The sequence below is a fragment of the Roseococcus thiosulfatophilus genome (genome assembly GCF_017311575.1).
Lineage (GTDB): Bacteria > Pseudomonadota > Alphaproteobacteria > Acetobacterales > Acetobacteraceae > Roseococcus > Roseococcus thiosulfatophilus.
This window is the reverse complement of sequence record NZ_JAFFQY010000022.1, coordinates 110250-223137: the sequence shown is the minus strand read 5'-3', so window position 1 is coordinate 223137 and position 112888 is coordinate 110250. Positions and strand designations below refer to the sequence as shown.

Sequence of the window (112888 nt, the reverse complement as noted above, 5' to 3'; positions counted from 1 at the left end):
ACCCAGCCATAGTTCTGCACCAGGGCCGCGCCCACCGCGATCATCAGCCCGCGCAGTACGATGACGGCGATGATGCCCCAGACCAGCGCGCGATACTGGTATTTCCGGGGAATGGCGAAATAGCCGAAGATCAGGCTGATGACGAAGACGTTGTCGATGGACAGCGCCTTCTCGATGAAGAAGCCGGTGAAATAGGCCATGCCGGCGTGGCTGCCGTCGCTGGTGGTGATGACGCCGGCCTCATAGGCCCACCAGATGCCGCCGCCATAGAGGATGGCGAAGCCGATGTAGAAGACGGAGAGCAGCAGGCTCTGCTGGATCCCCATCTCCTTGTTCTCGCGGTTGAGGACGCCGAGGTCGAAGGCCAGCAGGGCGAGGACGATGGCGATGAAGCCCGTCCACATCCACACAGGCTTACCCAGCCATTCGAGGGCGATGATTTCCATAATTTGGACCCCGGGCGTGACCCCGCCATGCGGGGCCGCGACGATGTTGGTGGAATGATCCGACATCGCGGAGGGCGGCTGGCCGGGCAGGGCCCTTGGACAGCCACCGGCCGCCAGAGGGGCCCGGATCGCGGTGATACATGCCGCAGCCGCGATCGTTTTGCAAGCACGATGTTGCGCCCGCTCCATGTGGATGGGTCCCTGGATCGGTTCTGGGCATTGCCTCCGGGGCGCTGCCTCCCCACATCGTGATGGACCGGCGAACCGGTGTTTGCGCTCAAGCCGCGCGCGGACTAGGTTCCGCCCCACAGAGTTCCGATAGGGATCGAGGCGCGACGATGGGTACCTTCAGCATCTGGCATTGGGTGGTTGTTCTTCTGGTGGTCCTGCTGCTGTTCGGCAGCGGCAAGATCAGCGGCCTGATGGGCGACCTCGCCACCGGCATCAAGTCGTTCAAGAAGAATATCAAGGACGACGACAAGCCCGCGGACGCCGCCATGACGGCCGACAGCGCGCCCCCGGCCGCGCCTACGGGCAACATCCCGGGCCCGCAGCCGGCCGCGGCGACGCACACCGAGGCGCAGCAGCCCGCCGGCGGCCGCCCCGCCGCCTGATGCGACGCGCGCCGGCCAACCCGGCGCGCCCTTCGCCCCGATGAGCCCCCTTCCTGCCGAGGCGGTGGAAGCGATCCGCGCCGCCGGACGCCGCCTGGATCAGCGCGGCTGGGTGCCGGCCACGGCCGGCAATATCTCGCTGCGCCTGGCGGATGGCCGCATCGCCATCACCCGTTCGGGTTTTCACAAAGGCTTCATCCCCGAGGACGGGGTGATGGCGGTGGATCTGCATGGACGGCCTGAGGCCTCCAACCTCCGCCCCTCGGCCGAGACGGGGCTGCATTGCGGCATCTATCGCCGTTTCCCCAAGGTCGGCGCCGCGCTGCATGGCCATTCGGTGCCGGCCACGGTGCTGTCGCGCCGCGGCGGCCACCATCTGGAACTGGCGGGCTACGAGCTCCTAAAGGCCTTTCCGGGCCTGCCGACGCATGAGGCCAGCATCCGCCTGCCCATCCTCGACAACGACCAGGACATCGCGCGCCTCCAGGCCCGCGTGGAGCGGGTCTGGGATGCAACGCCCGATGTGCCGCCGGGCTACATCCTGCGCGGCCATGGCGTATATGTCTGGGCCGAGGACATGCCGGGCGCCCTGATGCGCCTGGAAGCCCTGGAATTCATGCTGGAATGCGAGCTGGAAGCCGCGCGCCTGCCCTGACCACCACCCTGCAAGGGAGTGACCCGCCATGAGCCGCCTCACCATCTGGGACGCCGCCACCAAGGCCGAGCTCCAGCGCACCGAGAACCCGGACGAGATCGCCGCCGCTCTGCGCGAGGTCGGCGTGCGCTTCGAGCGCTGGCCGGTGGCCGACCTGCCGCCCAAGGCCCCGGCGGAGGCCGTGCTGGCCGCCTACAAGCCGCATCTCGACGCCTTCCTGGCCGAGACGAAGGCCGGCACCGCCGATGTCATCCAGCTCACCCCCGACCACCCGATGAAGGACGCGCTCCGGGACAAGTTCCTGAAGGAGCACATCCACACCGAGGACGAGGTCCGCTTCTTTCACGAGGGCGCCGGCAATTTCGTGCTGCACATCAATGGCCGCGTCTATGACGCCCACTGCACCCGGGGCGACCTGATCAGCGTGCCGGCCAACACCCAGCACTGGTTCGACAGCGGCGACGCGCCGGACTTCACCGTGCTGCGCGTCTTCACCGAAACCAGCGGCTGGACCCCTCACTACACCGGCACGGACATGGCGGAGCGCTTTCCCGTCCAGGTGGGCTGAATGCCGCCCACCCACATCCTGACGGATATCGAGGGCACCACCACCGCCATCGCCTTCGTCCACCAGCGCCTCTTTCCCTATGCGGCCGAGGCGCTGGAAGGCTTCCTCGCCCGCCACGTGGCGCGCGCGGAGGTGGCGGCCATCCTTCGCGACGTGCCGGGCGAGGACAAGCTCGGCACCCTGCGCGCCTGGATGGCGGAGGATGCCAAGGTCACGCCGCTCAAGGCGCTGCAGGGGCTGATCTGGCGCGAGGGCTATGCCGAGGGCGCGCTGCGCGGGCATCTCTGGCCCGACGTGGCGCCCGCGCTGCAGGAATGGCAGGCGGCGGGCCTCAGGCTGGCCGTGTATTCCTCCGGCAGCGAGGAGGCACAGCGCCTGCTCTTCCGCCATTCCGAGGCGGGCGACCTGGAAGGCCTCTTCGAGGGCTTCTTCGACACCCGCATGGGCGGCAAGCGCGAGGCCGCGAGCTATGCGCGCATCGCCGGCGCGTGGCGGGCCCTGCCGGGCGCCATCCTCTTCCTGTCCGATGTGGCGGAGGAGCTGGACGCGGCGCGGGAGGCGGGGCTGTCCACCTGCCAGCTGGTCCGCCTGGAGGATGGCACGCGCCCTTCCGGCCGCCACCCCGAGGCCGCGGATTTCATCGGCGTGACACCTTGTCTCCAGCGCTCGAAGGGCGTTGCCGCTCGCTGATTTCTTCTCTACCGGCGGCTTCGGCCCCGTACCCTGCCGCAAGGAACCTGGTGGATGCTGACAACCTTTGCCGTTCGCCAGGGGGCGCTCTACCGCGGGCATGAGGCGGCCCCCCTCCAGGATGCCGTCTGGATCGACCTTCTGGACCCCACGCCCGAGGAGGAGCGGCTGGTCGAGGCGGCGGTGGGCTTCGAACTCCCCTCGCGCGAGGAGATGCAGGAGATCGAAAGCTCCTCCCGCATGTACCGCGAGGGGGATGTGCTGTTCCTCACCGCCAACTTCCTGCATGGGGTCGAGGGCAGCGACTACGAATCCACGCCCATCTCCTTCGTGCTGGCCCCCTCCGTGCTGGTCACGGTGCGCCATGCCACGCCCAAGGCCTTCTCGGTCTTCACCGCCCGCTGCCAGAAGGCGCCGGAGGCGCTGCTAGGCAGCCCGGACGCCGTGCTGCTGCATCTGTTCGGCCAGATCGTGGACCGGCTGGCGGATATCCTGGAGCGCATCGGCCTCGACATCGACCGCGCCAACCAGGACGCCTTCCGCGCCGCCCGCAGCGCCAAGAAGGTGACGCAGAAGGACCAGGACCTGCGCTCGGTGCTGCTGACGCTGGGCCTGGTGGGCGACCTGACGGCGCGGACCACGGACACGCTGCTCGGCCTCACGCGCATCCTCACCTTCCTGACCGCCGAGAAATCGGCGGTGCGGAAGGAGAACCAGCATCTGATCAAGACGCTCGTGCGCGACGTGCGAAGCCTGGTCGAGCACGGCAATTCCATGAACCACAAGGCGACCTTCCTGCTCGACGCCGTGCTGGGCATCATCAACGTCGAGCAGATGAACATCATCAAGACCTTCACCGTGGTGAGCGTGGCGCTGATGCCGCCCACCCTCATCGCCAGCATCTACGGCATGAACTTCCAGCATATGCCCGAGTTGGAATGGCCCATCGGCTACCCCCTGGCGGTGCTGGCCATGATCCTGAGCGCGCTGGGGCCCGTGCTCTACTTCAAGCGCAAGGGCTGGCTGTAGTCGGCGCGGCGTCCGGCTTTCCGGACGCCCCGTTCGGGTTTGCGAACGGGCGCTGACGGCCCACGCGCGGCCGTGCCGCGCCTTTCCGCGCTTTCCGCCGGGGCATGCGGCTGGCACGGCTGTTGCAGCGGTGGCCGCCGTGAACTGGATCCTCGCCCTCATCCCCTGCCTGGCGTTGCTGGCCGTTCCGGCGGTAGCGCTCGGCCTGCGCGCGCGACCCGCGCTCGCCCCGGCGCTGGCGCTGCTGCCGGCGACGCTCTTCGGCCTCATCCTGCTGCTGCCGCTGGGCGCCACCTTCCGGGTGGACTGGCTGTCGTCCTTCGGCATCGGCTTCGCCTTCCGCCTGGACGGGCTGTCGCAGCTCATGGCGCTGCTCATCACCGGCATCGGCACCGGCATCTTCCTGTTCTCCGGCAGCTACATGACCAGCTATCCGAAGCAGCATCGCTTCATGGCGGTGCTGACGCTGTTCATGGCGGCGATGCTGGGCGCGGTGCTGGCCGATGACCTGATCGTCCTGTTCATCTTCTGGGAGCTGACCAGCCTCGCCTCCTTCATGCTGATCGGGTTCGAGGCGCACAAGCCCGCCGCCCGGCGCGCCGCCCAGCAGGGCCTGCTGGTGACGGTTTCGGGCGGGCTCGCGATGCTGGCCGGCATCCTGCTGCTGGGCACGGCGGCCGGCACCTTCACCATTTCCGAGATCCTGGCCAATCGCGCCGTGCTCGCCACGCACGCCTTCACGCCCTGGATCATCGTGCTGGTGGCGATGGGCTGCTTCGCCAAATCCGCGCAGTGGCCGCTGCACATGTGGCTGCCGAACGCCATGGCCGCGCCCACCCCCGTCTCGGCCTATCTGCATTCGGCCACGATGGTGAAGCTCGGCGTCTATCTGCTGGCGCGGCTGAACCCGGCCTTCCAGGAATGGGCGCTGTGGCAGGGGCTGCTGACCGGCGCGGGCACGCTGACCATGCTGACCGGCGCCATCCTCGCCCTGCGTGAGCGGGACCTGAAGCGCAAGCTCGCCTGGTCCACCGTGGTGGCGCTGGGCACGCTGGTGACGCTGATCGGGCTGGAGGAGCCACTGGCGGCCACCGCGGCCGTGGTGTTCCTGCTGGTGCACGCCCTCTACAAGGCGAGCCTGTTCCTCGTGGCCGGCATCCTCGACAAGAAGGCCGGCACGCGCGATGCGCTGATGCTGCGCGGCCTGGGCCGCCACATGCCGCTGACCGCCATCGCGGCACTCCTGGCCGCGCTCTCCATGGCGGGCGCGCCGGGCTTCATCGGCTACATGGCCAAGGACCTGCTGTTCACCGTGCAGCTCGGCGTGCCGGGGCTGCTGCCCGTGGTGGCGCTGCTGGTCAACGCGGCCATGGTGGTGGTGGCCGGCGTGGTCGCGGTGCGGCCCTTCTTCGGCAAGCCCATGGAGATGGAGCGCGAGGCCAAGGACCCCGGCTTCACCATGCTCGCCGCGCCGCTGACGCTGGCCATCCTGGGCCTTGTCTTCGGTCTGGCGCCCGCGCTGATCTCGGTGAACCTGGTGGAACCTGCGGCGGCCGCCATCCTGGGCGAACCCACGGGCATCGCGCTCGGCGACAAGCAGGCGACCGAGATCGTCTACTACCTCTCCCTGGTGGTGCTGGTGCTGGGCGTCATCGCCTTCCTGGCCTGGACGCGGTTGCAGCCGCGCCTGGCGGCGCAGACCTGGCTCGACGACTACGGGCCGGATGCTGCCTATGGCAGCCTCCTGCGGAGCGTCTCGCTGATCTCGGGCGCGGTGACGCGGCGCGTGCAGACCGGCAGCCTGCGCTTCTACATCGGCGCCACCGTGGTGTTGATGTTCGGCGGCACGTTGGTGCTGCTGGTGGCGGGCGGCGGCCTTGGCCTGCCGTCGGCGGACCCGCTGCCCCTGCCGCACCAGGCGGTGCTGGTGGGTCTCGTGATCGCGGGCGCAGTGGCGGCCTGCCGCCTGCAGATGCTCTTCGCGCAGGTTATGGCGGCCGCGGTGGTGGGCTTCGGCGTCGGCATCCTGTTCCTCACGCTGGGCGCGGCGGACCTCGCCTTCACGCAGTTCACCGTCGAGACCATCGCCATCGTGCTGCTGGTGGCCATCCTCGCGCGCCTGCCCTTCCGCGAGCTGGACGCGCGCCGGCGCGAGGAACACCGCCGCGACGGCGCCATCGCCATCGGCGCGGGCGTGGTGGGCTTCCTCACGCTGCTGGCCGTGCTGTCCGTGCCCTTCGACACGCAGATGCCCGACTGGATGGGCGCCGCCGCCTGGCCGGAGGCCAAGGGCCGCAACGTCGTCAACGTCATCCTGGTGGATTTCCGCGCGCTGGACACGCTGGGCGAGATCGCGGTGCTGCTGATCGCGGCGCTGGCGGCCACGGTGCTGCTGCGCCGCGCGCGGGGGAAGTGAGCCATGAAGACCAGCTTCATCATGAACGCCTCGGCGCGCTACGTGCTGTGGGCCTGTGTTCTCCTCTCCCTCTTCGTGCTGCTGCGCGGCCACAATGAGCCGGGCGGCGGCTTCATCGGCGGGCTGATCGGCGCGCTGGGCTTCGTCTTCCACGCGCTGGCGCGCGGGGCGGGGGCCACGCGCGCGGTGCTGCGGCTGCAGCCGCTGACCTGGGCGGGAATCGGCCTGCTGTGCGGCATCCTGGCCGGGCTGCCGGCCATGCTGCTGTTCGGGGAGCCCTTCCTCACGCAGCAATGGCTGGGCACCACCCCCATCGGCACCACCGTGCTGTTCGACCTGGGCGTCTATCTCGTCGTGCTGGGCTTCGCGCTCGCCTTCGTGCTGCCCTTCATGGAGGCCTGAGCCCATGGAATTCCTCCTGGCGCTCCTCTTCGGCGTGCTGCTCTCGGCCGCCATCTACCTGCTGATGGCGCGTTCGCTCGCGCGCTCCATCCTGGGCCTGCTGCTGCTGGGCAACGCGGCGAACATCGCCATCATCGCCAGTGGGCGCGTGCTGGGCTGGGCACCGCCGCTGGTGGCGCCCGGCGCCAACGCCCTGGTGGCCGATGCCTCCAACCCGCTGCCCCAGGCGCTGGTGCTGACGGCCATCGTCATCTCCTTCGGCCTCACGGCCTATGTGATGGTGCTGAGCTGGGCGGTCTGGCGCGGCAAGGGCACGGTGGACACCGAGGCGCTGCGCGTCGCCGAACCGCGCGGCCTGCCCGCCGCCGATCCGCGTGACGCCGCCGAGGCCGAGACGCTGGCCGCCGACCTCCTGCCCACCCGCACGGGAGCGCGCTGATGGCCACCCGCGCCGACTGGCTGCTCGCGCTGCCCCTTCTCCTGCCGTTGCTGGCCTGCGCGGCCACTGCGGCGCTGCAATCCCACCGCGACCTTCAGCGCGGCATCACCGCGATCACCGCGGTGGGCCTGCTGCTGGCCTCCGCGGCGCTGGTGGCCGAGGTGATTTCGCAGGGTGTCATCGCCTCCCAGATGGGCGATTGGCCCGCGCCCTTCGGCATCACGCTGGTGGCCGATCTCTTCGCCGCCTCCATGGTCGCGATCACGGCGCTGATGTACGCGGCGACGGCGCTCTACGCGCGCGGCGACGCCGATGTGCTGGACAACGAGGCGCTGTGGCACCCGCTGCTGGCCGCGCTGGCGCTGGGCGTCGGCGGCGCCTTCCTGGCCGGTGACCTGTTCAACCTCTACGTCTGGTTCGAGGTGATGCTCATCGCCTCCTTCGGCCTGATCGTGCTGGGCGGTGGGCGTGAGCAGCTGGATGGCGCCGTGAAGTACGCCATGCTGAACCTGCTGGCGACGACGGTGTTCCTCATCTCGGTCGGCATGATGTTCGGGCTGACCGGCACGCTGAACCTGGCCGACATGGCCCGGCGCATCCCCGAGATCGAGAACCAGGGCGCCGTCGCGGCGGTGGCCTTCCTGATGCTCGCGGCCTTCGGCGCCAAGGCGGCGGTGTTCCCGCTGTTCTTCTGGCTGCCCGCCTCCTACCACACGGCCATCGCGCCCGTGGCGGCCATCTTCGCCGCGCTGCTGACGAAGGTGGGCGTCTACGCGCTGATCCGCATCGTCACGCTGCTGCTGCCGGAGGGCCATGCCTGGGTGGCCCCGCTCATGTGGTTCCTGGCCGCCGGCACCATGGTGGTGGGCGTGCTGGGCGCCGCCGCGCATTGGGAAATCCGGCGCATCCTGTCGTTCCACATCATCAGCCAGATCGGCTACATGATCGTGGGCATCGCCATCGCGACGCCCTTGGCGCTGGCGGGTGCCGTTCTCTACATGCTGCATCACATCGTGGTGAAGGCGAACCTGTTCCTGGTGGCGGGCGTGATCCGCCGCGCGGGCGGCACCTTCTCGCTGGCCACGCTGGGCGGGCTGTGGCGCCGCGACCCCTGGCTTGGGCTGTTGTTCGCCATTCCCGCGCTGTCGCTGGCGGGCATCCCGCCGCTGTCGGGCTTCTGGGCCAAGCTGTTCGTGCTGAAGTCCGGCTTCGACGCCGGCTGGTATGTGCTGGCGGGCATCGCGCTCGCCACGGGCATCCTGACCCTCTACTCCATGCTCAAGATCTGGATGGAGGCCTTCTGGAAGGAAGTCCCCGAGGGCACGCCGGAGCTGCCGCCGATCACCGGCGCCACGCGCTGGCTGCTGCTGGCCCCGGTGGCCGGGCTCGGCCTCGTCACCATCACCATCGGGCTCTGGACCGAGCCCTTCGCCGCCTTCGCGCTGGCCGCGGGCGAACAGCTCGCCAGCCGCGAGGCCTACATCACCGCCGTGATGGGAGTGATCCGGCCATGAGCGACAAGGCCCCGACCGCGCGCCCCTGGAACATCCTGGCCTGGATCTGGCTGCTGGTGCTCTTCCTGCGGGAGCTGGTGCTCTCCGCCTGGGACGTGATTCGCGCGACACTCGCGCCAAATGTGCGCGCGCGCTCGGGCGTGGTGGCGGTGCCGCTGCGCCTGCGTTCCGCGGCCGGCATCACGCTGCTGGCCGACATGGTGACGCTGACGCCCGGCACCACCGCGCTGCATGTCTCGGAGGACCGCAGCATTCTCTACGTGCACGTCATGGACATCGAGAGCCCCGAGGCCGTCCGCGCCAGCATCGCGGAACGGCTGGAGCGCCCGGCGATGCGGGTGTTGCGATGAGCTTCCTGACCGTCGCCCTCATCTTCTCCGCGCTCATGGTCGCGGTGGCCGTGGGCCTGACCGGCTGGCGCATGCTGCACGGCCCGGGCATCGCCGACCGCGCGGTCGCCATGGACCTGCTGGGCCTGCTCGCCGTCGCGGCCACCGCGCTGGTGGCGCTGGGTGGTGGCTACCTCGCGCTGCTCGACATCGCGCTGGGCCTCGGCCTGGTGGGCTTCATCGGCGCCGTGGGTGTCGCCACCTTCATCAAGCGCGCATCCGAACCGCCGGAGGACCAGGATGTCTGAGATCGTCGCGGCGCTGCTGCTGCTGTCGGGCGCCACCATCTCGCTGATCGCGGCCATCGGCGTGGCGCGCCTGCCCGATGCCTTCCTGCGGATGCACGCGGCCACCAAGGCGGGCGTGGTCGGCGCGGGGCTGACGCTGCTTGGCGTCGCCTTCGCCTTCGACACGGGCGAGGCCTGGTTCCGCGTCACGCTGATCGTCCTCTTCCTGCTGGTGACGGTGCCCATCTCCTCCCACGCGCTGGGCCGCGCGGCCTATGTGGGCGGGGCGCCCATGTGGTCGGGCACGGTGATGGACGAGCTGAAGGGCGTGCTGCCGCGCCACGCGATCGATGCGGACCCGGAAGCGCAGCGTGCCATCGCCATGCCGGTGGGCGCGGCCGGCCCCGAGACGGGTGCCCGCCCTGAACCGCAGGCCGCCGCCGCCCCGCGCCGCATGCTGCTGGCCCTGGCCGACGGGCCGGGGGCGGCCGCGGCGTTGCGCGCCTCGCTGGAGGTCGCCGCCGGCCCGCGCACCGAGGTGACGCTGCTGAGCCTGCTCTGCACGCCCAGCCTCAACCAGACCGGCCCCATGCCGGTGGGCGGTGCCCATTTCGGCCGCCGCCTGGTGGAGGCGCGCTTCGCCAAGGCGCGCGAGGCCGCGGCCTCCCTGGCCACGCAGATGGAGACCTTCTGCCAGACCCAGGGCTACCATTTCCGCATGCGCCACGAGGAGGGCGATGCGGGCACCCTGCTCGGCCATGCCGCCGCGCATCACGACCTGACGGTGCTGCCGCGCGGCACTTGGTTCGACCATGCCCAGGCGCTGGAGGAAGGCTATGCCGCCCAGCGTTCGGCGCGCGTGTCGCTGCCCGGGCTGCTGCTGGCCGCGCCCGACTTCACCATGCCCGGCGCGCTGCACTTCCTGCATGAGGGGGATCTCGCCTCCAGCGAGGCGCTGAAGCGCTTCCTCGGCCTCTCCTTCCTCACGCATCTGCCGCTGACCATCACGGGGCTCGACCTCGACGGCGCGGACGCGGCGCTGGAGGAGGCGGTGGCCCTCGCGGCGGCGCGCGAACGCCCGGTGCATCGCGGCCCCGCGCTGCTCCATCCGGACCGCCCGGCACCGCTGCCGGCCTTCACGGGCGGCGCGCTGGCCATCATCCCCGCCCGCTCCTCCTCCGGGCGCACGGCCTGGCGCAGCCTGCGCGAGATGGAAGCCTCGGTCCTTCTCGCCTGATTTCGCGGTCGGCCGGGGTGGCAGGCCGCCCCGGCCTGCCCCCATATGGGCCGCATGCCGCTTCGCCACTCCCGTGCCTGGAACGCGCTGCCCATCGCGCTCAGCCTGCCGTTGCTGGCGGGGCTGGCGGCCTTCGCCGCGGCGCTCATCGTCGCGCAGGTGGCCACCCGCTCGCTGGAGCGGGAATTCGCGCGGGAGGCGGCGCGGCTCGGGGCCGTCTATCTCGACGGCATCTCGGCGGCGCTGATCGAACCCCTGCGCGCGGGCGACCCGCGCGCCATCGAGGCCGTGCTGCTGCGCGCCCTGGGTTTCCAGGAGGGCGTGCGGGAGCAGCGGCTGGTGGTGGTGCCCGCCCCGGGGGCCGCGCCCATCGTGGTCGGCGCGCGAGAGGACCCGGCCCTACCGCCCCCCTTCACCCAGGGCCGCGACACCGCCTGGGAGGTCTCGCCCGATGCCCGCACCGCCTGGGCGCAGCGGACCCTGCTGGTGGAAGGCGCGCCCCCCGCCCAGGTGGCCGCGCAGCTCGACTTCGCGCGTTCGCTGGAGCGGCGCGCGCAGCTGGGGCCGTTGCTGCTGGGGCTGGAGGGGATGCTTGCCGCCCTCGCCGGCATGCTGGTCGCGCTGTTGACGCGCCGCGCCTTGGCCCCGCTGCTGGCCGTGACCGAGGCGCTGGACCGCGCCGGGGCCGGCGATTTCCGCCCCAGCCCCGCCGCCCAGCGCCCGCCCGCCGGCACCGAGGCCGCGCGGCTGATCGAAGCGGTGGACCTGATGGCGGCGCGCCTGGCGGAGCGCGAACGCCTGGCCGCGCGCCTCGCCGAACGCGCCCAGGCGGCCGAGCTGGGTGATCTCGCGGCCACCGTGGCGCATGAGGTCCGCAACCCGCTGGCGGGCATGTTGACGGCGCTGGGCTCGGCCCGCCGCTTCGGCGAGAGCCGCGCGGCGCGTGAGGAGGCGCTGGACCTCGTGGAACGCGGCCTGCGCCAGATCCAGCAGGTGGTGCAGGCGACGCTGGACGCGCATCGCGGCACGCTGGCCCCGCGCCCCCTGACGCGCGAGGACCTGGAGGATGTGGTGCGCCTGGTCCGCCCCGAGGCCGAGCGGCGCGGGCTGCGCCTGGAACTGGCCGGGGAACTGCCCGAACCCTTTCCCGCCGACGCGCTGCCGGTGCGCCAAGCCCTACTGAACCTGCTGCTGAACGCCGTGGCGGCGACGGGGACGGGGGGCGTGGTGTCGCTGGGGGTGCGGCGCGAGGCGGATGGCACGCTGCGCCTGGAAGTGGCCGATGAAGGGGGCGGCCTGCCCGAACCCGCCCTGCGCCAGATCGAGGGGGGCGCGCGCAGCGGGCCGGGCCTCGGGCTTTCGGTGGTGATGGCGCAGCTGGCGCGTCTGGATGGCCGCATCGAGGTGGATTCCCGGCCCGGCGAGGCCACGCACATCGCCGTCTTCCTCCCGCCCGCCGCGGAGGGCGTGGCGGCATGATCCCCCCGGTGGTCATCATCGAGGATGACGAGGTGCTGGGCGGCGCCCTGGTGCAACGGCTGCGGCTGGAGGGCTTCGAGCCCCGCTGGGGACGGACGCTGGCCGAGGGCGAGGCGCTGCTGGCGCAGAAGCCGCGCCCCCTTTGCGTGCTGTGCGACATGCGCCTGCCCGATGGCTCGGGCGAGGCGCTGTTGCTGCGGCTGATGCCAAGCCTGGGCGCCACCCCCGTCATCGCCATGACGGCCTATGGCGGCGTGGAGCAGGCGGTGCGGCTGGTGCGCGCCGGCGCGGACGACTACCTGACCAAGCCCTTCGAGATCGAGGCCGTGCTGGCCCGTCTTTCGGCACTGGGCCCCCTGGCCGAGCCGCCTGCCCCCACGGGCACGGTGGGTTGGCAGTCGCCCCCCATGCGGGCGCTGGAGAACGACATCACGCGGCTCGCGCCCGCGCTGGCGCCGGTGCTGCTGCTGGGCGAAAGCGGCGCGGGCAAGGAGGTGGCCGCGCGCCGCCTGCACGCCATGGGCCCGCGCGCCGAGGCGCCCTTCGTCGCGCTCAACTGCGCCGCCATCCCGCGCGACCTGCTGGAGAGCGAGGTCTTCGGCCATGAGCGCGGCGCCTTCACCGGCGCCGCCGAACGCCGCCTGGGTGCCGCCGAACGCGCCGGCGCCGGCACCCTGCTGCTGGACGAGGTGGCGGAGCTGGAACCTGCGCTGCAGGCCAAGCTGCTGCGCCTGCTGGAGGACCGGCGCTTCCTGCGCGTGGGCGGTGCCAAGGAGATCCCGCTGGAGGCGCGCGTCGTCGCCGCCACCAACGCGGACCTGGCGGCCCGCGTGGCGGAGGGGCGCTTCCGTGGTGACCTCTACTACCGCCTGGCCGTGGTGGAGCTGCATGTCCCGCCGCTGCGCGAACGCGCGGAGGACATCCTGCCGCTCGCCCGCGCCCTGCTGGCGGAAAGCGCCCGGCAGGCGGGGCGGACGGACCTCTCCCTCACGCCCGAGGCCGAGGCCGCGCTGGAAGCCCACCCCTGGCCCGGCAATGTGCGCGAACTGCGCAACCGCATCGAGCGCGCGGCCCTGCTGGCCCCCGACGCCGCGCTGACGCCGGCCGATCTGTTCCCCGGGGCTGTCGCGCCTCCCGCGCCGCAGACCCTCGCCGAGGCGCGCGACGCGGCCGAGCGCGCCCATATCCAACGCATCCTGGCGCGCTGCGGGGGCCGCATGGCCGATGCCGCGCGCCTTCTGGGCATTTCGCGCACCACGCTGTGGGAACGCGCGAAGCGCCTGGGCCTTTCCCCTCAAGAGGACTGAAGCTTTCCATGGAACTCGCGCTCTGGCTGCTCGGCGGCCTGGTCATGCTGGTGCTCGGCGGCGAATTGCTGGTGCGCGGCGCGGTGCAGATCGCCGGCCGCCTGGGCATCTCGCCGCTGCTGGTGGGGCTGACGGTGGTGGCCTTCGGCACTTCGACGCCCGAACTCGTCACCAGCGTGCAGGCCTCGCTGGCTGGCTCGCCGGGCATCGCGCTGGGCAACATCGTGGGCTCGAACATCGCCAATGTGCTGCTGATCCTGGGCGTGGCGGCGCTGCTCTGCCCCGTCGCGGTCAATTCACGCGCGCTGGCGCGGGATGGCGGCCTGGGCTTCCTGGCCGCGCTGGCGCTCCTGGCCGTGGGGCTGTTCTGGACGATGGACCGCGCGGTGGGGCTGCTGCTGCTGCTGGCCCTCATCGGCTACATCGTCTTCGCCTACCGGCAGGAGCGGTTGGCGGATGGCGCCGACCACGGCGCCGCCTATGACAAGGCCGAGGCCTTCGCCGCGGCGCAACCCCCCGCCCTGCCCCTGTCGCGCGCGCTGGGCGGGCTGCCGGGCGCCATCCTGCAACTGGTGGCGGGGCTCGGGCTGATCGTGGCCGGGGGTGCCTTGCTGGTGGACGCCGCCGTGACGCTCGCCCGCGCGCTGGAAGTTTCGGAGGAGGTGATCGGGCTGACCATCATCGCCGTCGGCACCTCGTTGCCCGAGCTGGTCACGTCGGTCGTGGCCGCGCTGCGGCGGCAGGCGGATGTGGCGCTGGGCAATGTGCTGGGGTCGAACATCTACAACATACTGGGCATCGCCGGCGCCACGGCGCTGATCGCGCCGACCGAGGTGCCGGCCACCATCGCGAATTTCGACGCCTGGGTGATGGTGGCGGCCGCGCTGCTGCTGCTGGTGGTGGCCCGCACCGGCTGGCGGGTGGGGCGGCGCGAGGGCGGGGTTCTGCTGGCCTGCTATGCGGCCTATGTCTGGAGCGCCTGGCCCGCCTGAGCCAGTCTGGAGGAACGCCGTTGGGGCGCACGCTGGCCCATCCCGCCCGCATCATCCCGCTGGGCTTCCTGGCGGCGATCATGCTGGGCACCGCCCTGCTGATGCTGCCCATCTCGCGCGCCGGGCCGGGCGGGGCTCCCTTCATCACGGCGCTGTTCACGGCCACCTCGGCCGTGTGCATCACGGGCCTCGCGGTGGTGGACACCGCCACCTATTGGTCCGGCTTCGGCCGCAGCGTGATCATGCTGCTGTTCCAGCTGGGCGGCTTCGGCATCATGAGCGGCGCCACGTTGCTGGGGCTGCTGGTGGCGCGGCGGCTGCGCCTCGGCACGCGGCTGATCGCGCAGCACGAGACGCGCAGCCTGGGCCTCGGTGATGTGAAGCAGGTGCTGTGGCTGGTGCTGGGCATCACCGTGGTGGTGCAGTCGGTGACGACGCTCGCGCTGGCGCTGCGGCTGCGGCTGGGCCACGGGATGGGGTGGGAGGACGCCCTTTGGCACGGGCTGTTCCACGCCGTCTCGGCCTTCAACAATGCGGGCTTCTCCACCTTCAGCGACAGCATGGTGGGCTTCGCGCGCGACCCGCTGGTGCTGGCGCCGGTGGGGCTCGCGGTGTTCATCGGCGCCATCGGCTTCCCGGTGGTGGCGGATTTGCTGCGCGACCCCTGGCGGCCCGCCCGCTGGTCGCTGCACGCGAAGCTGACGTTGGTCGCCACGGGTATCCTGTTCGGCGGCGGCCTGCTGGCCCTGCTGGCCTTCGAGTGGGACAACGCCGCCACCCTGGGCGCGCTGGAATGGCCGCACCGCGTGGTGAACGCCGCCTTCCATTCCGCCATGCTGCGCTCCGGCGGGCTGAACAGCCTGGATGTGGGCCTGATGCGCGACGAGACGCTGACCGTCAGCTACGCGCTGATGTTCGTGGGCGGCGGCAGCGCGGGCACGGGCGGGGGCGTGCGCGTGACCACGCTGGTCGTGCTGGCGCTGGTGGTCTGGGCGGTGGCGCGGGGCGAGCCGGATGCCAATATCTACGGCCGCCGCATCCCGGTCGAGATCCAGCGCCAGGCCCTGGCGGTGGTGATGCTGGCGCTCGCGCTCTGCGCCGGCGGTTCGCTCGCGCTCCAGATGCTGACGGATTTCCCCCTGCGCGACGTGATGTTCGAGGTGATCTCGGCCACCGCCACCGTCGGCCTGTCCACCGGCATCACGCCGGACCTTCCGCCCGGCGCGCAATTCGTGCTGTCGGTGTTGATGTTCACGGGCCGGGTGGGCACCGTGACCGTCGTGACGGCGCTCGCCTTGCAGAGCAGCCTGAAACCCTATCGCTATCCCGAGGAGCGCCCGATCGTTGGCTAGGATCATCCCGCATGGCGATATCGTCGTCATCGGCCTCGGCCGCTTCGGCGGCGCGGTCGCGGCCGAACTCGCGAAGCTCGGCCATGACGTGCTGGGCGTGGACGAGAGTGCCGAACTCGTCCAGTCCTGGTCCGACCGGCTGACCCATGTGGTCCAGGCCGACTGCACCAGCAGCGAGACGCTGCGCCGCCTGGGCATCGCCGAGTTCAGCCACGCCGTGGTCGCCATCGGCACGGACCTGGAGGCCAGCGTGCTGACCGTGCTGGCGCTGAGCGAGCTGGGCGTGCCCGACATCTGGGCCAAGGCGCTCGGCCCCAAGCATGGGCGCATCCTGGAGCGCACGGGCGCGCACCACGTGGTCTACCCCGAGGCCGAGATGGGCGAGCGGGTGGCGCACCTGGTGGTCGGCGGCAAGATGATGGACTTCATGGAGTTCGACGACGGCTTCGCCATCGGCAAGACCCGCGCGCCGCCCGAGGCCATCGGGAAGACGCTGACCGAATGCGGGCTGCGCCGGAAGCATGGCGTGACCGTGGTGGGGGTGAAGCGCCCGCGCGAGGAATTCACCAACGCCACCCCCGACACGCTGATCCAGGCGGGCGATCTGCTGATCGTCTCCGGGCCGACCGACAAGGTGGAGGCCTTCGCCCGCATCACGTGATTCCTGGCCCTCAATCGCCGGGCGCCGCGCATCCGCGCGGCTTGGCTTCGCGGCACAGGCCGCGGGCCGCATTCGCGGCCTCGGCCCTACGGGCCGCAAGACCAAGCTTCACCCGACGTCGCACATCCATGTGACCTGCCCGGCTTGCAGCCGCGCGCGGCGCGCCACATCCTGGGAGGCTTCCAGGAGACGCCCCATGCTCACTCGCCGCAATGCCCTTGGGATGGGCCTGGCCACGCTCGCCGCGCCGGCCGCGGCCCAGGGCGGCTTTCCCGAACGGCCGCTCCGCTGGATCGTGGGCTACCCGCCCGGCGGGCCCTCGGACGCCTTCGCCCGGCTGATCGGCGCGCAGATGGCGCCGCGCCTCGGCCAGAACGTGCTCATCGAGAACCGGGTGGGCGGTGGCGCCGTGCTGGCCAGCGAGACGGCGGCCCGCGCCGCGCCCAATGGCTACACCTGGCTGCACGTGGACAATGGCATCCTGACCTACAACCCGGCGCTCTATGCGCGGCTGCCCTACAACCCGGACACGGACCTGACCGGGGTGGGCTTCATCGGGCGCTTCCCCCTCTACATCGTGGTGCGGCGGGAGGGAGGGCCGGCCAGCTTCGCGGAATTCCTGGCCGCCGCGCGCACCCGGGCGCCCACCTATGGCTCGCCCGCCGTCGCCTCGCCGCACCACTTGGCCATGGAGATGGTCCGCCGCCGCACCGGGCTGGACGCCACCCATGTGCCCTATCGCGGTGGGCCGGCCGCCATGCAGGACCTGATGGGCGGCAGCGTGGACAGCGTGATGATCGACACCGCCACCGGCCTGCCCTTCATCCGCGACGGGCGGGTGCGGGCGCTCGCCGTGCTGAGCGAGGCGCGCAGCCCTCAGGCGCCGGACGTGCCCACCATGCGCGAACTGGGCCATGACGCCGTGGCCTTCGGCTGGCAGGGCATGAGCGTGCCCGCGGGCACCCCCGCCCCCATCATCGACCGCCTGGCGCGGGACATGATCGCGGCCATCCAGTCCGAGCCCATCGTCCAGCGCATGCAGGATTTGGGCATCCAGTACCAGCCCTGGACGCCCGCCGAATTCAACGCCTTCGTCGCCGCCGAGAACGCGCTGTGGCGGCCGTTGATCCGGGAACTGGGCATTCGCCTCGACAGCTGAGAACCCCATGAACATCACCCGCCGCGCCACTCTGGGCGCCTTCCTCGCCACGCCCTTCCTCATTCGTGCCGCCCGCGCGCAGGAGGGGCACACCCCCATCCTGATGGTCCATGGCAATGGCGACCACGCGGCGCTGTGGCTGACCACGCTGTGGCGCTTCGAGGCCAATGGCTGGCCGCGCGACCGGCTGCGGGCCGTGAACATGCCCGACCCCGTGGCCCGCGCGAACGATTCCGTGGCACAGGAACACCGCAGCTCCAGCGCCGAACAGACCGAGCGCCTGGCCGCCATGGTGGCGGAGTTCCGCGCCCGCACGGGTGCGGAGAAGATCGCGCTGATCGGCAATTCGCGCGGCGGCTATCCCATCCGCGACTTCGTGGTGCACCAGGGCGGGCACCGGCAGGTCAGCCACGCCATCCTCTGCGGCACGCCCAACCGCGGCGTCTTCGACTGGGAGTTCAACCCGGGCAGCGAGTTCAACGCCCGCAGCCCCTTCCTGCAGCGGCTGAACGGTGGGGCGACGGATGTGGTGGAGGGCACGGCCTTCATGACCCTCCGCTCCGACAATGACCTCTTCGCTCAGCCCGATGGCCGCTTCGTGGGCCGGGCCGGCACGCCCACGGGTGTTACGCAGGACGGGCCGGCGCTGCGGGGCGCCACCAACATCCTGTTGCCCGGCCTGGATCACCGCGAGGTGGCCTACCATTGGCGCGCCTTCCGCGAGCAGTTCCGCTTCATCGCGGGGCGCGAGCCCGCGCGGCTGGACGTGCCGGCCGAGGCCCGGCCGGTGTTGAACGGGCTGGTGACGAACCTCGTCGCCGGTGCCGCCACCAACCGCCCCGTGGCCGGCGCGGTGGTGGAGGTGTTCCGCACCGACCCCGCCACCGGCGCCCGCATGGGCGAGGCGCTGCACCGCCGCGAGACCGGCGCCGATGGTGTCTGGGGCCCGGTCACCGTGGACAGCGCCTGGACGCTGGAGATCGTGCTGGCGGCACCCGGCCACCTCATCGCCCATTACTTCCGCTCACCCTTCCCGCGCAGCACCGATGTGCTGCACCTCCGCCCGCCCGCGCCGCTGAACGAGGCCGACCGCGCCGCCGCCTGCGTGGTGCGGATGACGCGGCCGCGCGGCTACTACGGCTGGCCGCGCGACGTGGTGCTGCTGGACGGGCGCGAGGCGGCCGAACGCCGCGAGGGCGTGGCCAGCCTCGCCGTCACCACCGCCCGCCTGCCGGCCGAGCGTGCCGGCACGCCCATCCAAGGCCTGTTCAACCAGGAGCGTGTCTACGGCCGCGTGCTGCCGCTGGGTGAGAACCGCGTGGCCCTGCTGGAAATGACCTGGTGACGCGCTGGGTCGTCTTCGACGTGGGCGGCGTGCTGGTGGACGAGGCGCGGGTCTGGCGCGGCTGGACCGAACTTGTGGGCCTGTCCGAACAGGAGTTCCGCGCGGCGCTGGGCGCCGGCATCCGCGCCGGCAAGGGCATCGGCGGCACGGTGCGGGAGCTGGCGCCGGGCCTCGACATCCGCGCCCACCGCCAGCGGCTGGCCGAGCTGGAGATCCCGCGCGAGGAGGACCTCTACCCCGATGTGCGCCAGGCCCTGGCGGAACTGCGGGCGGCGGGCTTCGCCATCGGCATCGCGGGCAACCAGCCGCATGGGGTGGCGGAGGCGCTGGCGGCGCTCGACCTCGGCGCGGATTTCGTGGCGACCTCGGCCCAGTGGGGCGTCTCCAAGCCTGATTCCGGCTTCTTCGCCCGCGTGCTGGAGGCCGCAGGCGCGGCCCCCGACCGCATCGCCTATGTGGGCGACCGGTTGGACAATGATGTGGCCCCGGCCCGGGCCGCCGGCATGCGCCCCCTCTTCCTGCCGCGCGGCCCCTGGGGCGAGGCGCATGACGAAACCCCCCATGTCGCCGAGCGGGTGGAAAGCCTGCTGGACATCCGGGCAGCGCTGGGCTGAGCCGCCCGCGCCTTGGGCAGCTTCGGGCTTGCAACCCGCGGCCCGGCACGGCATCCCTGCTGTTGCAACCCGCGCCGGCGCCAACATGTCCGGTGCCCAGAATGGTCGGAGGCGGTAGATGCGGACTCGCTACAGGATCGAACGGCGCGCGCTTCTTGGCGGCGGCACGGCACTCGCGCTGGCGGCGGTGCCCGGCGCGCGGGTGGGCGTGGCGCAAAGCCTGGACCGCGTGATCTTCCACACGGATTGGCGCGCCCAGGCCGAGCATGGCGGCTTCTACAAGGCGGTGGCCGACGGCATCTACCGCCGCCACGGCATCGAGTGCGAAATCCGCATGGGCGGGCCGCAGCAGAACCCCGCGCAGTTGCTCCTGGCCGGGCGCGTGGACGCCATCATGGGCAACGGGTTCCAGGCGCTGAACTTCGTGCGGGAGAACATCCCCTTCCTCTGCGTCGGCGCCATCTTCCAGAAGGACCCGCAGATCCTCATGACGCATGAGGGCAACGGGATCGAGCGCTTCGAGGACATGCGCGGCCGCCCGGTGCTGATCGGCGCCGCGGGCCGCGTCACCTTCTGGCCCTTCCTCAAGGCGCGCTTCGGCTTCGCCGATGACCAGATCCGTCCCTACACCTTCAACATCCAGCCCTTCCTGGCCGACCGCATGGCCATCCAGCAGGGCTTCCTGAGCTCCGAGCCCTTCAGCGCCATCCAGGCGGGCGTGCGGCCGCGCGTCTTCCTCATCGCCGATGCGGGGTATGAGAACTACAACAACACCGTGCTGGTCAGCCGCCGCATGGTGGACCAGCGGGGCGAGGTGCTGCAGCGCTTCATGACCGCCAGCATCGAGGGCTGGGCCGGCTACATGGCGGGCCGCGACAATGCGGCGGCCGACGCCGCCATCATCCGCGACAACCCCGAGATGAATGCCGAGCGCATCGCCTACGCCATCCGCGTGATGAACGAGATGGGCATCGTGATGAGCGGCGACGCCGAGCGCCTGGGCATCGGCGCCATGACCGACGCCCGCTGGGAAAGCTTCTACAATTCCTGCCGCGATGCGGGCCTGTATCCGGCCGGGATGGACTTCAAGCGCGCCTATGATCTGCGCTTTGTGAACCAGCGCGTGGGGTTGACCTGAGCGCCTCGCCCCTCGTCTCGCTGCGGGGCGTGGCCAAGCGCTACGGCACCGGGACGCTCGCCGTTCAGGACGTGGACATGGACTTGGCGCGCGGGGATTTCCTCGCGCTGCTGGGGCCGTCGGGCTGCGGCAAATCCACGCTGCTGCGGATGATTGCGGGGCTGATCCCGCCCTCTTCCGGCGAGATCAGCTTTCCCGCCGACCCCGCGGCCCGCAAGGGCATCGGCTTCGTCTTCCAGGAGCCGACGCTGATGCCGTGGGCCACGGCCGCGCGCAACGTCGCGCTGCCGCTGGAACTGGCGGGGATGAACCGGCGCGAGGCCCATGCCCGCGCCGTCGAGATGCTGGCGCGGGTGGAACTCGCCGGCTTCGAGGATGCCTATCCGCGTGCATTATCGGGCGGCATGAAGATGCGCGTCTCCATCGCCCGCGCGCTGGTGACCAGGCCGCGCCTGCTGCTGATGGACGAACCCTTCGCGGCGCTGGACGAGATCACGCGCTTTCGCCTGAACAATGATTTGCTGAACCTCTGGCGGGATGAACGCTTCACCGTGGTCTTCGTCACGCATTCCGTCTTCGAGAGCGTGTTTCTCGCCGAGCGCATTATGGTCATGGCCCCGCGCCCAGGCCGCGTGGTGCGGGAGCTGCGCGTGCCGGCCGAGGACCGCGACCTGCCGGAATTCCGCACCTCCGCCAACTACGCCGCGCATTGCCGCGAGGTGAGCCACGCGCTCGCCGCCGCGATGGAGGCGGCGTGATGGGCGGCGCGCAGGCGCTGCGCTGGTTCGCGCCGGCGGTGCTGGGCTTCCTGGCGCTCGCCGCCTGGGAATGGGTGGTCTGGGCGCGGGAGATTCCGCCCTTCATCCTGCCCGGCCCGGTGCAGATCGCGCAGACGCTGGCGCGCGACTGGGATTCACTCTCGGTCTCCCTGCTGGTGACGGTGCAGATCACCTTCGCGGCCCTGGCCGTAGCGGCCTCGCTGGGGCTGCTGCTCGCCATTCTCTTCGCGCAATCGCGCGTGATCGAGATGAGCCTGTTTCCCTATGCGGTGGTGCTGCAGGTGACGCCCATCGTGGCCATCGCGCCGCTCATCATCATCTGGGTGGATGATGTGCGGGCGGCGCTGCTGATCTGCGCCTGGATCGTCGCCTTCTTCCCCATCCTCTCCAACACCACGGTCGGGCTGCAAAGCACGGACCGGAATCTGCTGGACCTGTTTCGGCTGTATGGCGCCTCGCGCTGGCAGGTGCTGTGGCGGCTGAAGCTGCCGAGTGCCATGCCTTATTTCCTGGCGGGGCTACGGATTTCGGGCGGGCTGGCACTGATCGGCGCCATCGTCGCGGAATTCGTGGCGGGCACGGGAGGCACGGCCTCCGGGCTGGCCTACCGCATCCTGGAATCCGGCTACCAGTTGCAGATCCCGCGCATGTTCGCGGCCCTCGTGCTCGTCTCCGGCACGGGCATCGCCATCTTCATGGCGCTGTCGCTGTTGTCCCACCTCCTTCTGCGGCGCTGGCATGAAAGCGCCGATACGGGTGAACACCGATGATGCAGGCATTGCGGGCGGCGCTGGCCGGGGCGGGGGCGCGCTATTGGCTGCGGGATGCGCGGGTGCCGGCCTCCCTGGTCGAGGGCGCGCCCGGTGTGCCGGACGTGCAGGACCTGCTGCGGCTGGATGTGCGGGTGGAGGACGGGCGCATTGCGGCGCTGGCTCCCCTCGGCACCGCACCGGAGGGGCCATCGCTCGATGGCGGGCAGCTCTGGCCAGGCCTGGTGGACGGGCACACCCATCTCGACAAGGGCCATATCTGGCCGCGCCGCCCCAACCCGACCGGGGATTTCGCGGGTGCCCTCGAAAGCGTCATGGCCGACCGCGACGCGAATTGGTCCGCGCGCGACATCACCGCCCGTGCCGAGTTCGCCCTGCGCTGCGCCCACGCGCATGGGACTGTGGCCATCCGCACCCATCTCGACAGCTACATGCCCCATGCCCCCATCGCCTGGGAGGCGTTTCGCCGCCTGCGCGAGGCCTGGGCCGGGCGCATCACATTGCAGATGTCCTCCATCTGCCCGCTGGACCGCTTCGCCACCTCGGAGGGCGAAGAACTGGCCGACATCGTCGCGCAATCGGGCGGCGTGCTGGGCATGGTGACGCGGCTGACCGGTGGCGTGCATGACGACCTGCCGCCCGACTTCCAGCCCATGCTGGATCACTTCTTCGCACTGGCCGAGGCACGCGGCCTGGACCTTGACCTGCATGTGGACGAGAGCGGCGAGACCGGTGCCCGCGCGCTCCGCGAAATCGCGATCACGGCGTTGCGGCGCGGCTTCAAGGGGCGCATCCAGTGCGGGCATTGCTGCTCGCTCTCCCTCCAGCCAGACGACTATGCGCGCGAGACCATCGCCCGCGTGGCCGAGGCCGGCATCTCCATCATCGTGCTGCCCATGTGCAACATGTATCTCCAGGACCGCGTGGCCGGCCGCACGCCGCGCTGGCGGGGTGTGACGCTGGTGCATGAGATGCGCGCGGCCGGCGTGAACGTCTCCGTGGCGTCGGACAACACGCGCGACCCCTTCTATGCCTATGGCGACCTCGACATGGTGGAGGTGATGCGCGAGGCCACGCGCATCCTGCACCTCGACCACCCGCCGGCCGGTTGGGCGGCGGCGGCGGGCGCCAACCCGGCGCGCGCCATGGGCATCGCAGCGGGGGTGATCCGCGTGGGCGCGGTGGCGGACCTCATCGCCTTCCGGGCGCGCGGCCTGACGGAATGGCTCAGCCGCCCGCAGAGCGACCGCATCGTGTTGCGCGCCGGCCGCGTGCTGGACGCGACACCGCCTGATTACCGGGAGTTGGACGAAGCGCTGGGCCTACCAGGCTGACAGCCGCGCCTTGACCTTCGCCAGGAAGCGCGTGCGGTCCGCCGCACCCCGCGTGTCCATGCGCGTGAGGTAGAGCCAGTCCACCGGGCAGCCCTTCGCGCAAAGCCGCCTGACGCCGCCCGCCAGCACGCGCCGGTCAGGCCACAGCAGGAACAGCAGCAGCCAGAGCGGCGAGCCATAGGTCGTTACCACGCCCATGCGCTTGATGTTCCTCAGCGCGGGCTGGATGGCGCCATCGCTGAAGGTGAAGGTGACGCCTGGCACCCAGACGCGGTCGAACCAGCCCTTCAGCATCGCGGGCATGCCATACCACCAGGTGGGATAGACCAGCAGCAGGGCGTCGGCGCGGCGCAACTGCGCGATCTCGTGCTCGATGCCCGCCTGGTTCGCGGATTCATCATTGTAGACGCCGCGTTCCTCGGCGCTCAGCACCGGGTTGAAGCCCTCGGCGTAAAGGTCGCGCAGTTCGACCTCATGGCCGCGGGCCCGCAGCGCCTCCAGGGCCGTGTCGCGCAGAGCCGCGGAAAAACTGTCGGCGCGCGGGTGGCAGAAGACCATCAGGACGCGCATCACTCGGCCTCGTCGTCGGATGCCGGGAACAGGTAGACCTTGCCCGGCCGATCCGGCGTCCAGTCCGGGTCGTCCCAGGCCAGCATCTTGCCGGGGTTGAGCAATCCCAGCGGGTCGGCCTGGCGCTTGAAGGCGAGCTGCGCGGCGTCCACCTGTTTCATGCCGCCCTCTTCCAGCGTGAAGGCGTGCGGGTTGAAGATGGGCGCACCGGCATCCTCATGGATGCGGATGATCTCATTCAGGCGCTCCTCCGTCGTGAAGCGCACCAGTTGCAGCCCGAAGCAGCACACCTTCCCGCCGAGCCGCACATATTCGAGGTGGATGGGCACCTCATCGCCGAATTCCCGCTCCATTCGCGCGATGAGTTCCAGGTGGTCCGGCGCGGGAAACAGCGTCTGGAGGTAGGTGATGGAACGATCCACCTTCAGCGCCTGGAGCGTGGTGTGGTTCCAGGTGAACTCATAGGCCGGGACGGGCGCGTCCTCTGTGCGGAGGCGCGCCACCTCGCGCCCGCGATGCCGCGCCAGCAGCGGCGCCACAGCGTCGAGATAGGGCGGCGCCACCATGGCCAGCACCACTGCCTCGGTGTCGCCCACCGCCGGGAAGCCCTTGAAATACTGCTGCGCGATGGGCGCGGCCAGCACACAGACCAGCTTCTTCACCACGCCGTCCATGGCGGTCAGCGCATCGCCGAAGCGCGCCGCGTCCATCAGCGAGGGGAAGGCCAGGGTCAGGTCCAGCCAATCCTCGGCGGGGGCCAGCGGTATCTCCACCTCGGTGATGATGCCGGTGGTGCCATAGGCGTGGTTGGCGAGGTCGAGATCGGCCCCGCGCAGTTCCAGCACGCGGGGCGTTTCCTCCATGGTCACCACGCGCAGCCCCAGCACATTGCCCGGCTCGCGCAGGATGCCCCAGGTGCAGGAGCCGATGCCGGAAGACCCGCCGCCGATGAAGCCGCCAATGGTGGCGGTGCGCTTCGTCGAGGGGTGGAAGCGCAGCTCGCCCCCCACCGCCGCGCGGGTGTGGCGGTCCATGTCCATAATCTTCGCCCCCGCCTGGGCGCGCACCAGACCCGGCTTCGCCCAGAGCACCGCATCCATGGCCGACATGTCCAGCACCACGCCGCCGAGCAGCGGCATGGCCTGGCCGTAATTGCCCGTGCCCGCGCCGCGCGTGGTGACGGGGATGCGCCGCGCGTGGCATTCGGCCAGCAGGCGCACCACCTCTTCCTCATTGCGCGGCACGGCCACCGCATCGGCGCGCGCGCCGTTCAACTGGCGCTTCAGCACGGGGCTGTACCAGAAGAAGTCGCGGCTCTTCTGCCGCACCAGGGCCGGGTCGGTGATCCAGTCGAGGCCGGGCAGGGCGGCCATCAGGCCCGTGATGTCATGGGTCATGGCAATCCCTTGGGGGTCTGTTCGAGCCAGGCGGCGATGTCGCAGCGGCGCACCGCCTCCAGCAGGGCGACGAGGCGCGTGGCGCAATGGTCCAGGATCGCGGCGCCGGCCTCGGGTGTCGCGGCCGCCGCATCGCCCACCGCGCCGGCGGGGTTCAGGTCCTGCGCCTGCCAGGCCGGCGCCGCCCCGCTGCCGGGCGCGAGTGGCGCCTCAAGCCCCGCCCAGGCCGAGCGGAAATCCCGCGCCTGTTCCATCCGCACCCGCGCGGGTTCCAGCGCCAGCATCAGGCTGGTTTCCACGAAGCCCGCATGGATGCCGAAGCGGTCCTCCTCCGCGCCCACCAGCCCGGGCGGGTTCCCCATTCGCCCCGGGTTGGCGGCGACGGCGAAGAGCCCCGCCTCGATCCGCAGCCGCCGCGCCAGGATCTCCATGATCTGCTGGTTGCCGCCATGGGTGTTCAGCAGCACCAGCCGCTTCACCCCCGCGCGCGCCACCCCGCGCCCGATCTCGGTCCAGAGCGCCAGCAGCGTCTCGGGCGAACCCGTCAGCGAACCCGGAAACCGCCCATGTTCGACCGAGCAGCCGATGGCCTGCACGGGCAGCACCAGCACCGGGAAATCCGCGGGCAGGCGGGCCAGTGCCGCGTCCAGCACGCCCTGGTTGATGCGCGTGTCCACCGACAGCGGCAAATGCGGCCCATGCTGTTCGGTGGCGGCCAGCGGCAGCACGGCCACCGTGTCGGGTGGCAGGCCAGCGAAGTCGGTCCAGGCCAGGTCGGCCCAGCGGCGGGAGGGCAAGGGAGGCATGCGCCCGCTTACCGCGGATCAACCAGGGCGTGCCAGTTCCCGCGCGCCCTCCGGTGCCACGAGGCCGAGCCAGCCCAGCACCCACAGGATCAGCAGCCCGTCGCCGCGCAGCAGCGCGGCCTCGGTGTTGGCATGGATGGCGCCCACCAGCAGCAGCATCAGCACCCAGTAGCCCAGCGCGCGCCGCCTTCCCGCCAGCCGCCACAGCGCCACGGCCAGGGTCAGCCCCGCCGCCGCCGCCAGCGCCGCGAAGCCCACCCAGCCCAACTGCAGCACCACCTCCCGCCAGCCGCTGTGCGAATCGGGCGCCGGCCATTGCAGGTCGAGCCAGATGAGTTCAGCCGGTGTCAGTCCCTGGAGCCAGAAGGCGGCGAAGCCGTGGCCCAGCCAGGGGCGCTGCGCGATGGCGCGGTCCACGCTGGCCCAGATCTCGGTGCGGCCGGTCAGCGTCTCCTCCTTGCCCAGGAGGTCGAAGAAGCCCTCCGTGCCGAAGGCGCCGGCGAAGCCCAGCGCGGCGGCGGTGAACCCGCCCACCCCCAGCAGCAGCAGCGCCAGCCAGGCGCCGCCCGCCCGTGCCGCCAGCCAGGCCAGGGTCAGCCCCAGCACCAGCAGCGCGAGCACCAGCGCGGTGGAGGAACGCGCCAGCACCAGCATCACCAGCAGCAGCAGCGCGATGGCCATGTGCCGCCCCGTGACCCGGCCGGCGGTCAGCATCAGAAAGCCCAGCGCCAGCATCCCGTGCAGCAGCGCCGTGCCGAAGCCGTTCTTCTGAAGGAACACCCCGCGGATGGCGTTGCTGTAGAAGCCCTCGTCGAAGCCGATGGCGGGCCGCAGCAGGGCCTCCAGCAAGCCCAGCGCCACCGTCAGCAGCACCACGCCCAGGAAGAGGCGCATGGCCCGGTGCAGGCCGAGCTCGCTGAACAGCAGGAAGAGGAACAGCATCTGCGCCGCCACGGCGACACTGCGGCGCAGGCTCTGCCCCGGCGCCTGTGACCACAGGATGGAGGCGCCCGCCAGCGCGAAGAGCACCAGGAAGGGCCAGGCCGCCAAGGCGAGCCGCGCCACCCGCGCCGGATGCCGCAGGGCGAAGCCCAGGCCCAGCACCAGCACCGCCGCCTGGATGGCCGTGTTCACCGGGTTGGAGCCAGAGAGGATGGCACTCGGGTCGGGCGGCGCCAGGGAAATCCGCGCGCCCAGGTAGTTGAAGAGCGCCACGACCATGACAGCCAGCACCAGCCGTCCCGGCGCGGCGGCCAGGGGCGGGGCGGCGGCCAGGGCCATGCTCATCTGGCCATCTCTCCGCGCCAGCGGCGCCGACATTTCCGCATCTGCCTTCCCGTGGTGCCGCCTGCATCCCGCATAGCGGGTGGGGCCGGGCGAAATCAAATGCCACGCGGCTGGCGGCGCGGTGCCGCTGCGCTACAACAGGTTGCATGGGCGTCCAAACCCTTCTCGTGGCCGGGGCCAGCGGCTTCATCGGCGGCGCCATCGCCCGGCGCCTGGGCGCGCGCGGGGATATGGCGGTGCGGGCGGCCTCGCGACGGGCCGTGCCGGGCGGCGTGCGGCTGGACCTGACGGACCCCGCCACCCTGCCCCCCGCGCTGGCGGGCGTGGACGCCGTGATCCATTGCGCGGTCGGCGACGCGGCCCCCACCATCACCGGCACGCGGCACCTGCTGGCGGCCGCCCGCGCGGCGGGGGTGCGGCGCTTCGTGCATCTCAGCTCCGTCAGCGTCTATGCCGCGACCGAGGGCGCCCTGGCCGAGGACAGCCCGCGCGTGACCTCCGAAGGCGCCGGCTATGCCCATTGGAAGGCCGCCGCCGAGCGGGAATGCGAGGCGGCCGGGATCGAACTGGTGCTGCTGCGCCCCGCCATCGTCCATGGCGCGGGCTCCGTGCTGTGGGTGGGCAAAATGGGCGCGCGGCTGCGCCACGGTTTGGTGGGCGAGATGGGCGCGGCGGGCGAGGGCTGGTGCAACCCGGTCCATGTGGAGGACGTGGCGGCGGCGGTTGAGGCGGCGCTGACCGGAAGGCCCGGCGCCTACAACATCAGCGGCGCGGCGCCCCTTACCTGGAACGCCTATTTCGCCGGGCTGGCGGCGGCGATGGGCCTCGAAGTGCCGCGCCTTTCACCCGCGCAGGTGGCGCGGAATGCCCGGCTGTCCCTGCCCCTGAAGGCCTTGGCGCGTCTGGCCCCGGCGCTGCGCCCGCACCTGCCCGCCTTGGTGGGGGCCCCGGCGCGCGGCGAGTTGGCGCTGTTCCGCCAGCGCGTCACCTATCCGATCGAGGCCGCGGCGGAGGGGTTGGGCTGGCACCCCGCCATCAGCGTCGAACAGGGATGGGCCGAGGGCGCGGCCTGGCTTCGCGCCGCATGACGGCGCCCGTGGCCAGCATCGTCATCACCACGCATAGCCGGCCGCTGCTGCTGGAGGCCGCGCTGCGTTCCTGCCTCGCCCACGCCACCCGGCGCGGCCTGGATTTCGAGGTGGTGGTGGCCGACAACAGCCCGGACGGCCATGCGGCGGCGGTGCTGGCGCGCCTCGACCCCCAGGTGCCGCTGCGCGCGGTGCCCTGTTCGCCGCCCAACATCTCGGTGGCGCGCAATGCCGGGCTGCGCGCCGCCCGCGCCCCCCTGGTGGCCTTCCTGGACGATGACCAGGAGGTGGAGCCCGGCTGGCTCGATGCGCTGGTGGACACGCTGGAGCGCACAGGGGCGGATGCCGTGCTGGGGGCGGTGCGGCCGCTGCTCCCGTCCGGTGTGGACCCCGCCCCCTGGGACCCGGAGAGCCGCCAGTTCAGCCGCCTCAGCCCCATGCCCGAGGGCGCGCCCGTCATCGCCGGCGGGCCTTCCCGCACGCGGGATTTCGTGGTGGGCGCCGGGAATTCCCTCTGGCGCGCCGCCACCTGCTTCACCGAGCCGGAGCCCTTCGACCTCGGCTACGGCGCCTGCGGCGGCGAGGATCTGGAGCTGTTCTTGCGGCTGGAGCGGGCAGGGCGGCGCTTCGCCTGGTGCCCCTACGCCGTGGCGCTGGAGAAGGTGCCGGCCAGCCGCTTCGCCCTGCGCTATGCGCTGCTGCGGGCCTATTCCGGCGGACAGGTCTTCGCCGCCCTGTCGCGGCGGCATGGCGGTGGCGGCACCACCCTGCGCGGGGCGGCGCAATTCCTGGCCATGGGGCTGCTGGCCCTGCTGCTCTGGCCCTTCCCCGACGCGCGGGGCCGCTTCGGCCGGGCCGCGCTGGCCGCCGCGGCGGGGCTGGGCAAGCTGACCTGGTGGCGGCGCGTGGCGCTCTACCATGCCGAGGCGGTGCAACGGGCGAGGGCCGCATGAACTTCGTCGTCATCGGCTGCGGCTTCGTGGCCGACTACTACATGGCCTCGCGCCCCGACCATGCCGGGCTGCGGCTGCTGGGCGCCTTCGACCGCAATTCCGCGCGGCTGGACGCCTTCGCGCGCTTCCACGGCACGCGCGCCTATCCCAACCTGGAGGCCGTGCTGGCGGACCCCGAGGTGGAACTGGTGGTGAACCTCACCAACCCGCGCAGCCATGTGGAGGTTAGCCGGGCCGCCCTGCTGGCCGGCAAGCATGTCTATTCCGAGAAGCCCCTGGCCCTGACCATGGCCGAGGCCGAGGAGCTGGTGGCGCTGGCCGCCGCGCGGGGCCTGGCGCTTGCCGCCGCCCCCTGCAACCACCTGGCGCCCCCGGTGCAGGAGATGGCCGCGCTGGTCGAGGCCGGGCGTCTCGGCCGCCCCCTCATGGCCCAGGCCGAGATGGATGACGGGCTGATCCCCTTCCAGGGCCACGAGGCCTGGCGCAGCGCCTCCGGCGCGCCCTGGCCGGCGGCCGACGAGTTCGAGATGGGCTGTGTGCTGGAACATGCCGGCTACCAGATCGGCCCGCTGGTCACGCTCTTCGGCCCGGTGCGCGAGGTGGTGGCCATGCCCGCGCATCTGCTGCCCGAGAAGGGCGAGGGGCTCGGCCCCATGAACCCCGACTTCTCGGTGGGCGTGCTGCGCTTCGACCATGGGGTGGTCGCGCGCCTCAGCCTGTCCATCATCGCGCCCCATAACCGCTTGCTGCGCGTGGTGGGCACCGAGGGCTTCGCCACCATCCCCGATGTCTGGGACAACCGGGCCAGGCTGCGCCTCAGCCCCACCGGCAAGGGGTTCTGGCACCGGGCCGCGCGCAAGCTGGAACTCAAGCTGGGGGCCTTCCTGCCCGGCGTCACCCTGGGCCGGGCGCTGCGCGTGGCCTACCGCCCGCGCCCCAAGGGCCGCCCGCCCATGGACTACCTGCGCGGCGTGGCCCAGCTGGCCGCCCAGGTCGAGCAGGGGGCGCCGCCGCTGATGGGGCCGGAACTCGCGCTGCACGTGACCGAGGTGACGCTGGCGCTGCAATCGCCGGAGGCCGCCGGCCGCGTCCAGACCATGCGCACCGGCCTGACCACCCGACCCAGGGAACCCCGACTTGCCCGCTGACACGCCGCGCATCGGCATCCTGACCTGTTCCTTCGCCGGCGACTTCCATCTGTGCCGCACGCTGGCACACAGCGTGGAACGCTTCGCCCGGCCGGAGGTGCTGCACCGCATCGTGGTGCCGCGCCGTGACTTGGCGCTGTTCGGCGCGCTGGCGGGCCCACGCACCGAGATCATTGCGCAGGAAACGCTGCTGCCGCGCGGCTTCCTGAACCTGCCCCGCCCGCCGGGCGCCATCCGCCGCGCCATCCCGGCGCTGCGGCGCGAAATCTATCTGACGCCGGTCGGCCTCGTGCGCGGCTGGATCATGCAGCAGATCGTGAAGTTCGCCGCCGCGGCCGCGATGCCCTGCGACGTCGTGATCCACGCCGACAGCGACACCTGCCTGATCCGCCCGCTCGACCCCGCTTCCCTGGCGCCCGGGGGGCGGGTGCGCCTCTATGCCCTGCCCGGCGAGGGTCGGCTCGACACCCACCTGCCCTGGCACGCCGCCGCCGCCGAATTGCTGGGCCTGCCGCCCTGCGACTATTTCGGGGCGGACTACATCGGCTCGCTCATCACCTGGAACCCGGAGAGCGTGCGCGCCCTCCTGGCCCGCCTGGAGTCGGTGGCCGGGATGCCCTGGACGCGGGCGCTGGCGCGGCGCTGGCAGTTCTCGGAGTACATCCTCTACGGCGCCTATGCCGGGCGATCGGGGCTGTGCCCGATGCCGCACGCGCCGTCATCGCGCTCGCTCTGCCACAGCTCCTGGGGGCATGACGTGCGCAGCCCGGAGGGTGTGGCGCGCTTCGTCGCCGCGCTGGAGCCGCACCATCTGGGCGCCGACGTGCAATCCACCGAGGGGTTGGACGCGCCGGCGCGCGAGGCGATCTTCGCGGCGCTGGAGGCGCGCGCGGCGGAGCTTTAGGTCGCCAGCGCGGCGAGCGGCCCAGGCAGCACCTGCCGCCGCCCGGTGAAGGCCAGGCCCGGCAGCGCGCCGCCGGCCGCCAGGATCTCATCCCGCCGGGCGCGCGCGGCGCGCAGCGTCGTCACCTCGCCCCGCACCACCAGCAGGTTCGCGTCCATCAGCCCCGCGAGGCGCCGTGCGGCGTAGCCCGAGCCATCGGCGCCCACCACCAGGATCACGTCGAACTCGCGCTTCAGCAGGGCCAGCATGCGCGCGGCCTCGGCCTCGCCGGCGCGCGGGTCGGTCAACTGGCTGTGCTGGGATTCATACGCCACCCAGAGGCGCTCATGGGCTGTGGGGAAGGCCAGGACATGGCCCTCCACCCGCTCCACCGCCTCCGGTGCGCCGCCCAGGGCGCGCAGATGCGCGGCACCATCGGTCTGCAGGTCCAGCAGCAGCACCATCCGGCCGCGCCGCAGGGCCAGTTCCTCCGCCAGCGCCCGGGCGAGCAGGCCACGCTGGTCATCCCCCTCGCCCGTCAGGTGCAGCACCGGCCGCGCGCCGATCTGGTCCAGCAGCAGGCCGGCCAGTTCGGCCAGCGGGGCCTCCTCATCCGGCCGCGCCAAGCTGGCCAGCACGGGCAGGCGGAGATTCGCCACCGCCTCGCCGGGCGTGGCGGGGGTGGCGCGCAGCAGCGTCAGCAGCACGAGGCCGGCGCCAGCCAGGGTGAAGCCCGCCACCAGCCCGGCGGCGGCGAAGAGCAAGGCGCCGCTGCGGCCCTCGAAGGGCGCGGTGGGCGGCTGCACCAGCTGCACGGCGGCGGCGCCCCCGCGGCGCGCGCTTTCCTCCAGCCGCACGCCGGCCTCCCGCGCGGCGAGGCTGCGGGTGATGCCGTCCAGCGCATCCCGCCGGCGGAACAGGTCGCGCAGCACGGCATCGGCGCCGCGCAGCGTGGTGGCGCGCGCCTCGGCCTCGCCGCGCTGCACGCGCACCTCCTCCAGCTGGCGTGTCAGGCTGTCGAGTTCGATGCGCGAGGCGATAAGGCGGGCTTCCAGCGCGTCGCGGTTGGGGTTGCGGATGTCGCGGCGGGTGGCGAAGGCCGTGCGCTCATTGCGTTCCAGCGTCTGCCGGACATTGGCGATGCGCTGGTCCAGCTCCCGCAATTCGGGCGCGCCGGGGGCGTAGTGGGTGGCGATGTGCTGCCGTTCCTGCAACAGCCGCGCGAGGGTGTTCCGCGCCTCGTCATTGGGGGCGAGGTTGGTGGCCTCGCTGCCGGCGAAGACGCGCTCGGGCTCCGCCGCCAGCCGTTCCTGCGCGGAGGCCAACTGCGCCGCCGCCGCCGCCCGCTGCTCGCGCAGGGTGTTCTCGCGCACCAGCAGCGCATCGAGACGCGCATTGGCCAACGCGATGTCCTGCCCCAGCTCCATCACGCCGAAGCGCGCCTGGGCCTCCTGGATCTCGCGCTCGATGCCGCGCAGCTCCTCGCGCTGGCGGGCGAGGTCCGAGGTGAGAAGCCGCGCGCCACCCTCATGCCCGGTTTCGGACCGTTGGCCCAGATAGGCCTCCAGTACCGCCTCCAACACCAAAGTGGCCCGCGCGCGGTCGGTCGCGCGGTAGCGCAGGCGCAGGATGTTGGTGGAGGGTTCGGTGTCCGCGCGCAGCGCGCGGCCGAGGAGGGTGGTCGCGGCCTCGACCTGTTCCTCCGGCGTCAGCGCCCGCTGCCAGGGGCGGGGGTTGGCGAGGCCGGGGGCGATGGTGGCGGGCCCCAGCCGTTCCACCGCGCGGCGGGCCACGGGGCGGCTGGTGGCGATCTCCATCTCGGAGCGCACGACGCGCAATTGCTCCACCGTCTGCACGGTGGGGCCGAGGCCGGAGAGGTCGGCGGCGCCCACGCTCTCGCGCGTCACCTGGATGAGCATGCTGGTCTCGGCCTCGAAGACCGGCTGCCGCGTGAGAGCCAGCGCCAACCCTGCCGCGACAGGAAGGCCGAAGGCCAGCAGCAGCAGCCAGCGCCGCAGCCAGAGCGTCACCAGCAACTGCGCGGGTGTGAGGCGGCGCAGCGCCAGCACATCCGCGCGCTCCGCCTCGACGGGGGCGGCGGCGCGGGGGCGGGCGACGGGGGCGGAGACCGCGAGCGACATCAGGCCCCCGTGGTAGCGCAGCTTGGCCGCGCGGGGGAGGTTTCGCGCGCCACCTCGCGCCACAGCAGCGCGGCCAGCGCCGCCTGGCCCGCCGCCAGCACGACCAGGCTGCCCGGCCCACCCAGCCACAGGATCATGGGCACCAGCGCCACCACCACCGGCCCCGCGACGACGCCGATCCGCAGCGCCAGCGCGCGAAACCGCGAAGCCGCCTGCAATTGCCCGGCCGCGATCTCCGTCATCGCCTGAAGCCCGATCACCAACGTCCAGAGCGCGACCAGCGGGCCGATCCCGTCATAGCGCCCCTGGAGCAGGTGCCGCGTCAGCACGTCCCACGCGGCCCAGAGCAGCAGCGCATAGGCCAGCACCGCGACGACCAGCGCGAAGGTGGCGATGACGGCCTGGCGGCGGATGCGGTGCGCCTCGCCCGCCGCGCGAAGCTGCGCGAAGCCCGGGATGAGCGTGCGGTTCACCCCCACCAGCAGCAGCGCGGCGGGGGTGAGCAACATGCGGGCGGCGTTGACCTCGGCCACCGCGGCGAGGCCCGCCAGCAGGCCCAGGATGTAGAAATGCGCCTGGTTTTGCGCCAGCGTCACCGCGACCCCGCCCACCGACCAGCGCCCCTGGTCCCAGACCGTCCGCAGCCCGTCGCCCATGCCGCGCAGCCCCTCCCGCAGCGGCAGCCGGGCGGTGGCGGCCGCGACCACCGCCGTGACCGCGCAGGCCGCGCCATGGCCCGCCAGCGCCGCCACCGGCACCGCCAGCCCGAGCGCCAGCCCGGCCAGGGCGAAGCCGGCCCAGAGCAGCGCGTTCAGCCCATCCAGCGCCAGCGCCGCCTGGGGCCGCAGCAGCGCCAGGCGATGCACGCGCAGGAAATCCTGCGCGACCGCGGCCGGGATGACGAGCAGCGTCACCGCCACGAAGGGCGTCGCCCAGCCCGCCGCCGCCAGCGCGGCCAGCGCCAGCAGGCAGGCCAGCGCGACGCCGCCCAGCTGCGCCAGCAGCAGGGCGGCGGCGAAGGCCGGGCGCGCGGCCTCCGGCCGCCCATGCTGGGCCACGATGAACTGGCTGCCGAACATGCCGCCGGCGAAGCTGTTGGCCACCACCACCGCCATGTAGCCCAGCGCGTAGAGGCCGAACTCCTCCTTCGTGCCCAGCCGCAGCACCGCCAGCGCCACCGCGAAATTGGCAAGGCTGATGACCGCCTGGTCCGCGATGCCGGCCAGGGTGCGCCCGCGCGGCCCCGTCAGCAGGCGCGGCAGGGCGGGCATGGGGGGTGGCGGACCTGGGGTTGCACCCATCCCCTCTACAGGCCGGAGCGGCGCACGGCCACCGCCGCTTGCCGCGCGGGGTGCGCGCCCACATCCTGAGTGCCATGTCCCTGCCACGCCTGAGCGTCGTCGTCCCCTGCCATGACCGCATGGACCTGCTGGCGCGCACCCTGCACGCCCTGGCCGCGCAGCGCCTTCCAGATGGCTTGGGATGGGAGGTGGTGGTGGCCGACAACCACCCGGACGCCCTGGCCCGCCCGCTGGTGGAGGGCTTCGCCGCGCCGGTGCCCTTCCGGCATGTCGTCGCCACGCCCCATCGCAACATCGCCGCCGCGCGCAACCGGGGGGTGGCGGCGGCACGCGGTGAGTTCGTCGCCTTCGTGGATGATGACGAGGCGCCGGAGCAAGGCTGCCTCGCCGCGCATCTCGCCGCCCTGGAGCGCACCGGCGCGGATGCCAGCTTCGGCCCCAAATTCCCGATCTTCGAGGGCGGCGCGGCGCCGGATTGGGACCCGGAGGGCGAGTATTTCCGCACCGACCTCGGCCTGCCCGCCGACACGCGGCTGAACCCGCTGGACTGGTGGCACGCCGGCGGGCGCGGCGTGGGGACGGGCAACTCCCTGCTGCGCCGCGCCACCTGTCTGGTGGGCGACACCCCATTCAACGAAACCCTGGGCCGCGCGGGCGGCGAGGACACGCTGCTCTTCTTCACCCTGGCCAAGCAGGGGCGCCACTTCATCTGGACGCCCGATGCGCCGGTCGAGGAGATGAACCAGCGCGGCCGCCTGACGCCCGACTACATGCGCGCGCGGCTGGCCCGCAGCGCGCGGCACTCCGCCCTGTTCCGCGCGGCCGTGAGCGAGCGGAAATGGGCCGCCTGGGCCGTGGCCTGGGGCATCGGCGCCGCGCAGGTGGCGGTGCATGCGCCGCTCTATCTGCTGAAGCGGCGCGGCCCGCCCTCCGCCTGGATGCGCCACCGCTTCGGCATCGCGAAGGGGCTGGGCAAGCTGGGGCTGGGGGCGGACCTGGACTTCGTGCGGGAATAGGCCCCGCTCAGGGCATCTGCACCTCGATGCCCTGGTAGAAGTAGTTTTGCGCGCGGATCTGGTCATCGGTCAGGCGCTGCCCGGCGGGGATGACCGGCGTGCCGTCCTGCCGCGTGATCGGCCCCTCGAAGGGGTGCAGCGTGCCGGCGGCGAGCGCGTCGCGGATGCGCTCGGCCTCGCTCGCTTCCTCGGGCGTCATGTTGGTGAAGGGCGCCAGGCGGAACATGCCGGAATCGAGGCCGCCCCAGGTGTCGGTCGGCTGCCAGCTGCCGTCCAGCACCGCGCGGGCGCGCGCCACATAGTAGTCGCCCCAATTGTTCACGCTGCTGGTGAGGTGCGCGCGGGGGGCGAAGCGCGTCATGTCGGACGCCTGGCCGAAGCCGAAGACGTTGCCGCGCTGCTCGGCCAGCTGGAGCGGCGCGGGGCTGTCCGTGTGCTGGCAGATCACGTCGCAGCCCTGGTCGATCAGCGCGCGGGCGGCATCGGCCTCGCGGCCCGGGTTGAACCAGGCGCCGGCCCAGACCACGCGGATGCGCATCTGCGGGTCCACGGACCAGGCGCCGCGCATGACGGTGTTGATGGCGTGGATCACCTCCGGCACCGGGAAGGAGGCGACATAGCCGATGGTCTTGCTGCGCGACTTGCGCGCGGCGATCACGCCCTGGACGTAGCGGCCCTCATAGAAGCGGGCGTTGTAGATGGCGAGGTTGCGGGCGGTGGCGGTGCCGGTCGCACTCTCCCAGAACACGTTGGGGTTCTGGCCCGCCACGCGCTGCGTCGCCTGGAAATAGGAAAAGCTGGTGGTGAAGATGAGGCGCGAGCCCGTGCGGACCAACTGCGTCGCCACGCGGTCGAAATCGGGCGGGGCCACGGCCTCCACCTGGGTGGCGCGCACCCGGTCGCCCAGCACCTCCAGCATCCGGCGGCGGCCCTGGTCATGCATGGTGGACCAGCCGAAATCGCCCACGGGGCCGATCAGGATGAAGCCGACATTGAGCGGCGCCTGGGCCTGGGCGGGGGAGGCAGCGGCGGCGCCGAGCGCGCCACCGCCGAGCAGGATGTTGCGGCGGGACAGGGTCATGGGGCGGGGGTCTCCTTCGCGGGCGCCACTACACATTCGTGAAGCGTCTGTCATCCAGGATCAGCGATCGGGCACGAAGGGCTGGCCGAGGGATTGCGGCCCGGCCACGCCGCCGCGCCGCAGCCGCATGATCAGCACCAGCACCAGGATGGTGATGAGGTAGGGCATGGCCGCCAGCAGTTGCGTGGGCAGCGGCACCCCGGCCGATTGCGCATGGAGTTGCAGGATGGTGGCGCCCCCGAACAGATAGGCCCCCACCGCCGCCCGCCACGGCAGCCAGGAGGCGAAGACGACGATGGCCAGCGCGATCCACCCCCGGCCCGCCGTCATGCCCGAGGTCCAGAAGGGGGTGTAGACCAGGGATAGATAGGCCCCCGCCAGCCCCGCGCAGGCCCCGCCGAACAGCACGGCCAGGAAGCGCACCCGCAGCACATGATGGCCCAGCGCATGGGCCGAGGCATGGTTCTCGCCGCAGGCGCGCAGCACCAGCCCCGCGCGGGTGCGGAACAGGAACCAGGAGACGCCGGCCACCAGCGCGAAGGCGGCATAGACGAAGGGGTCCTGCGCGAAGAGCACGGGGCCGAGGAAGGGAATGTCCGACAGATAGGGGATCGCCACCTGCCCGATCCCCTCGCGCTGCACGCCCACGAAGGGCGCGCCCACCACGCCCGAAAGCCCCAGCCCGAAGATGGCCAGCGCCAGCCCCGCCGCCACCTGGTTGGTGGCGAGCCCGAGCGTCAGCAGTGCGAACAGCGCCGCCATGGCCATGCCCGCCAACACGGCCGCCAGCACGCCGAAGGCGCTGGACCCCGTGGTGATGGCGGCCGCGATGCCGACCGCGGCGCCCATGATCATCATGCCCTCGACGCCCAGGTTCAGCACGCCCGAGCGTTCCACGACCAGTTCGCCGATAGCGGCGATCAGCAGCGGCGTGGAGGCGGTGATGACCGTCAGGAGGATGGCTTCGAAAAGGGTCATTCTTGCGCCCTCAAACGCCGGCCGCTTCGCGGCCGGATACTCGTGGCGCGATTCCACTCCTGCCCGGTCATGCCTCCGCCCTTCGCACCCAGCGCACGCGATACAGAAGCAACGTGTCGCAGCCCAGCACGTAGAACAGCAGCAGCCCCTGGAAGACGCGCGTCACGTCCAGCGGCATCTGCATCATGATCTGTGCGTTCTCGCCGCCGATGAAGGTGATGGCGAGGAACACGCCCGCGACAAGGCAGCCCACGGGATTCAGCCTTCCGAGGAAGGCCACGATGATGGCGGTGAAGCCATAGCCGGGCGAAAGCCCCGGTTGCAGCATCCGCACCGTCCCCGCGGCCTCCAGCACGCCGGCCAGCCCGGCCAAGCCCCCCGCGATGGCGAAGACCGTCCAGGTCAGGCGCTTCGCGTCGAAGCCTGCGAAGCGCGCGGCGCGCGGCGCCTCGCCCACCAGCGTGATCTCGAAGCCCTTCAGCGTGCGCGCCACCATCAGCGCCACCAGCACCACCACCAGCAGCATGATGGGCGTACCGAGGTTCAGCCTTCCGCCCTCCATCAGCAGGGGGATGGTGGCTTCGGGCGCGAAGACCACGGTCTGGGGCATGTTGAAGCCCTGCGGGTCGCGCCAGGGGCCGCGCACCAGCCAATCGAGCAGAAGTTCGGCGACATAGACCAGCATGAGGCTGGTCAGGATCTCGTTGGCGCCGAAGCGCGTCTTGAGCAGGGCCGGGATCAGCGCGAACAGCGCGCCGCCCAGCGCGCCCATCGCCAGCATGGCGGGCAGCACCCAGGCGCCGGCACCCATGCCGTGCGTGGCCACCGCCAGCCACCCGCCGGCCATGGCGCCCATGAGGAACTGCCCCTCGGCGCCGATGTTCCAGTTGTTCGAGCGGTAGCAGAGCGCCAGCCCCACCGCGATCAGCACCAGTGGGGTGGCTTTTACCGCCACCTCCTGCAACCCCCAGAGGTCGGAGACGGGCATCACGAAATAGACGAACAGCGCCTCCAGCGGATCGCGCCCCATGGCCAGGAAGACCAGCACGGCCGAGACCAGCGTCAGCCCCACCGCCAGCAGCGGCGAGGCCAGGGTCAGCGCCCAGGGTGTTTCCATGCGCCGTTCCAGCACTAGGCGCCTCATGCCGCGCCCCCCATCCGCAGGCCGATGGCCTCGCGCGTCAGCCCCGCCACGGGTTCGGCGGGCGAGAGGCGGCCATGGAACAGCACGGCGATGCGGTCCGCCATCTCCAGCAATTCGTCCAGGTCCTGGCTGATGACCAGCACGGCCGAACCTTCCCGCGCCAGGTCCAGCAGCGCCAGGCGGATTAGCCCCGCCGCCCCCGCATCCACGCCCCAGGTCGGTTGCGACACCACCAGCAGGCCGGGCTTGCGCAGCACCTCCCGCCCCACCACGAACTTTTGCAAGTTGCCGCCCGAGAGCGCCCGCGCCTCCGGGTCACGCGGGCCTTTCCGCACGTCGAAGGCCTGCGTCACCGCATCCACCCAGCCCAGCATCCGCCCGCGATCCAGCATTCCGTGTCGCACCATGCCGCTGGCCGCATGGCCGGAGACCAGCGCGTTGTCCGACAGCGCCAGGCGCGGCGCGGCGGCATGGCCCAGCCGTTCCTCCGGCACGAAGGCCGCGCCCTTGCGGCGGCGGGCATTGATGTCGGCGCGGCCCACCGCGTCGCCATCCAGGAGGATCTGTTCGGCGCGCGGCGCCAGCACCTCGCCGGACAGCGCGGCGAACAGCGCCTCCTGCCCATTGCCCGCCACGCCCGCGATGCCCAGCACCTCGCCCCGGCGCAGGTCGAGCGAGATGTCCTTCAGCCCCACCCCATGCGGGTCCTCCGCCGCCACGGACAGTCCGCGCACCGACAGCCGCACGGGCCCCTCGGGTGGTGCGGCGGCGTGGCGCAGCGCCGCCACCTCGCTGCCCACCATCATCCGCGCGAGGCTGCCCGCGGTTTCCGCACGCGGGTCGGTGCGCGCCACCACGCGGCCATGGCGCAGGATGGTGGCGGTCTCGCAGAGGCGCCGCACCTCCTCCAGCTTGTGCGAGATGTAGAGCACGGCGCGGCCCTCCGCGCGGATGCGGTCCAGCGTGACGAAGAGCCCTTCGCTTTCCTGTGGCGTCAGTACGGAGGTGGGTTCGTCGAGAATCAGCAGGCGCGGGTCCTGCATGAGGCAGCGCACGATCTCGATGCGCTGCCGCTCCCCCACCGAAAGCCGCCACACCTCGCGCCCTGGTTCCAGCGGAAGGCCATAGGCGCGCGACACCTCGGCGAGGCGGGCCGCGATGCGCGGCACGGGCTCGGCGGCGTCCAGCGCGAGCGCCACATTCTCGGCCACGGTCAGGTTGTCGAAGAGGGAGAAGTGCTGGAACACCATGCCGATGCCCAAGCGCCGCGCGGCGCGCGGCTCGGGCAGATGGACCGGGCGGCCTTCCCAGGCGATGTGCCCTGCATCGGGCTGCAACAGGCCGTAGAGCATCTTCACCAGCGTGGACTTGCCGGCGCCATTCTCGCCCAGCAGCGCATGGGCCTCGCCGGGCATGACGCGCAAATCCACATGGTCATTGGCCACAAGCGCGCCGAAGCGCTTCACCAAGCCGGTGGCGTCGAGCAGCGGCGTGCTCATCGCCCGTGCAGCGCGGCCCAGAGCTTCTCCGGCGTGGCCGGCATGGTGATCTCGGCGCCCACCGCGTCACGGATGGCGGCCATCACGGCCTGGGGCGCGGCGATGCAGCCCGCCTGGCCCGTGCCCTTCACGCCCAGCCCATTGGCTTCCGTCGGCGCATCCTCGCGCAGCGCGATGTCCAGCGAGGGAAGGTCGGAGGCGCGGGGCAGGCAGTAATCCATCAGCCCCGCCGTCAGCAGCTGGCCGCTTTCGGGGTCATAGCGGATCGCCTCCAGCAGCGCCTGGCCGATGCCCTGCACCACGCCGCCCTGCACCTGGCCCAGCGCGAGCATGGGGTTCAGCAGGCGGCCGTAATCATCCACGGCGGTGTAGGCGCAGAGGGTGCATTCGCCCGTCTCCGGGTCCACCTCCACCTCGGCGGCATGGGCGCCGTTGGGGAAGGTGCAGAGGTCCAGCGCGTGGCGCGCCTCGCCCTCCAGCGGCGGTTCCTCGGCGGCGAGTTCGGCGAGTGTCACACTCTGCCCATCGGCCAGCGCGAAGCGGCCGCCGGCATAGTGCAGCGTGTCGGGCGCGGTCTGCAGCAGCCGGGCGGCGCGGCCGCGGGCCTCGGCCAGCAGGTTGTGCGCCGCCTGGCGCATCGCCTCGCCGCCCATGTGCAGGCTGCGCGCGCCGCCATGCCCGTTGCCGAAGGCGACGAGGTCCGTGTCGGCCTGGACGTAGCGGATGCGCTCCATGGGCAGGTCGAGCTGATGGGCCACATATTGCGGGAAGCTGGTCTCGTGCCCCTGCCCGTTGGACTGCGTGCCGATGGCGAGCGTCACATCCCCCTCGGGCGAGACGCTGAGCTTCGCCCATTCCCCGAAGGCGCCGCGCGCGGTCTCCAGGAAGGCCGTGAGCCCGAAGCCGCGCCGCTTGCCCTTTGCTTCACTGGCCGCGCGCCGGGCCGGGAAGCCCGCGCGGTCCGCCAGCTCGGCGCATTCCTTGAGGCGCGGGGCGAAGTTGCCGTCGCGCAGTTCCATGCCCAGCGCGGAGCGATAGGGAAACTCGCCGATCATGTTGCGTGCGCGCAGGGCCGCCGCGTCCTGGCCCGTGGCGCGGGCGGCGTGTTCGATCAACGTCTCGATGATGTAGTTGGCCTCGGGCTTGCCCGCGCCGCGATAGGCCTCCATGGGCGCGGTGTTGGTGAAGGCGCCGCGCACCGTCATGTGGATCGCCGGAATGGCATAGACGCCGCCCATGGCGGTGGCGGCCGCGTTGGTCGGGCAATGCGGGCCATTCGCCGAGAGATAGGCCCCCATCTCCGCCACGCCGTCGAAATCCAGCGCCAGGAACCGCCCCTCCGCATCCAGCGCCAGCCGCCCGCGCCCGTGCAGCCCGCGCCCATGGGCCGAGGCCGCGTAGTCCTCGCCGATGCGCGCCGTCCAGCGCACCGGCGCACCCAGTTCGCGGGCGGCGTGCAGCAGGCAGACATGCTCGGGGAAGGCCACGTTCTTCACGCCGAATCCGCCGCCCACATCGGGCACGACCAGGTGCAGCGCCTCGGGCGGCAGCTTCATCGCGGCGCAGAGCTGGTTCCGCATGGAATGCACGTTCTGCCCGTTGACGATCAGGCTGAGGCGCGACGCTTCCGGCACCGCCACCGCGGCGCGCGGCTCGATGGGCGCGCAGGTGACGCGGGGGTTGGGGATGTCCGCCTCGACCACATGGGCGGCGGCGGCGAAGGCGGCCTTTACCGCCGCGCGGTCGCCCTTGTGCCAGAGGAAGGCGAGGTTGCGCGGCGCCTCCTCGTGCAGTTGCGGCGCGGCCGGCGCCAGCGCCGCGTCATGCTCCGTGACGGCGGGCAGCATGTCGTATTCCGCGAGGATGAGTTCCGCCGCGTCCTCGGCCTGATGCGCCGTCTCGGCCACCACACAGGCCACCGCCTCGCCCACATGGCGCACGCGGTCCAAGGCCAAGGGCGGATGGTCCGGCTTCACCAAAGGTGTCTCGGCCGCCAGCACCGAGGAACAGGGCAGGCCGCCGATTCCGGCCTCCGCCAGCATGGCGCCCGTCAGCACCAGGTGCACGCCGGGGGCTGCGCGTGCCGCCGCCACGTCCAGCGCCAAGAGCCGCGCATGGGCGTGCGGGCTGCGCAGGAAGACGGCATGCAGCGCGCCCGGCTGCGCCAGGTCGTCCACATAGCGCCCCTCGCCCCGGAGGAAGCGCGCATCCTCGACGCGACGGATGGACTGGCCGAAGAGGCTGATGGCGTTCATTGGGCGAAACTAGCGCCCGATCGGCTTCGGTGGAATCACCGAAGGCGTGAATCGGTCGCTTGGCGGGCTGCCCGATTGCCTTCGGTGGAATCACCGAAGGCGTGAATCGGTCGCCTGGCGGCTCGCCCGATCGGAGAAGATGGGATGGCCGAAGGGGCGCGTGGCCCCTTTGGCCCTTGCGCGCCTCAGGCGGCGCGCATCTGGGTCAGCAGGGTGCTCAACTCACTCCGCAGCCCCTCGCCCTGCTGGGCGATGTCGTCGGTGGTCGCGGCCAGGCTGGTCAGCGCGCCCTCGGCGGCCTGGGCGCCCTGGCCCACCTCGTCCATGCGGGCGGCCACGCGGTCGGTGCCCGTGGCGGCCTCGGCCACGTTGCGGGCGATCTCGCGCGTGGCGGCCCCCTGTTCCTCCACCGCGGCGGCGATGGCGTTGGCCACCTCATTGATTTCGGCCACCACCGCGCCGATGCCCTGGATGGAGCGCACCGCCCCCTCCGCCGCGCCCTGGATGGCGCTGATCTGCGCCGCGATGTCCCCCGTGGCGCGGCCGGTCTGGGCGGCCAGGCTCTTCACCTCGCTGGCGACGACCGCGAAGCCCTTGCCGGCCTCGCCGGCCCGGGCGGCCTCGATCGTGGCGTTCAGCGCCAGCAGGTTGGTCTGGCCCGCGATGTCGCTGATGAGGCGCACCACCTCGCCGATCTTGGTGGCGGCCTCGGTCAGGGCCGCCATGGTGGCATCGGTGGCGCGCGTCTCCTCCATGGCGCGGCCGGCCACGCGGGCGGCCTCGGCCACCTGGCGGGTGATTTCGCTGACCGAGGCCGAAAGCTCCTCGGCCGCGGCGGCCACGGTCTGCACGTTGCGGCTGGCCTGGTCGGCGTCCTCGTTCACCGCATCGGCGAGGCGCGCGGTCTGGCCAGCCCCGGCGCGCAGTTCGGAGGTGGCGCCGCGCAGCACCTCCACACGGTCCGCCATGGTGTCGAGTGCGGTGCCCAGCGCCGTCTCGATCTGCTGGGCCACCGAGGCGCGGGCCCGGCGGGCCTCCTCCGCGGTGGCGGTGCGCTGGGCGGCCGCGGCTTCCTCCAGGGTGCGGGCGCGCAAGGCTTCCTGCCGCAGCCCATCCAGGCCGCGGGCGAGGGCGCCAAACTCATCCGTGCGGTCGGTGGCAGGCACCGGGTTGTCATACTCGCCGGCGGCCAGGCGGCTGGTGGCGGATTGCAGGCTGGCGAGCGGCGCCAGCACGCGGCGCAGCACGACCCACACCGCGACGGCGAGGAACAGCAGCGTCCCCACCAGTACGGCGATGGCGGCGATGGACTGGGCCCGGGCCTGCGCGATCAGCGTCTCGGCGCGATCCTGCGTCACTTCGCTGGCGGCGTCGCGCACCAGCAGAAGCGTGCCGATCTGCGGCGTGGTCCGCTCGATGAAGGCGTCTGCCGCCATGCGAGCGGCCGAGGGTTCGGCCTGGGCCGTGCTCAGCGCCCGGAATTCCGTGAAGTAACCGGCCCGTGCCGCCGCCACAGCGGCCGCGAGGCGGGGATTGGTGCGGGTTTCCGGCTCCGCCTCCAGCAGGCGCCAGGCGGAATCCACCGCCCCGCGCGACTGTGCGACGGCCGCCTGGTTCTGCGGCGTCAGCCCCCGGTTCGCGGCGATGGCGCCGGCCACCGTGCTGCGCTCCTGCCCGGAGGCATCGCGCGCCAGCCAGCTGGCCTGCTTCAGCATGTTCAGCCGCGCGATCAGCGGGTCATGCTCGCCGGCGGCGGCCAGCAGCGCCGACCAGATGCCCTGCTGCGCGGCCACGAAGCGCGAGATTTCCCGGTGCAGCCCGCCGCGCGCGAAATCGGCGTCGCGCGCGTCGGCCGGCAGCGCCATTTGCGCGTCGGTGCGGCGGCGCAGGGCTTCCAGCGGGGCGGCCATGCCCTCCAGCTCCTGGAGCATGCGGGCCGTCTCGGGGAGGCGGGCCTCGCGCAGATGGACCAGTGCCTCCGTCAGCCGGGCCTGGAATACGCCGCGGTGCCGCGCGATCACGCCGCGTGCCGCATCATTTGCGGGTGTGGCGGCGGCCAGCGCCGCGTTGCTCTGGGCGCGTTCCAGCAGCAGCTCGAACAGCCCTTCGTTCAGGCGCGCCGCAGCCTTGTTCATCTCGGCGGCTGCCCGATGCTCCTCCCAGGAGGTCCATGAGGAGCGCAGCGAGGAGGTTGCTGGAATCAGCGCCAGGACGGCCAGCACGAGGCTGACCCCCAGGATGGGGACACGGACGGACCCAAGTAACTTGCTCATGGAGAAATCCTCGCAGCGATTTCTCCCTACCTGCCCCGGCGCGCCTGAATCGGCCCTTAACGTCGCGTTGGCGCCTCCGGCTCGCCGCCCAGGTCGAAAAGGCCGCGCAGGAAGCCCGGCGTCAGCGCGGCCAGCGGGTTTACCGTGATGGTGGGGTCCTCCGGCGGGCCCTGCGCGCGGAAAGTGGCGGCGAAGACCCCGCCGCCCCGTTCCGGGCTGAACAGCCGCCCCACCAACGGCAGGTTGCCCAGCAGCGTGTTGAAGACATAGGCGGGGACGATGGTGCCCTCCATGTCCAGCACCGCGCGTTCCCGCAGCAGCCGCCCCTGCGCCGTGAGGCCGAGCGAGGCCGAGAAGGCCCGCGCCTCGTTCACCCGCAGCACGTCCGGCTCCAGCACGAAGGGCACCACGGCGCGCGTGAAGACGAGGCCATTGCCCCCTTGCATGGCCTCCAGCACGCCGAACAGCGTCATGGCCTGCAGCAGCTTGCCCAGCGCCGGGGCGTCGCGCACCACGAAATTGTCCAGCTCGGCCGTGCCGGAGAGCGGCGCGCCGGGCCGTGTCTCGGTGTACTGCCCGGTCAGCGCCAGCCGCCCGCCCTGGATGGAGGTGGTGATGCCCAGCGCCCGCAGCACCGCGCCGCCATCCTCCGCCACCGCCCGCACCTGGCGGACATTGCCGCGCCCGGGCGTCAGCGCCGCCTCGAAGGCGCCGCCGCCGCGCGCGGTACGGCCGCGCAGCGTCGCCTGGCGCAGCACGCCGGCCGCATCCATCCGGCCGGTCGCCTGCACGGCGAAGACCTCGCGCTGGGGGCCGACCAGCACCTGGTCGAAGCGCAGGTCCAGGTTCAGCGGCGGTTGCTGCCCCTCGGCCGGGGCCGGGCGCTCGCTGGCCGGGGTGCCGGGCCCCAGCACCGGCCGCAGGTCGAGCAGGGGGCCGCGCAGCGCGATGCTCCAGGGTTCGCCGGGCCGCGCGCCGGCCCGCGCATCGCCCACCAGGCGTGAGGCGCCGAACACCGTCTCCTGCAGCTCCACCCGCTCGATGCGGTTGGCGCGGGCCACGGCGCGGGCGCGCAGCGCGAGTTCCAGCGCCTCGATCCGGATCCCCTCGATGCTGGTGAGCTGGTCATTGTTGAGGCGCAGGGTGGCCTCGGCCTGGCCTGGGCTGCCCTCGGGCTTCTCCCAGCCCAGCGGCGGGAAGGCCAGCACCGCGTCGCGCAGGTTTCCCGTCAGCGCGTAGCTCGCCTGGCCGTTGCGCCGCCGCTCGCCCCGCGCCTCGATGGCCACCGGGCCGCGCAGCAGCGCCCCGGCATCGAGGCCCAGCGCCGCCAGCTGCGCCGCGGTCGGCCGCGCCGTCAGCGTCTCGCGTGAGACCACCTGCGTGGCCGGCCCGGCGCGGTAGTCCAGCTCCACCCCGAAACGCACCGCCACGCCGGCCAGGGTGCCGTTGCCGTTGCCGCGCAGCCCCTGCATGTCGGTGGTGAGTTCCGCCGTCGCGCCCTCCAGGTCCCGCCCCAGCAGCAGCGAGGCGACGCGCCCCTGGGTCAGACGCGCCTCGGCGCGGAGCTGAATCTGCTCGGTGCGAAGGTCGGCCAGCAGCGGGAACTCCAGCTGCAGCCGCCCATTGAACTGTCCTGCCCGCACGTCCAATGGGAAGGGCCGGCGGTCGAACAGGGCAAGGCGCGGGTGGCGCAGCACCGTGACCAGCCCTGTGAGAGGGCCCGAGAGGTTGAAGGACATCTCGGCCGTGTCCGGCTGGCCGGCGGGCGCAAAGGCGAAGCGCAGCGTGGCCTCGCTGGCCTGGACGCCGCCCGCATCGGCGGCCAGCGCGCCACCGCGTGTCTCCACCACCACGCCATCCCGCGCGAAGCGGGCGCGGCCGGCCACGCCGGCGACGGGGGGCATGGGGCGCAGGTAGTGGACAGTGGCGCCCTCCACGCCCGCCTCGCCCTCCAGCGCCTCAAGCCGCACCTCGCCCAGGGATTCATTCGTCGAGACGCCGATGCGCCAGCGCCCTTCGGTGAGGGTGCCGGCGGTGATGTTGGTCGTGATCCAGTCCCGCGCGCCGCGGACCACGCCCGCGGGCCAGAGCCGCGGCAATTCCGCGAAGCGGGCGTCGTTCAGGGTGAGCGAGACCTCGCTGGCCCAGCGCCCCTCGGCGAGGCGTGCGGCGCCGGTGGCAGCCAGGCGCGTCGCCGCGCCACCTTCCTCGGGCGCCACGAGGTCGAGGTGCAGCGCCTCCAGCGTAACCGCGCCGGGGCCGAGCGAGGCGCTGACCGCCGCCTCCGCCACCCGTAGTGGCCCAAGGCCGGGTGGCGTGACCTCGGCCTCCGCCAACACGATGTCCGCGCGGCCGCCCACCACGGCCCATCGCGTCAGGTCGGGCGCGGTGGTCACGTCCAGCAGCAGCCCCGCCTCCCGCAGCACGCCGCCGTTCAACGCCAGCCGCGCGGCCTCCCGCGCCTCGGGCGCGAGTTCGGCCGGCCAGAGGCGCGGGATCGCGGTGATGTCCAGCTCGCCCAGGTTCAGCCGCGCCCTCCCGGCCCAGCCGGGCGGGCGGCGCTGGAGTTCCGCGCTGGCCTCGATCGGCTGGCCGGCGGTGCCGGGCAGGCGGAGAATGGCACGCTCGAGGATGATGGAGTCGGGCCTCGCGAAGGCCTCCGCTTCCAGCTCCTCGAAAGGAAGCGCGAGCCCTGGTGCGGGGCGCAGCAACCCACCCTCGGCGGCTTGCAGCGCGAGGCCCAGCCCCTGCACCTGCCATTCGCCATCCATGGAAAGGCTCGCCTGCACCGCCACCGGTGCGTCCAGCATGGTCAGGGGCGCGAGGAAGGGCAGGGCGGCGGCCAGTTCGGGCGGGCGCAGCACCGGCAGGTCGAGGCGCAGATGCACCTGGGTGGGCTCACCCTCGGCCTGGGCGGAAACATGGACGGGCAGGCGCTTCGTGACGCCATCCGCGCCGACCGTCTCCAGCATGGCCTCGCCATCGGCCTCCAGCCCCCCCTCGCCGCCGCGCAGCAGGGAGAGGTGGATCTCGCGCAGGTGGAAGGTGGCGCCGAGTGTCACGTCGCGGAGGCTGACGCGCCCCCCCAGAACGCGGACGCGGCGCAGCAGGGTGTGGGCGGCGCGTTCCTCCGGCGGGCGCATCAGGTCGGCCAGGAGCTGGGGCAGGGCGGAGGGCGTGGTGTCCGCGGGCGCCGGCTCCGCCCCTTGCTGGGGCGTCAGGTCGAGGCCGAGCGTGCCATCCGCCTCCCGACGGAGGCTGAGGACGGGGGCGAAGAGGTCCACCGTGGCGGGGGCGAGGGTGCCGCGCAGCAGGGGGGCCAGGGCGAAGGTGACCGCGGCATCGGGCAGGGCGCCGGCCACCACGCCCTCGGCATCGGTCAGCCGGCCGCCGGAGACGCGCACCTCCACGGGGGCGGAGCCGCCATGGAAGCCTTCCCAGGCGATGGCGGCGCGGCCGATGGACAGGCGCAGCTCACCCCCCTCGGCATTGGCCGCGCGCTCGATCTGGCGGGCGAGGAAGGCCGATTCCAGCGGGCCGGAGGAGAGCCGCCAGGCCAGCACGCCCAGCGCCAGCCCCGCCAGCAGCGGCAGGAAGAGCAGGAAGGAGAGGCTCCAACGAAGGGCTTGACCGGGCTTCACCCTGCGCGTTCCCCTGCCCACCCATGACACGTCCCCTGCACGACCCCGAAGGAATCGCGCGGCTGCGCGCACGTCTGGCCGAGGGGGATGCCGCGCACCAGGCGCTGGCGGGCCGCGCCGAGGCAGGCCCCGTGCTGGACGTGCTGGGCGCGCACAGCCCCTTCCTCTCGGACCTGGCCTTCCGCGAGGCGCCCACTTTGCACCGCCTGCTGGACCGGGGGGCGGACGCCGCCATGCAGGCGGTGCTGGAACCCCTCTCCACGGCCGATGTCGCCTCCCCGCGCGAGGCGGTGGCGAGCCTGCTGCGCCGGGCCAAGCGCCAGGGCGCCCTGGTGGCGGGCGTGGCCGACCTGATGGGAATGTGGCCGCTGGACCGAGTGACCGGCGCGCTGTCGGACCTGGCGGACGAGACGATCGAATTCGCCATCGCGCACCTGCTGCTGGACGGCGCGCGGCGCGGCCAGATCCGGCTGCCGCGCACCAAGGGCGACAAGCGGCAGGTCACGAAGGGCTCGGGCCTGATCGTGCTGGGCATGGGCAAGCTCGGCGCGCGCGAGCTGAACTACTCCTCGGATGTCGATCTCCTGCTGCTGCACGACCCGGATTCGCCTTCCTACCACGAGGAACATGGGCCCGCGCCGTACATCCGCATCGCCCGGGACCTCGTTCGCCTGATGGAAGAACGCACGGGCGAGGGTTACGTTTTCCGTACCGACCTGAGATTGCGCCCGGATGCCACGCCGCTCTGCGTCTCGGTGCCCGTCGCGCTGAGCTACTATGAGAGCCTGGGCCAGAACTGGGAACGCGCCGCCATGATCAAGGCGCGCTGCGTGGCGGGCGACCGCGCGCCGGCCGAGGCCTTCCTGCGCGAATTGCGCCCCTTCATCTGGCGGCGCCACCTGGATTTCGCGGCCGTGGCCGACATCCATTCCATCAAGCGGCAGATCCATGTCCACAAGGGCGACCGGGGCGCGGGCGGCGAGATCGCGGTGGCGGGCCATGACGTGAAGCTGGGCCGGGGCGGCATCCGCGAGATCGAGTTCAGCGTGCAGGTGCTGCAACTGATCTGGGGCGGGCGCGACCCGGCGCTGCGCGACCAGACCACGCTGGGCGCGCTGGCGGCCCTTGCCGCCGCCGGCAAGATGGACCGCCGCGCGGCGGCCGACCTCGCGGATGCCTATGTCTTCCTCCGCAACACCGAGCACCGGCTGCAGATGGTGGAGGACCGCCAGACCCACCGTCTGCCCGAGGCGCCGGAGGAGCTGGACCGCATCGGCCGGTTCATGGGCTTCGCGGGGGGCGCGGAATTCGGCGCCGCCCTGACCGCGCACCAGCGCCGGGTCGAGCAGCACTACAGCCGCATGTTCGAGGCCGCGCCGCCGCTCACCACCGAGGGGGGCAGCCTCGTCTTCACCGGGGTGGAGGATGACCCGGCCACGCTGGAGAACCTGCGCGCCATGGGCTACCGCGAGGTGTCCTCCATCGCCGCCATGATCCGTTCCTGGCACCACGGTAGGCCCCGCGCCACTCGCACCGAGCGCGCCCGCGAATTGCTGACCGAGATCATGCCCGCCCTGCTGGCCGCCTTCGCCCGCCAGCGCGAGCCCGATGCGGCGCTGATCCGCTTCGGGGAGCTGCTGGGGCGGCTTTCGGCGGGGGTGCAGTTCCTCTCGCTGCTGCACCGCAATCCGCCGCTGATGGGGCGGCTGGCCGGGCTGCTGGGCGCCGCCCCGCAGTTGGCGGACCACCTGGCGCGGCGGCCCTCGGCGCTGGACGGGCTTCTCGCCGGCAGCCATGCCGCCCCCGGCGAGAAGCCGCTCGCCGCCCTGCCCGCCCTGGTGCGCGAGGCGCGGGACCTGGAGGAGGTGCTGGAGGCCACCCGCCGCCTCGTCACGGAACGCATGTTCGAGGTGGACGCCGCCAGCCTGGAGGGGCGGATGGACGCCGATGCCTCCGCCCTGGCGCGCAGCGAAGTGGCGGATGCCGCCATCTCCGCCTTGCTGCCGGCCGTCGAGCGCGACTTCGCCCGCCGCTTCGGGCGCGTGGCCGGCGGCGGCATGGCGGTGCTGGCCGTGGGCAAGCTGGGGGGGCGCGAGATGCTGCCGGCCAGCGACCTCGACCTGATCCTGATCTACGACCACGCGCCGGAGGCGGAGGCCAGCGAGGGTGGCGCCAAGGCGCTGGCCCCGTCCGAATACTTCATCCGGCTGGCGCACCAGGTGGTGGCGGCGCTGACCTCGCCGGGGAAGGAGGGCCGGGCCTTCGAGGTGGACATGCGGCTGCGCCCCTCCGGCAACAAGGGGCCCGTGGCGGTGCGGCTCTCGGCCTTCCAGCGCTACCACGCCGAGGAGGCCTGGACCTGGGAGCGCATGGCCCTGACCCGCGCCCGCGCCGTGGCCGGCCCGGCCGAGCTGTGCAAGGCCGTGCAGGCGGCCCGCGACGCGGCGCTGACCATGCCGCGCGACCCCGCCGCCGCCCTGGCCGATGCGGCGCATATGCGCGCCCGCATGCTGCGCGACATCCCGGGCGATGGGCCTTGGGACATCAAGTCCATGCCGGGTGGGCTGGTGGAGGTGGAGTTCATCGCCCAGGCCCTGACCGTGGCCCATGCCCCCGAACGCCCCCGCCTGCTGCGGGGCACGACGCGTGAGGTGCTGGCCGCGCTGGGCCGCGCTGGATACTTGGATGAGCGCGAGGCGGCGACCTTGATCCAGGCCGAACGCCTCTGGCGCACCCTGCTGGGCGTGATGCGCCTGACGGTGGGGCAATGGAAGGACCCGATGCTGCCCGCCACGGTCGAGGATTCCCTGCGCGAGGCGGCGGCCACGCTGGTCCACCACACGGTGCCGGACCTCGCTTCGCTGCGCGAGGTCATGCGCGACCATGCCGCGGCGGTGCGCGCCAGCTTCGAGCGGCGGGTGGGCAAGCTGTCCCTTTGAGCGGCTGATTCACGCCTTCGGTGAAGCCACCGAAGGCGATCAGACGCTGTCCCTTTGATCGGCTGATTCACGCCTTCGGTGAAGTCACCGAAGGCGATCAGACGCTATCGCCGTGAACGGCTGATCCCATCCGCCAGCAGGTTGCAGGCCAGCACCGTCAGCATGATGGCGAGGCCGGGCCAGAGCGCGGCCAGCGGCGCCTGGAACACGAGTTCCTGCGCGTTCGCCAGCATGTTGCCCCAGGAGGGGGCGGGCGGCGCGATGCCCAGCCCCAGGAAGCTCAGCACGCTTTCCGCCAGCACCGCGCCGCCCACGGCCAGCGAGGTGGCGATCGCGATGGGGGCGGCGAGGCTGGGCAGGACATGGCGCATCAGCACGCGGCGTTCCGAGACCCCCAGCGCGCGCGCCGCCCGCACGAAGTCGCGTGCCAGCAGTGACAGCGCGGAGGCGCGCACCAGCCGCGCCACCCCCACCCAGCCAAAGGCCGCCAGCAGTCCGGCGATGCGGACCATGTCGGCCGTGGCCTCGCCGCGCGGCAGGCCGATGATGGCGGGGTCGAGCGCCGCGAGGATGACCAGCAGCGGCAGGGCGGGCAGGGCGAGGATGCCATCGGCCAGCCGCATCAGCACCGCGTCCAGCCAACCGCCGCGCCAGGCGGCCAGCAGGCCCACCACGGTGCCGATGATCGTGGCGGCCAGCGCCGCCGCCAGCCCCACAGCCAGCGAGACGCGCGCCCCGTGCAGCAGCCGCAGCAGTACGTCACGCCCGAGGTCATCGGTGCCCAGCGGATGTTCGGCGGAGGGCGACGCGAAGCGGTTGAACAGGTCCGGCGCGAAGGCGTCATGGCCGAGCCACCATCCGCCCAGCGGCGCTGCGAGCGCGGCCAGGGCCAGCAAGCCCAGCAGGGCGAGGCCTGCCTTGATCATGCGCCTGAGCGCCGCGGGGCGCGGCCCGGAGGCGTGAATCGGTCGCCCATCATGCGATCCGCGGGTCCAGCCAGCGCTGCGCCAGGTCGGCCGCCAGTGTCGCCAGCATGGTCACCACCGCCACCAGCAGCAGTGCCAGCAAGGCCAGGTTGAAGTCGCTGCCCATCACCGCGTCATAGATCAGCTTGCCCATGCCCGGCCGGGCGAAGACCGTCTCGGTGATCAGGGCGCCTGACACCATGGCCCCGGCATCGAGCGCCGCGATGGTCAGCAGCGGCACGGCGGCATTGGGCAGGGCGTGGCGGGCCAGCACGCGGGCCTCGGAAGCCCCCTTGGCGCGCGCGGTGCGGATATGGGGGTCCTCCAGCGCGGCGCGCAGCGCGGTCGTCGAATGCCGCGCATAGGCGGCGAGGTTGGCGAAGGCGAGGGTGGCCACCGGCAGCACGAGGAAGCGCCAGCCGGAATCGGCGCCGCCGGCCGGCAGCCAGCCCAGCTGCACGGCGAAGAGAATGATCAGCAGGATACCCAGCCAGAAGGAGGGCGTGGCCTGCGCCACCAGCGCCACCCCCTGCACGAAGGGCGCCAGCCGCGGCCGCGCCGCCGCCAGCGCGCCCAGCCCGACGCCGACCAGGATGGCGATGCCGATGGCCAGCGCGAGCAGCTCCAGCGAAGAGAGCAACGCCGGCCACAGCAGCTGCGCCACCGGCTGCGCGAAGAGGCGCGAATGGCCAAAATTCCCCTCCAGCACCGCGCCGGCCCAGGCCAGGTAACGCGCCATCAAGGGCTGGTCCAAGCCGTGCAGGGCGCGCAGGCGGGCCGCGTCCTCGCTGGTCAGGCGCGGGTCGCCGGCGATGGCCATCTCGATCGGGTCGCCCGGCATCAGCCCGATCAGCAGGAAGGCGCAGAGCGAGAGGATGACGGTCATCACCGCGATCTGCGCGAGGCGTGAGAGGATGAGGCGCGTCATGCCCCGGGCCGGTGGCAGACGGCTTCCACCCGGTTGCCGTCCGGGTCCAGCAGGAAGGCGCCGTAATAGGCGGCGTGGTAGTGCGGGCGAAGTCCGGGCGCGCCGTCATCGCGCCCGCCCGCCGCCAGCCCCGCCGCGTGGAAGGCCCGCACCATGGCACGGCTGCGCGCGCGGAAGGCCCAGTGGCGACGGTCCGCCACCACACCTGGCCGTTGCAGGATGGTGAGGTAGGAACCCGCCTCCGCCGCTTCCGTGCTGCGGATTCCGTAGCCGATGCCATCCGCCTCGCGCCACACGCAGGGCACCTCCAGCGCCGCCATCACCGCGTCGTAGAAGGGCGCCGCGGTGCCGAGGTCGTTCACCGTGATCGAGACATGGTCCAGGATCATCGCACCCCCCATTGCTCTGCCCAGAGGGTGGAGGGGTTCAGGTGCCCGGTGGGCCGCACACCCGTCAGCCATGGCGGCCAGACATGCGCGTCCTGCCGGAACCAGAGCGGCAGGGCCGGCAGTTCCTCGGCATAGATGGCCTGCAGCCGGTGCCACAGGGCGCGGCGGCGTTCGCGGTCGAGTTCGATCGGCAGGGCTTCCAGCAGCGCGTCCATCTCGGCGTTGCGGAAGCCTGGGTAGTTCTGGCCCGACCAGTTGCGCTCCGCCGTCGGGATTTCGGTGCTGTGCAGCGAGGTCCGCGGCACGCCCTCGGGCGCGGAAACCCAGGCGAAGAGCACCGCGCCGGTGAAGCGGCGGCGCGAGAGGGTCTCGCCGAACAGCACGCGCGGGGGTTCGTTGCGGATGCGCGCCTCGACGCCCACGGCGCGCCATTGCGCCTGGATCACCTGCTGCGTGGCCTCGCGCGAGCGATTTCCGGCCGTGGTCATCAATTCGATGGAGAGCCGCTCCCCGGCCGCGTTGCGGCGGATGCCGCCGGGGCCCATGGTCCAGCCCGCCTCCTCCAGCAGGGCGGCGGCGCGGGCGGGGTCGTGGGGGTAGCGGCGCACGTTTTCGTCATGCGGCCAGTCCAGCGGGTTCACGCTGGTGTGGGCCACGGTCTGCCGGCCTTCGAAGAGGCGCGCCACGATCTGCTCGCGGTCCAGCGCGTGCAGCAGGGCCTGGCGCACGCGGCGGTCGTCCAGCGGCGGCTGGTCCATCCGCAAATCCATGTGTTCGTAGATCAGGCCGGGGCGGAATTCGGTGCGGAAACGGGTGCCGGTGCGGCGCGCCAGGGCCGTGGCCTGTTCCACCGGCAGGCCCAGCTCCCCCGCGATCATGTCCACCTGGCCGGCCAGAAGCTGCGCCTCCAGGGCCGGCGTATTCTCGACGGTGCGGATGGTGATGCGCCGGAAATGCGGTTCGGGGCCGGACCAGTGCGGGTTGCGCTCCAGCGTGATCGCCGCCCCCGCCTGCACCTGCGCCACGCGGAAGGGGCCGTTCCAGAGGCCCGGGTTGGTCGGCTCCGTGTCGTAGAGGGTGCGGGTGCGGTAGGTGCGCGGCTCCTGCTCCCAGCGCGCGCGTTCGAGATGCGCGGGCAGGGGCGCGAAGTCGCCCAGGCTGCCGAATTCGAAGGTGACGCGGTCGAAGCGCAGGGTGAAGCGGCGCTCATCCTCGGCGATGAACTCATAGGCGCTGCGGTAGAATTCGGCAGGGCCGATGCCGGTGGTCCCGTCGCGCCCCGCATCATAGGTGAAGCGCAGGTCCGCCGTGGTGATGGGCGTGCCATCGCCCCAGCGCAGCCCCTCGCGCAGCACCCAGGTCACGCGCAAGCCTGGGCGGCCATCCGGGGTGGTTTCGCGCTGCGCCAGCCCGTTTTCCAGCGTGGGGATGGTCTCGCAGAGCAGGCAGATCAGGCGCCAGTCCGGGTCATAGGCCGTGACGGGGCGGCGCGCGAAACCCAGCACATAGGACTTCGCCACCATGTTCTCGATGTTGGGGTGGAGCGTGGAGGGGTATTGCGTGATGCCGATGGTCAGGCTGTCGCGTGCGGGCTGGGCCTGGGCGGGAAGGGCCAGGAGAAGCAGGCAGATCAGGAAACGGACGGCCATCCACTTCTCCTTGCGGAGGCCGCGCCGGGTTGGCGCGGCCGCGCCCAGGCTAGCCGCCCTTCCCCTTGAACGCCAAAGCCTCTTCCAGGCTGCCCACGCCGCCATGCGCGCGCGACCAGGCCACGGGGTCCTCCAGGAACTTCCGCACGCCGGAGAGCGAGGCCTCGGGGAAATAGGAACGCTCGCGGCACACCTCCAGCACATCCCACCAGGTGGCCAGGTGGTGCAGCGAGAGGTCCATCGCCTTCATCTGCTCGAAGCTGCCGGGGAAGACGCCGTAGTAGAACACCACGAAGGTGTGGGCGCATTTGGCGCCGGCCTCGCGCAGCGCCTCGGCGAAGCGGATCTTGCTGGCGCCGTCGGTGGTGAGGTCCTCGACCAGCAGGGTCTCGCGGCCCACGGGCACGTCGCCCTCGATCAGCGCGTTGCGGCCGAAGCCCTTGGCCTTCTTGCGGACATAGGCCATGGGCAGGTTCATGCGGTCGCTGATCCAGGCCGCAAACGGAATCCCGGCCGTCTCGCCGCCCGCGATGCTCTCGATGGTCTCGAAGCCCACCGCGCGGTTGATCTTCTCCACGCCCAGGTCGCAGATGCGGGTGCGGGCGCGGGGGTAGGAGATGATCTTGCGGCAGTCGATATAGACGGGGCTCTTCCAGCCCGAGGTCAGGGTATAGGGTTCCTCGGGGCGGAAATTCACCGCCTTGATTTCCAGCAGGATGCGCGCGGTGGTCAGGGCCGCGTCGCGATCGAACTCCGAGGCGTGGTGCGTCGTCATGGGAACCCTCATCGTGCTGCGTTCCAGTAACGCCGGGGCGCGGGCGCGACAATGACCGAAGCGCCGATCTGGGTGCTGGAGGACCCGCGCGCGGGCACGGCGGCCCAGGCGCTGGGCATCGCGGAGCGGTTGGGGCTGCCCTTCCGGGTGGTGCCCCTGCGCTGGAGCCCCTGGGCGCGGCTGCCCCTTCCCCTGCCCACGCTGCTGGGCCTGGCCGACCGGAGCGCCTTTGCCCCGCCCTGGCCCAGGCTGGTCATTTCCGCCGGGCGGCGGGCCGCGCCGGTGTCGCGCTGGCTGCGGGCGCGGGGGGCGCGCACCGTCCATGCCATGCGCCCAGGCCTGGGGGCGGCGGATTTCGACCTGCTGGTGATCGGCGCGCATGACCGGCCGCGCCCCGCGCCCAACCTGCTGGAAATCCAGGGCGCCACCCACCGCATCACGCCCGCGAAGCTGGCCGCGGCCGCCACCGCCTTCCCGGAACTGGCCGCCCTGCCGCGCCCGCGCGTGGGCCTGCTGCTGGGTGGGCCGGTGCGGGCCGAGGGCATGGACCCTGGCGTGGCCGCCCGCATCGCCGCCCAGGCGGCCGGGCTTGGCAATTCGGTACTGGCCACCACCTCCCGGCGCAGCGGCCCAGCGGCGGCGGCCGCCCTGGCCGGGGCCCTGAAGGGCCGCACGCACCACCTGTATCCTTTCGGGGGGGGTGGAGCGAACCCGCTGCATGGAATTCTCTCCCTGTCGGATGTGCTGGTGGTGACCGGCGACAGCATCTCGATGCTCTCCGAGGCGCTGATGACCCCTGCCCCGTTGTTCATTGCCGACCCGGGCGGGCTCGGCCCGCGCCACCGCGCGGTGGCGGACAGCCTGTTCGCGGCGGGCTTGGCCGCGCCGCTGGGCGGCCCCCCGCCCCCGCCGCGCGCCCCCCTGGACGAAACCGCCCGCGTCGCCGCCGAAATCCGGGCGCGCGGATGGGTGTGACGCTCGCCTTGCCCTGGCAGGACCGCCAGGGCCGGTTCTCGGGCCTGCGCGCCGTGGTGCTGGTGCTTCTCTGCCTGCCCCTGCTGCCTCTGCTCTGGCCCTGGGCCACCGGCACGCTGGGCCCGGAGCCCATCGAGGAGGCCATGCACGAGACCGGCCGCTGGGCCATCCGCTTCCTGCTGCTGACACTGGTGGTGACGCCGCTGGGGCGCGTCCTCGCCTGGCCGCGCCTGTTCCAGGTGCGGCGGATGCTGGGGCTGGGGGCGCTGGCCTGGGCCGTGCTGCATCTCGGCCTCTATGTGGTGGAGCAGGATTTCGTCCTGGCCCGTGTGGTCAGCGAGATCGCGAAGCGCACCTATCTGCTGATCGGCTTCGCGGCCCTGTGTGGCCTGGTGGTGCTGGGTTGGACCAGCACGGATGGCTGGATGCGCCGGCTGGGGCGGGGCTGGAAGCGCCTGCATCGCCTCGTGTTTCCCATCGCCGTGCTGGCGCTGCTGCATGCCTTCATCCAGGCAAAGTCCGATGTGTCGCAGGCGGTGCTGCTGAGCGCGCTCTTCCTCTGGCTGCTGGGTTGGCGGGCGGTGCCGGCGCGCTGGCAGGGGCATCTCGGCGCCCTGGCAGGGCTTTCGCTGGCGGCGATGCTGGGCGCGGCGGCCGTGGAATATCTCTGGTACGCGCTGGCCACCAACCTGCCGGCCGCGCGGGTGGCGGCGGCCAACCTGGACCTCACCTTCGGCCCGCGCCCGGCCGTGCTGGCGGGCATGATTGGCCTTGGCGTCGTCGCGCTCCTGGGGGTGTGGCGGCTTGTGGGGGCGCGGCGCGCGGCGTAGGGATTTTGCCATCGGAGGAAGGACATCCCATGGCCCGCACGCACCGCATCGCCGTCATTCCGGGCGATGGCATCGGCAAGGAAACCACGCCCGAGGGGCTGCGCGTCCTGGACGCCGCCGCCCGCCGCTTCGGCTTCGAGCTGAAGCTGACGGAATATGACTGGTCCTGCGAAACCTACCTCAAGACCGGCAAGATGATGCCCGATGATGGGCTGGACCAGCTGAAGGACAGCGACAGCGTCTTTCTGGGCGCCGTGGGCTGGCCCGGCGTGCCGGACCACACCTCGCTCTGGGGCCTGCTGATCCCGATTCGCCGCGGCTTCGACCAGTATGTGTCGTTGCGCCCCTGCAAGCTGCTGCCTGGCGTGAAGACGCCGCTCGCCAACCGCGAACCGCACGAGATCGATTTCTACGTGGTGCGGGAGAACACCGAGGGCGAATACTCCAGCGTCGGTGGCCGCATGTTCCCCGGCACCGACCGCGAATTCGTCAGCCAGCAGAGCATCCTGACCCGCACCGGCACGGACCGCATCATCAAATACGCCTTCGAACTGGCCATGACCCGGCCGCGCCGGAAGGTGACCAGCGCCACCAAGTCCAACGGCATCACCTTCACCATGCCCTATTGGGATGAGCGCTTCGCGGAGATGGCGAAGAACTACCCCGAGGTGACGACGGACCAGTTCCACATTGACATCCTCTGCGCCCATTTCGTGCAGCACCCGGACTGGTTCGACGTGGTGGTGGGGTCCAACCTGTTCGGGGACATTCTCTCCGACCTCGGGCCGGCGGTGGCGGGCTCCATCGGCGTGGCGGCTTCGGCCAACATCAACCCGGAAAAGGCCTTCCCCTCGATGTTCGAGCCGGTGCATGGCAGCGCGCCCGACATCGCCGGCAAGTGGATAGCCAATCCCATCGGCCAGATCTGGTCCGGCGCGATGATGCTGGAGCATCTGGGCGAGGCCCAGGCCGCCCGCGCCATCACCGATTCGATCGAGAAGCTGCTGGCCGAGGGCGGCCCCCGCACGCGCGACCTGGGCGGCCAGGCCGGCACGGTGGATGTGGGCAAGGCCATCGCGGAGGCGGTGTCCCGCGCCTGACGGGCAGGAGCACGATCTGCGACGGCGGACACGCCGGAGCGGTGAATCCTCCTCCCAGCAAAGGCTGGACCATGAGCCCTCCTGGGGGATCATGGTCCAGGGGGCAAACGCCCCCTCCCGCATCTGCGAACAACACTTGAACAGCCGTTCAGACGTCGGTATCGTACTCTGACATTGCGAGTGATTCGCAATTGGAGGGTTTCATGGGCCGCGACTACAGCCACATCGCCCGGCGCTGCGAACGGGCGGTCATCACCGCCTATCGCGAATTGCGCGATGTGGGGCAGAACGACATGGCGGCCTTCCAGGCCTGCACCACGCTTTATCGCGTCCATCACCCCGAAGCCTCGGTGGCCGAGGCGCGGCGGCTGGTGGCCGAATGGGTGGACCACCACGTGACCCGCGCCGACTCCGGCCCCACCCCGGGCTGCGAGTGCGCGGCGGAATAGCTACGCGTCAGACCGGCAGCGCGCCCCGCATGCGAAGCCAGGGCGTGTGGCTGCCATCCCGCCGCCAGGCGACCACCTCATAGATTTCGGCCTCCCGCCCCGGCACTTCCATGCCCGGGGTGCCGATGGGCATGGCCGGCACCGAAAGCCCCACGAACCCGGCGGGGCGCTCCGCCAGGAAGCGGCGGATGGCGTGGGCGGGCACATGCCCCTCCAGCGCCACCCCCTGCACCCGCGCCGCATGGCAGGAGAGCAGGTCGGACGGCGTGCCCAGCGCGCGGCGGAAGGGCCCCACGCTTGGCACCACGCGGTCCGTGACCGCGAAGCCCTCCTGCCGCAGATGCGCGACCCAGCCCTCGCAGCAGCCGCAATAGGGGTCGCGCCAGACCTCCACGCGAAGCCCCTCCTGGCTGGCGGCGGGCAGGGCGAGCGCGCCCAGCAGCAGGTGGCGGCGGATCATCGGCATTCCTCCCTCAGCGCCCCACCCAGCGGGGGGCGCGCTTTTCGATGAAGGCCCGCAGGCCTTCCTGGAAATCCTCCGTCTCCCGGATCGCGCGGCTCGCCTCGCCGCACAGGGTCCAGAGGGCGTCATCCTCCAGGTCGGTCGCGCGGCGGGCGATGGCAAGGCTCTCCCGCACGGCGATGGGGGCGTTCACCGTGATGCGCGCGGCCAGCGCCAGGGCGGCCGCCATCACCTGCTCGGCCGGCACGGCGGCGTTGACCAGGCCCAGGGCCTCGGCGCGGGTGCCGGTGATGGGCTCGCCGGTTGCGATCATCTCGAAGGCGATGGCGCGTGGCAGGGCGCGGGGCAGGCGAAAGACGCCCCCGGCCGCGGCCACCAGGCTGCGTTTCACCTCGGGCAGGCCAAAGGTGGCGCCCTCAGCCGCCACCGCCATGTCGCAGGCCAGCAGCAATTCCAGCCCGCCCGCCAGTGCATGGCCCTGCGCGGCCGCGATCCAGGGTTTTTTCCGAGAGGCGCGGACGAAGCCCGCGAAGCCGCCACGCTCGGTGTAGAGATCGGCCCCGCGCCCGCCCGCCACCTCCTTCAGATCGGCCCCGGCGCAGAAGGCATGCGGGCCGGCGCCGGTCAGGATGGCCACGCGGATCTCGTCCTCCGCCTCCACCCGCGCCACGGCGGCGTCCAGCGCCTGGGCCAGCGCGCCGTTGACGGCGTTGCGCGCCTCGGGCCGGTTCAGCGTGACCAGCGCCACATGCGGGGCCACGGTCTCGAACAGGACGGCGTCGGGCATATCGGGGGTTCCTCTCCCTGGAGCGCGCGGCGCGAACGCCGCCCGCTCCTGCCATTGTTGAGGGCGGGATTCAGCGCCTTCGGTGATTCCACTCGACGCATCCCGCCCTACAGGAAGGACCAGTCCTCCTGGGCCAGGCCGGCCAGGATGGCGGCCAGGTTGGCGCGCAGCCGGTCAAAGCCGGCGTGGCGCTCGATCCGCGCCTCGTCCATGTAGAGGCTGCGGGCGATCTCGATCTGGATGGCGTGCACCCGCTCACGCGGGCGGCCGTAATGGCGGGTGATGTAGCCGCCGGCATAGGGGTCGTTGCGGCGCACGCGGTAGCCCTGGCGCTGCAGCGCGGCCTCGATGAGGCGCGTGGCACGGGGGGCGCAGGCGGTGCCATGGGCGTCGCCCAGGATGATGTCGGGCTGGTCGGCGCCCGGGGCGGGGTGGCTCGGCATGGAGTGGCAATCCACCAGCAGGCAGGCGCCGAACTGCACCCGCGTCTCGGCGATCAGGTCGCCCAGCGCCGTGTGGAAAGGTTCCCAGCAGTTCCGCACCCGGCTTTCCGCCTCGCCGAAGGAGAGGCGGCGGCGGTAGATGGCCTCGCCCGAGGCCACCACGCGCGCGATGGTGCCGAGCCCCGCGCCCACGCGTGGGCTTGCGCTGTTCACCCAGGGCGGCAGGGGGGTGTCGAACATGCCCGGGTCCAGCTCCCACGGCTCACGGTTGGCGTCGCACCAGGCGCGGGGGAAGCGGGCGGCCAGCAGGGGGGCGCCAAGGCGCGGGGCGGCGGCGAAAAGCTCCTCGACGAAGGCGTCCTCGCTGCGGCGGAGGGATTGCGCGTCGAGCCGCGCGGCGGCCAGGAACTCCAGCGGGTAGTCCCGCCCCGAATGCGGCGAGGTGAAGACCAGCGGGCAGAGGGCCGTGGCGGGTCGCGTCAGGTCATAGGCGGTGAGGGGGGCGTGCTGGTCCATCGGTCTGGTCCTACACCACCACGCGCGCGCGCCGCTGTCACCCGCCGGCTTCCTGCGGGGCGCGCATTCGTGCCACGCTGGGAGGAAATCAGGAGGAAGCAACATGCCCGATGGCATCACCGACAAGCCCGCGCCGACGGGGCCTGAACTGGTCCAGCTCGCCTCGCAGTTGTCGGAGCTGCTGAAGCTCCGCACCCTGCCCTTCGGCATGAAGCTGATGCGCGACGCGGCCGAGCTGGAGGCGGTCCAGGGGCTTCGTCGCCCCCCGGCGGGCAAGCGCTTTTCCACCTGCCAGCTGGTCACGCAGGCGCGCATCGCGGGCTTCACGCTGGGCATCACCCACGACAATGTCCCGGAATTCTCCAATTGCGGGGGCGTGATCGGGCTGAACCAGCCCTCCGAGCTTTACCTGTCGGGCCGCAAGATGGAGGGCGTCTGGTTCGAGAACCTGGAGGCCTCGGCCGCGCACCAGGCGCAGATGCCGCGCGTGCCGCCGGAATATCATGCGCTGGTGGTCTCGCCTCTGCGCTCGGGCCGGCTGAACCCGCCGGATGTGTGCCTGTTCTATGCGAACCCGGCGCAGATGATCCTGTTCATCAACGGGCTGCAATGGCGCAACTACCGCCGGTATGACTTCTCCATCACGGGCGAGAGCGCCTGCGCGGATTCCTGGGGCCGGGCGCTGCGCGACCGCACAGTCTGCCTCTCCATCCCCTGCTACGCGGAGCGCCGCTATGGTGGCGTCGCCGATGACGAGATGCTGATGGCCGGCCCCCCCGCCGATTTCGCGCGCGGGATCGAGGGGCTGATCGGCCTGTCCAAGGCCGGGCTTCGCTATCCCATCATGCCCTATGGCCCGCAATCGGACCCCTCGGCCGGCATGGACAAGAGCTACGCCGGGAAGTCGTAGAGCTTCGCCGGGTTGTCCACGAGGACGCGCTGGCGCGTGGCCTCGTCGGGCAGCCAGTCGTCCAGCCAGTCGAGCAGCAGCCCGTCGTCGAGCATCTGCTCCGGCGTGCTGAACTGCGTGTGGGGCCAATCGGTGCCCCAGAGGCAGCGTTCGGGCGCGGTGCCGAGAAAGCGGCGCGCGAGCGGCGCCAGGTCGTCATAGGGCGGGCGGCTGGCGCGATAGCCGCAGAGCTTCACCCAGGCGCGGCCCGTGTCCAGCAGCCGGCAGGCGGCGTCCATGGCGGGGCTGTTCGCGCCCTCGGCGGCGCGGGCGCCGGCCATGTGGTCCAGCACCACGGGCACGGGCAGCCCAGCGAGGCGGGGGGCCAGTTCCACCAGCGCCTCTCCCTTCAGGAAAAGCTGGATGTGCCAGCCCAGCGGCGCGATGCGGCGGGCGAGGGCTTCCAGCTGCTCCAGCGGCGCGCCATTGCCGCTGACGGCGTTGAAGCGCACGCCCACCGCACCGGCATCGGCCATGGCCTGCAAGGGCGCGTCATCCTCCACCACCACGATGGCGCGGCTGTCGGCGCGGCCGAGCTGCGCTACCGCATCCAGCGTCACGGCATTGTCGGTGCCATAGACGCTGGCCTGCACGATGACGCGCCGCGTCAGCCCCAGCGTGTTCGCCATGTCGAGGTAGTGCGGCACCAGCGCGGGCGGCGGCGTGTAGGGGCGAGCCTCGCTTAGCGGGAAGCGATCATACGGCCCGAAGATGTGGAAGTGGCTGTCGCAGGCGCCCTGTGGCGCGCGGCGTCGCGGCGGGTTGGTGCTTGCGTTCGCGGGGGCGCAGGTGAAGGACAGGGTCATGGAGCGTCGGATCCGCGAAGGTGGAACACCGGAGCGGTGAATCCGCCGCCCCGCAAGGGCCCAGATTGCGGCCCGCGCGCCCCCGGCGCAATCTTGCGCCGCAACGAGCCAGGGGAGCGAGACGGCATGAGCAAGGTGGCAGTGGTGACGGGGGCGAGCACGGGCATCGGGCGCGCGGCGGCGCTGGCCCTGTTGAAGGCGGGCTATCGCGTGGCGCTGGTGGCGCGCCGCCAGGCCGACCTGGAGGAGACCGCGCAGATGGCCGGCGCCAACAGTGGCAATGCCATGCCCGTGCCGACCAATGTGGGCGACCCGGACAGCGTGGCCGCGGTCTTCACCAAGGTAAAGTCGAACTGGGGCCGCTGCGACCTGCTGTTCAACAATGCCGGCATGGGCGTGCAGGGCTTCCTGCTGGAGGATCTGCCGGTGGAGAAGTGGCAGGAGGTGGTGAACGTCAACCTCAATGGCAGCTTCTACTGCGCGCAGCAGGCCTTCCGCATGATGAAGGAGCAGACGCCGCAGGGCGGACGCATCATCAACAACGGCTCGATCAGCGCGCATGCGCCGCGGCCAGACAGCATCGCCTACACCGCCACCAAGCACGCCATCACGGGGCTGACCAAGTCGCTGGCGCTGGACGGGCGGAAATACAACATCTGCGCGGGCCAGGTGGATATCGGCAACGCCGCCACGAACATGACGCAGCGCATGACCAAGGGCGTGAAGCAGCCCAATGGCGAGATGATGGTGGAACCCACCATGGACGTGCAGAACGTGGCCAACGCCATCGTCTACATGGACAGCCTGACGCTGGATGCGAACGTGCTGTTCATGACCATCAAGGCGACGAAGATGCCGTTCGAGGGGCGGGGCTAAAGGCTCCCCCCCAGCACGCCGCCATTCACCACCATCCGCCCGATGGCATCCTGGATGAAGGCATCCAGCGCCGCCTGCACAGGCGGCAGGTCGGGCGGTGGCGGCAGGCGTGGCAGCAGGATCGCCATGCGTCCCGCTTCCTCCCGCGCCAGGTCGCGCGTGGCGGCGATGGCCGCCTGCAAGGCGCCGCTGGCGTGCAGCGGCGCCAGCACGCCGTAAGCCAGTGACAGCGCGCCCGGCCAATGCGCCATGTGGCGGTACATGCTGGCCAGGATGGGCGCCTCGGCCGTGCTGCCCAGCGCGTTCAGCGCCAGCACCATCTCCGCCGCCTGCGGCGGCATCTCGTCCAGCGTGAGCAGGGCAGGCAACGGGATGGGCGCTTCCTCCGGGAACACGGGCGCGCGCGGCGTGCCGCTGGCCGCGAAGCCCGGTGCCGTGCTTTCGCGCAGCAGGGTGAGCGCCGCCAGTGCCATGGGGTTGCTGCGGTCATAGGCCGCGATCACGTCGCGCACCGGCGCGGGGTCGAGGCCGATGCAGGCCCAGGCCGCCGCCGGCACACGCGGCGCTTCCGGCAGTGGGCGTTCCGCCCGCAGCACCGCGGCCGCCGCCGCCACATGCCCGCCGACATAGAGCGGCTTCAGGCTGGCCCAGGCCCAGGGCAGCGCGCCGTCAAACACCGCCAGGTGCCGCCAGATCAGGTTCACCACGCCGATGCGGTAGGTGGCGCGGATGTCGGCGAAGATTGCTGCGATCTCGCCGGTCGCGTCGCCTTCGAGGATGGCGGGGACGGGGTCGCTCATCGCCCCGTGAACACGCCCTGCCGCTTTTCCAGCATGGCGTTCACCGCCTCCTTGTGGTCCTGCGTTTCGTGCGCGATGGCCTGGAAGGCCGCCGACATCTCCAGCAGCGAGGCGAGCGACATGTGCTGCCCCTCGCGCAGCAGCCGCTTGGTCATGCGCAGCACCTGGGGCGGGTTCTTCGCCACGCGCGCGGCGAGTTCGCGCGCCGCGCCCATCAGTTCCCCATGCGGCACCACGCGCGACACCAGCCGCGCGGCCAGCGCCTGCTCGGCATTCAGCGGGTCGCCGGTGAAGGACATCTCCGCTGCCATCGCCATGCCCACGGCGCGCGGCAGCAGCCAGGCCCCGCCATCGCCTGGCACGATGCCCACGCGCACGAAGCTCTCCGCGAAGATGGCCTTCTCGCTCGCCACGCGCATGTCGCACATGCAGGCGAGGTCGAGCCCCGCGCCGATGGCCGCACCATTCACGGCGGCGATGGTGGGCAGGTCCAGCTCCCACAGCGCCAGCGGAATGCGCTGGATGCCGCGCCGGTAGTTCTCGCGCATCACGGCCGGGCTGTCGGCGGCCATGATGCCCTTGCGGTCGCGCATGCCCTTGAGGTCGCCGCCCGAACAGAAGGCGGGGTCGGCGCCGGTCAGGATCACGCAGCGCACGCTGTCATCGCGCGCGATGCGGCGGCAGGCCTCCTCCACCTCCGCGCAATCCTCGAAGGAGGAGATGGCGTTGCGCCGGTCCGGTGCATTCAGCGTGAGGGTGACGATCGGGCCGTCCTGCTCGATCTTGAGGAAGTTCGTCATGCCAGGGTGTTCCTTCAGGCGTCGCGTGCGGTCAGGTCGGGCCAGAGGTTCGCGCCGCCGCGGGCGAGGGCGAGCTTGCCGATCTCGGCGGCCCAGGCGCGGTCGGTGCCGCCCTCCTCGCGCCAGGCCCAGAGGCGGCGGGTGAAATGGTGCAGCTCATGGTCCTCGGTGATGCCGATGGCGGCGAAGACCTGGTGCGCGGTGGCGGCGCCGAAGGTCGCGGCCTCGCCAGCCACGACCTTGGCGCAGCCGATCTCGAAGCCCGCTTCCGCCAAGCCGCGCGCATCCACCGCGCGCGCGGCATTGCTGACGGCCACCTGCACCGCCGCGACCTCACCTGCCATGGCCGCCAATTGCTGCTGCACCGCCTGGAACTTGCCGATGGGCCGGCCGAATTGCTTGCGCGTGTTCGCCCAATCCACGGCGAGTGCCAGGATGCGTTCCAGCGCGCCCGCGATCTGCGCGGCGCGAATCAGCGCGAGGCCCAGGCGCAGCGCGCGCGGACCATGGCTGTTGGGCAGGATGCCGGCGGCGCTGCGTGGCGCGAGCGTCAGGTCATCGCGCGGTTCACGTCCGATGTTCGCGCCCGGGTTGGCGCCCTCGACGGGGTGCAGCGTCAGCCGCGCGCCGTCCAGCTTCACCGCATTCGCGGCATGGCGGCCGAAGGGTGCGCCCTTCTCGCCCAGCGCCAGCACGCCATCGGGCACTTCCACGCCCGCCGCAGAGAGCAGCGCGGCGCCCAGCATCGCCTCGGCCATCGGCACCGGCGCGCCATGCTTGCCCAGCACCTGCCAGAGTGCCGCCGCATCGCCCCAGGAGAGGCCGACGCCGCCCGCCTCCTCCGGCACCAGGGCCAGCGCCAGACCCTGTTCGCTCAGCCCATCCCAGAGGGCTTGCGGAAACTGGCCCGCCTCGACCTCGCGCAGCGGCGCCACGCCGCCCGCATCGGCCACCAGCCGTTCCACCTGTTCGACAAGGATGCCGCGAAGTTCGCTCATGGTCAGCGCAGTCCCAGATCGCGCGCGATGATCCCGCGCAGGATTTCCCGCGTGCCGCCGCGCAGGCTGAAGGTGGGGGTCAGCTGCGTCAGCGCGGCCAGCAGCGCGCGCAGTTCGGCGGGGCTGTCCTCCGGGTCGAGCAGGCCGCGCAGATGCTCGGGCAGCGCCTGTTCGAAGACATTGCCCACATCCTTCACCAGCGCCGCCTCCACCGCCGGGTCCTCGCCGCGCTCCAGCATGCCGCCCACCGAAAGCGACATGCCGCGCAGCGCGGAGAGCCGCGCCACCATGCGGCCCACCGTCACTTCGGCACCCGGCACCGGGTTCGTGGCCAGCGCATCCAGGCCCAGCGACAGGGCGGGGTAGGAGGAGAGGTAGCGGTCCGGCCCGCTGCGCTCGAAGGCTAGTTCGCTGGTGGCCTGCGCCCAGCCCGCGCCCTCGGCGCCGACCAGGTCATCCTCGCGCAGCATCACATCGTCGAAGGTGACCTCGTTGAAGCTGTCCGCCCCCGCCAAGTCGCGGATGGGCCGGATGGAAATGCCGGACAGGCGCAAGTCCACGAGGAACTGCGAGAGGCCCGCATGGCGCGACCCGCCCTCCGGCGCGGGCGAGGTCCGCACCAGCGCGATCATGTAGTCGGACTTGTGCGCGAAGGTCGTCCAGATCTTGCGGCCGTTCAGCTTCCAGCCGCCAGGCACGCGCTCGGCCTTGGTGCGGAGGTTGGCGAGGTCGCTGCCTGCATCGGGCTCGGAGAGGCCGATGCAGAAGGCGAGTTCGCCGCGCGCGATGCCGGGCAGGATGCGCCGCCGCTGTTCCTCGGTGCCCAGCCGCAGGATCAAAGGCCCCGACTGCCGGTCGCCGATCCAGTGGGCCCCCACGGGGGCGCCGGCGGCCAGCATCTCCTCCAGCACCACCACCCGTTCCAGGCCGGAACGCTCATGCCCGCCATAGGCCTTGGGCCAGGTCATGCCGATCCAGCCGCGTGCGCCGACCTCCCGCGAAAAATCGCGGTCGAAGCCCATCCAGGAACGGGCGCGGATCTCGGGGGTCCAGGCGCGGCCCGCCTCGGCCAGGAAGGCGCGCAGCTCGGCGCGCAGGGCCTCGGCGCCCGGGGGCGTGTCCGGCAGGTCGAAACGCATATTGTCTCCTCCGCGAAGAAGCGTAACGGCCCCGCGTTGCCAGGGCGACCCCCCACACCTAGTTTGCAGGGAAGCCTTGGGGAGACATGTTCATGGACCAATTCGGCATCGGCCAGCCTGTGCGTCGCAAGGAAGACGTGCGGCTGCTGACGGGGGCGGGCACCTACACCGACGACATCAACCGCGAGGGCCAGGCCTGGGCGGTGGTGCTCCGCAGCCCGCACGCCAATGCGCGCATCCTCTCCATGGACACCGAGGCCGCCAAATCCGCGCCCGGCGTGCTGGCGGTGCTGACCGGCCAGGACGCCGATGCCGATGGGCTGGGTCTCTTCCCCGTGCAGGTCGAGGTGCCGGGCCTCGACGGCAAGCCCGCCTGGTGCCCGCCCCGCAAGGTGCTGCAGACCGACTTCGTCCGCTTCGTGGGCGACCCCGTGGTGCTGGTGGTGGCCGAGACCCGCGCCCAGGCGCAGGACGCGGCCGAGCTGGTGATGGTGGACTACGACATCCTCCCCTCGGTCACCGACACCGCCGCCGCGGCGGCGCCCGATGCGCCGGTGATCTGGGAGCAGCTGGGCTCCAATGTCTGCGTGTACTGGTCCAACAAGAAGGAAGCCCAGGCGGAGGAAGCCTTCGCCAAGGCCGCGCGCGTGGTCAGCGTCGAACTGGTGAACAACCGCCTGGTTGGCAACCCGATGGAACCGCGCGTGGCGCTGGGCGAATACGACGCGGCCAAGGACCACTACACGCTGCACAGCCCCACCCAGGGCGTGGTCCGCGTGCGCGAGGGCCTGGCGCAGTACATCTTCAAGATCCCCAAGGAGAAGATGCGCGTCATCAGCCCCGATGTGGGCGGCGGGTTCGGCCTGCGCGGCAAGCTCTTCCCCGAGAGTGCGATGGTGCTCTGGGCTTCGAAGCGCCTGGGCCGCCCCGCGAAGTGGCGCGCGGACCGGACGGAAACCTTCATGTGCGACCCGCACGGCCGGGATCACGTCACCCATGCCGAGATGGCCTTCGACGCACAGGGAAAAATCCTCGGCATGAAGGTCGAGACCATCGCGGCGATGGGCGGCTACCTCTTCGACTTCGGCCCGCGCATTCCCACCATCGCGGGCGGGCGCATCCAGGGCACGGTCTATGACATGCAAGCCGTCAGCACGCGGGTGAAGTGCGTCTTCACGAACACCGCACCCACCGACGCCTATCGCGGCGCGGGCCGGCCCGAGACTGCCTATGTGATCGAGCGCCTGCTGGACCAGGGCGCGCTGGCCTTCGGCATCAGCCGCGAGGAGATCCGCGCGCGCAACTACGTGAAGCCCGAGCAGATTCCCTATGTGAACTGCGCCGGTAACGAGATCGACAGCGGCCGCTTCGAGGAAACCCAGCAGCAGGCCCTCGCCCTGATGGACTGGGAGGGCTTCACCGCCCGTCAGGCCGAAAGCCGCGCGCGCGGCAAGCTGCGCGGGCGGGGGCTCGGCTTCTTCATCGAGGCCTCGGGCGGGCAGCCGGCCGAATGGGCGCGGGTGCGCATCAACGCGCAGGGCGAGGCACTGGTGCATGTCGGCACCTTCAGCCATGGCCAGGGGCATGAGACGGCCTTCGCGCAGGTGCTGCACGCGCGGCTCGGCATTCCCTTCGACAAGGTGCGGCTGATCCAGGGCGACTCCGACGTGGTGCCGGCGGGTGGCGGCACGGGGGGCTCACGCTCCTCGCAGATGGGCGGCGTGGCCGTGGCGCGTGCCTCCGAACTGGTGCTGGCCAAGGCCAAGCGGCTGGCCGCCTTGATCCTCGAAGCGGCCGAGGCCGATATCGAGCATGAGGGCGAGATCTTCCGCATTGCCGGCACCGACCGCACCCTCACCTGGGCCGACATCGCCCAGGCCGAGATCCCGGGCGAGACGCCGGGGCTGGACGAGGAACTCCTCTACAAGCGCAACACCGAGTGCAACTTCCCCAATGGCTGCCACGTGGCCGAGGTGGAGGTGGACACCGACACGGGCGAAGTGGCCGTCGTGCGCTATGCCGCGGTGGATGATGTGGGCGTGCCGCTGAACCCGCTGCTGGTGCATGGGCAATGCCATGGCGGCATCGTCTCCGGCATCGGCCAGGCGCTGTACGAACACGCGCGCTACGACGCCGAGAGCGGCCAGTTCCTCACCGCCACTTTCCAGGACTACTGCATGCCGCGCGCGAGCGACCTGCCGGACCTGGAGGTGGATTTGAACGTGGTGCCCTGCCCCTCCAACGACCTGGGCGTGAAGGGGGCGGGCGAGGGCGGGTCCTGCGGCGCGCCGCCGGCGGTGGTCAGCGCGGTGTGTGATGCGCTGGGCGTGGCCCACATTGATATGCCGGTGACGCCGGAGAAGGTCTGGGCCGTGCTCAGCCAGCAGCGGATGGCGGCGGAATAAGCGCGAGCCCGCCTTCCACCCCCAAGGCCGTGGCGTCCCACAAGGGCCGCCCGGCCACTTCCGGCCCCAGCGCGGCCACGGGGCAGTTCGTGCACCAGCCCAGCAGCACGTCGCAATGCGGCGCCACCGCCTCGCATTGCGCGCGCAGCCGCTCCAGCGGCACCGAGGCGTAGGAGAGGTTGTCGGTCAGCCCCAGATGGCTTTCCGCGCCGACCACCCAGCCGCGCGCGGCAAAGGCTGCCAGCAGGCGCGCCTGATAGGCGTCGCTGTAGGGGGTGACCAAGCCCAGCCGTGTCGGCCCGCGCGCCTTGAGCCGCGCCTCCAGCACCAGCGCCGAGGTGGTGGCCGGCACGCCCGTGGCGGCGGTGATGCGCGCCACCAGGTCCCGGTCATGGTCGAGCCCGATGATCCCGCCCTTGCTGCCATTCCACACGATGACGTCGGGCTTCGCATGGGCCAGCAATTCGGTCGCGCCCAGCATGCCCTCCAGGTCGTAGCGGTCCGGGAAGCGGTCCACCGCGCCATGCACGGCAATCCGGGAAAAGATGGGCAGCACGTCGGGCCGCGCGCGCAGCATGGCCTGGGTCACCGCCTCCACCACCGTGTTGCCGGAGGGGGTGATGGTGGCCAGCACGCGCGGCCCCGGCAGGATCATCCCCGCGTGAGCGCGATGATGGCCGAGCGTGGCGGCTGCCCGGCCGCGAATTCCGGCCAGCGCGTGGCGGGGCGGTTGAAGCTCGCGCCCTGCTCGGCGCCCGGCCGGCGGACGGCGGCGAAGATGGTCCCGCCATCGGGGCTGGCCACCGCGCCGCCCACATCGGCCGCGCGGGGGGCGGCGTAGATGGCATTGGCCCGCCCGCCTTCGGCCAGCCAGAGTGGCTGGGCGCTGGCGCCCACCACGCCGTCGCCCAGGCCGCCCAGCAGCACGCGGCCGCGCGGATCGGCGCTGACGCTGCCCAGCCGACCCAGCCCCTGGCCGCCCACGCGGCCCACGGCCATGGAATCGGCGGCGGGGTCGCCGCCATCCGGCGTCAGGGCCAGCGCGCCGAAATCGCCGCAGGCCAGCAGGCGATTGGTGCGGGCGTCCCAGTCCAGCCCCTGCGGACGGTCCATGGCGGTGGCACCCGCCTGGCGCGCCGCCTCCGAGGCATTGGCATAGGCGGCAGGCGGCAGGGCCAGCCAGGTGAGGCGGCCGCCCTGCATCCGCGCGGCGGCCAGCGTGCCCAGCGCCAGGGCCCCCGGCGCGGCCGGCCCCTCGGAGACGAAGCGGAAGAGGTAGCCCCCCGCCCCCTGCTCGGCCAGGAAGACCACGGCGCGGCCGTCGCGGCTCGCGGCGGCGGCGGCATCGGCCTTGGGGAAACGGCCGAGCGCCGTCTGCTTCACCGGAATGGATTGCGGCTCCAGCGGGTCCAGCTCCACCGCCCAGCCATAGGCCTCGCCACGGCCGAACTCGGGCAGGCGGCCGGCCCAGGGGCTGGGGTCGCCCTCGGTCAGCAGCAGGGTGCCCCAGGGGGTGGCGGCGCCGCCCGTCGGCGCCAGGAGGCCGCGCACCGCGCCGCCCAGGATCTCGGCGCCCGGCCCGCTGGTGGAGCACAGGTTGGCCGCCGTCAGCCGCCTTGCCTGGAAGCCGCCATCCACGATGATCCAGCGGCCGCCCTGCTGTTCCAGGTTCAGCAGGCTGGCGCCCTGCATGCGGGAGGCGACCTCCGGCCGGTCCACGCCGCCGGGGAAGGCCATGGCGGGGTTCACGGTGGGGTGTGCCACGGCCAGCACCGCGCGGCGCACGCCATCGGCGGCCGGGGGCGGCACGACCAGGGCGGCGATGCGCGCATCCCAGCCGAACTGCGTGCCCGCGCCCTCGGCATCCAGCCGCGCGGGGTCGAAGGGCGGCGCGTCGAAGGTGACGCGGTCCCCCCAGCGGATCAGCGTGGCGCGGCGCCAGCCCGGGGCCGTGCTGTCATCCTGCGCCACGGGGGGCAGGCTTTGCGCGAAGGCGACGGCCGGCAGCAGGGCCGGCGTGGCGAGCAGGGTGCGGCGAAGGATCAAGCGGCGGCTTCCTCGATGACGGGGGGGATATGGGCGCGCACCGGCGGCAATTCACCCGTCCAGGGCTCCACCCGCACCAGGCAGGATTGCGCCGACAGGCCCTGGGTGAGGCTGGAGGTCGCCACATCCGCCGTCAGCACATTGGGGTTGCCATGGACGCAGAGGCTGCCGGGCACGCCGGGTTCCAGCGGATCGAACCAGGCGCCGGTGGCCAGCAGCACCACGCCGCGCAGCAGCCGGTCATCCAGCCGCAGCCCCGCCAGGCAGGCGCCGCGCGCGTTGAAGACGCGCAGCACCTGGCCGTCGGTGAGGCCGCGCGCGGCGGCGTCGTCCGGGTGCATCAGGATCGGCTCGCGCCCCTGGATCTTGTCGCGCGCGGCGATCGGCCCGGGGTCGAGCTGCGAGTGCAAGCGCGTGGGGGGCTGGTAGCTCAGCAGGTGCAGTTCGTCCTGCGCGGCCCCCCCCAGCCATTCCCGCGGCGTGATCCAGGTCGGCAGGCCCGGGCAGTCGGGCAGGGCGAAGCCCGCGATGGTTTCGCTGAACAGCTCCACCTTGCCGGAGGGCGTATCGAGGGGGTGTTCCTCCGGGTCGGCGCGGAAATCGGCGAATTGCGTGTATTCCTCGCCGGGCGGGAGTTCGGGCAATTCGACATGGCCGGCCGCCCAGAAGGCGTCGAAATTCGGCGCGTCGAAGCCCACGCGCCCGCAGGCCGTGCGCCACTTGTCGTAGAGGAAGCGCAGCCAGGCGCCCTCGTCGCGCTGCTCGGTGAAGCGGTCGCGGAAACCGGCGGCATCGGCGATGTCGGCCAGCATGTCGTGGTCGTTCCGCGCCTGGCCCTGGGGCGGGATGGCCTGGTGCATGGCGCGCAGGAAGCGGTCGCGCGACGAGTGCCCGATGTCGTTGCGTTCCAGCGTGGTGGTGGCGGGCAGCACGATGTCGGCGTGGCGGGCCACGGCGGTCCACCAGGGTTCGCTGACCACGATGGTCTCGGGGTGGGACCAGGCGCGCAGCAGCCGGTTCAGGTCCTGGTGGTGGTGGAACGGGTTGCCGCCCGCCCACCAGATCATGCGGATGTCCGGCAGCGGCAGGTCGCGGCCGTTATAGGTCAGCGTCCCGCCCGGCCGTTCCAGCAATTCCGAGATGCGCCCTACCGGGATGAAATGCGAGACGGGGTTGCGCGTGGCGGGCAGGCTGATGGAGGGCATCTCCCGCCGCGGATTGCCGATGCCGCCCGAGGAGCCATAGCCGAAGGCCACCCCCTGCCCCGGCTTGCCGATATTCCCCAGCGCGGCCGCCAGCGCCACCAGCGCCCAATAGGGCTGCTCGCCATAATCGGCGCGTTGCAGGGACCAGGCCGCGGTCAGCATGGTCGGGTTGTCGAGGCAGCGCTGCGCCAGGTCGCGGATGGTGGAGGCTGGCACGCCCGTGATGCCCTCGGCCCATTCGGGGGTGCGGTCATCCAACGTGGCGCGCAGCTTGTCCCAACCCACGCAATGCGTGGCGAGGAAGCCGCGGTCCTCACGCCCCAGCGCCACGATGTGGTTCAGTATGGCCAGCATCAGCGCGGCATCGGTGCCGGGGCGGATGGGCACCCATTCGGCGTTCAGCGCATCCTCGGTGTCGCCGCGATAGGGCGAGATGTTCACCATGCGCACGCCGGCCGCCGCCGCGCGGCGCATGTTGGGCCCATAGGTCATGGCCGCGCCGCCCGAGGTGACATAGCCGTTCTTCGCCGCCAGCCCGCCGAAGCACAGCATCAGCTTGGCGTGGCGCGCGATGGCGGCCCAGTCGGTCATGCGGCCCAGCACCACCTCGTTGGTGCCCATGATGTGCGGGACCAGCGCCTGGGCGGTGGCGTAGGAATAGGCATTGACGCTGTAGGTGTAGCCGCCGCCCATGCCGAGGAAACGCTGCAGCTGGCTCTTGGCGTGGTGGAAGCGGCCGGCGGAGGACCAGCCATAGGACCCGCCATAGATCGCCGCATCGCCATGCTCGGCGCGCACGCGGGCGGTTTCCTCGGCCAGCAGCCGCGTCACGCGGTCCCAGGAGACGGGGACGAAGGCGTCGCCGCCGCGCAGCGCGCCACGCCGCCGCCCCTCCAGCCAGCCCTTGCGGACGTAGGGGCGGTCCACGCGGGCGGCGCTGTGCACCGTTTCCGGCATGCTCTCGATGAGCGTGGCCGGCACCGGGTCCTGCGCGAAGGGGCGCACGCCCACCAGCCGCCCATTCTCGGTCACGGCGTCGAAGAAGCCCCAATGGGCGGCGTGCGGCTTGATCTCGGTCATCGCGGGCAGGGCTCCGGCTGATGGGGCGGGCTTTGGCCCGGCGCTGTGAAGTGCGTCAAGCGATCCCGTGACGCGATGGCATGTGTGAGCCTACACTGTGTCCGACTGAGGCCAAGGCAGGAACCCATCCCATGACTCCCCCGCGCAATTCCACCGCCATCCGTGACGTCGCCAGCGTGCTGCACCCCTACACCGACGCCCGCGCGCACCAGAAGAACGGCCCGCTGGTCATCACCCGCGGCGAGGGGGTGCGCGTCTTCGACGACCAGGGGAAGAGCTACATCGAGACGGTGGCGGGGCTGTGGTGCGCGGCGCTGGGCTTCCACAATGAACGCCTGGTGGAAGCGGTGACGAAGCAGATGCGCCAGCTTCCCTTCTACCACGGTTTCACGGGCCGCACCCACGAACCCCAGGTGGACCTGGCCGAGATGCTGCTGGAACGCGCCCCGGTGCCGATGAGCAAGGTGTTCTTCGCCAATTCGGGCTCCGAGGCGAATGACAGCGCCATCAAGATGATCTGGTACTACAACAACGCCATCGGCCGGCCGCAGAAGAAGAAGATCATCAGCCGGCTGAAGGGCTATCACGGCGTGACCATCGCCTCGGCCTCGCTGACCGGGCTGCCCTATAATCACAAATTCTTCGACCTGCCGATCGCGGGCATCCTGCATGCCGGCACGCCGCACCACTACCACAACGCCCGCCCCGGCGAATCGGAGGAGGCCTTCGCGACCCGCCTCGCCGAGGAGCTGGACGCGATGATCATGTCCGAAGGCCCCGACACGGTTGCCGCCTTCTTCGCGGAACCCATCATGGGCGCCGGCGGCGTCATCCTCCCGCCCGCCACCTACTTCGAGAAGATCCAGGCGGTGCTGAAGAAGCACGACGTGCTGCTGGTGGCGGACGAGGTCATCTGCGGCTTCGGCCGGACGGGCGAATACTGGGGCAGCCAGTCGCTCGGCATGCGGCCCGACATCCTGACCTGCGCCAAGGCGCTCTCCTCCAGCTACCTGCCCATCTCGGCCGTCATGGTGAATGAGCGGGTGTTCGAAGGCCTGGCCGATGGCAGCGCGGGGCTTGGCACCTTCGGCCATGGCTTCACCTATTCGGGCCACCCGGTGGCGGCCGCCGTCGCGGTGGAGACGCTGAAGATCTATGACGAGATCGACATCGTGGGCCATGTGAAGCGCGTGGCGCCCACCATGCAGGACGGGCTGCGGGCGCTGGCCTCCCACCCGCTGGTGGGCGAGGTGCGCGGCATGGGGCTGATCGGCGCGGTGGAACTGGTGGCGGACAAGGCGACCCACGCCAATTTCGACCCGGCGATGAAGATCGCGCCGCGCCTGGTGAAGATCGCGGAAAGCCATGGGCTGATCCTGCGCAGCCTGCCCAATGACAGCATCGCCTTCTCGCCCCCGCTGGTCATCACCGAGGCCGAGATCACCGACATGGTGACGCGCTTCGGCGCCGCGCTGGATGAGCTGGCGGTGACGCTGCGGCGGGAATCCCTCGCCGCCGTGTGAGGTGGCGGCGGGGCCTTAACGCTCCGCTAAGGCTGAGGGGCCATGCTCGTCCTCCTTGAAGGGACGCGCATGAGCCTCTCCAGACTGCACATCGTGGACGACGACCCTACGATCCGCGAGATCGCCCGCCGCGTCGCCGAGGCGGCGGGTTTCGAGGCGCTGGGCTTCGACGCCCCGGCCGCCTTCCTGGCCGCCGCCGCCAGCGACCCGCCGGAACTCGTCCTGCTGGACCTCGCCATCGGCGAGCAGGACGGCATCTGCGTGCTGGAGGCGCTGGCCAGGCTCAACAGCCGTTGCGCCATCATCGTGCTGAGTGGCCTGGAGGACAGGCTGGTCGGCGCCGCCGTCCGCATCGGGCGCTCGCTCGGACTGCAGATGCTGGAACCGCTGGCCAAGCCCTTCCAGCCGCATGATCTGCGCGCCCGCCTGGCCGCGGCCGCCGCCATGGTCCTGCCGATTCGCGAAGCCGACGTGCAGGACGCGCTGGCCAGCCACCAGCTCGTGCCGCGCTACCAGCCCAAGGTGCGGCTGAGCGACGGCGCGGCGGTGGGGTGCGAGGCGCTGGTGCGCTGGCAACATCCCTCGCGTGGGCTGCTCGCCCCAGCCATTTCCTGCCCCTGGTCGAGGCCGGCCCCTCCATCACGCCGCTGACCTACCAAATGATCGAGCGCGCCATGACCGACCTGACCAGCTGGCGCCAACGGCACCCCGGGCTCTCGGTGGCGGTGAACGTCTCCGCGCGCTCCCTGGACGACCCGGACTTCGCGGACCGCGTGTGGGAGATCCTGGCCCGCACCGGCGCGGACCCCTCCAGCCTCACCCTCGAAATCACCGAGACGGCGGCCATGGCCGATACGGCGGCCGTCGCCGCCATGCTGACGCGGCTGCGAATCCGGAAGGTGAATCTCTCGCTGGATGATTTCGGCACGGGCTTCTCCTCGCTCGTGGAACTGCACCGGATGCCCTTCTCCGAGCTGAAGATTGATCGCGCCTTCGTCGGCACCATGGAGACGGACCGCGACGCGCGGGTGATCGTGAAGGCGATCATCGGCCTGGCCCACACGCTGGGCCTCACCACCGTGGCCGAGGGGGTCGAGACCGAAGCCGCCATGGACATGCTGCGCGAGATGGGCTGCGACGTGGCGCAAGGTTTCGGCATCGGCAAGCCCATGACGGCCGAGGCGTTCCAGGAATGGCTGGATGCCCGCGCGGGCATCGCGGCCCCCCCCTTGGCCCGCGTGGGCTGAACCCATGGCGGCGGAGGAGCCCCTGCTCGACCTCTCCGCGCTCGCGGCGCTGGAGGAGGTGGTCGGTGCCGCCGCCTCGGCCGAGATCGCGCGGCTGTTCCGCGAGGATTCCGAGAGCCGGGTGGCGCGTGGTGGCGCGGCGCTGGCGGTCGGGGACCTGGCGGCGGTGGCGCGGGAATTCCACGCGCTGAAATCCTCGGCGGCCACGCTGGGGGCGCGGCGCCTGTCCACCCTGGCGGCCCGGCTCGAGGCCGCCGGGTTGTCGGGCGACGTGATGGCCGCCCGACAGGTCGGGCTGGGGCTGGACGCCACCCTCCGTGCGACGCTGGATGCGCTGGCAGGCGGGCGCGCCGCCGCCTGAGGCGGCCTAGAGCGGGATGCGTTGAGGTGGAATCACCGAGAACGCTGAATCCCGCTCACAACAAAGGTTAGAGCAGGCTGCGTGAACGCAGCATGCTCTAGACTAGGCGCGCCTGCGCCACCGCCGCGCCCACGAAGCCCGCAAACAGCGGGTGCGGCGCGAAGGGCTTGGACTTCAGCTCCGGGTGGAACTGCACGCCGATGAACCACGGATGGTCCGGGTATTCCACGATCTCGGGCAGGACCCCGTCGGGCGACATGCCGGAGAAGCGCAGCCCCGCCGCCTCCAGCCGCTCGCGGTAGCCGACATTCACCTCGTAGCGGTGGCGGTGGCGTTCCTCGATCCGGCTCTCGCCATAGACGCGCGCCACCAGGGAATCCTGCGCCAGCACGGCGGGGAAGGCGCCCACCCGCATGGTGCCGCCCAGGTCGCCGCCCGCCTCGCGCACCTCGCGCTGGTTGCCGCGGACCCATTCGGTCAGCAGGCCCACCACCGGCTCGGCGCAGGGGCCGAATTCGGTGGAGGAGGCGCCCTGCATGTCCAGCAGGTTCCGCGCCGCCTCGATGACCGCCATCTGCATGCCGAAGCAGATGCCGAGGAAGGGGATCTTCCGTTCGCGGGCGAAGCGCACGGCCGCGATCTTGCCGCCGGTGCCGCGTTCGCCGAAGCCGCCGGGGACCAGGATGCCGTGGACGCCCTCCAGGCGGCCCACCACGCGGTCCTCCTCGCGCTCGAAGATCTCGCTGTCCACCCAGTCCAGCTTCACGCGCATGTTGTGCGCGATGCCGCCATGGGCCAGCGCCTCGTTCAGCGATTTGTAGGCGTCAAGCAGCCCCGTGTACTTGCCCACCACCGCGATGGTGACCTCGCCCTCCGGCGCGGTGATGCGCTCGGTGATGCGCTGCCAGCCCGAAAGGTCCGGCTCGCCATAGATGGACAGGTTGAAGTGGCGCAGCACTTCGCGGTCCAGCCCCTCGGCATGGTAGCTCAGCGGCACGGAATAGATGCTGGCGGCGTCATAGGCCGGGATGACGCTCTCGGGCCGCACATTGCAGAACAGCGCGATCTTGCGGCGCTCATTTTCGGGGATCTTGCGGTCGCAGCGGCACAGCAGGATATGCGGCTGGATGCCCAGGCCAAGCAATTCCTTCACGGAATGCTGGGTGGGCTTGGTCTTCAGCTCGCCGGCCGAGGGGATGTAGGGCACCAGCGTCAGGTGGATGAAGAGGCTGCGCGTCGGCCCGAGTTCGTTGGCCAGCTGCCGGATGGCCTCCAGGAAGGGCAGGCTCTCGATGTCGCCCACCGTGCCGCCGACCTCGACCAGCACGAAGTCGTAATTGTCCGTGTCGGCCAGGACCGCGGCCTTGATGGCGTCGGTGATGTGGGGAATGACCTGGACGGTGGCGCCCAGGTAGTCGCCCCGGCGCTCCTTCGCGATGACCTCGGAATAGAGGCGGCCGGTGGTCCAGTTGTCCGCCTTGTTGGCATGGACGCCGGTGAAGCGTTCGTAGTGTCCGAGGTCGAGGTCGGTTTCCGCCCCGTCATCGGTCACGAAGACCTCGCCATGCTGGTAGGGGCTCATCGTCCCCGGATCCACGTTGAGATAGGGGTCGAGCTTGCGCAGCCGCACGCGATAGCCGCGTGACTGCAACAGGGCCCCGAGGGAAGCCGCCGCGATGCCCTTGCCAAGCGAGGAGACCACGCCGCCGGTGATGAATACGAACCGCGCCATGGGGGGTCGTGATAGACGCAACCGGGCCGGTGTTACAGCCCCCCGGTTGCGCCGGGCACCTATGTTCGCGCGGCGGCGCTCAGTTCGTCGGAACGGTGGGCAGCGCCGGGGCGGTGGGCGCGCTGGCCGGGGGCGCGTCCAGGATGGAACGGTTCAGCGCCGTGCCGCGGTCCAGCAGGGCCAGCGTCAGCGCCAGCACGAAGAACAGGGTGCCCAGGATGGCGGTGGTGCGCGTCAGCAGGTTCGCCGTGCCGCGGCCGCCCATGATCGACCCCATGCCGCCCCCGCTGGAGCCGCCGATGCCCAGGCCACCCCCTTCGCTGCGCTGCACGAGGATGACCCCGATCAGCGCCAGGGTGACCAGCAGGAACAGGATGAGCAGGATGGTGGTCATGATGCGCGCCTCCTACAGCCTTGGGGCCCGGAACGCCAGAGGCGTCGCGGGGCGCATGCCCAGCGATGCGTTGCCGGGGAAATTTCTCAACACCTGGTTGCGTGCGCCGCAAATCGACATTTGCCAGGAAGATGAGGGGTTTCCTTCGCCCTTCCGTCCGGGTCACCATGTGGTTACAGGCCCGCGCGCGCCTGGCGCTGGGATGCAAGCACAGATGAATTCAGGGCCGGACGCCCACCCGATCGCCGCCGATATGCTGCTGGAGATGGAGCTCGCGCCTGGCGAGGGCACCGCCACGGCGCTGGTGGATGCGCTGCGGGAAGCGGCCGCGCAGGGAGGGTTCCGCCTGGACCTGACGGCCTTGCAGGCCGCGATCGAGGCACCGGGCCCGGTCCAGCTCGTGCTCGCGCGCGCCCAGGACAGGCTGCTGCTGCTGACCATCCAGCCGGGCCGGGAAGGGCGCCTGGCCCTGGCCACCTGGCTGCCGACCACGGGGCGGCGCGTGGACCTGGACATCCAGCTGCTCCAGGCGGTGATGGACCAGCTTCCCGCCGCCGTCTCCATCAAGGATTCGGAACGTCGCTACCGCTTCGTGAACCGCTGCTGGGAGGCCAGCCTGTCCCTGCGGCGGGCCGAGGTGCTGGGCCGCCGGTTCGAGGAGCTGGAGGGAACCTGCCTCTCCCCCAAGACCTTCGCCCGCCTCGCGGAGGAACTGCGCCACGACGAGGAGGCGCTGATCGAGGGGCGGGCCAGCGAGACCGAGAGGGAGCAGACCTTCACCTCGCCCCAAAGCGGCCCGCGCGCCATGCTGGTCAGCAAGGTCCCGCTGCGCGGCCTGCACGACCCGCGCCCGGGCGTCCTCTCCGTTACCGTCGAGGTCACGGAACGCAAGCGGGTGGAGCAGGATCTGCGCGCGACGACGGCCCAGCTGTCGGAGCGCAGCGCGGCGCTCTCCGCCGCGCGGGACCGGGCGGAGCGCGCCCGCCGCGACGCCGAGGCCGCCGCCCGCACCAAGGCCCGTTTCCTGGCCATGATGTCGCATGAGCTGCGGACGCCCATGACCGGCGTCCTCGGCATGCTGGACCTGATGGAGGATGGCGGGGCCGAGATGGAGGCGCGCGACCGTCTGCAGGCGCTGCGCGGTTCGGCCGAGGCGTTGATGCGCGTGCTGGACGACATCCTGGACTACTCCCTGATCGAATCCGGCCATTTCGAACTGCGCGATGCGCCCTGCGACCCCGCGGCGCTGCTGCGCGAGGTGGCGGAGCAATTCGCCGGCCTGGCCGCCCGGCAGGGGCTGTTCCTCCATGTCGAGGTGGCGCCGGACCTGCCGTCGCAGGTGCTGGGCGACGCGCAGCGGCTGCGCCAGGTCATCGGCCACCTGCTCAGCAACGCGGTGAAGTTCACCCAGCAGGGCGGCATCACGGTGCGCATGGGCCCGGAGATGGCGCCGGGTGGCGCCCCGCTGCTGGTGCTGGAGGTGCTCGACACCGGCCCCGGCATCCCCTCCGAACGGCGGGCGGAGCTGTTCCAGCCCTATACGCCGCTGGAGGAGGTCACCTCGCGCCGCGCCGGCGGCACGGGGCTCGGCCTCGTCATCTGCCGCCAGCTGGCCCATGCCATGCGCGGCGAGGTGACCTGCGAGGATGCGCCGGGCGGCGGCGCGCTGTTCCGCTTCTCCCTGCCGCTGCGCCTGCCCGCGCCGCGCCGCGCTGCCCCGCGCCCTCGCCTCGCGCCTGCGCGCGTGCTGGTGGTGGATGACGTGGCGCTGAACCGCAAGGTCGTCTCCGCCATCCTGGAGCGGGACGGGCACCAAGTGGTGCTGGCCGCGACGGGCGAGGAGGCGGTGGCCCGCGTGGCCGAAGGCCCGCCCTTCGACCTGGTCCTGATGGACCTGCACATGCCGGGCATGGACGGCATCGCGGCCACCGCCGCCATCCGGGCCCTGCCGGGCGAGGTGGGGCGGGTGCCGGTGCACGCGCTGACGGCCGATGTCTTCGCGCGGACCAGCCCGGAATATGCCAGGGCGGGCTTCACCGGCTTCCTGACCAAGCCGCTGGACTGGGCGGCCATCCGCCAGGCCATCGCCGCGGCCCAGGCCGGCGAGGCCCCGTCCGAGGTCCCGCTCGCCGCCGATGGCCCCCCCGTACTGGACCGCGGGCAATTGGCCGGCATGTTCGAAGGGCTGCCGCGCGATGCGGTGGACCAGATGTACCAGGAATTCCTTCGCAGCCTGCTGGAGGCCCTGGCGCGCCTGCGCGAGCAGCGCGACCGCGAGGACGGCACCGCCCTGGCGCGGGAGGCGCATTCCCTGAAGGGCCTGGCGGGCAATTTCGGCGCCGCGCGCCTCGCGGAGGCGGCCGCCACCCTGCAGACCCGAATCGATACGGGCGCCGTGGTCGCCGCCCTGCCGCTGGCCCCGCTGGAGGCGGCGTGCAGCGACACCGCCGAGGCCATCCGGGTCGGCACCCACCTGCACCTGCTCGACGCAGCCTTCCCGCCGCCGCGCCCGCACTGAGAAGGGGCCAGCCGATGACCGAAGACCATGGCCTCGCCGCGCGCCGCCTGGTCCGCGCCGCGCGGGCCGCGACCCTCGCCACCCAACTCGACGGCCAGCCCTTCGCGAGCCTCGTCACCCCGGCCTGCGCGCCGGACCTCTCGCCCCTGCTCTGGCTCTCCCGCCTGTCGGAGCACACCCGCCACCTGGAGCGCGAGCCCCGCTGCGCCCTGCTCTTCACCGGGCCGGGCGAGGGCCCCAACCCGCAGACCGCCCCGCGCGTGACGCTGACGGGCCTGGCGGAACGGGTGGAGGACCCGGCGTTGAAGGCGCGCTGGCTGGCGCGGCACCCCTATGCCGCCCTCTACGCCGATTTCGCGGATTTCGGCCTGTGGCGGATCGCGCCGCAGGGGGCGCTGATGGTCGAGGGCTTCGCCCGCGCCCACCGGCTGCGCCAAGCCGCCCTGCTGCCCGACCCGGCCCATGTGGCGGCGCTGCTGGCGGCCGAGCCCGGCATCCTCTCGCATGTGAACGAGGACCATGCCGATGCCATCGCGGCCATCGCCCTGCATCTGCCCGGCGGCGGACCCGGCGCGTGGCGGCTCGCGGCGGTTGATACCGAAGGTTGTGATCTGGTGGACGGCGAGCGCGTGCTTCGCCTGGAATTTCAAATGGGTGCGACTGACGCGGATTCCGTCCGGCGGGAACTGGTACTTGCCGCGCGCGCGGCCCGTGCTGCATCGCACCAATGACGTTCGCACAATGATTTGGGCAAGCCTTGGAAATGAACGGCTTTTCAGGATTGACGCTTTTCCCGGCTCGGCCCTATCTCCCGCCCAGATCATGATCGCATGGCTTCCCACAGGAGGCGTGACCGGTCTGCTGTGCGCCCCCGAAGGAGGCTTATTTCATGAGTGATCATCCGCTGTCCGGAACCGGTGTGACGACGGGCCATCCCGTCCATGCCAACCTCACCGCGCCGGGCCTGGTGCAGCACGCGCTGGTGCGGGGCGAGGGCCGGCTCTCGGCGGATGGCGCCTTCATGGCGCTGACGGGCCACCACACGGGCCGCTCCGTGCAGGACAAGTTCGTGGTGGACGACCCCGAGGTCACGAACGAGGTCTGGTGGGGCAAGATCAACCAGAAGATGGCGCCCGAGAAGTTCCAGGGCCTGGTCGCCAAGGTGCGCGGCTGGCTGGGCGAGCGCCCGGTGCTCTTCACCCAGGACCTCTATGCCGGCGCCGACCCCGCGCACCGCATCCGCGTGCGGCTGGTCACGACCAATGCCTGGCACGCGCTGTTCGCACGCAACATGTTCATCCGCCCGCTGCGGCGCGACCTGCCGGAATTCGAGCCCGACTTCACCATCCTGCACGCCCCGGAATACGAGGCGGACCCGGAGGCGGATGGCTGCCGCAGTAGCACCTGCATCGCGCTGTCCTTCGCGGCGAAGACCATCCTGATCGCGGGCACGAGCTATGCCGGCGAGATCAAGAAGAGCATCTTCACCGTGATGAACTGGCTGCTGCCGGCGCGCGGCGTGCTGCCCATGCACTGCTCGGCCAATGTGGGCCGGCATGGCGATGTGGCGCTGTTCTTCGGCCTCTCCGGCACCGGCAAGACCACGCTCTCCAGCGACCCCGAGCGTTCGCTCATCGGCGATGACGAGCATGGCTGGTCGGACAAGGGCGTGTTCAACTTCGAGGGCGGCTGCTACGCCAAGGTCATCAAGCTCTCGCGCGACGCGGAGCCGCAGATCTGGGACGCCTCCCACCGCTTCGGCACGGTGCTCGAGAACGTGGTGGCCGATGAGCGCGGCAACCTCGACCTCGACGACAACCGCTACACCGAGAACACGCGCTCCTGCTACCCGATCAACTACATCCCGGGCCTGGCGCCCGGGGGCCAGGCCGGGTTGCCGAAGAACGTGGTGATGCTGACGGCCGATGCCTTCGGCGTGCTGCCGCCCATCTCGAAGCTGACGCCGGCCCAGGCGATGTACCACTTCCTCTCGGGCTACACGGCCCGCGTGGCCGGCACCGAGAAGGGGTTGGGCAAGGAGCCGCAGGCCACCTTCTCCACCTGCTTCGGCGCGCCCTTCCTGCCGCGCAACCCCGAGGTCTATGGCCGGATGCTGGAGGAGCGCATCCAGCGCGACGGCGCCGATTGCTGGCTGGTGAACACCGGCTGGACCGGCGGCGCCTATGGCACCGGCAAGCGCATGAGCATCCAGCACACCCGCGCTTTGCTGCGCGCCGCGCTGGATGGTTCGCTGGCCAAGGTGGAGTTCGTGCAGGACCCCTTCTTCGGCCTGATGATCCCGAAGAGCGTCCCCGGCATCCCGGCCGAGGTGCTGAACCCGCGCGAGAGCTGGGCCGACAAGGCGGCCTATGACCGCACGGCGGCGGAGCTGGTGGCGCGGTTCGAGAAGAACTTCGAGGCCTTCGCCGGCGCCGTCAGCGAGGATGTGAAGGCGGCCGCCATCAAGGCCGCGGCCTGACGCCATGCCAGATGGCAGCGGGTTCGGACGCGGGCCGCAGGCCCGCAACGTGCTGGGCGGGGCGCTGGTCCCGTGCAGCATGGACCCGCTGACCGGATGGTATCGGGACGGCTGCTGCAAGACGGACGAGCACGACCACGGCAGCCACACCGTCTGCGCCGTGATGACGGCGGAGTTCCTGGAATTCTCGCGCCGGGTGGGCAATGACCTGTCCACGCCGCGCCCGGAATACCACTTCCCTGGCCTGAAACCCGGCGACCAGTGGTGCCTCTGCGCCATGCGCTGGGAACAGGCACGGCAGGCGGGCGTGGCGCCGCGCGTGGTGCTGGCGGCCACGAATATCGCCGCATTGCGCCATTGCGCGCTGGAGGACCTCCAGGCGCACGCGGCCGGGTAGCCCGCCGATCCCGCCGAAGCCGTGAATCGGCCCTGCGGCGAAGCTTCGCTACTCCGCGGCCGCCACCACGCGCCGGCCGCGCTTCTGCTCCTGCCAAAGCGCCATCGCCACCGCGAGGCCCATGAAGCCAGCGGCCGCGACGAAGATCGCCTGCGGCTGGCCATTGTCCAGCAGGGCGCCGAACATCAGCGGCCCCGCGATGCCACCGATGTTGAAGCCAGTGGTGACGATGCCGAACACCGCCCCCGCCTGGCCCGGCGGGGCGGCCGCGCGCACCAGCATGTCGCGCGAGGGCATGATGAGGCCCGTCAGGAAGCCCGAGGCCGCCATCACCACCGTCAGCGGCACCACGCCCATGGGCACCAGCCCAGCCACCAGGATCAGCACCGCCGCCGCGCCGAAGCCCGCCGCCGCCACCAGCCCGTGCCGGCGTGTGCGGTCGGCGATGTGGCCACCCGCCAACACGCCCACGGCGCTCAGCGCCAGCCAGGCCGTGAGCGCGATATTGGCGGAGGCCAGCGACAACCCGCTGAACGCGCCCCAGGCCGAGACGGCGAAGCTCTGCACGCCGCCGGCGGAGAGGCTGATCAGCACGAAGAACACCGTCAGCGTCAGCACCGCCGCGCTGAACACGCTGGGCGTGCCGGGCGCGGCCTTGGGCCGCGGGGGCGCCGGCCGTTCGGACAGGGCGGGGCGGATCAGCGGCAGGGCCAGCAGCGGCCCCAGCAGCCCCGCCGCCACCAGCGCGCCGCCCAGCCCGAAGAGCCAAGCCGTGCCCAGCATGAAGGCGGGCGCCACGGCGCCGCCGAGATAGCCCGCGAAGGTGTGGATGGAGAAGGCGCGGCCCACATGGTCCTCGGCCACGTCGCGGCCCAGGATGGCGTAGTCGGCCGGGTGATAGACGCTGTTGGCCAGCCCCAGCAGCGCCGAGGCCGCCAGCAGCCAGGAATATTCCTGGAAGATGCCCGCGAGCGCGAGGGCCAGGCCGCCCAGCATCATCCCCGTCACCAGCACGCGGTGCGGGCCCCAGCGGTCCACCAGGAATCCCATGGGCGCCTGGGTGAAGAAGGAGACGATGTTGAACACCGTCAGCGCGATGCCGAGTTCGAGGAAGCTCACCCCCATCGCATCCCGCAGCAGCGGAAACAGCGGCGGCAGGGCCAGGATGTGCAGGTGGCTGACGAAATGCGCGCCGGAAATGGCGAAAAGCGTGCGTCGTTCGGCGGTGGAAAAGCCCGACATCTCAGTGCGCCTCCGCCCAGGACCGGCCATGGCCCACCTCGACCAGCAGCGGCACGCGCAGCTGGGCCACACTCTCCATGACGGATTTCAGGGTGGCGGCGGTGGCCTCCACCTCGGCCTCCGGCACCTCCAGCACCAGTTCGTCATGCACCTGCAGCAGCATGCGGGCGGAGAGGCCCGCATCCCGTAGCGCCTGGGGCACGCGCACCATGGCGCGCTTGATGACCTCGGCGGCCCCGCCTTGGAAGGGGGCGTTGATGGCCTGGCGCTCGGCCCCGCCGCGGCGCACCGGGTCCTTGGACTTGATGTCCGCGATCCAGAGCCGGCGCCCGAAGGGGCTCAGCACATGGCCATGGACGCGCGCCTCGTCCTTCAGGCGCTCCATCTCGGCGCGGATGCCGGGGTATTGCGCGAAATAGGCGTCAATGATGCCGCGCGCCTCGCCCGGGCCGATGCCCAGCCGCGCGGCCAGGCCGAAGGCGGACATGCCGTAGATGATGCCGAAATTGATGGTCTTGGCGCGGCGGCGCGCTTCCTTGTCCACCTTGCCCGGTTCCAGGTGGAAGATTTCCGCGGCGGTGCGGCTGTGGATGTCCTCGCCATTGGCGAATGCCTCGCGCAGCGTCGGCACATCGGCCAAATGCGCCAGCAGGCGCAGTTCGATCTGGCTGTAGTCCGCGCTCATCAGCACATGGCCGGGCTCGGCCACGAAGGCGCGGCGGATGCGGACACCCTCCTCGGTGCGGATGGGGATGTTCTGCAAATTGGGCTCGGTGGAGGACAGCCGCCCCGTGCTGGTGATGGCCATCGAGAAATCGGTGTGCACGCGGCCATCGGCGGCCAGCGCGTTCGCCAGCCCTTCCACATAGGTGGATTTCAGCTTGGCCAGCTGCCGCCAGTCCAGCACCGTGCGGGCCAGTTCGACGCCCTGCGCGGCCAGTTCCTCCAGCACCGAGGCATCGGTCGAATAGGCGCCGGTCTTGCCCTTCTTGCCGCCCTTGAGGCCCATTTCCTGGAACAGGATTTCCCCAAGTTGCTTCGGCGAACCGACGTTGAAGGGCCGCCCCACAAGCCGGTGGCACTCGGCCTCCAGCACCACCAGGCGTTCGGCGAAATCCTGGCCGATGCGCGAGAGTTCGGCGCCATCCACCTTGATGCCGGCCGTCTCCATCGCGGCCAGCACGGGGATCATCCGGCGCTCCACCTGCTCGTAGAGGGCCAGCGCCTTCTCGGCGCGCAGCCGCGGCCGCAGCGCGTGCCACAGGCGCAGCGTGACGTCGGCATCCTCGGCGGCGTAGGCGGTGGCGCGGTCCAGCGGCACCTGCGCGAAGCTGATGCGCGCGCGGCCCGTGCCCGTGACCTCGTCGAAGCTGATGGGCTTGTGGCCGAGATGGAGCTGCGACAGCTCATCCATCCCGTGCCCGTGCAGCCCGGCCTCCAGCGCGTAGGAGATCATCATGGTGTCGTCGATTGGCGACACCAGCAGCCCGCCATTGGCGGGGTTGGCCAGCACCTCGATGTCGTATTTCGCGTTGTGCAGCACCTTGAGCACGCCCGGGTCGGCCAGGAGCGGCCGCAGCGCCTCAACGGCTTCCGCCTGCGGCAGTTGCGCGGGCGTCTCGGTCAGCATGTCGGGCGCGGCGTGGCCCAGCGGGATATAGGCCGCGCGGCCGGGCGCCACGGCCATGCAGATGCCCACCAGCCGGGCGGCCAGCGCATCGAGGCTGGTGGTCTCGGTGTCCAGCGCCACCACGCCGGCCGTGCGGGCTTCCGCCACCCAGAGGTCGAGCGTCGCGCGGTCGGTGATGGTGGTGTAGGGGCCGAAGGGCTTCGCTTCGGCGGGCGCCTCGGCGGCTTCGGCCATGGGGCGCGGGCGGTGCGGCGCGCCGCCATCCCCCTCGCCCAGCCGGGCCAGCAATGAGCGGAAATTGTTCTCGCGCAGGAAGGCCAGAAGGCGCGCGGGCTCGGGCGCGCGGGCGCGCATGTGCTCCACCGGGCAGGGCAGGGGGGCGTTGGCGTCGAGCTGCACCAGGCGGCGCGAGATGCGCGCGGCCTCTGCATGGGTCTGCAGCACCTCGCGCCGCTTGGGCTGCTTGATCTCGCCGGCGCGGGCCAGCAGCGTCTCCAGATCACCGTATTCCGTGATGAGCTGCGCGGCCGTCTTGATGCCGATGCCGGGCACGCCGGGCACGTTGTCGGTGGAGTCGCCGGCCAGCGCCTGCACCTCGACCACCTTCTCGGGCGCCACGCCGAATTTCTCCAGCACCTCGGGGGCGCGGATGGGCTTTTGCTTGATGGGGTCCAGCATCACCACGCGCTCGCGGATCAGCTGCATCAAATCCTTGTCGGAGGAGACGATGGTGACGCGGCCGCCCTCCGCCTCGAATTCGCGGGCGTAGCTGGCGATCAGGTCATCGGCCTCGAAGCCCGGCAACTCGACGCGGCAGACGCCGAAGGCATCGGTGGCGTCGCGGATCAGGGCGAATTGCGGAACGAGTTCCTCCGGCGGCTCGGGCCGATGCGCCTTGTAGGCGGGGTAGATCTGGTTGCGGAAGGTCTCGCGCGCGCTGTCGAACACCACGGCGATGTGGCTGGCGACATGCTGGCTGAGGAATTTCTCCAGCATCTGCGCGAAGCCGAACACCGCGTTCACGGGGGTGCCGTCCGGGCGCGTCATGGGCGGCAGGGCGTGATAGGCGCGGAAGATGTAGCCGCTGCCATCCACCAGGATCAGGTGGCGGTCCTCGGCGGGCAGGGCGGGGCGCGTCGCCTCCGCCTCAATGGGCGTGGTCGTCACCCGCCCCGTCCTTCAGGCGGTAGGTGCGGGAGCAATAGGGGCAGGTCACCTGCTCGTGCTCGATGCGCATGAAGATGGAGGGGTGGCCCAGCGTGCCGCCGCCGCCATCGCAGCGCACCTGGCGGGTTTCCACCATGATGACCTCCTGCGGGGTGACGCCCTCGGTCAGGACGGGGGTGTAGCCGGTGATCTGCGGGTCGCGCATCGAAGGTTGGTCCTGGCGTTTGCTTCCCCCGAACATACCCAAGCGGTGGAGGATGGACCAGACGGAACCTCCCCCATATGCCAGGGGCATGGGTCGTCTCCTCCTCCTGTTGCTCCTGGCGCTGGGCGCCTGCGTGCCGTCCGAACGCCCGCCGCCGGTGGTCGCCGGGCCGGCCATCGCGCCCTTCGAGGCCGGGCCGCTGCCCTGGACGCGGCACCCGGCCTATCTGCTGGATGTCTCGCCGCCCCGGCCCCAGCCCGCCGGGCCGCGCCCCGAGGCGGACCTCGTCATGGAGGATGGCGCCCGCCTGCCGCTGCGCGCCTGGCGGCCCGAGGGAGCGCCGCGCTTCGTGCTGCTGGCCCTGCACGGGCTGGGCGACCATGGCGGCAATTTCCTGCTGGAGAGCGGACCGCAACTCGCGGCCGGCGGCGCCCTGGTCTACGCCTATGACCAGCGCGGCTTCGGCTGGACGGCGACGCGCGGGCTCTGGGCGGGGCGGGACCGGATGGTGGCCGATGCCCGCGCCGCCGTCGCATTGCTGCGCGAACGCCACCCGGGCCTTCCCTTCTTCCTCCTGGGGGAGAGCCTTGGCGGGGCGGTGGCGCTGCTGGCCCAGCCCGAGGGGATTTCAGGCCTGATCCTCTCCTCCCCCGCCATCTGGGGCGGCGACTATTTCCCCTGGTTCCTGCGCCCGCCCTTGGTGGTGGGGGCGGCGGTGCTGGGGCCGCTCGCCTCGCCCGCCGTGGCGGGAGGCATCGCGGCCAGCGACAACACCGCGGCCCTCCGCCGCTTCGCGAACGACCCCCTGACGCTGAGCCATATCCGGCTGGACATGCTGGAGGGGCTGGTCGCGCTGATGGACGATGCGGTGGCCGCCCTGCCCGGCTGCTGCCGCGCGGTGCCGACCCTGGTGATGGTGGGCGGCAAGGACCGCGTGATCCCGACCCCCGCCGCCCGCCGCGCCCTGCGCGACGCCCAGGTGCCGCGCGTGGTCTTCTACCCCGAGGGCTGGCACCTGCTGCTGCGCGACGCGGTTCGCGATGAGGTGGCGCGGGACCTGCTGGCCTTCATGGCCGTCCCCGCCACGCCGCTGCCCGCCGAGGCGGCGGGCAGGGATTGGCTGGAGGGCGCGCCGCGCTGAGCCGCGGTCTCAATCGCCGCGTGATTCACGCCTTCGGGCGTACCGCCCTTCAGCGATCACGCTTCACGAATCCACCCGGATATCCGCCCGCCGGATCACCTCGCCCCAGCGGCGGAATTCCTCCTGCTGGAAGCGGCTGAGCTCCTCCGGCGTGCCGCCGATGGGTTCGAGGCCGCTGTTGTTCAGCACCGACAGCGTGGCCGGGTCGCGCAGCGCCTCGTTCAGGATGCGGTTCACCCGCGCGGTGATGGGCTGCGGCATGCCCGCAGGGCCGAACATGGCCCACCAGCCTTCGGCGCTGATGTCCGCGAAGCCGCCCTCGGCGAAGGTGGGCACCTGCGGCAGCAGGGCCGAACGCTCCGCCCCCGTGATGCCCAACGCGACCATGGTGCCTTGCTCCACATGGGAGCGCACGAACTGCGTGTGGTAGAACATGCCATCCAGCCGGCCCGAGACGAGGTCTGTCACCGCCTGGCCCCCGTCGCGATAGGGCACGTGGTTCATCGCAACGCCGCTGAGGTTCGCCAGCAGCGCCTGGTTGAGATGCCCCGTGGTGCCCGTGCCGGAGGAGCCGATGTTCATCGTGCGCTGCCGCGCCAGCGCCAGGAAATCCGCGAGGTTCCGCACGCCGAGCGAGGGCGGCACCACCAGCAGGATCTTGGTCTTGGAATGCGCCAGGATGGGCGTGAAGTCGCGCACGGGGTCATAGGTCAGGCCCCGCATCAGGTGGGGGTTCACGGCATGGGTGCCGATGACGCCCAGCAGCAGCGTGTGCCCGTCGGGTGCGGCCTGCGCCACGGCGGCGGCCCCGATGGTCCCGCCCGCGCCGGCGCGGTTCTCGACCACGACGACATGGCCTTCCAGCCCGCGTGACAGGTGCTGGCCGATCAGCCGCCCGACGATGTCGGTGCTGGTGCCGGCCGCGAAGGGCACGATGAGGCGGATGGGCCGCTGCGGCCAGGTGCCCTGCGCGCGGGCGGGTGCGGCGATGACGGCGGGGGCGGTGAGCCCCGCGCTCAGCAAGGCACGGCGGGTGGTGGTGTTCATGTGGCGTTTTCCTCCTGGCAGATTTTTGCGAGTTCGTAGCCCGGCGCGGGCCGCCCGGCCACCAGGGGCAGGCAGGCGGTGGGGATGTCCGCGGTGAAGCGGGCGCCTTCGTCCGCCAAGGTGCCCAGCACCCGGTCGAGATGCGCCATGGCGGCGGGCAGCAGATCGTGCAGCACCATCAGCACCGGCGCCGTGGCCTCGCGGACGGCGGCCAGGGCGCGGTCGGGCCAGCCCTCGGCATCATCCCAGTCGCGCGGGACGGCATTCCACAGCACAACGGAATAGGCTTCGGCAGTCAGGTGGTCCAAGGCCGCGCGGTGCAGCAGATGCGGCCCGATCCGCCCCCCGCCGCCATTGGGGCGGAAGAGGCGGCCGGGGTTGAGGCCGGCCAGCAGCGCCTCGGCGCCCGTGATTTCGGCCACCGCCTCGGCGGCCGGGCGCAGGCCCAGCGGCGCGCCATGGTGCAGGGTGTGGTTGCCGATGCGGTGCCCCTCGGCCAGGGTGCGTTCCGCCAGCGCGCGGCGGGCCGGGTCACGCAGCTTGGTGCCGATGGGGAAGAAGGTGGCGCGGAGGCCGCGACGTGCCAGCACCTCCAGCACCAGCGGCGTCGTCTCGGGCTCCGGTCCGTTGTCGAAGGTCAGGCAGATCGGCTGCATCATGGTGCTACCGCCGCCAGACCCCCCGCACGACCTCGGCCAGGCCCTGGTGGCGCGGACCTTCGTCGAGGTGCACGGCGCCCTCGGTCAGTTCCAGGGTTTGCAGCGCGGCGAATTCGGCCTCGGCGAGGGCGCGGCTCCAGAGCAGTTCGGGCAGCTTTGGCCCGCCGGAACGCCGCCCCTCCTGCGCGGGGGAAAAACATTCCAGCACCAGCAGCCCGCCCGGCTTCAGCGCGCGCAGGCAACCCTGGGCGGCGGCGTGACGGTCGGCCGGCGGCAGGTGCAGGTAGATCCAGGCGATGAGGTCGAAGCTGGCCTCCGGGTAGTCCCAGGCGGCGGCATCGCCCACGCGGGCATCGAGCGCCACCCCGCGCCGCGCGGCCAGGGCGCGGGCCTTGGAGACCCCCACCTCCGACCAGTCCAGGGTGGTGACGTTGAGGCCCTGCTCCGCCAGGAAGACGCCATTGCGCCCCTCGCCATCGCCCAGGCACAGCGCGGACATGCCGGACCGCCAGCGCCAGCATTGCGCGCGCAGATGGTCATTCGGCGCCTCCCCGAACTGGAAGCCGCCGCCGCGATAGCGCTCATCCCAGGCGAGCGAGGTGCTCATCCGCCTGTGGGCTTGCGCGGCGTCGGCCGCCAGTCGGGTGGGGCCAGCTCGAAGCCCGCGAAGTCGAAGGCCGGGCAGACGGTGCAGCCCGCCAGCGTCCAGCGGCCGAGCGAGGTGGCGCTCTGCCACACGCCGCGCGGCACCATCAGGAAGGGGCGCTGCCCCGCGCCGATATCGGGGCCGAGATGGTGCGCCGAGGCATCATGCCCGTTGGGGGACATGGAGAGCACCAGCGGCGCCCCGCCATACCAGTGCCAGCCCTCGTCCGCGTCCACGCGGTGCCAGTGGCTGACATCGCCGGGGCCGAGCAGGTAGTAGATGGCGGTCCCGGCCCCCCGCCCGCCGCCGGGCGGGCTGTCGCGCCAGATCTCCTTGTAGTAGCCGCCCTCCGGGTGGGGCCGCATGTCCAAGGCCGCCGCGATGTCGCGCGCGTCGAGCGAGGGGTCGGTGAGCCGCATCAGCCGGGCTTTGTCTCGGCGAAGATGGGGTTCTGCATCTGCGCCTCGTAGAAGGCCTCCAGCTTCGGGTGGCCCGGGCGCCAGGGCTCATGCGCGTAGCGGAAATCCAGATAGCCCAGCGCGCACACCACGCCGACCTTGCCGATATCCAGCGGCCCGGACAGGTCCATGCCCTCCAGCGCATCCACCGCCCGCGTCATCGCGGCCTTGAAGCGCGCATCGGCGGCCTGGCGGCCCTCATCCTGCGGCAGCATGGAGGCGCCGCGGCGCGGCACGGCGGCGTCCAGGATGCCATCGGCCAGCACGGCCATGGCCAGCGCCTTCCACCGCGCGGGGCCCGGCGCGGGAAACAGCTTGGCACCCGTGCCGATGTGGTCGAGATACTCGCAGATCACCGGGCTGTCGTTCAGCGCCAACCCGTCATCGGTGACGAAGGAGGGCACCTTGCACAGCGGGTTGTCCGCCAGCAGCGAGGCCGGGTTCTGCGCCGGGTTGGCGGGGACATGCTCCATGCTCAGCCCATGGTGCTTGGCCACGGCCACGCATTTGCGGACATAGGGGCTGGTGCCCGAAAAGTGCAATTTCATGAAGACGTTTCCTGTTGCTTCAGCGGAAATTGTCCTTCGCCGCGCGCCGGGCCGCAAGCTCCGCCACGTCCTTGGCGCGCAGGAAAGGATTGAAGGCGTGCTCGTCCGCGATGGTGGTGGGCACGGTGGGCTGGCCCGCCTCGCGCAGCGCCTTCGCCTTCGTGGCGAATGCCTGAAGCGCGGCGTTGTCCGGCTCCACGCTCAGCGCGAACTTGATGTTGGACAGCGTGTATTCATGCCCGCAGCAGACCATCGTCTCGCCCGGCAGGGCGCCCAGCGCCTGCAACGCGCCGTGCATGTCGGCCGGCGTGCCCTCCAGCAGGCGGCCGCAGCCGGCGGCGAACATCGTGTCGCCCGACAGCACCGCCGGCCCGTCCGGGAAATGCCAGGCGATGGCGCCCAGCGTGTGGCCGGGGCTGTCGAGGATCTGCGCCTTGGCCTCACCCAGCGCGAAGCTGTCGCCCGGCTTCAGCGCCACGTCCAGCTTGGGCAGCCGGTGCGCGTCGGCCGCGGCGCCGGCCACCTTCGCGCCGAAGCGTGCCTGCACCTCCGGGATGCCGGCCACATGGTCGCCGTGGTGGTGGGTGATGAACAGCCAGTCCAGCCGCCCGCCCTCCTTTTCCACGAAGGCGATGACGGGCGCGGCCTCGGCGGCATCGGCCACGGCGGTCATGCCGGTGGCCTCGTCGCGCAGGAACCAGGCGTAATTGTCGTCGAGAATGGCGATGGGCTTCACGGTCAAAGCCATGGCGGCCTCCCTCTGGCGGTGTGGCCGCCCTATATCCCCCGCATGAGTGGCGAGGTCCATGGCCTGACGGAATTCTACGCCAGCCCCCCGGGCCAGGTGGCGGCGCGGCTGATCCGCGCGCGGCTTTCCGCCCTCTGGCCCGATTGCACGGGCCTCGACGTACTGGGGCTGGGCTGGGCCGCGCCCTATATGGGGCTCTGGGCCGGGCAGCGCGGCCGGCGCATCAGCCTGGTGCCCGCCTGCTTCGACGCCGAGCACGGCACCGCGCTGACCGAGGACCATGACCTGCCCCTGCCCGACCGCAGCCTGGACCGCATCCTGCTGATCCATGGGCTGGAGGCCAGCGAGCATGTGCGGCCCCTGCTGCGCGAATGCTGGCGCGTGCTGCGCGATGATGGGCGCCTTCTGGTGGTGGCCCCCAACCGCCTCGGCCCCTGGGCGTTGTTCGACCATACGCCCTTCGGCCAGGGCCGCCCCTATTCGCGGGGCCAGCTCAGCCGGCTTCTGGAGTCCCGCATGTTCCACGTGCTGCGCCGCGAGGAAGCCCTCTTCGTCCCGCCCTTCCCCTGGCGCTTCGCGCTGCGCGGCGCGCGGCTGTGGGAGAGCGTCGGCCGCGTCGCCGCGCGCCGGCTGGCGGGCGTGGCGCTGGTCGAGGCCGAGAAGGACCTCTTCTCCGCCCTGCCCGCCGGCGCCGTTTCGGTCGGCCGCCGCGTGGTGCAGCCCGTGCCGGCGCGCTACGCGGTCGAGCCACCGCCTTCCGACGACAACTCCAGCGCGCGGGCATAGACGCGCTTGCGGGGGAGGCCCGTGGCGGCGGCCACCGCGGCGGCGGCGTCGCGCACCGACATGCGTGCCATGGCGTCGCGCAGCGTGGCGTCCAGCGTCTCGGCGGCCGTCTCGGCCGGCGGGGGCGCGGGGCCGACGCAGAGCACCACCTCGCCCCGCGCCTCATGGGTGGCGTAGTGGGCGGCGAGTTCCCCCAGGCTGCCGCGCCGCACCTCCTCGAAGCGCTTGGTGAGTTCGCGCGCCAGGGCGGCCGGGCGGTCGGCGCCCAGCCCCTCGGCCAGGGCCGCCAGGGCCTCCGGGGCGCGGTGGGGCGCCTCGTAGAAGATCAACGTGGCCGACAGCCCCGCCGCCTCCAGCGCCGCCAGCCGCGCGATCTCGGCCGCGCGGGCCGCGGCCTTGGGCGGCAGGAAGCCATGGAACAGGAAGGGATGCGGCGGCAGGCCGGAGAGCGTCAGCGCCATCAGCGCCGCGTTCGGCCCCGGGATGGCCGTGACCGGCACGCCCGCCGCGATGGCGGCCCGCGCCAGCCTGTAGCCGGGGTCGCTGACCAGCGGCGTGCCGGCATCGCTCACCAGCGCCAGCGCCTCGCCCGCCTGCATCCGCGCGACCAGGCGGGGGGCCATCTCGGCCTCATTGTGGTCGTGCAGCGCGATCATTGTCGCGGAAATGCTATGCCGGGCCAGCAGCCTGGACGTTACCCTGGTATCCTCGCACAAGATGGCGGCCGCCTGTTCCAGGGCCGCCCGCGCGCGGGGCGGGAAGTCGTCCAGGTTGCCGATCGGGGTGGCGACGAGTGTCAATCCACCGGAAGGGGGAGAGTTCAATGAGGTTTCGTATTCCATGGCAGGCGGCCCTCGCGGCCCTCTTCCTTCCGCTGATCGGCTGCGCCCCGCAAGCCCAGATGTCCGGCCCCGGGCCTTTCGCCGCGCCCGTGACACCCTTCGCCATGCCCCAGGCCCAGCCCGAGCCGGTGCGCCGCGTCGGCCTGCTGCTGCCGCTGACCGGCGGCAATGCCGCCCTCGGGCAGGCCATGCTGAACGCCGGGCAGCTCGCCCTCTTCGACCAGGGCGACCGGCGCATTGAGCTGCTGCCCCGCGACACCCGCAGCACCGCCTCCGGCGCGGCCGAGGCGGCGCGGGACGCCGAGAGCCAGGGCGCGCTGGCCATCGCGGGCCCGCTGACGCTCGGCGAGACGGCCGCCGTGGCCCGCACCACCCGCGTGCCGGTCTTCGCCTTCACCTCTGACGAGGCCCAGGCCAGCGGGCGGGTCTGGGTGCTGGGCATCACCCCCACGCAGCAGGCCCGTCGCGTGATGAGCGCCGCCAACGAGCAGGGCGCCCAGCGTTTTGGGCTGCTGGCGCCCAACGACGCCTTCGGCCAGCGCCTCGCCACCGCCATGCGGGAGGCCGCGCGCCAGGCCGGCTGGCCGGCGCCCGTGATCCAGCTGGTGCCGCAGCGCACGACGGAATTCGCGGCCCAGGCGGAGGCGCTGCGGGCGGGCGATGTGGAGGCGGTGCTGGTGGCCTTCGCCGGCGCCGGCGCCCGCACCGCCGCGCAAGCGCTGGCGGAGGGCGGCAGCCGCCCCTTGATCCTGGGCACCATCCTCTGGGCCGCCGAGCCCAACCTGGGCGATGAGCCCGCCCTGGCCGGGGCGCTGTTCCCCGGCCCCGATCCCTCGGGCCGTGACCGCTTCGACCGGCAGTTCGAGGCCGCCTTCGAGGCCCGGGCCTCGCGCCTCGCGGGCCCTGCCTATGACGCGGTGGCGCTCGCCGCGCGCACGGCGCGCGAGGGGACGCCGCCGGTTGGCAGCCCCTTCCTGGGCGCGGATGGGCCGATCCAGCTCGATGCCGGGGGCGTGACGCGCCGGGGCCTCGCGGTCTTCGCGCTGCAACCGGGCGGGACGCCGCGCATGGTGTCCCCCGCCCCCGTGCCGGGTGGCGCCGGAAGCTGACGCCCAGCCGGCTCCTCGCCGCCACGCTGCTGACCGGGGCCGCGCCGGCGCTGGTGCTGTTCGTCCTCATGGCGACGGGGGCGCTCACCCCGCGGGCCGGCGCCCTGGCCCTGTTGTTTTGCCTGGGGGCCGCGGTCGCGGTGGCCTGGCTGTGGATCTCGGCCGTGACGCGGCTCGCCGCCGCGCTGCGGCGGGCGGCGGAGGAGGAGGGCCCGCTCCGCCACGAGATGCCCCCCTTGCCGCCCTTGCCGGCCCTGGTGGAGATCGAGGAAGGGCTGGCGCGTCTGGTGCGGTCGCTGGAGGTGCGCGCCGCCCTGGTCGGCCAGCTCCGCGCCGCCGACGAGGCCATCGTGGAGGCCCTGCCCGATCCCTTGCTGGTGCTGGGCCCCGACCGCGCGCCGCTGCGCGCCAACCAGGCCGCCCGCCGCCTCTTCGGCATCGCGGGCGCGGAGGGCGAGACGCGCCAGGGCGACGTGCTGGCCCTGCTGCGCCACCCGCTGTTGGCCGGCGCCGTGGACCGGGCGCTGACCGAGGCCCGCCCGCAATCCCTCGACCTGACCCTGCCCGGCCAGGCCACGCGGGAGCTCTCGGCCCAGGTGATCCCCATGACCCCGCCGCTCGCCGATGGCGGGCGGCTGGTGGTGGTGCTGACCGACCGCACCGCCGCCCGCACGGTGGAGCGCATGCGCGTGGATTTCGTGGCCAATGCCAGCCACGAGCTCCGCACCCCCTTGGCCAGCCTGATGGGCTTCATCGAGACCCTGCGCGGCCCCGCCGCCGACGACCCGCCGGCGCAGCAGCGCTTCCTCGGCATCATGGCCGACCAGGCGGACCGCATGCGCCGCCTGGTGGATGATCTGCTGGGCCTATCCCGCGTCGAGGCCACGGAGCATCTGCCGCCCCAGGGCCGCGCCGATGTGCTGGCCGTGCTGCGTGCCGAGGCGGCGGCGGCCGAACCCCTCTTCGCTGCGCGCAAGGTGCGGCTGCGCCTGGATCTGCCGGAAGGAACGCTTCCGGCCGACCCCGCCGATGCCGACCAGATCGCCCAGGTGGCGCGCAACCTGCTGGACAACGCGCTGCGCCACGCGAAGGAGGAGGTGGTGATGCAGGCCGCCCCCGCCCGCCATGCCGGCCGCCCCGGCGTGGCCTTCCAGGTGCGCGATGACGGGCCGGGCATCCCGCCCGAACACATCCCCCGCCTGACCGAGCGCTTCTACCGCGTGGATTCGGGACGGGCGCGGGCGGCGGGGAATACCGGCCTCGGCCTCGCCATCGTGAAGCACATATTGAACCGGCACCGCGGCACGCTGGTCATCGAGAGCCCGCCGGGGCAGGGCGCCACCTTCCGGGTGTGGCTGCCCGGACCCGGGTGAGCGTCAGAGGGACGTCCCGCCCACCGTCAGCCCCATCATCTTCAGCGTGGGCTGGCCCACGCCCACCGGCACGCCCTGCCCCTGCTTCCCGCAGGTGCCGATGCCGGGGTCCATGCCCGTGTCATTGCCGATCATGCTGATCTTGGTCAGCGCGTCCGGCCCGTTGCCGATCAGGGTGGCGCCCTTCACCGGCGCGCCGATCCTGCCGTCCTCGATGCGGTAGGCCTCGCTCATGGAAAACACGAATTTGCCGCTGGTGATGTCCACCTGCCCGCCGCCGAAATTCACGGCAAAGATGCCGCGCTTCACGCTGCGGATGATCTCCTCCGGCGCGTATTCGCCATTCATCATCAGCGTGTTGGTCATGCGCGGCATGGGGCTGTGGGCATAGGATTGCCGCCGGCCGTTGCCGGTGGGGGCCACGCCCATCAGCCGCGCGTTCTGCCGGTCCTGGATGAAGCCGCGCAGGTAGCCATCCTCGATCATGACCATGCGGCCGGAGGGCGTGCCCTCGTCATCCACGGTCAGCGAGCCGCGCCGGTCGGGGATGGTGCCGTCATCCACCACCGTGACGCCGGGGGCGGCGATGCGCGTGCCGACCAGGCCCGCGAAAGCACTCGTCTTCTTGCGGTTGAAGTCGCCCTCCAGCCCGTGGCCGATGGCCTCGTGCAGCAGGATGCCGGGCCAGCCGGGGCCCAGCACCACCTCGGTCTCGCCGGCCGGGGCGGGTTGGCTTTCCAGGTTCACCAGCGCCTGGCGCAGGGCTTCCGCCACGCCCCGCTGCCAGCCGCCATTCTCCAGCACGCGGGCATAGGCGAAACGGCCGCCGGTGCCGAAGCTGCCCGTCTCGCGCCGCCCGTCCTGCTCCACCACCACGCTGACACCGAAGCGCACCAGCGGGCGGATATCGGCCACGCGCTCGCCATCCGGGCGCAGGATCTGCACCGCCTGCCATTCGCCGGTCAGGGACGCCATCACCTGCACCACGCGGCGGTCCAGCGCGCGCGCATGGGCATCGATTTCCAGCAGCAGCGCGGTCTTCTCCGCGAAGCCCATGGCCGTCAGCGGGTTGGCCGGCTCATAGAGGCGCGTGTTGGTGGCGCGCGGCGCCAGGTCCAGCGTGCCCGAACGCCCCTGCCGCACCGCCTTCACCGTCTCGGCGGCGCGGGCGAGGGCGGCGTCGGTGATCTCGCCCGAATGGGCATAGCCGGCCGCCTCGCCCTGCACCGCGCGCAGGCCGAACCCGCGCGAGGTGTCATAGCTGGCCGAACGGATGCGGCCATCCTCCAGGCTGATGGCCTCGCTCTCCCGGTATTCGAGGAACAGCTCGCCATCCTCGCAGCCCAGCGTCGCGTCCTGCAGGCGCGCCAGCGCGGCGGCGGGATCCAGCTCGGCATGGAACAGGCGGTCGGTGATGGAAAGCGGGCTGTCGAGGGGCATGAGGGCTCCGTTCAGGGAAGGAGGGAGGCGGGCGGGAAGCGCAGCAGCGCGCGCGTTCCCTCGCCTTCGGCGCTGTCGAGGATGAGGCTGCCGCCCTGCGCTTCCGTCAGCACGCGGCAGAGATAGAGGCCGAGCCCCGCGCCTGGGTAGCGGCGCGCGAGCTGGCTGTCGATCTGCGTGAAGGGTTCGAAGACGCGCGAGAGATCATCGGCGGCGATGCCGATGCCCGTGTCGCGCACCTCGATGTCCAGGCCCTTGTCGCATGCGCAGGCCGAAAGCGTGATGCTGCCGCCCGCCGGCGTGAACTTCACCGCATTGGTGACGAGGTTCAGCAGCACCTGGCGCAGCCGCTGCTCATCCGCGCGCAGCCGCGGCAGCGGGCCCATCGGCACGAGGCGGAGCGTCAGCCGCCCGGCTTCGGCTGTCGGCCGCATCATGCGCTCCACCCCCTCCAGCAGCGGCGGCAGGGCGATGGTCTCCAGCGTCACGGGCAGATGGCCGGATTCGGCGCGGGTCACGTCCAGGATGTCGTCGATCAGCGTCAGCAGGTGGCGCCCCGCCTCCTGGATGGCGCGGGCGAATTCCTGCGTCTGCTCGCGCGGGGCATCCCCGCTCAGCACCTCGGAGAAGCCGATGACGGCGTTGAGCGGCGTGCGAAGCTCATGGCTCATGGTGGCCAGGAAGCGCGACTTCGCGAGGCTCGCCGCCTCGGCCGCGGTACGGGCGCGTTCCAGCTCGTCGCGGATGCGCCGGTCGTCCGTGACGTCGGTGTAGGTCAGCACGAAGCCGCCATCGGGCGTGGGGTCGGACACGATCTCGAGGATGGTTCCATCCGGCCGCCGCCGGATCTGGCGCCGGGGCGCTTCGCGCGGATGGACGATGATGGCCGCGGCGACGCGCTCGGCGTCCTCGCCCTCGCCATACTCGCCGCGGGCGTGCAGCGTCTGCACCAGATCCTGCACGGTCATGCCGGGCGCCAGCAGGCCGGGCGGCAGGCCCAGCATGCGCGATACCATCGGGTTGGCCGCCACCAGCAGCCCGTCGGCGTCGAACAGCACGATGCCATGGCGGATGTTGTCCAGCATCACGCCCAGGATGGTGGCGCGCCGGTCGGCCTCCGCCTGGGCCTCGGCCAGCGCCGTGACATCCGTGATGGAGACGACGAAGCCGCCATCCGGCGTGGGGTGGGAGGCGTTGTTCAGCACCCGCCCATCGGCCGTCACGCGCTGATGGAATTGCGGCACGCTGCGGTCCTGCTCGATCAGGAGGCGCAGCAGCGCCTCCGCCACGGCGCCCGTGCCGAAATTGCCGGCCTCGAACTGCCGCTGGAGGATCTCCTCGATGGAGCGTCCGCGCAGCGCCGCCAGGTCGGGCAGGCCGAGCGCCTTGGAGGCCAGGTCGTTCAGCGCGACCAGGCGGCGCTCCTTGTCATAGAGCAGGATGCCCAGGCTGATATTTTCCAGCATGGTCTGCATGACGCCGGCGCGATGCTCGGCCTCCTCTTCCGCGCGCGCCAGGGCCGTCACGTCGGCGATGGAGATGACGAAGCCGCCATCGGGTGTGGGGTCGGAGGCGATGTCGAAGCGCCGCCCGTCGGGCAGGGTGCGCTGCATGCGTTGCGGCTTGCTGCGATCCAGCTCGAGGAAGCCACGCTCGGTCCGGCCGCCGTCTTCGTTATCGGCATACATGCCGCGCGCGCGTTGCGCGGCCAGGACTTCGGCCTGGGAGATGCCCGGCTTCTGCAAGAGGTCGGGGACACCCATCAGCTCCCCGGCGAGGGCGTTGGCGGCCACCAGCCGGTGGTCGGCATCGTAGAGCACGATGCCATGGCGGTTGTTGTCGAGCATGGCCTGGAGCACGCCCGCGCGCCGCTGCGCCTCCTCCTGGGCCTGCACCAGCGCCGTCACATCGGCCACCGAGACCGCGAAACCGCCATCATGCGTGGGTTCGGACTGCACATCCAGCACGCGGCCATCCGGGTGGCGGCGCTGATAGCGCAGGGATTTCGTGCGATCGAGCCCGGCATACTGCGACATGAAGGCGGCCTGCGCGGCGAGGTCGCCCGGAAAATGGTCCTCGGCCTGGTGCCGCAGGATCTCCGTGATGGTCAGGCCGATCAGGTCACGCTCATCGGCGTAGCCGGCCAGCTCGGCCGCGATGCGGTTCGCGGCCACGGCGCGATGCTCGGCATCGTAGAGGGTGATGGTGTGCCGGGTGGCGTTCAGCGCCGCCGCCAGCACGCCGGCCCTGCGCTGCGCCTCCTCGCGCGCCTCGAACAGCTCGGTCACGTCCGCGATGGTGACGACATAGCCCCCGCCCGGCACCGGGTCCGAGGCCACGTCCAGCACCCGCCCGTCCGACCCGCGGCGCTGGTAGCGCAGGGGTTTCGTGCGGTCGATGACATCGAAGGCGAGGTTTGAAGGCAGGTCGGGCGGGCCGCCCTGCGCGCGTCGCGCCTGCGCGATCACCTCCGCATGGGTCAGGCCGATCGGCGCCTGCGCATTGGGAAAGCCCGAGCTTTCCGCCGCCATGTCATTGCAGGCGACCACACGGCCTTGCGCGTCGAAGAGGGTGATGCTGTGGCGCGAGGCGTTGAGCGTGGCGGTCAGCACGCTGGCCCGCGCCTGGGACTCCTCCTGGGCCCGCACGCGCTCGGTCACGTCGGTCAGCGTCAGCACGAAGCCGCCGACGGGCACCGGATTCGTCCGCAGTTCCAGCACGGTGCCGTCCGGGCGCCGGCGCTGCCACGCCTGGGGGGTGGTGAAGTCCCGCGCCGCCAGCTGCCGCAGCGCCTCCTCCGCCTGGTCGGCGGGGCCGAACTCGCCCTGCGCGGCCTGCAGCTCCGCCATCTCGGTGCGGGTCATGCCGGGATGCAGCAGGCCTTCGATCCCGTTCAGCCGGGCGCAGAGCGTATTGGCCACCAGCAGCCGATGTTCCGCGTCGAACATCGCGATGCCGTGGCGCATGTTCTCCAGCATCACCTGCATCATCACGTTGCGCTGGGAAACTTCCGCCTGGGCCTCGGTCACCGCCGTGATGTCGGTGAAGGTGCGAACGCAGCCGCCACCCGGCGTCACGTCGGTGCGGACCTCGACCACCGTGCCGTCGGGCCGCTGGCGCGTGTAGGTGCCATCGCCCTTCCAGGGTTCGGGCGTGCGGCGTCGGCGATATTCCTCCGGGCTGAGGTCGTGGCCGTGCTCGCCGCGCTCGAGCTGGACGTCGCGCAGCGTGTCGAAATGCACGCCGGGCTTCAGCGCCTCGACCGGCAGCCCGGCCAGGGTGGCGCCCAGCGCGTTCGCCACCCGGACATAGCCCTTGTCGTCGTAGAGGATGACGCCGTGGCGCATGCTGTCCAGGACCGTCTGCAGCATGGCGGCGCGTGACGTGGCCTCGGCCTCGGCACGGGCCAGGGCCGTGACGTCGCTGAAGCTGCGGACGAAACCGCCGCCCGGCAGGGCGTCGGTGATGACCTCGACCACGGTGCCGTCCTCGCCGGCCCGCCGGTACTGATGCGGGCCGAAGAGGGGCGCGTTGAGCCACTCGTCCAGTGAGGTCTGCCGCTTGGCCAGCTGCGGGTCGCGCGGCTGGTGGTCGCCCCCCTTCTCATACTGGCGGCGCCGCAGCTCCGAGATATGGGTGCCGCGCGCGAAGTGCTCCGGGGCCAACCCGCAGAAATGCGCCGCCAGCCGGTTCGCCAGGATCACGCGCGACTGGTCGTCGAACATCACGATGCCGTGGCGCGTGGCTTCCAGCGTGGTGGCCAGCAGCTGTTCGCGCGCCAGGATCTCGGCCTGGGCGGCATTCAGCTCCGACACGTCGGCCACCACCATGGCATGGCCACCATCCGGAAGGGGCACGCTGCGATGGACGGTGGTGCGGCCGTCGCGGAAGCGCTCGAAGCTGAACGGCTTGCTCAACCGGTTCAGGCGCATCGTGACCTGTTCTTCCACATCGCCGACGCCGAATTCCCCCGCCAGGGCGCGGCGCGTCAGGATGTCGCGCAGATGCTCCCCCACGCGGACGGGCGTGGAGGCGAAGATCTCGTTGTAGGCCGGATTGATGTAGCGCAGCACGCGGTCCGGCCCATAGACGGCCACGCCCACGGGCAGCGCCTCCAGCAGCGCATCCTGAAGGGCGATGCGCCGCTGCGATTCCTCGGCGGCCTCCCGCTCCCTCGTGATGTCCATCACCTCCGACAGCCAGCCGCCGTCGGGCAGCATCTGGTTGCGGAAACGGATGGTCTGTCCGTTCGGGCGCCGTCGTTCCCAGGCCGGGGTATTCTGCCAGCCGGGGTCCTTCATCCGCTCGCGCAGCGTCTCCCGCCAGTTCGGCGGATGCTCGCCGCGGCGGGCCTGGGCCTCATTCAGTTCGAGGAAATGCGCGCCGGGAAGGGCCTCGCTGGGTTGCAGCCCGACCAGGGCCGGGAAGGCGGTGTTGCTGAAGCGCAGCCGCTGGTCGCCGCCATAGACCGCGACGCCGCTGGACAGGCGCTGCAGCACGGCATTGAGGTCGCGCAGCTCCTCCTGGGCGCTGTCGAGCGCCTGCGCGAGCTCGGTCGTCTCGGGCAGGGCGATGATGCAACCGCTTGAGGCGAGCGGCACCCGTACCCATTCCACCCGCCTGCCCCCGGCGGTTCGCAGCCGCACCCCGCGTCCCGCAGGGGCGTCCAGCATCCGCATGGCCAGCTCGGTCGGGTTGCCGGCGCCGAACAATCCGGCGAAAGCCAGGACCTGCAGCACCTCGGGGCGGCTCAGGCCGGGGCGCAGCACCTCCGCGCGAATGTCCGCGAGGCTGTGCAGGGCAGGGTTGGAAAGGATCAGGCGGTCATCCGCGTCGAAGGCCAGCAGCGCGACCGGCAGGGCGGCCAGGATGGCCGGTCGGGGGTCGCGCGGGGCCTCGGCGTTCATCGGGGTGGGGCCCGCAGGCCGTGCCAGGCGCAGAGCCCCGCCGCGAGCACGCCGACCGCCACCGTCTGGTGCAGCGTGCCGAGCGAGACGGGAACGACATGGACCAAGGTCAGGACCCCCAGCGCGTATTGAGCCAGCACGGAAGCGGCCATGACCAGCGCCGCGCTGCGCGCGAAGCCGGATGGCAGGTGTCGCAAGGCTGCCACGCCAACCCCCACCGCCGCCAGCCCCGTGAGCGTGGCCAGCAGCCGGTGGTTGAATTGCACCGCCGCGAGATTCTCGGTCAGGTTGAGCCAGGCGGGGGTGAGATCAAGGTAGCCGGCGGGGATGAGCGCACCATCCATCAGGGGGAATGTATTATATGTGAAGCCGGCCCGGGTGCCCGCCACGAAGCCGCCCGCCAGCATGGTCGCGGCCGCGAGCCAGAAGGCCCATTGCACCTGCCGGCGCACCTTGCCGCGCCGCGCCTCTTCCGCCGCCGGCAGCGCCACCGGCGCCGGGCGCAGCAGGCCAAGCGCCGTCCAGACCAGCAGCCCGAACAGCAGGAAGGCCATGGAGAGGTGCAGCACCAAGCGGTAGGGCGAGACCGCCGTGCGGTCGGCCTGGAAGCCCGAAGCCACCATGAACCAGCCGATGGCCCCCTGCAGCCCGCCCAGCGCGAACAGCAGCCACAGCCGGGGCATCAGCGCGCGCGGGATGGCGCCGCGCCACCACAGCCACAGGAAGGGCAGCAGATAGGCCAGCCCGATCAGCCGCCCCCAGAATCGGTGCAGCCATTCCAGCCAGAAGATCTGCTTGAACCCCTCCATGCCAAAGCCCGCATTGAGCAGCGTGTATTGCGGCACGGTGCGGTAGAGGTCGTAGAGGCGCTGCCACTCGGCCTCGCTCAAGGGCGGCAGGGTGCCGGAAAGCGGCGCCCATTCCATGATGGACAGGCCCGAGCCCGTCAGCCGCGTGGCGCCGCCGATCGCCACCATGATCCAGACCAGCCCCGCGACCGACAGCAGCCACCAGGCCACGGTGCGGGGGCGCAGGCGGGATTGGGCGGCGGCGGGAGGCGTGTCGAAGGGCATGGGCGCGATATAGGGCGTCCCGTCGCGTTGGCGAACCCGGCCCGCCGCGGGGTTGTGGGGGGGCGGGGCGGCTGGTAACCGCCCCGGCATGTTCGCCTCCAGGCTTCCATGACCCGCGCGGGCTGGCTGCGCCTCGCGCTGCTGGTGGGGGGCCTCGCCCTGGCCGGCGTGCTGCTGCGCGAATGGGGCGCGCTGCCCGGCACCGACTGGGCCGACCGGAACCTGCGCGGGCAGGGGCTTTCGGGCGATTTCGTCTTCGTGCTGGTGGGGGCCGCGCTGACGGCGGTGGGCCTGCCGCGGCAAGGCGTGGCCTTCCTAGGGGGCTATGCCTTCGGGGCCGTGCTGGGGACGGCGCTGGCGCTGGCGGCGCAGCTGCTAGGTTGCCTGCTGGCCTATGGCTGGGCCCGCGCGGTGGGGCGGGGCTGGGCCGAGCGGCGCCTGTCCGGCCGTTTCGGCCCGCGCCTGCGCCCGCTGGTGGAGGTGATGCGCGACAACCCCTTCGGCACCACGCTTGCGCTGCGGCTCTTCCCCGCCGGCAGCAACCTGGCCATGAACGCGCTGGCGGGGCTGACGGGAGTGGCGATGGGGCCTTTCCTGGCGGCCTCGGCCCTGGGCTATCTGCCGCAGACCGTGGTCTTCGCCCTGCTGGGCAAGGGCATCCGGGTGGATGGCGCCTGGCAGATGGGGCTCTCCGCCGTGCTGCTGCTGCTGAGCGTGGTGCTGGGCATCTGGCTCATGCGCCGGCACCGGGCGGGCCGGGCGGTGGGGCCGGACTGACCGCGGTCATCTCCCGCGCGCCCGGCACGCGCTTCCGCCGCCGGATCAGCCACATGACGCCCAGCATGTCGTCAATGCCGACCCAGAGACGGTCGAAGAAGCCGTATTTCGACACGCCCGCCTGGCGCGGCCGGTCGCGCACATCCACGAAGACGACGCCCAACCCCTCACGCTTCACCAGCGCGGGCAGAAAACGGTGCAGCCCGTCGAATTGCGGCAGGGCCAGGAACACGTCACGGGGCAGCAGCGCGAAGCCGCAGCCGGCATCGCGCGTCGCATCGCCCAACATGCGCTTGCGCACGCCGTTGGCGAGACGCGACTGCCAGCGCTTGAAGGCCGTGTCCTTGCGGCCGAGGCGCTGCGCCATGACCAGCACGGGCGCGCCCGCCGCGTCATTGGCTTCCAGCAGCCGGGGCACGTAGGCCGGGTCGTTCTGCCCATCGCCATCCATCAGCGTGATGAGGGCGCCGCGCGCCGCCCGGGCGCCGGCCCGCAGCGCCTCGGCCTTGCCGGCATTGGCGTCCAGGCTGAGCAGGCGCAGGTGCGGGCGCGTGCCGGCCAGGGCGAGGATTTCCTCCACCGTGCCGTCGGTGGAGCCGTCATTCACATAGAGGATCTCGAATTCCACCACGCCGGTCAGCGCGGCCTCGATCTCCGCCACCAGCGGGGCGATGTTCCCGGCCTCGTTGCGGACCGGGATCAGGACGGTCAGGCGCAAGGGGGTGGCGTCCCTCATGGCGCGCGCCGCCACAGCACCATCTGGCGCCAATGCCCACCATTCATGTTGCGGCCCTCGATCACGGTCAGGCGTTCGGTGCGGACGCCCAGCTCCTCGAGTCGCGCCAGGAAGGCCACTTCTTGCGAGGGCTGGCCGCGCCGGCCGGGGGCCGCATCCACGAAGGCCACGCGGCAGCCCTCCAGCGCCAGGAAATCCGCGGCCTCGCGCCCGCCGGTCAGCAGGGCGTCGGTGCGGGTCAGGAAGGGGAAGCTCGGCTCCCGGTAGCCGCCCGAGGCGATGGCGGGGTCGGGGCAATGGGCATGGGTGCGGATGGCCTCGGCCATGCGCGGGGAGAGCCAGAGGCTGTCCATCCGCGCCAGCATGGGCCAGGTGCCGAGCCAGGTGAACAAGGCGGCCGCCACCACCACCGGCACCGTCGCCACGGCGGAACGATGCGCCACCACCACGGCCAATGCGCCAAGCCCCACGCCGCCCAGCAGCGCCAGGATGGAGAGGGGCGGCAGCCAGCCCTCATAGAACCAAAAGGCCCCGCCGCCGGCCAGCAGCAGCCCGAGCGGCAGCAGCCAGAGGCCCTGCAAGGTCAGGCGTGACCACCAGCCCCGCGCCAGCACGCCGATCTCGGTCACGGCCAGCGCCACCAGGGCGGCCAGCGCGGGGTAGGTGGGCAGGACGTAGTGCGGCAGCTTGGTGGCGACGATCTCGAAGATCAGCCACATCGGCACCACGAGGCAGAGCAGCACCACCACCTCGCGCCGCCGCCGCTCGGCCCAGATCCAGGGCAGCAGGGCGGCCAGCAGGGAGGCCGCCGGCCAGAAGGTGACCCAGACCAGGGCCAGGTAGAAGCCCGGCGGGCCGCCATGGCCCTGATGGGCGTCGGCCACCTTGCCCAGGGCGTTCCAGCCCAGCGCGGTCTCGAAGAAGGCGCCCTCGGTGCGGATGGTGATGGCGATGTACCAGGGCAGGGCGATGGCCAGCAGCAGCAGCACCCCGGGCCAGGGGCGCAGGGCATTCAGCCAGCGCACGCCCCGCGCCGGGACGCAGAGGGCGACGGCGCCCACCGCCACGACCAGCAGCCCGATCGGCCCCTTGATCATGCTGCTGACGCCGAGCGCACCCCAGAACAGCCAGGGCAGCCAGGTGGCGCGCAGCTTCATGGGGTCGAGGAAGGCGCGGAGCAGAACGCCGGTCGCCGCCATGACGGTGGCAAACAGGACGGCATCGGTCTTGGCGATGCGCGCCTCGACGCCCAGCAGCAGCGTCACCCCCATCAGCGCGCCCGCCAGCAGCGCCGCCCGCCGCCCGATCAAGGGCAGGAAGGCCCACCATGTCAGCACCGTGCCCGTCACGGCGCCGAGCAGCGAGGGAATGCGATAGATCCCGATGGGCGCCGCATCGCCCTGGCCGCTCAAATGCACCGCGGCCGCCTGCAGCCAATAGATGCCGGCGGGCTGCTTGTGGCGCGGCTCATCCTGGTTGCGGATGTCGATGTAGTCGCCGCTGGCCACCATCTGCCGCGTGGCGAGGGTGTAGCGGCCCTCGTCGCGGTCGGTGGGGGGCAGGGTGGCATAGCCGGGCAGGAAGGCGCCCGCCGCCACCAGCGACACCAGCAGGGCGGCGCGCAGGGGCGCGCGGCTGGCCCAGGCGATCAGCTTCAGCGCGGCCGCGATTGTGGCCGCCACAATTCGTTCCAGCATCCGGTCATCAAGCGCGGCCCGAGGTGGAAAGGCCCGCGGCATCCTTCCAAGGCGAGGGAGGGGCCGCATGGGTGCGCCAGACGGTCCGGGAGGTGGTCCTAGCGCGGTGTCAGCCGCGCGGGAAGAGATGGATGTGGTGCGGTCGCGCGGGGAGGGGATGGTCGCGGGAGTTGACTCTGGTCCCCCCTCCCGCCTATCTCCCCCATCCCGGCGCGAGGGCTCCCTTCGCGCCGCCCCGTTTCCGTTTGCCGAGTGGGTCCCGTGCCATGAAAATCCGCAACAGCCTGAAGTCCGCCAAGTTGCGGGACAAGAACTGCGTGGTCGTGCGTCGCCGCGGTCGCCTGTATGTCCTGAACAAGAAGAACCCGCGGATGAAGGCCCGCCAGGGCTGAACTTGCACGGCCCACGGGCCATGCGATGACAAGACAGCGCCGCTGGGGAAACCCGGCGGCGCTTTCTTGTGTGCAACCATTCTCCCGCGGGGCGGTTCTCCTGGCATCGGCATTCACCGAAACAGGAGACCCAATATGCGAACTCTTTGGATCGCCGGCCTCGGGGCCGTTCTCATCAGCGGCGGCGTGGCCGCCCAGGGCATGACCTCGCCCCACGGCACCGGCGTGGACCGTCATGGCGCCGCCATGCCGCGCGTGACCGACAGCCCCTTCCAGCGCCAGCCGGGTGATGCGCCCGACAACACGCTGCGCGCCCAGGACCCCCGCATGGACCAGGGCCGCCTGCCCACCGCCCAGGGCACTCAGGCCGCGCCGGTGCCGCCGGGCCTCCAGGCCTCGCCCGCCCAGCCCACGCCTGACCGGACGCTGGACCAGCAGGACCCGCGCCTGCAGCAGCGCCCCGCGACCTCGCGACAGAACGTGACGGGCGGGTCCGGCCCGGGGATGCGCGGTGACGCCATGCCGCGCCGCCAGGCCGCCGGCACGGCCGGCACCTATGGCCGCACCGACGCGCCCCGCAACCCGGCCGACCGCGCCTTCATGGGCGGTGGCATGATCCTGGAAAACGGCCGCCCCGTGCCGCTGCCGGGTGATCCGCCGGGCATGGCCTCCGACTTCCGCGCCGATGGCGTGCCGCAGTCCACCGCCACGGGCCGCACGGGCGGCGCCGGCATGGGCGACATGGCGCCGGACGGGCACCGCGGGCCGCAGACCAATGTCGGCCAGACCGGCGTCCGCGACCAGGGCATGGTCGGCACGCCGCAGGGCGCCTTCCCGGCAAATCCCGGCACGCCGGGCGGCCGCGTTCCCACCGGGAATTGATCCATGCCCCGGCCCGTTCTTCCGGCCGGGGTCACGGATGACGCATTGGGCCGCGCACCCCCTGGGGTGCGCGGCCTTTTGCTGCCTGGCGCCCTGCTGGGCTTCGGGCTGGGAGGATTCTTCGACGGCATCCTCCTGCACCAGATCCTGCAATGGCACCATTTGCTGAGCCTGGTGGACGGCGAGGCCTTCATGGACCTCCGCACCCAGGTCCTGGCCGATGGGCTGTTCCATGCCGTGATGTATGTGCTGTCCGCGTTGGGCCTCTGGCTGCTGTGGCGGCGCCGCGCCGCCCTTCCACGGATCGGGGCGGGCGGGTGCCTCTGGGGCGGTGCGCTGCTGGGTTTCGGCGTGTGGCACCTGCTGGATGCCGTGCTGGTCCACTGGCTGCTGGGGTTGCACCGAATCCGGCTGGATGTCGCGGACCCGCTGCCCTGGGACATTGGGTGGGCCCTCGTTTTCGGGGTGTTGCCCGTGATGGCGGCCTCCATCCTGCTGCGCCGGCCGCGGCACGGCGGCGCCGCCCCGGTGGCCTTGGTGCTGGCGGTCCTGCTGGCCGGGCCGGCGGCGGCTTTCCCTTGGGGGCAGGACCGCCAGGTGGTGGCGGTCTTCGCCTCCGTGGCGGATGCGGTCGGCGCGGCCGCGGCGATGGACGCCAGCCTGGTCTGGTCCGACGCCTCGGGCCAGGTCTGGGTGATGGACCTGCCGCGCCCCCGCCAGGCCTGGCGGCTCTATGGCCAGGGGGCGGTGATGGTGGGCGGGCCGGGCCTGCCGGCGGGGTGCCTCGGCTTCTCCCGCCCTTCCTGAACCCCTGATCGCGCAGTTGCGCCTTGCGGCGGGCGGGGTGCGACGACATGTTGCGGCTGGACGTTTCGCGGACAGCCAGCATGATCAGCCTGCCAGAGCCCAAGCCCGAGATCCTCGCACGCCGCGCCTCCATCCTGGCGGATTTGGCGCGGCTGTTGCCCGCCGATGCCGTCATCGGCGAGGACATCCGCCTGCGCCCCTATGAGACAGACGGGCTCTCGGCCTATCGCCAGATGCCGCTGGCCGTCGTGCTGCCCCGCACCACGCAGGAGGTGGCGGAGGTGCTGCGCTACTGCCACGCCAACGGCATCCGCGTGGTGCCGCGTGGGGCGGGCACCAGCCTCTCGGGCGGCGCGCTGCCGCTGGCCGATGCGGTTGTCATCGGTCTCATGCGCATGAACCGCATCCGCGAGATCAATTTCGAGGACCGCTACGCCGTGGTCGAGGCGGGCGTCACCAATATCGGCATCACCAAGGCCGTGGAGGGCGAGGGCTTCTTCTACGCCCCCGACCCCTCCAGCCAGCTCGCCTGCATGATTGGCGGGAACGTCATGATGAACAGCGGCGGCGCGCATTGCCTGAAATACGGCGTGACG

Annotated in this window: 99 protein-coding genes and 1 pseudogene (2 of these 100 only partly in view); 53 read left to right on the top strand and 47 right to left on the bottom strand. The window is 71.9% G+C overall.

Annotated elements, in window-relative coordinates; genetic code table 11:
* On the bottom strand, nt 1-446 hold the 5' end (the start) of the coding sequence (locus JTN19_RS10260) for a TerC family protein (RefSeq protein WP_206932029.1). Its footprint begins 568 nt before the window's first position; only the first 446 of its 1014 coding nucleotides appear in the window; it begins with the start codon at nt 444-446; the stop codon falls past the left edge of the window.
* A gap of 338 nt (nt 447-784) precedes the next feature.
* Here JTN19_RS10260 and JTN19_RS10255 point away from each other — a divergent pair, with 338 nt between their 5' ends.
* The 24 genes from JTN19_RS10255 (at nt 785) to JTN19_RS10140 (ending at nt 23556) form a co-directional block, all read left to right on the top strand.
* Entirely contained in the window at nt 785-1060 is a 276-nt protein-coding gene (locus tag JTN19_RS10255) for a twin-arginine translocase TatA/TatE family subunit (RefSeq protein WP_191083203.1), read from the top strand.
* A 40-nt stretch (nt 1061-1100) separates the two neighbouring features.
* The gene (locus JTN19_RS10250) at nt 1101-1715 is read left to right on the top strand and encodes a methylthioribulose 1-phosphate dehydratase (protein WP_206932027.1); all 615 of its coding nucleotides are present in this window, start codon (nt 1101-1103) and stop codon (nt 1713-1715) included.
* 28 nt (nt 1716-1743) lie between these two features.
* Nucleotides 1744-2283 carry a 1,2-dihydroxy-3-keto-5-methylthiopentene dioxygenase gene (locus JTN19_RS10245; protein WP_206932026.1) on the top strand — a complete coding sequence of 180 codons (540 nt, stop codon included), beginning with the start codon at nt 1744-1746 and terminating at the stop codon, nt 2281-2283.
* Nucleotides 2284-2973, top strand: a complete 690-nt coding sequence (gene mtnC, locus JTN19_RS10240; protein ID WP_206932024.1) for an acireductone synthase — start codon at nt 2284-2286, stop codon at nt 2971-2973. It abuts the gene before it with no gap.
* 54 nt (nt 2974-3027) lie between these two features.
* Nucleotides 3028-4002 (top strand): magnesium transporter CorA family protein, encoded by a 975-nt coding sequence (locus tag JTN19_RS10235; RefSeq protein ID WP_206932022.1) that lies wholly within the window; start codon nt 3028-3030, stop codon nt 4000-4002.
* 139 nt (nt 4003-4141) lie between these two features.
* Nucleotides 4142-6418, top strand: coding sequence for a hydrogen gas-evolving membrane-bound hydrogenase subunit E (gene mbhE, locus JTN19_RS10230; RefSeq protein WP_206932020.1), 2277 nt, complete (start codon nt 4142-4144; stop codon nt 6416-6418).
* Nucleotides 6419-6421: 3 nt separating this feature from the next.
* Entirely contained in the window at nt 6422-6820 is a 399-nt protein-coding gene (locus tag JTN19_RS10225; RefSeq protein ID WP_242531031.1) for an MnhB domain-containing protein, read from the top strand.
* 4 nt (nt 6821-6824) lie between these two features.
* Nucleotides 6825-7259 carry an NADH-quinone oxidoreductase subunit K gene (locus tag JTN19_RS10220; RefSeq protein WP_206932019.1) on the top strand — a complete coding sequence of 145 codons (435 nt, stop codon included), beginning with the start codon at nt 6825-6827 and terminating at the stop codon, nt 7257-7259.
* On the top strand, nt 7259-8773 hold the full coding sequence (locus JTN19_RS10215; protein WP_206932018.1) for a proton-conducting transporter transmembrane domain-containing protein: 1515 nt from the start codon (nt 7259-7261) through the stop codon (nt 8771-8773). The genes JTN19_RS10220 and JTN19_RS10215 overlap by 1 nt, the downstream gene beginning before the upstream one ends.
* Complete coding sequence (locus tag JTN19_RS10210; RefSeq protein ID WP_206932017.1) at nt 8770-9123, top strand: Na+/H+ antiporter subunit E; 354 nt, start codon at nt 8770-8772, stop codon at nt 9121-9123. The genes JTN19_RS10215 and JTN19_RS10210 overlap by 4 nt, the downstream gene beginning before the upstream one ends.
* The gene (locus JTN19_RS10205; RefSeq protein ID WP_184382149.1) at nt 9120-9410 is read left to right on the top strand and encodes a monovalent cation/H+ antiporter complex subunit F; all 291 of its coding nucleotides are present in this window, start codon (nt 9120-9122) and stop codon (nt 9408-9410) included. The genes JTN19_RS10210 and JTN19_RS10205 overlap by 4 nt, the downstream gene beginning before the upstream one ends.
* Entirely contained in the window at nt 9403-10626 is a 1224-nt protein-coding gene (gene mnhG, locus JTN19_RS10200; protein WP_206932016.1) for a monovalent cation/H(+) antiporter subunit G, read from the top strand. Before JTN19_RS10205 ends, mnhG begins: the two co-directional genes overlap by 8 nt.
* A 54-nt stretch (nt 10627-10680) precedes the next feature.
* Nucleotides 10681-12105, top strand: a complete 1425-nt coding sequence (locus JTN19_RS10195; protein ID WP_206932015.1) for a sensor histidine kinase — start codon at nt 10681-10683, stop codon at nt 12103-12105.
* The gene (locus JTN19_RS10190; protein WP_206932014.1) at nt 12102-13412 is read left to right on the top strand and encodes a sigma-54-dependent transcriptional regulator; all 1311 of its coding nucleotides are present in this window, start codon (nt 12102-12104) and stop codon (nt 13410-13412) included. The genes JTN19_RS10195 and JTN19_RS10190 overlap by 4 nt, the downstream gene beginning before the upstream one ends.
* Before the next feature lie 8 nt (nt 13413-13420).
* Nucleotides 13421-14404 carry a calcium/sodium antiporter gene (locus JTN19_RS10185; protein ID WP_206932013.1) on the top strand — a complete coding sequence of 328 codons (984 nt, stop codon included), beginning with the start codon at nt 13421-13423 and terminating at the stop codon, nt 14402-14404.
* 20 nt (nt 14405-14424) lie between these two features.
* The gene (locus JTN19_RS10180) at nt 14425-15756 is read left to right on the top strand and encodes a TrkH family potassium uptake protein (RefSeq protein WP_242531030.1); all 1332 of its coding nucleotides are present in this window, start codon (nt 14425-14427) and stop codon (nt 15754-15756) included.
* Nucleotides 15749-16417 carry a potassium channel family protein gene (locus tag JTN19_RS10175; RefSeq protein WP_242531029.1) on the top strand — a complete coding sequence of 223 codons (669 nt, stop codon included), beginning with the start codon at nt 15749-15751 and terminating at the stop codon, nt 16415-16417. The genes JTN19_RS10180 and JTN19_RS10175 overlap by 8 nt, the downstream gene beginning before the upstream one ends.
* Before the next feature lie 196 nt (nt 16418-16613).
* Nucleotides 16614-17576: a Bug family tripartite tricarboxylate transporter substrate binding protein gene (locus JTN19_RS10170; RefSeq protein ID WP_206932005.1), complete on the top strand. Its 963-nt coding sequence runs from the start codon at nt 16614-16616 to the stop codon at nt 17574-17576.
* 7 nt (nt 17577-17583) lie between these two features.
* On the top strand, nt 17584-18921 hold the full coding sequence (locus tag JTN19_RS10165; RefSeq protein ID WP_206932003.1) for a hydrolase: 1338 nt from the start codon (nt 17584-17586) through the stop codon (nt 18919-18921).
* Complete coding sequence (locus tag JTN19_RS10160) at nt 18918-19535, top strand: HAD-IA family hydrolase (protein ID WP_206932001.1); 618 nt, start codon at nt 18918-18920, stop codon at nt 19533-19535. The genes JTN19_RS10165 and JTN19_RS10160 overlap by 4 nt, the downstream gene beginning before the upstream one ends.
* 118 nt (nt 19536-19653) lie before the next feature.
* Complete coding sequence (locus tag JTN19_RS10155) at nt 19654-20673, top strand: ABC transporter substrate-binding protein (RefSeq protein WP_206931999.1); 1020 nt, start codon at nt 19654-19656, stop codon at nt 20671-20673.
* Nucleotides 20674-20702: 29 nt separating this feature from the next.
* Nucleotides 20703-21431, top strand: coding sequence for an ABC transporter ATP-binding protein (locus JTN19_RS10150; protein WP_340643309.1), 729 nt, complete (start codon nt 20703-20705; stop codon nt 21429-21431).
* On the top strand, nt 21431-22222 hold the full coding sequence (locus tag JTN19_RS10145) for an ABC transporter permease (RefSeq protein WP_206931988.1): 792 nt from the start codon (nt 21431-21433) through the stop codon (nt 22220-22222). The genes JTN19_RS10150 and JTN19_RS10145 overlap by 1 nt, the downstream gene beginning before the upstream one ends.
* A complete protein-coding gene (locus JTN19_RS10140) occupies nt 22219-23556 on the top strand; it encodes a cytosine deaminase (RefSeq protein WP_242531028.1) in 1338 nt (445 codons plus the stop codon). The genes JTN19_RS10145 and JTN19_RS10140 overlap by 4 nt, the downstream gene beginning before the upstream one ends.
* Here JTN19_RS10140 and JTN19_RS10135 read toward each other — a convergent pair.
* The 4 genes from JTN19_RS10135 to JTN19_RS10120 are packed head-to-tail and all read right to left on the bottom strand — an operon-like array spanning nt 23545 to nt 27616.
* Nucleotides 23545-24126 (bottom strand): NAD(P)H-dependent oxidoreductase, encoded by a 582-nt coding sequence (locus JTN19_RS10135; RefSeq protein WP_206931986.1) that lies wholly within the window; start codon nt 24124-24126, stop codon nt 23545-23547. The genes JTN19_RS10140 and JTN19_RS10135 overlap by 12 nt on opposite strands.
* The gene (locus JTN19_RS10130; protein WP_206931984.1) at nt 24126-25523 is read right to left on the bottom strand and encodes an FAD-binding oxidoreductase; all 1398 of its coding nucleotides are present in this window, start codon (nt 25521-25523) and stop codon (nt 24126-24128) included. The genes JTN19_RS10135 and JTN19_RS10130 overlap by 1 nt, the downstream gene beginning before the upstream one ends.
* A complete protein-coding gene (locus tag JTN19_RS10125) occupies nt 25520-26329 on the bottom strand; it encodes a creatininase family protein (RefSeq protein WP_206931982.1) in 810 nt (269 codons plus the stop codon). Before JTN19_RS10125 ends, JTN19_RS10130 begins: the two co-directional genes overlap by 4 nt.
* 18 nt (nt 26330-26347) lie before the next feature.
* A complete protein-coding gene (locus JTN19_RS10120; protein WP_206931980.1) occupies nt 26348-27616 on the bottom strand; it encodes an O-antigen ligase family protein in 1269 nt (422 codons plus the stop codon).
* A 146-nt stretch (nt 27617-27762) separates the two neighbouring features.
* On the opposite strand from JTN19_RS10120, the gene JTN19_RS10115 reads away from it, so the two are divergent.
* Genes JTN19_RS10115 through JTN19_RS10100 form a run of 4 tightly spaced genes read left to right on the top strand, consistent with a single transcriptional unit; the run spans nt 27763 to nt 31709 of the window.
* Entirely contained in the window at nt 27763-28704 is a 942-nt protein-coding gene (locus tag JTN19_RS10115; RefSeq protein ID WP_206931979.1) for an NAD-dependent epimerase/dehydratase family protein, read from the top strand.
* An 8-nt stretch (nt 28705-28712) separates the two neighbouring features.
* Nucleotides 28713-29657, top strand: coding sequence for a glycosyltransferase (locus JTN19_RS10110; RefSeq protein ID WP_206931977.1), 945 nt, complete (start codon nt 28713-28715; stop codon nt 29655-29657).
* Nucleotides 29654-30805, top strand: coding sequence for a Gfo/Idh/MocA family protein (locus tag JTN19_RS10105; RefSeq protein WP_206931976.1), 1152 nt, complete (start codon nt 29654-29656; stop codon nt 30803-30805). Before JTN19_RS10110 ends, JTN19_RS10105 begins: the two co-directional genes overlap by 4 nt.
* Nucleotides 30795-31709: a DUF6492 family protein gene (locus tag JTN19_RS10100; RefSeq protein ID WP_206931975.1), complete on the top strand. Its 915-nt coding sequence runs from the start codon at nt 30795-30797 to the stop codon at nt 31707-31709. Before JTN19_RS10105 ends, JTN19_RS10100 begins: the two co-directional genes overlap by 11 nt.
* Here the strand turns inward: JTN19_RS10100 and JTN19_RS10095 are convergent.
* Together JTN19_RS10095 and JTN19_RS10090 are read right to left on the bottom strand one after the other, a co-directional pair.
* Nucleotides 31706-33829 (bottom strand): GumC domain-containing protein, encoded by a 2124-nt coding sequence (locus JTN19_RS10095; RefSeq protein WP_206931973.1) that lies wholly within the window; start codon nt 33827-33829, stop codon nt 31706-31708. The genes JTN19_RS10100 and JTN19_RS10095 overlap by 4 nt on opposite strands.
* Nucleotides 33829-35100 (bottom strand): MATE family efflux transporter, encoded by a 1272-nt coding sequence (locus JTN19_RS10090; RefSeq protein WP_206931971.1) that lies wholly within the window; start codon nt 35098-35100, stop codon nt 33829-33831. Before JTN19_RS10090 ends, JTN19_RS10095 begins: the two co-directional genes overlap by 1 nt.
* Nucleotides 35101-35204: 104 nt before the next feature.
* On the opposite strand from JTN19_RS10090, the gene JTN19_RS10085 reads away from it, so the two are divergent.
* A complete protein-coding gene (locus tag JTN19_RS10085; RefSeq protein ID WP_206931970.1) occupies nt 35205-36146 on the top strand; it encodes a glycosyltransferase family 2 protein in 942 nt (313 codons plus the stop codon).
* A 7-nt stretch (nt 36147-36153) separates the two neighbouring features.
* Here the strand turns inward: JTN19_RS10085 and JTN19_RS10080 are convergent, their stop codons facing one another.
* The 7 genes from JTN19_RS10080 to JTN19_RS10050 form a co-directional block, all read right to left on the bottom strand.
* Nucleotides 36154-37227, bottom strand: coding sequence for a BMP family ABC transporter substrate-binding protein (locus tag JTN19_RS10080; protein WP_206931968.1), 1074 nt, complete (start codon nt 37225-37227; stop codon nt 36154-36156).
* A gap of 60 nt (nt 37228-37287) precedes the next feature.
* On the bottom strand, nt 37288-38205 hold the full coding sequence (locus JTN19_RS10075) for an ABC transporter permease (RefSeq protein ID WP_206931967.1): 918 nt from the start codon (nt 38203-38205) through the stop codon (nt 37288-37290).
* 67 nt (nt 38206-38272) lie between these two features.
* A complete protein-coding gene (locus JTN19_RS10070) occupies nt 38273-39349 on the bottom strand; it encodes an ABC transporter permease (protein WP_206931966.1) in 1077 nt (358 codons plus the stop codon).
* The gene (locus tag JTN19_RS10065) at nt 39346-40848 is read right to left on the bottom strand and encodes an ABC transporter ATP-binding protein (protein ID WP_206931965.1); all 1503 of its coding nucleotides are present in this window, start codon (nt 40846-40848) and stop codon (nt 39346-39348) included. Before JTN19_RS10065 ends, JTN19_RS10070 begins: the two co-directional genes overlap by 4 nt.
* Complete coding sequence (locus JTN19_RS10060; RefSeq protein ID WP_206931964.1) at nt 40845-43103, bottom strand: xanthine dehydrogenase family protein molybdopterin-binding subunit; 2259 nt, start codon at nt 43101-43103, stop codon at nt 40845-40847. The genes JTN19_RS10065 and JTN19_RS10060 overlap by 4 nt, the downstream gene beginning before the upstream one ends.
* A gap of 185 nt (nt 43104-43288) precedes the next feature.
* A complete protein-coding gene (locus JTN19_RS10055) occupies nt 43289-45376 on the bottom strand; it encodes a methyl-accepting chemotaxis protein (protein ID WP_206931962.1) in 2088 nt (695 codons plus the stop codon).
* 56 nt (nt 45377-45432) lie between these two features.
* The gene (locus tag JTN19_RS10050; protein WP_206931960.1) at nt 45433-49017 is read right to left on the bottom strand and encodes a YhdP family protein; all 3585 of its coding nucleotides are present in this window, start codon (nt 49015-49017) and stop codon (nt 45433-45435) included.
* A 23-nt stretch (nt 49018-49040) separates the two neighbouring features.
* On the opposite strand from JTN19_RS10050, the gene JTN19_RS10045 reads away from it, so the two are divergent.
* On the top strand, nt 49041-51956 hold the full coding sequence (locus tag JTN19_RS10045) for a bifunctional [glutamine synthetase] adenylyltransferase/[glutamine synthetase]-adenylyl-L-tyrosine phosphorylase (RefSeq protein ID WP_206931959.1): 2916 nt from the start codon (nt 49041-49043) through the stop codon (nt 51954-51956).
* Between the two features lie 104 nt (nt 51957-52060).
* Here the strand turns inward: JTN19_RS10045 and JTN19_RS10040 are convergent, their stop codons facing one another.
* The 5 genes from JTN19_RS10040 to JTN19_RS10020 are packed head-to-tail and all read right to left on the bottom strand — an operon-like array spanning nt 52061 to nt 56662.
* Entirely contained in the window at nt 52061-52882 is an 822-nt protein-coding gene (locus JTN19_RS10040) for an ABC transporter permease (protein ID WP_206931957.1), read from the bottom strand.
* A gap of 49 nt (nt 52883-52931) precedes the next feature.
* Entirely contained in the window at nt 52932-53849 is a 918-nt protein-coding gene (locus JTN19_RS10035) for an ABC transporter permease (RefSeq protein ID WP_206931955.1), read from the bottom strand.
* Nucleotides 53846-54238 (bottom strand): VOC family protein, encoded by a 393-nt coding sequence (locus JTN19_RS10030; RefSeq protein WP_242531026.1) that lies wholly within the window; start codon nt 54236-54238, stop codon nt 53846-53848. The genes JTN19_RS10035 and JTN19_RS10030 overlap by 4 nt, the downstream gene beginning before the upstream one ends.
* Nucleotides 54235-55887: a peptide ABC transporter substrate-binding protein gene (locus JTN19_RS10025; RefSeq protein ID WP_206931953.1), complete on the bottom strand. Its 1653-nt coding sequence runs from the start codon at nt 55885-55887 to the stop codon at nt 54235-54237. Before JTN19_RS10025 ends, JTN19_RS10030 begins: the two co-directional genes overlap by 4 nt.
* Nucleotides 55888-55936: 49 nt before the next feature.
* Complete coding sequence (locus JTN19_RS10020; RefSeq protein ID WP_206931952.1) at nt 55937-56662, bottom strand: orotate phosphoribosyltransferase; 726 nt, start codon at nt 56660-56662, stop codon at nt 55937-55939.
* Nucleotides 56663-56713: 51 nt separating this feature from the next.
* Here JTN19_RS10020 and JTN19_RS10015 point away from each other — a divergent pair, with 51 nt between their 5' ends.
* The 4 genes from JTN19_RS10015 (at nt 56714) to JTN19_RS10000 (ending at nt 60016) form a co-directional block, all read left to right on the top strand.
* Nucleotides 56714-57637: a mitochondrial fission ELM1 family protein gene (locus tag JTN19_RS10015; protein ID WP_242531025.1), complete on the top strand. Its 924-nt coding sequence runs from the start codon at nt 56714-56716 to the stop codon at nt 57635-57637.
* A complete protein-coding gene (locus JTN19_RS10010; protein WP_206931951.1) occupies nt 57628-58467 on the top strand; it encodes a protein-methionine-sulfoxide reductase heme-binding subunit MsrQ in 840 nt (279 codons plus the stop codon). Before JTN19_RS10015 ends, JTN19_RS10010 begins: the two co-directional genes overlap by 10 nt.
* A 29-nt stretch (nt 58468-58496) precedes the next feature.
* The gene (locus JTN19_RS10005) at nt 58497-59567 is read left to right on the top strand and encodes a tartrate dehydrogenase (RefSeq protein WP_206931949.1); all 1071 of its coding nucleotides are present in this window, start codon (nt 58497-58499) and stop codon (nt 59565-59567) included.
* 203 nt (nt 59568-59770) lie between these two features.
* Nucleotides 59771-60016 carry a hypothetical protein gene (locus tag JTN19_RS10000; RefSeq protein WP_206931944.1) on the top strand — a complete coding sequence of 82 codons (246 nt, stop codon included), beginning with the start codon at nt 59771-59773 and terminating at the stop codon, nt 60014-60016.
* Nucleotides 60017-60023: 7 nt separating this feature from the next.
* On the opposite strand, the gene JTN19_RS09995 is transcribed toward JTN19_RS10000, so the two are convergent.
* The 3 genes from JTN19_RS09995 to JTN19_RS09985 form a co-directional block, all read right to left on the bottom strand.
* Nucleotides 60024-60476 carry a DUF411 domain-containing protein gene (locus JTN19_RS09995; RefSeq protein ID WP_242531024.1) on the bottom strand — a complete coding sequence of 151 codons (453 nt, stop codon included), beginning with the start codon at nt 60474-60476 and terminating at the stop codon, nt 60024-60026.
* A gap of 13 nt (nt 60477-60489) precedes the next feature.
* Nucleotides 60490-61266, bottom strand: coding sequence for an enoyl-CoA hydratase-related protein (locus JTN19_RS09990; protein WP_206931940.1), 777 nt, complete (start codon nt 61264-61266; stop codon nt 60490-60492).
* A 107-nt stretch (nt 61267-61373) separates the two neighbouring features.
* Nucleotides 61374-62225 carry an N-formylglutamate amidohydrolase gene (locus JTN19_RS09985; RefSeq protein WP_206931938.1) on the bottom strand — a complete coding sequence of 284 codons (852 nt, stop codon included), beginning with the start codon at nt 62223-62225 and terminating at the stop codon, nt 61374-61376.
* Nucleotides 62226-62328: 103 nt separating this feature from the next.
* Between JTN19_RS09985 and JTN19_RS09980 the strand changes: the two genes are divergently transcribed.
* A complete protein-coding gene (locus JTN19_RS09980; protein ID WP_206931936.1) occupies nt 62329-63135 on the top strand; it encodes a DUF169 domain-containing protein in 807 nt (268 codons plus the stop codon).
* Here JTN19_RS09980 and JTN19_RS09975 read toward each other — a convergent pair.
* Nucleotides 63117-63980 (bottom strand): amidohydrolase family protein, encoded by an 864-nt coding sequence (locus JTN19_RS09975; RefSeq protein WP_206931934.1) that lies wholly within the window; start codon nt 63978-63980, stop codon nt 63117-63119. The two genes, JTN19_RS09980 and JTN19_RS09975, sit on opposite strands and share 19 nt — an antisense overlap.
* 126 nt (nt 63981-64106) lie before the next feature.
* Between JTN19_RS09975 and JTN19_RS09970 the strand changes: the two genes are divergently transcribed.
* Complete coding sequence (locus tag JTN19_RS09970) at nt 64107-64856, top strand: SDR family oxidoreductase (protein WP_206931933.1); 750 nt, start codon at nt 64107-64109, stop codon at nt 64854-64856.
* Here JTN19_RS09970 and JTN19_RS09965 read toward each other — a convergent pair.
* From JTN19_RS09965 to JTN19_RS09950, 4 genes are read right to left on the bottom strand one after another with little or no spacing between them, the layout of a single operon-like run.
* Nucleotides 64853-65656, bottom strand: coding sequence for a hypothetical protein (locus JTN19_RS09965; RefSeq protein ID WP_206931932.1), 804 nt, complete (start codon nt 65654-65656; stop codon nt 64853-64855). The genes JTN19_RS09970 and JTN19_RS09965 overlap by 4 nt on opposite strands.
* A complete protein-coding gene (locus JTN19_RS09960; RefSeq protein WP_206931931.1) occupies nt 65653-66456 on the bottom strand; it encodes a crotonase/enoyl-CoA hydratase family protein in 804 nt (267 codons plus the stop codon). Before JTN19_RS09960 ends, JTN19_RS09965 begins: the two co-directional genes overlap by 4 nt.
* Before the next feature lie 14 nt (nt 66457-66470).
* Nucleotides 66471-67454, bottom strand: coding sequence for an acyl-CoA dehydrogenase (locus JTN19_RS09955; protein WP_206931930.1), 984 nt, complete (start codon nt 67452-67454; stop codon nt 66471-66473).
* A gap of 2 nt (nt 67455-67456) precedes the next feature.
* Nucleotides 67457-68593: an acyl-CoA dehydrogenase family protein gene (locus JTN19_RS09950; protein WP_206931925.1), complete on the bottom strand. Its 1137-nt coding sequence runs from the start codon at nt 68591-68593 to the stop codon at nt 67457-67459.
* Between the two features lie 92 nt (nt 68594-68685).
* Between JTN19_RS09950 and JTN19_RS09945 the strand changes: the two genes are divergently transcribed.
* The gene (locus tag JTN19_RS09945) at nt 68686-70998 is read left to right on the top strand and encodes a xanthine dehydrogenase family protein molybdopterin-binding subunit (RefSeq protein ID WP_206931923.1); all 2313 of its coding nucleotides are present in this window, start codon (nt 68686-68688) and stop codon (nt 70996-70998) included.
* Here JTN19_RS09945 and JTN19_RS09940 read toward each other — a convergent pair.
* From JTN19_RS09940 to JTN19_RS09930, 3 genes are read right to left on the bottom strand one after another with little or no spacing between them, the layout of a single operon-like run.
* Nucleotides 70970-71653 (bottom strand): aspartate racemase/maleate isomerase family protein, encoded by a 684-nt coding sequence (locus JTN19_RS09940; protein ID WP_206931922.1) that lies wholly within the window; start codon nt 71651-71653, stop codon nt 70970-70972. The two genes, JTN19_RS09945 and JTN19_RS09940, sit on opposite strands and share 29 nt — an antisense overlap.
* Nucleotides 71650-73044: an alkaline phosphatase PhoX gene (locus JTN19_RS09935; RefSeq protein ID WP_206931919.1), complete on the bottom strand. Its 1395-nt coding sequence runs from the start codon at nt 73042-73044 to the stop codon at nt 71650-71652. The genes JTN19_RS09940 and JTN19_RS09935 overlap by 4 nt, the downstream gene beginning before the upstream one ends.
* Complete coding sequence (locus JTN19_RS09930; RefSeq protein WP_206931918.1) at nt 73041-75329, bottom strand: molybdopterin-dependent oxidoreductase; 2289 nt, start codon at nt 75327-75329, stop codon at nt 73041-73043. The genes JTN19_RS09935 and JTN19_RS09930 overlap by 4 nt, the downstream gene beginning before the upstream one ends.
* A gap of 131 nt (nt 75330-75460) precedes the next feature.
* Here JTN19_RS09930 and JTN19_RS09925 point away from each other — a divergent pair, with 131 nt between their 5' ends.
* The 3 genes and pseudogenes from JTN19_RS09925 to JTN19_RS09910 all read left to right on the top strand — a co-directional run bounded on the left by JTN19_RS09925 (nt 75461) and on the right by JTN19_RS09910 (nt 78460).
* Entirely contained in the window at nt 75461-76852 is a 1392-nt protein-coding gene (locus tag JTN19_RS09925) for an aspartate aminotransferase family protein (protein WP_206931916.1), read from the top strand.
* Between the two features lie 42 nt (nt 76853-76894).
* Nucleotides 76895-78099: pseudogene (locus JTN19_RS20585) on the top strand (EAL domain-containing protein).
* A 4-nt stretch (nt 78100-78103) separates the two neighbouring features.
* On the top strand, nt 78104-78460 hold the full coding sequence (locus tag JTN19_RS09910; RefSeq protein ID WP_206931910.1) for an Hpt domain-containing protein: 357 nt from the start codon (nt 78104-78106) through the stop codon (nt 78458-78460).
* Nucleotides 78461-78557: 97 nt separating this feature from the next.
* Here the strand turns inward: JTN19_RS09910 and JTN19_RS09905 are convergent, their stop codons facing one another.
* Nucleotides 78558-80192 (bottom strand): CTP synthase, encoded by a 1635-nt coding sequence (locus JTN19_RS09905; RefSeq protein ID WP_206931908.1) that lies wholly within the window; start codon nt 80190-80192, stop codon nt 78558-78560.
* A gap of 79 nt (nt 80193-80271) precedes the next feature.
* Nucleotides 80272-80586, bottom strand: a complete 315-nt coding sequence (gene secG, locus JTN19_RS09900) for a preprotein translocase subunit SecG (RefSeq protein ID WP_206931905.1) — start codon at nt 80584-80586, stop codon at nt 80272-80274.
* A gap of 214 nt (nt 80587-80800) precedes the next feature.
* Between secG and JTN19_RS09895 the strand changes: the two genes are divergently transcribed.
* The 4 genes from JTN19_RS09895 to JTN19_RS09880 all read left to right on the top strand — a co-directional run bounded on the left by JTN19_RS09895 (nt 80801) and on the right by JTN19_RS09880 (nt 85980).
* On the top strand, nt 80801-83104 hold the full coding sequence (locus JTN19_RS09895) for a PAS domain-containing sensor histidine kinase (protein ID WP_206931904.1): 2304 nt from the start codon (nt 80801-80803) through the stop codon (nt 83102-83104).
* Nucleotides 83105-83118: 14 nt separating this feature from the next.
* Nucleotides 83119-83835 carry a HugZ family pyridoxamine 5'-phosphate oxidase gene (locus JTN19_RS09890; protein WP_206931902.1) on the top strand — a complete coding sequence of 239 codons (717 nt, stop codon included), beginning with the start codon at nt 83119-83121 and terminating at the stop codon, nt 83833-83835.
* A 158-nt stretch (nt 83836-83993) separates the two neighbouring features.
* Nucleotides 83994-85583 (top strand): phosphoenolpyruvate carboxykinase, encoded by a 1590-nt coding sequence (locus tag JTN19_RS09885; protein WP_206931899.1) that lies wholly within the window; start codon nt 83994-83996, stop codon nt 85581-85583.
* A gap of 4 nt (nt 85584-85587) precedes the next feature.
* Complete coding sequence (locus tag JTN19_RS09880; protein WP_206931898.1) at nt 85588-85980, top strand: DUF2237 family protein; 393 nt, start codon at nt 85588-85590, stop codon at nt 85978-85980.
* Between the two features lie 48 nt (nt 85981-86028).
* On the opposite strand, the gene JTN19_RS09875 is transcribed toward JTN19_RS09880, so the two are convergent.
* The 3 genes from JTN19_RS09875 to JTN19_RS09865 are packed head-to-tail and all read right to left on the bottom strand — an operon-like array spanning nt 86029 to nt 90224.
* Nucleotides 86029-87222, bottom strand: coding sequence for an MFS transporter (locus JTN19_RS09875; RefSeq protein ID WP_206931897.1), 1194 nt, complete (start codon nt 87220-87222; stop codon nt 86029-86031).
* Nucleotide 87223: 1 nt separating this feature from the next.
* The gene (gene polA, locus JTN19_RS09870; RefSeq protein WP_340643308.1) at nt 87224-90019 is read right to left on the bottom strand and encodes a DNA polymerase I; all 2796 of its coding nucleotides are present in this window, start codon (nt 90017-90019) and stop codon (nt 87224-87226) included.
* Nucleotides 90000-90224 carry a zinc-finger domain-containing protein gene (locus tag JTN19_RS09865; protein ID WP_206931896.1) on the bottom strand — a complete coding sequence of 75 codons (225 nt, stop codon included), beginning with the start codon at nt 90222-90224 and terminating at the stop codon, nt 90000-90002. The genes polA and JTN19_RS09865 overlap by 20 nt, the downstream gene beginning before the upstream one ends.
* Nucleotides 90225-90312: 88 nt before the next feature.
* Here JTN19_RS09865 and JTN19_RS09860 point away from each other — a divergent pair, with 88 nt between their 5' ends.
* Nucleotides 90313-91365, top strand: coding sequence for an alpha/beta fold hydrolase (locus tag JTN19_RS09860; RefSeq protein ID WP_206931894.1), 1053 nt, complete (start codon nt 90313-90315; stop codon nt 91363-91365).
* 63 nt (nt 91366-91428) lie between these two features.
* On the opposite strand, the gene JTN19_RS09855 is transcribed toward JTN19_RS09860, so the two are convergent.
* The 6 genes from JTN19_RS09855 to gloB are packed head-to-tail and all read right to left on the bottom strand — an operon-like array spanning nt 91429 to nt 95471.
* Nucleotides 91429-92412 carry a Bug family tripartite tricarboxylate transporter substrate binding protein gene (locus tag JTN19_RS09855; RefSeq protein WP_206931893.1) on the bottom strand — a complete coding sequence of 328 codons (984 nt, stop codon included), beginning with the start codon at nt 92410-92412 and terminating at the stop codon, nt 91429-91431.
* A complete protein-coding gene (locus tag JTN19_RS09850) occupies nt 92409-93071 on the bottom strand; it encodes a polysaccharide deacetylase family protein (protein ID WP_206931892.1) in 663 nt (220 codons plus the stop codon). Before JTN19_RS09850 ends, JTN19_RS09855 begins: the two co-directional genes overlap by 4 nt.
* A gap of 4 nt (nt 93072-93075) precedes the next feature.
* Nucleotides 93076-93678 (bottom strand): class I SAM-dependent methyltransferase, encoded by a 603-nt coding sequence (locus tag JTN19_RS09845; protein WP_206931891.1) that lies wholly within the window; start codon nt 93676-93678, stop codon nt 93076-93078.
* Complete coding sequence (locus tag JTN19_RS09840; protein ID WP_206931890.1) at nt 93675-94136, bottom strand: cupin domain-containing protein; 462 nt, start codon at nt 94134-94136, stop codon at nt 93675-93677. Before JTN19_RS09840 ends, JTN19_RS09845 begins: the two co-directional genes overlap by 4 nt.
* Entirely contained in the window at nt 94136-94723 is a 588-nt protein-coding gene (locus JTN19_RS09835; protein ID WP_206931889.1) for a glutathione S-transferase N-terminal domain-containing protein, read from the bottom strand. Before JTN19_RS09835 ends, JTN19_RS09840 begins: the two co-directional genes overlap by 1 nt.
* A gap of 19 nt (nt 94724-94742) precedes the next feature.
* Nucleotides 94743-95471 (bottom strand): hydroxyacylglutathione hydrolase, encoded by a 729-nt coding sequence (gene gloB / locus JTN19_RS09830; RefSeq protein ID WP_206931888.1) that lies wholly within the window; start codon nt 95469-95471, stop codon nt 94743-94745.
* A 42-nt stretch (nt 95472-95513) separates the two neighbouring features.
* Here gloB and JTN19_RS09825 point away from each other — a divergent pair, with 42 nt between their 5' ends.
* On the top strand, nt 95514-96257 hold the full coding sequence (locus JTN19_RS09825) for a methyltransferase domain-containing protein (RefSeq protein ID WP_206931880.1): 744 nt from the start codon (nt 95514-95516) through the stop codon (nt 96255-96257).
* Here the strand turns inward: JTN19_RS09825 and rsmI are convergent.
* Nucleotides 96206-97099 carry a 16S rRNA (cytidine(1402)-2'-O)-methyltransferase gene (rsmI, locus tag JTN19_RS09820; RefSeq protein WP_206931878.1) on the bottom strand — a complete coding sequence of 298 codons (894 nt, stop codon included), beginning with the start codon at nt 97097-97099 and terminating at the stop codon, nt 96206-96208. The genes JTN19_RS09825 and rsmI overlap by 52 nt on opposite strands.
* On the opposite strand from rsmI, the gene JTN19_RS09815 reads away from it, so the two are divergent.
* Together JTN19_RS09815 and JTN19_RS09810 are read left to right on the top strand one after the other, a co-directional pair.
* A complete protein-coding gene (locus JTN19_RS09815; RefSeq protein WP_206931876.1) occupies nt 97081-98208 on the top strand; it encodes a penicillin-binding protein activator in 1128 nt (375 codons plus the stop codon). The two genes, rsmI and JTN19_RS09815, sit on opposite strands and share 19 nt — an antisense overlap.
* Nucleotides 98209-98261: 53 nt before the next feature.
* Nucleotides 98262-99581, top strand: a complete 1320-nt coding sequence (locus tag JTN19_RS09810; RefSeq protein ID WP_340643307.1) for an ATP-binding protein — start codon at nt 98262-98264, stop codon at nt 99579-99581.
* A 3-nt stretch (nt 99582-99584) separates the two neighbouring features.
* On the opposite strand, the gene tldD is transcribed toward JTN19_RS09810, so the two are convergent.
* Genes tldD through JTN19_RS09795 form a run of 3 tightly spaced genes read right to left on the bottom strand, consistent with a single transcriptional unit; the run spans nt 99585 to nt 107001 of the window.
* Entirely contained in the window at nt 99585-101021 is a 1437-nt protein-coding gene (gene tldD, locus JTN19_RS09805; protein WP_206931873.1) for a metalloprotease TldD, read from the bottom strand.
* A gap of 11 nt (nt 101022-101032) precedes the next feature.
* Nucleotides 101033-105928 (bottom strand): PAS-domain containing protein, encoded by a 4896-nt coding sequence (locus JTN19_RS09800; RefSeq protein WP_206931869.1) that lies wholly within the window; start codon nt 105926-105928, stop codon nt 101033-101035.
* Nucleotides 105925-107001 carry a COX15/CtaA family protein gene (locus JTN19_RS09795; RefSeq protein ID WP_206931868.1) on the bottom strand — a complete coding sequence of 359 codons (1077 nt, stop codon included), beginning with the start codon at nt 106999-107001 and terminating at the stop codon, nt 105925-105927. The genes JTN19_RS09800 and JTN19_RS09795 overlap by 4 nt, the downstream gene beginning before the upstream one ends.
* Before the next feature lie 108 nt (nt 107002-107109).
* Here JTN19_RS09795 and JTN19_RS09790 point away from each other — a divergent pair, with 108 nt between their 5' ends.
* Nucleotides 107110-107778, top strand: a complete 669-nt coding sequence (locus JTN19_RS09790) for a TVP38/TMEM64 family protein (protein WP_206931866.1) — start codon at nt 107110-107112, stop codon at nt 107776-107778.
* Here the strand turns inward: JTN19_RS09790 and JTN19_RS09785 are convergent.
* Both JTN19_RS09785 and JTN19_RS09780 read right to left on the bottom strand, forming a co-directional pair.
* Nucleotides 107735-108514: a glycosyltransferase gene (locus JTN19_RS09785; RefSeq protein WP_206931864.1), complete on the bottom strand. Its 780-nt coding sequence runs from the start codon at nt 108512-108514 to the stop codon at nt 107735-107737. The genes JTN19_RS09790 and JTN19_RS09785 overlap by 44 nt on opposite strands.
* Nucleotides 108511-110211, bottom strand: coding sequence for an ArnT family glycosyltransferase (locus tag JTN19_RS09780; RefSeq protein ID WP_206931862.1), 1701 nt, complete (start codon nt 110209-110211; stop codon nt 108511-108513). Before JTN19_RS09780 ends, JTN19_RS09785 begins: the two co-directional genes overlap by 4 nt.
* Before the next feature lie 266 nt (nt 110212-110477).
* On the opposite strand from JTN19_RS09780, the gene ykgO reads away from it, so the two are divergent.
* The 4 genes from ykgO to JTN19_RS09760 all read left to right on the top strand — a co-directional run.
* Nucleotides 110478-110603: a type B 50S ribosomal protein L36 gene (gene ykgO, locus JTN19_RS09775; RefSeq protein ID WP_184382231.1), complete on the top strand. Its 126-nt coding sequence runs from the start codon at nt 110478-110480 to the stop codon at nt 110601-110603.
* Between the two features lie 135 nt (nt 110604-110738).
* Nucleotides 110739-111485 carry a hypothetical protein gene (locus tag JTN19_RS09770; RefSeq protein ID WP_206931860.1) on the top strand — a complete coding sequence of 249 codons (747 nt, stop codon included), beginning with the start codon at nt 110739-110741 and terminating at the stop codon, nt 111483-111485.
* 3 nt (nt 111486-111488) lie between these two features.
* On the top strand, nt 111489-112292 hold the full coding sequence (locus JTN19_RS09765) for a DUF2243 domain-containing protein (RefSeq protein WP_206931858.1): 804 nt from the start codon (nt 111489-111491) through the stop codon (nt 112290-112292).
* Nucleotides 112293-112372: 80 nt separating this feature from the next.
* Nucleotides 112373-112888, top strand: partial view of an FAD-linked oxidase C-terminal domain-containing protein gene (locus JTN19_RS09760; RefSeq protein ID WP_206931856.1) — the 5' portion only. 924 nt of this gene lie beyond the right edge of the window; the window shows 516 of its 1440 coding nt (coding positions 1-516); it begins with the start codon at nt 112373-112375; its stop codon lies off the right edge, out of view.

Coding starts and splice junctions, on each gene's coding strand:
- JTN19_RS10255 (WP_191083203.1), top strand. CDS start 785: ATGGGTACCTTCAGCATCTGGCATTGGGTGGTTGTTCTTCTGGTGGTC.
- JTN19_RS10250 (WP_206932027.1), top strand. CDS start 1,101: ATGAGCCCCCTTCCTGCCGAGGCGGTGGAAGCGATCCGCGCCGCCGGA.
- JTN19_RS10245 (WP_206932026.1), top strand. CDS start 1,744: ATGAGCCGCCTCACCATCTGGGACGCCGCCACCAAGGCCGAGCTCCAG.
- mtnC (WP_206932024.1), top strand. CDS start 2,284: ATGCCGCCCACCCACATCCTGACGGATATCGAGGGCACCACCACCGCC.
- JTN19_RS10235 (WP_206932022.1), top strand. CDS start 3,028: ATGCTGACAACCTTTGCCGTTCGCCAGGGGGCGCTCTACCGCGGGCAT.
- JTN19_RS10225 (WP_242531031.1), top strand. CDS start 6,422: ATGAAGACCAGCTTCATCATGAACGCCTCGGCGCGCTACGTGCTGTGG.
- JTN19_RS10220 (WP_206932019.1), top strand. CDS start 6,825: ATGGAATTCCTCCTGGCGCTCCTCTTCGGCGTGCTGCTCTCGGCCGCC.
- JTN19_RS10215 (WP_206932018.1), top strand. CDS start 7,259: ATGGCCACCCGCGCCGACTGGCTGCTCGCGCTGCCCCTTCTCCTGCCG.
- JTN19_RS10210 (WP_206932017.1), top strand. CDS start 8,770: ATGAGCGACAAGGCCCCGACCGCGCGCCCCTGGAACATCCTGGCCTGG.
- JTN19_RS10205 (WP_184382149.1), top strand. CDS start 9,120: ATGAGCTTCCTGACCGTCGCCCTCATCTTCTCCGCGCTCATGGTCGCG.
- mnhG (WP_206932016.1), top strand. CDS start 9,403: ATGTCTGAGATCGTCGCGGCGCTGCTGCTGCTGTCGGGCGCCACCATC.
- JTN19_RS10195 (WP_206932015.1), top strand. CDS start 10,681: ATGCCGCTTCGCCACTCCCGTGCCTGGAACGCGCTGCCCATCGCGCTC.
- JTN19_RS10190 (WP_206932014.1), top strand. CDS start 12,102: ATGATCCCCCCGGTGGTCATCATCGAGGATGACGAGGTGCTGGGCGGC.
- JTN19_RS10185 (WP_206932013.1), top strand. CDS start 13,421: ATGGAACTCGCGCTCTGGCTGCTCGGCGGCCTGGTCATGCTGGTGCTC.
- JTN19_RS10170 (WP_206932005.1), top strand. CDS start 16,614: ATGCTCACTCGCCGCAATGCCCTTGGGATGGGCCTGGCCACGCTCGCC.
- JTN19_RS10165 (WP_206932003.1), top strand. CDS start 17,584: ATGAACATCACCCGCCGCGCCACTCTGGGCGCCTTCCTCGCCACGCCC.
- JTN19_RS10155 (WP_206931999.1), top strand. CDS start 19,654: ATGCGGACTCGCTACAGGATCGAACGGCGCGCGCTTCTTGGCGGCGGC.
- JTN19_RS10145 (WP_206931988.1), top strand. CDS start 21,431: ATGGGCGGCGCGCAGGCGCTGCGCTGGTTCGCGCCGGCGGTGCTGGGC.
- JTN19_RS10140 (WP_242531028.1), top strand. CDS start 22,219: ATGATGCAGGCATTGCGGGCGGCGCTGGCCGGGGCGGGGGCGCGCTAT.
- JTN19_RS10135 (WP_206931986.1), bottom strand. CDS start 24,126: ATGCGCGTCCTGATGGTCTTCTGCCACCCGCGCGCCGACAGTTTTTCC.
- JTN19_RS10130 (WP_206931984.1), bottom strand. CDS start 25,523: ATGACCCATGACATCACGGGCCTGATGGCCGCCCTGCCCGGCCTCGAC.
- JTN19_RS10125 (WP_206931982.1), bottom strand. CDS start 26,329: ATGCCTCCCTTGCCCTCCCGCCGCTGGGCCGACCTGGCCTGGACCGAC.
- JTN19_RS10120 (WP_206931980.1), bottom strand. CDS start 27,616: ATGAGCATGGCCCTGGCCGCCGCCCCGCCCCTGGCCGCCGCGCCGGGA.
- JTN19_RS10115 (WP_206931979.1), top strand. CDS start 27,763: ATGGGCGTCCAAACCCTTCTCGTGGCCGGGGCCAGCGGCTTCATCGGC.
- JTN19_RS10105 (WP_206931976.1), top strand. CDS start 29,654: ATGAACTTCGTCGTCATCGGCTGCGGCTTCGTGGCCGACTACTACATG.
- JTN19_RS10095 (WP_206931973.1), bottom strand. CDS start 33,829: ATGTCGCTCGCGGTCTCCGCCCCCGTCGCCCGCCCCCGCGCCGCCGCC.
- JTN19_RS10090 (WP_206931971.1), bottom strand. CDS start 35,100: ATGCCCGCCCTGCCGCGCCTGCTGACGGGGCCGCGCGGGCGCACCCTG.
- JTN19_RS10085 (WP_206931970.1), top strand. CDS start 35,205: ATGTCCCTGCCACGCCTGAGCGTCGTCGTCCCCTGCCATGACCGCATG.
- JTN19_RS10080 (WP_206931968.1), bottom strand. CDS start 37,227: ATGACCCTGTCCCGCCGCAACATCCTGCTCGGCGGTGGCGCGCTCGGC.
- JTN19_RS10075 (WP_206931967.1), bottom strand. CDS start 38,205: ATGACCCTTTTCGAAGCCATCCTCCTGACGGTCATCACCGCCTCCACG.
- JTN19_RS10070 (WP_206931966.1), bottom strand. CDS start 39,349: ATGAGGCGCCTAGTGCTGGAACGGCGCATGGAAACACCCTGGGCGCTG.
- JTN19_RS10065 (WP_206931965.1), bottom strand. CDS start 40,848: ATGAGCACGCCGCTGCTCGACGCCACCGGCTTGGTGAAGCGCTTCGGC.
- JTN19_RS10060 (WP_206931964.1), bottom strand. CDS start 43,103: ATGAACGCCATCAGCCTCTTCGGCCAGTCCATCCGTCGCGTCGAGGAT.
- JTN19_RS10055 (WP_206931962.1), bottom strand. CDS start 45,376: ATGAGCAAGTTACTTGGGTCCGTCCGTGTCCCCATCCTGGGGGTCAGC.
- JTN19_RS10045 (WP_206931959.1), top strand. CDS start 49,041: ATGACACGTCCCCTGCACGACCCCGAAGGAATCGCGCGGCTGCGCGCA.
- JTN19_RS10040 (WP_206931957.1), bottom strand. CDS start 52,882: ATGATCAAGGCAGGCCTCGCCCTGCTGGGCTTGCTGGCCCTGGCCGCG.
- JTN19_RS10035 (WP_206931955.1), bottom strand. CDS start 53,849: ATGACGCGCCTCATCCTCTCACGCCTCGCGCAGATCGCGGTGATGACC.
- JTN19_RS10030 (WP_242531026.1), bottom strand. CDS start 54,238: ATGATCCTGGACCATGTCTCGATCACGGTGAACGACCTCGGCACCGCG.
- JTN19_RS10025 (WP_206931953.1), bottom strand. CDS start 55,887: ATGGCCGTCCGTTTCCTGATCTGCCTGCTTCTCCTGGCCCTTCCCGCC.
- JTN19_RS10020 (WP_206931952.1), bottom strand. CDS start 56,662: ATGACGACGCACCACGCCTCGGAGTTCGATCGCGACGCGGCCCTGACC.
- JTN19_RS10015 (WP_242531025.1), top strand. CDS start 56,714: ATGACCGAAGCGCCGATCTGGGTGCTGGAGGACCCGCGCGCGGGCACG.
- JTN19_RS10010 (WP_206931951.1), top strand. CDS start 57,628: ATGGGTGTGACGCTCGCCTTGCCCTGGCAGGACCGCCAGGGCCGGTTC.
- JTN19_RS10005 (WP_206931949.1), top strand. CDS start 58,497: ATGGCCCGCACGCACCGCATCGCCGTCATTCCGGGCGATGGCATCGGC.
- JTN19_RS10000 (WP_206931944.1), top strand. CDS start 59,771: ATGGGCCGCGACTACAGCCACATCGCCCGGCGCTGCGAACGGGCGGTC.
- JTN19_RS09995 (WP_242531024.1), bottom strand. CDS start 60,476: ATGATCCGCCGCCACCTGCTGCTGGGCGCGCTCGCCCTGCCCGCCGCC.
- JTN19_RS09990 (WP_206931940.1), bottom strand. CDS start 61,266: ATGCCCGACGCCGTCCTGTTCGAGACCGTGGCCCCGCATGTGGCGCTG.
- JTN19_RS09985 (WP_206931938.1), bottom strand. CDS start 62,225: ATGGACCAGCACGCCCCCCTCACCGCCTATGACCTGACGCGACCCGCC.
- JTN19_RS09980 (WP_206931936.1), top strand. CDS start 62,329: ATGCCCGATGGCATCACCGACAAGCCCGCGCCGACGGGGCCTGAACTG.
- JTN19_RS09975 (WP_206931934.1), bottom strand. CDS start 63,980: ATGACCCTGTCCTTCACCTGCGCCCCCGCGAACGCAAGCACCAACCCG.
- JTN19_RS09970 (WP_206931933.1), top strand. CDS start 64,107: ATGAGCAAGGTGGCAGTGGTGACGGGGGCGAGCACGGGCATCGGGCGC.
- JTN19_RS09965 (WP_206931932.1), bottom strand. CDS start 65,656: ATGAGCGACCCCGTCCCCGCCATCCTCGAAGGCGACGCGACCGGCGAG.
- JTN19_RS09960 (WP_206931931.1), bottom strand. CDS start 66,456: ATGACGAACTTCCTCAAGATCGAGCAGGACGGCCCGATCGTCACCCTC.
- JTN19_RS09955 (WP_206931930.1), bottom strand. CDS start 67,454: ATGAGCGAACTTCGCGGCATCCTTGTCGAACAGGTGGAACGGCTGGTG.
- JTN19_RS09950 (WP_206931925.1), bottom strand. CDS start 68,593: ATGCGTTTCGACCTGCCGGACACGCCCCCGGGCGCCGAGGCCCTGCGC.
- JTN19_RS09945 (WP_206931923.1), top strand. CDS start 68,686: ATGGACCAATTCGGCATCGGCCAGCCTGTGCGTCGCAAGGAAGACGTG.
- JTN19_RS09940 (WP_206931922.1), bottom strand. CDS start 71,653: ATGATCCTGCCGGGGCCGCGCGTGCTGGCCACCATCACCCCCTCCGGC.
- JTN19_RS09930 (WP_206931918.1), bottom strand. CDS start 75,329: ATGACCGAGATCAAGCCGCACGCCGCCCATTGGGGCTTCTTCGACGCC.
- JTN19_RS09925 (WP_206931916.1), top strand. CDS start 75,461: ATGACTCCCCCGCGCAATTCCACCGCCATCCGTGACGTCGCCAGCGTG.
- JTN19_RS09910 (WP_206931910.1), top strand. CDS start 78,104: ATGGCGGCGGAGGAGCCCCTGCTCGACCTCTCCGCGCTCGCGGCGCTG.
- JTN19_RS09905 (WP_206931908.1), bottom strand. CDS start 80,192: ATGGCGCGGTTCGTATTCATCACCGGCGGCGTGGTCTCCTCGCTTGGC.
- secG (WP_206931905.1), bottom strand. CDS start 80,586: ATGACCACCATCCTGCTCATCCTGTTCCTGCTGGTCACCCTGGCGCTG.
- JTN19_RS09895 (WP_206931904.1), top strand. CDS start 80,801: ATGAATTCAGGGCCGGACGCCCACCCGATCGCCGCCGATATGCTGCTG.
- JTN19_RS09890 (WP_206931902.1), top strand. CDS start 83,119: ATGACCGAAGACCATGGCCTCGCCGCGCGCCGCCTGGTCCGCGCCGCG.
- JTN19_RS09885 (WP_206931899.1), top strand. CDS start 83,994: ATGAGTGATCATCCGCTGTCCGGAACCGGTGTGACGACGGGCCATCCC.
- JTN19_RS09880 (WP_206931898.1), top strand. CDS start 85,588: ATGCCAGATGGCAGCGGGTTCGGACGCGGGCCGCAGGCCCGCAACGTG.
- JTN19_RS09875 (WP_206931897.1), bottom strand. CDS start 87,222: ATGTCGGGCTTTTCCACCGCCGAACGACGCACGCTTTTCGCCATTTCC.
- JTN19_RS09865 (WP_206931896.1), bottom strand. CDS start 90,224: ATGCGCGACCCGCAGATCACCGGCTACACCCCCGTCCTGACCGAGGGC.
- JTN19_RS09860 (WP_206931894.1), top strand. CDS start 90,313: ATGGGTCGTCTCCTCCTCCTGTTGCTCCTGGCGCTGGGCGCCTGCGTG.
- JTN19_RS09855 (WP_206931893.1), bottom strand. CDS start 92,412: ATGAACACCACCACCCGCCGTGCCTTGCTGAGCGCGGGGCTCACCGCC.
- JTN19_RS09850 (WP_206931892.1), bottom strand. CDS start 93,071: ATGATGCAGCCGATCTGCCTGACCTTCGACAACGGACCGGAGCCCGAG.
- JTN19_RS09845 (WP_206931891.1), bottom strand. CDS start 93,678: ATGAGCACCTCGCTCGCCTGGGATGAGCGCTATCGCGGCGGCGGCTTC.
- JTN19_RS09840 (WP_206931890.1), bottom strand. CDS start 94,136: ATGCGGCTCACCGACCCCTCGCTCGACGCGCGCGACATCGCGGCGGCC.
- JTN19_RS09835 (WP_206931889.1), bottom strand. CDS start 94,723: ATGAAATTGCACTTTTCGGGCACCAGCCCCTATGTCCGCAAATGCGTG.
- gloB (WP_206931888.1), bottom strand. CDS start 95,471: ATGGCTTTGACCGTGAAGCCCATCGCCATTCTCGACGACAATTACGCC.
- JTN19_RS09825 (WP_206931880.1), top strand. CDS start 95,514: ATGAGTGGCGAGGTCCATGGCCTGACGGAATTCTACGCCAGCCCCCCG.
- JTN19_RS09815 (WP_206931876.1), top strand. CDS start 97,081: ATGAGGTTTCGTATTCCATGGCAGGCGGCCCTCGCGGCCCTCTTCCTT.
- rsmI (WP_206931878.1), bottom strand. CDS start 97,099: ATGGAATACGAAACCTCATTGAACTCTCCCCCTTCCGGTGGATTGACA.
- tldD (WP_206931873.1), bottom strand. CDS start 101,021: ATGCCCCTCGACAGCCCGCTTTCCATCACCGACCGCCTGTTCCATGCC.
- JTN19_RS09800 (WP_206931869.1), bottom strand. CDS start 105,928: ATGAACGCCGAGGCCCCGCGCGACCCCCGACCGGCCATCCTGGCCGCC.
- JTN19_RS09795 (WP_206931868.1), bottom strand. CDS start 107,001: ATGCCCTTCGACACGCCTCCCGCCGCCGCCCAATCCCGCCTGCGCCCC.
- JTN19_RS09790 (WP_206931866.1), top strand. CDS start 107,110: ATGACCCGCGCGGGCTGGCTGCGCCTCGCGCTGCTGGTGGGGGGCCTC.
- JTN19_RS09785 (WP_206931864.1), bottom strand. CDS start 108,514: ATGAGGGACGCCACCCCCTTGCGCCTGACCGTCCTGATCCCGGTCCGC.
- JTN19_RS09780 (WP_206931862.1), bottom strand. CDS start 110,211: ATGCTGGAACGAATTGTGGCGGCCACAATCGCGGCCGCGCTGAAGCTG.
- ykgO (WP_184382231.1), top strand. CDS start 110,478: ATGAAAATCCGCAACAGCCTGAAGTCCGCCAAGTTGCGGGACAAGAAC.
- JTN19_RS09770 (WP_206931860.1), top strand. CDS start 110,739: ATGCGAACTCTTTGGATCGCCGGCCTCGGGGCCGTTCTCATCAGCGGC.
- JTN19_RS09765 (WP_206931858.1), top strand. CDS start 111,489: ATGCCCCGGCCCGTTCTTCCGGCCGGGGTCACGGATGACGCATTGGGC.